We start from the raw sequence: 111299 nt of genomic DNA on the forward strand, positions 1-111299 counted from the left end.
TCTATGGACTTCAACGACTTCACCCACCGCCTTATCAACGTCCGGGATGGCGCAGAGTATCTCGGATGCAGCGTTCCGACGTTCTGGCGTCGTGTAGCCGACGGAACAATCCCCCCTGCCATCAAGATTGGCGGCATGTCGCGCTGGCGGCTGTCGGATATCGAAGCTGTCATCGCCAAGGCCGATGCACAGCGCCACGCTGCCTAAAGAAAACCCCACCTCAATCCATCAGGATCGGGCGGGGCATATCTTTCGGCTCACACTGAATAGATAGCACGACCGATCCGCTCCTTCAATACTGAGAGGATCGATAATGACCCAAGAGCAAAAGCGTCCTTCGCCCAATACCTGCTGGATCATGTCCAGCCGCGACCTTCCCCGCAAGCGCCACGACGGCTGGTTCCGCGTGACGAAGGCCGATGGCAGCGAAAGCGTCATCGTGCTGCGCAAGCGCAAGCGCCAGATGCTCGAAGCCTTGATGCGCTCGCACGTCTACTGCGCGAGCCCGGTGCGGCTCTCCGACGTCGTGAACCTGCTACGCCACAACTACGGCATCGACATCGAGACGGTCTACTTCGAGGAAGACCATGGCGACGACGTGACCCGCTATGGCGTCTATGTGCTGGCCGACAAGGTCGAGTACATCGAGCGCCGTGCTGCCCTGGAGGTGGCCGCGTGATGGCCGTCCAGGTTGCCCGCCTCCGTCGCCTTCATGGCCTCACCGAAGCCGCTGCCCGCGCCGTCGCAGTCCTTGCCTACGGGGAGGGCCGCGAATGACGCCCACTTATCAGGCTGGCCCGATAAAGCGTCACCGGGCCACTCAAGCCGAGATGGAGGAACGTGCGTCGTTCCTCCTCCGGTTCGCTCGCCTCAACGCGCCGGTGACGGTGCGCCAACTCTTCTACGCCGCGACTGTGGCCGGGCTCATCGAGAAGTCCGAGAGCGGCTATGCGAAGGTGCAGGCCCAGGTTCTCAAGCTGCGCCGCGACGGGCGGATGCCCTATGCCTGCATAGCCGATGCCACGCGCTACATGCGCAAGGCGCAGTCCTATGACGGCTGGGAACAGGCCCTCCAAGACACGGCGCTGGTCTACCGCAAGAACCTCTGGGCGGAGACTGCCCTCGAAGTCGAAATCTGGCTGGAGAAGTCGGCGCTCGCTGGTGTTCTGATGCCGGTCACGCGGGAATACGATGTCCCCTTGATGCCGACCGGCGGCTACACCTCCGAAACCTTCGCGCATTCGGCAGTTGCGAATCTGGCTGGGGCCGGGAAGACGCTGGTCGTCTACTCGCTCTATGATTTCGACCGATCCGGGCAGGACGCCGCCGCCTCACTGCAAGAGAAGGTCGAGCGCTTCGGCAGGGAGTACGGCGTTCCGGTCATCTTCGAGCGGCTGGGGCTGTCGGAGCGGCAGGTGATCGACATGGATCTGCCGACACGTCCTGCAAAGCGGGGCACCACGGCTGACCGGCGGTGGCCGCACGCCTTTGCCGCCGAGCTGGACGCCATTCCTCCCGAGCTGCTGCGGGACATCGTGCGGGAGGCCATCGAGCGTCACCTGCCTTACGACCAACTCGCTCACCTCAAGCAGGTTGAAGCCGTCGAGCGCGAAACCCTGATGCAGTTTATCGGGAGGGCGGCATGACGGCGCTGGGCTCAATCCTCTCGAAGGGGGTGCCGTCCCAGCAGATGGCGCAGCTACATGGGCGGGGCTTCAGCCTCCTGCCGCTGGGCAAGGGCGCTGACAGCAAGTCGCCGCTCCTGGGCTTCAGCAGCGCCCAGCGCATCCCGCTCGCTCGGGTGCTGGCCCCCATGCACCGCATCGGCTCCAGCTGCTACGGCGTCCGCCTAGGCGGTCTGGCGGTGATCGACTGCGATGCCGACGATCCGGCTTTGGTCGCTGACATGGAGGCGCGCTTCGGCGCGTCTCCGGTTCACGTCAAAACTCCGCGTGGCCGTCATCTCTACTACCGGGCCGATGGGGGCACGTTCCCGAACCTGCGCGGCGAGGGGCTGCCCGTCGACATCAAGCGCGGTCCCAGCAGCTATGTCATGGGGCCGGGATCGGTTCGCCCCGACGGCGGCGAGTACGTTCCAGCCAAGGGCGCGCTGGGCGTGGATGCACTGCCCGAGATTCGACTCGCATCGGCAGGGCCGACTGCCTCCCGCCCCTCGGGGCGCATCGAGACCGGCAGCCGCAATTACGCGCTTACCGTCGCCGCCGTGCAGATGGTCGAGACGGTGGACGATGCCGACGAGCTGTTCGGCAATCTCCAGTTCATCCGCGATGACGAATGCGAAGATCCAGCCACAGTGCCGGATGGCGAACTGCGCAAGATTGCCGACTGGGCATGGTCGAAGCGACTGGAGGGCAAGGTGTACCGAGGCCGTGACAGCGAGTTCCGCCTTCACAGGACTGCGCTCGATGCGCTGAAGGGCCTGCCGAACACATCCGATGCCATCGCGCTCTTCGTGATGCTCCAAGACCTGCATGGCCATGCACCTGCCAGAGCATTTCCGCTGGATCATGCCGCCATGGCTGCCGCTGGCCATACCGACCTGACGCGCCGCCGTTTCCTGTCCGCTCGGAGATCACTGCAAGACGCGGGCCTGCTCACTGTCGCTGCCTGCCACGTCGCGGGAAAGCAGCCACGCACCTATCGGCTGAACCGCCTTCGAGCGACCGCCGCAAACGTCACCATGCTTCACGGCAGTCAATCCCCGGAGAAGAAGGGGGGAGGGGTTTAATGCTTACTTATGTCGACCACTATTGGTCCAAAGGGCCACTGCGCGCGCCAGCAGACCGAAACAGCGGCGCAAAATCGGGCGCTCGCAATCCTGATGGCACCTTTGCACCGGGCAACCCCGGCAAGCCCCGGGGCAGCCGCCACAGAGCCACACAGGCCACGCTGGCACTGCTGGATGGCGAGGCCGAGGCCCTGACCCGCAAAGCCGTGGAGATGGCCTTGGCGGGCGACAGCGCGGCTCTGCGGGTGTGCCTGGAGCGGATTGCCCCGCCTCGGAAGGATGCACCCGTCGAGTTCGCCCTTCCCGTCATGGCCTCGGCGCAGGACGCCACCACGGCCGCCGCTGCGATCCTCACCGCCGTTGCCAATGCCGAACTGACGCCCGCCGAGGGCAGCCATGTCATGGCGCTGGTCGATGCCTACCGGCGCACCTTGGAGGCCACCGAACTGGAAACCCGCATCATCGCACTGGAGCAGCGCAAATGAGCCCCCGATTGAAAGCCCGTGTCTCCGCACTGGAGACGGGAACAGAAGAAACGGTTGTCATCGCCACGGTGCCCATCGCCTGGACGGAAGCCGAGCGCCATGAGGCTGTCACGGCTCACGCGCATCGCAATGGCATCACCTCGCCGTTCGGCATCATGTGCTTCGGCGACAAGGCCGCGACCGATGTCGCCATCGGCTACGTCGGCACCATCAGAGACCTGATGGATTACGTCGCCGTGCATGGCCGCCGTCTCGGAGACCGTCGCCACACTCCCAGCATGGAAGGTTCGGACCAATGAGCATGAAAAAGCGTGTCGCTCAGCTTGAGCAAGCTGCCGGTCAGGTCAGCGATGAAATCACGATGATCTACTACGTGCAGATGAGCAACCAATGCGGCCAGTGGGTCGAGACGCCCCATAGCGCAATGATCCTGCCCAGCGCCGAGCATGAAGGCGTGACGCTTCGCTGGCCAGGCAACCAGCGCCCCGCAGTCTTCGATGCCCGCGTGAGCGACATGCATCAGCGCATCCACGGGTGTCGCCCGGAACTGGAAGGCTGGTCGAAATGACCGGATTCAGCCGGGGCGGCTACCGCCAAGCAACCACCACAGACATTGAACGCCTGACGAAGGAGGGCAACTGATGGCCACACTAGAAGAAGCCAAGGCCGAACTGGCTCGGCGCAACGCCCTGAAGGCTGCCCAAGCGGGCACCGCCCTCCAAGGGGAAGCGCGTCCGTCGCGGCCCGGCATCATCGAGGTCGAAATCGCTGGCGGGCGGATCTTCGAATTCCCAGAGGGCACGGACAAAGCTACGATGTCGGCAGCGATCCAAAAGCGGCTTGCCCTTGAAGAGGAAGCGCGAGCCGTTATTGCCCGGAACATGACGCCAGAAGAAGCCCGCGTCCGCGCTGCTGCCCGTCGCCGCAGGCTGGAACTTGAGGCTCAAGCGCAGGGGGCTCCCAAGGAGCCGGAAAGCAGCCAGCTAGGCGCGGCTGTCTCATCGCTGGGCAACGGCCTGTCCTTCGGCTTCATGGACAACCTCGCGGGCGCGCTAGCTGTCCCGTTGGGCGGCTCGACGGACGAAGAGGGCAACGTGTCCATGTTCGACTATTCGACCCCCATGGCCGAACGCTATGGCTCCACGGTTGACCGCATCCGCGCCCAGCGCGACGAATACCGTGAAGACCACCCGTGGACGACCATCGGCGGCGACATCGTAGGCGGTACCGCGACATCAGCGGCGGCACTGCCTGTCAGAGTGGGCGGTGGTCTGATGTCAGCCATTGCCAACATGGGGAAGGTCGGCGCTGCGGAAGGGGCGGTCGTCGGCGTGGGCAACGCGGATGGCCGGGACGTGCTCTCAGAGGGACTGTGGGGCGCGCTGATGGGTGGCGCGCTGGGCGGGGCGGCTCCTGTCGCCGCCAAGGGCCTCAACGCTGCTGGGCGCGCAGTCGTGGACCCCGTCGCAGGGATGACCAACGGCTTGCTGGGCCGGGCCAGTGCCGCACGGGCTGCACGCCCCGTGGCACGTGCCGTAGAGCGGTCGGGTATGTCCGTTGACGACATCGAGCGCAGCCTCGCGGATGCGGCCCGTGACGGTCAGTCTGACTTCGTTCTTGCTGACGCGCTGGGCCACTCTGGGCAGCGCGCGTTGGCCGGTGTCGCGCGGCAGCCGGGGCAGGGCCGCACCGAGGTCGCCAACCTCTTGGAAGCCCGCCAGCGCGCGCAGGGCGACCGTATGGGGGAGTTCGTCAACGACGCTCTCGGCGTTCCTGACACGGCAGCACAGCGCCGCGCGTCGATGGAAGCCAGCAGGTCCCGTCGTGGCAATATCGCCTATGAGCAAGCCCGGCAGTCGGCAAGGCCGGTGAACCTGAATGGCGCACTGGCGACCATCGACAAGACGCTGCGGCGTGACCCGATCCTTGGGGACAGCGCCCTGAGCCAAGGCCCGCTCGGCAACCGCCTCAAGGCCCTGCGTGATCGCATGGAGAAGGGCGGCGAGCAGCTTATCGACTTCAATACGGTCATGGACATTCGCACCGACCTGCGCCGCCAAATGGAGCGCAACGGCGACGTGGCCTCGGACCTGCGCCCGCTCTACGACCAACTGACCGCCGCGCTTGAGGCGTCCAGTGGGCGCTTTGCCAGCGCGAACGCAGCCTATCGCCGCTCGTCGTCGGCCATTGATGCCATCGACACCGGCAGGGCTGCGGGGCAGTCCCGCACCCGCGTGGCTGACGTGGTGCCTCAGTATCAGAACGCTCCGGCCCCTGAGCAAGCGGCGCAGCGGTCTGGGTACGGCAGCTTCATGCTGGAGGGCATCGAGAACGCCAGACCTAACATCAACAAGGCTGACCCGTTCACTACACCCCGCCACAGGGGCCTGATGGAGGCCATGGCAGCCGATCCAGCGCAATGGAATCGCAGGCTGGCGCGGGAAACCGACATGTTCGAAACCCGCCGGGCCGCGCTGGGCGGAAGCCAGACGGCAGACAACATCGCGGATGGCATCGACATGGACAACGCGGGCATCTTCGCAGCCTTGGCGCAGAACCGGCTTGGCGAGGCTATTGCACAGGTCGCCCGGAAGGGTGCGGCTGCGGCGAGTGGCATGAACGAGGAAACCCGCACGCTCATAGCCCGTACCTTGATGTCGCGCGATGCCCAAGGCGCGCTGGCACCGCTGCTGGCCGAGGTGCGGAAGGACGCCCAGGCAGCTCGGAACATCGAAGCCTTCCTGCGGCACGCGGGCTATGCAACGGCTGACCAATCCAAGTAAAGTTAAAGCTGTATGGCCGGAGAGTGCTGCGTTAGCCCCATTCTCCGGCCACTACGTTGCAGTGTCCAATGCTGGAAGGTGTTGCCTTGTATATTACGCGATTAAGCCTCTTGATTTCTGTAATGGTGGCTTCGGCGCACCCGACCCCAGCGGCCCCTGATAGGTTCTCAAATCTTCTGATGGACAGTTCCCTGTCCATGATGGATTGGGGTATATTCAGGTTGGAGCAGAGGCTCTCGAACAATACGAGCATCAAGGCGCCCACGGGCGTTCATTACAATTGGGATGATGACGAAATCATCATCCGCGCATTTTCTTACGATCCCGACGAGGAAGAAGCTGAAGCGAAAGGCAAGTGCGCTGAATGGTTCAAGGAGGTGAGGCTGGATGCGGGTGTTTCCGAGGAAACAGGCATGTTGCGCTTCGGGAGCTACAGCGTCTTTGCAGGTTTGTTCGGTAACATGAGTTTTGAACGGCCGCGTGGTGATCTAACTGAACCCGAGTTGCTTTCGGAAATCGACAAGAAGATAAAGCTGGAGCACACGCGCGGAGTAGCCTCGGACGAAGCATCTATGGGGCTGCTAACCTGCCGGGGAGACCTCATAGACAACGGCTTATCAACTGAGATAAAATAATTTGCGTTGCCTATTTGGCAGTTTAATAGTTGCCGGTCATTTAGATCCCCTCTTGGGAAAGGCTTTGGTGAGCGCATCAGCAATGCTTGCTAGCGCAAGGATCAGTAGGAATGCGAGGGCTGGGCTAAGTAGCCAGGAGAAAGCTGTTCCGACGAATGGGGTACCGTCCCACTCAAAGAATTGAGCAATGTCTGGACTGTCTAACGCTTGATTAACCGCCCAGTCGCCCGGCCAAGTCCACAACCAGCCAATCCCCCCGGTGACATCGCTGATAGTGAACTGTGCTGGTTCGCAGTTGAAGTCACTCCCAGCGGGCCACCTGACGCGCTCCAGATGATCCCCTGCATGGACCGCTCTGGCGGTGACGCATTCATGCCATTTCATCAGGAGTCCTCCTGGGGTTTGAGTTTGGTAGCGATCCCCGGCCCGGCAGAAACAGCGCCTTCTTCAAGAAACTGCACGCCTTCGGCCTCTAGGGCACGTCGGATGGCCTCGGCGCTGCTGTGCTGTAGCCCCCCCTTCTCGGTCTCGAATCGAGTGACAGTGGCAGGCGTGACATTCGCCAACTGCGCCAGCTCCCGTACTCCGAGTCTTAATGCGGCGCGGGCCATCCGTACTTGTGCTGGCGTCATATTGATTCCCTGATATAAAATCTTTTGTCACTGTGTTGACTGCGGCAGCGCCGTGCACTAGGTATGTATCACGTTGACATAATTTCTCAACACTGGAGTCGCAGATGGCCGACACCTGCTCCACCGTTATGCGGCGCGCTTGGGCCAAGATGCACCAGCACATGCAGCACAACCGTTTCACCCGGTTCCTGATGGCTCGGTTCCTTCGTGATGCATGGGCCGAAGTGAAGGCCGCCGCGCGCAACATCGTGCAGCCGTCGGAGCTGTCGCCCATCGAGCACGCCATCGCCACACTGGAGGGGCAGGACCGGCTGTCCCCGAAGGACTGGGAGGATCTGGCGGCCCTTCGGAGGGAACGCGCTCAGCAAGCTATCCAGCTGCCTCAGCCCGCAATTCCGTCTGAGAACGAATGGCTGGCGCTCTGGGGGCTGATGTTCCTGTCGCGCCGTCATGCCGCTGCAAACCAATCCGTTCACCCATTCTGAGCCCGGAGACGGGCCGCCAATAGCAGGAGACCACAATGAGCCAGTTCACCCATGCCATGACGAAGCTTCAGGAAGCCCGCAGCACCCGGGACGCCGCCCTGAGCGCCCTGACGGTGCTGGAGAATACCATGGGCGTAGGCAGTGCCGAAGCTACGAAGTACGACGACGAAACACTCGGGCCACTGCAGGAGAAGGTGACGGCCGCCGAGGCGAGGCTTCGAGACACCGAGCCGAAGACGCAACGCGAGTACCTGTCGAAGGTGCAGGCCCTGCTGGAGGAGGGAATGCTGTCGGAGACTGTGGTGGCGCTGCGCGCTGATGCCGAGCGGCTGGCGGCAACGGGCGAAGATCCTGTCGTCGCACTCTGCCAGCGCTGGAAATCGATGCGGACGGCTGTGGCCGGAATGCTTGATGAGGAAGTCGGAGGGCACTTCGACGCGCCCGAACTCGAAGAAGCGGAAGAGGCCCAGCGCCGTATCGAGTGGCAGCTTCAGCGGATGGTGCCGACCAGCGCCGAAGGGTTGGCCGCCATGATGGATGTCTACTGGAACCTGGAGGGGCCTGTAGGGATGCCCGGAACGGAAGGCTGGGAGATGGAGATGCAAAACCCGCAATATCTGTTCCTGCGCCGTCTGCGTCATGGGGCGTTCATCGTGGCTGGTCAGGCGGGCACGCCCTGACAGCTGGCAGGGGGCAAATGACAGGCCCCTCCACTCGCTGCCTTCGGCTCGTCCTCGCCCTCTCCCCATTACTCCATGGAAAAGAAACACGCTTCCCGGAGTAGGAAAGAGATTAGCAGACGGGGCGGGCCTTCGCAGACGTGTTTCCAAATCGCGAGCCTGTGTTTCCCGCTCGCCCTGGTATCGGATACGAGTGATGAACTGTTACACCGCCAATCGGTCATGGTCTGACCGCTACCTTCCCGAGATCCGGCGCATCGTCGGCGCGCAGCTATTGGACGTCGCCGCCGATGCGTTCGACTGGCAGCAGGCCACCGACCTGATGATGTTGGATGCCCGCGACGTGCGGGTTGCGGCAAGGGTGAGGCGGCCAGGCTACGGCTCCCGCTACCCCTACGAGTTCACCATCCGCTCGCGTGTCGCCTCGGGCGCGGAGACAGAACTAGCCAAGATAGTGAACGGCAACGGCGACTGGATGTTCTATGGCCATGCGAAGGAGGACGGCAGAGGGCTGGCGGCATGGTGGCTGCTGGACCTGAAGGCATTCCGCGCGGCCCTTATCCGGCAGGCTGCCAACGGCTACCGCCTCCGGTCAGGCGACCAGCGCAACGCTGATGGGACATGCTTCAAGTGGTTTGACATTAGGTCGTTCCCCAAGGACCCGCCGTTAGTTGTTGCACACGGGTAAGGACCTGTTCGCCTTGCAATTTGACGAGGTTCTGGGTCATCTGCCGGTGTCAAGAAGGTGCAGAGCGGCATGTTAACATTCTACATGGATGAAACCGGCAATCGTAGGCCGGACAAGAAACCAGACGCGAGCCGAGAAGGCAGGGACTGGTTCGGGTTTGGGGGCTTCCTTATCCATTCTGATGATGAACCAGCCGCGAAGCAGGCTCACAAAGATTTCTGCGATGAATGGGGCGTCGGAACACCTTTTCATATCACAGATATGCTAGGGCAGTATAAGGGTTTCCATTGGCTCAATAGGAAAAAGCAGGCTTGGGTTGATGGATTTTGGGCAGACTACGCGTTGCTGCTCTGCGAGATCAAAGCGATTGGGTTGGCTTGTGTCGTAGACCGGCCCGGATACGTCGCTAGAGGGTATCTAGAGGAGCATGGCGAAGACAGCTGGCTGCTTTGCCGGACTGCTTTCGACATATCAGTCGAAAGGGCGGTTAAGTATGCTAAAATGAAGGGGGAAAAGCTCCGCATCGTCTTCGAGAGTGATCCGCCGTTTAACCCTATTGTAAAGGGCTACTTCCGGGACCTGAAATCGAACGGGCTTGCTTTCGACAAAGATAGGTCCAGCAAATATCAGCCGCTTGAGAAGGAGGTATTTCAGGAAATCCTGTCTACAATTGAGTATAAAGATAAGTCATCGAAGCTTTTGCAGTTCGCGGACAGTTATATCTATTCTATCGCCCGTCAGAAGTACGACAATAGATTTGGCCTCTACCGGCATCTCCGGGATCGAGGGTGTATCATGAATTTTGCTCTGGACGGGGATGCTGACAAAATTCGCCAGATGGGCATCAAGTATTCTTGCTTTTAAAACAAGAAAGCTAGGCCTAAGCCTAGCTTTGGTGCGGCCCCCTACAAGGTGAACCTAACAGGCAATGCCTGAGCAGGAAGGTAGGATGGGTTCATAGTCGCGTCAAGGGGAAGAATTGCATCTCTGTTGCCATGCTCAACACGCGTTGCCGTGGGCAGCTCTCCCTGACTAAGCCACAGACTGCCTCCCGAGCTGCTCCGGTAAAGTGCGGGCTTGGTGAGCAAGGTGATTCTGGATGCCGCACGCCATGCACGGAAGGTCGTTGCTGCATCGTCCAATCTGTAAGCGCGGCAGGACATGGCCGCGTAGCGCCTCGAAGGCCCGCTTAGCTGTGCCGCTGACTGACGAGCCAGAAGGCCACAGGGGGATTCAGGGGTGGATCGAGGTCGGCCTGAATAACCTAACCTAATGTTTTGCGGCAATTTTATTGAAACTGATGGTGCCCGGATAGGGAAACGACATGATCGCGCCCTCGCCGGCGAGGTTCTGCTCGACCATCGCCTGCCAGACCTTCTGCGCATAGGCCTGGTCCTCCTCGCCGCCGAACATCGGCGCATCCTGCGCCATCGCCGCGCCGGCAAGCCCCAGCACCGCCATCGTCGTGATACCAAACTTGGTCGCCATCGTTACCTCCCTGACTGCATGTGACTTCACCCTACGCGCGGCAGCGGCCATCGCGGGGTCACGTCGCCTCACGACTGCGCGACGTGTTGTAACCTTTGGACACGCGGCGGTGAGAGCCAAAGCTGAGAAATCATGCTAGCATCGGCTCATCCGGATGACCCCGCCGCGGCGCATCCGGTCCCGGCGGGGCCGTCCCTTGGCGATCAGGGAGGACGGCATCATGGCCAAGACCGACGGCCACATCGACAAGACGATCGGCAACCCGCTCAGCTGGGCGGCGCATGTGATCGACGCGGGCTCGCATCACCTGGGCAAGGGCGCGCATGAGACGGCCGGACGCGACACCGCGCCGATCGTGCTGCGCGAGATCGGCACGCGCGACCTGCGCGCGGCGCTGCGCGCGGGCTACGAGGATTTCAAGGCGTTCCGCTCGGACGTGATCTTCCTGTGCGTGGTCTATCCGCTGGCGGGGCTGATCCTGATCCGCTTTGCCATGAACGAAACGCTGCTGCCGCTGCTGGTGCCGCTGATCACCGGTTTCGCGCTTTTGGGCCCCGTCGCGGCGCTCGGGCTCTACGAGATGAGCCGCAGGCGCAAGGCGGGCGGGCATCCCAGCTGGGCCGCGGCCTTCAAGGTGGCCGAGGCGCCATCGGCGATCGCGATCCTGACGCTGGGGCTGGCCCTGCTTGCGATCTTCGTGGTCTGGATGCTTTCGGCCTGGATCATCTATGCGGTCACGCTCGGCCCCGAGCCGCCGGTTTCGATCGGCGCCTTCGTCTCCGACACGCTGACCACCGGGCCGGGCTGGGCGATGATCGTAGTGGGCACCGGGCTGGGCTTCGTGCTCGCGGTCTCGGTGCTGGCGATCGGCGTGATCTCCTTTCCGCTGCTGCTCGACCGGCATGTCGGCGTGCGCCGCGCGGTGCGCGCTTCGGTGCGGCTGTCGCGCGAGAACCCGCGCACCATCGCGATCTGGGGCGCCATCGTGGTGGCGGGGCTGGGGCTCGGCATGGCGACGCTGATGATCGGCCTGATCTTCGTGCTGCCGATCCTCGGCCACGCGACATGGCACCTCTACCGCCGCGCGGTGGAGCCGGCCGAAGAGCTGTCCGAAGACTACTCCGTCTGAAAACGGGCGCGGGCCACGCGCCCGCGCCTTATTCCCCGAGGATCGCCACCGCCTCGAAGGGGCGCAGCGTGACCTCGCCGGCGAGCGTCTCGCGCCCCGGGTAATTGGCGCTGATCGCCCGGCCCGAGATCGCCAGCCCTTCGGGCACCTTCACCGCCACCTCCTCGCCGGTGAAATTCGCCAGAACCGAGATCCGTGCCCCGTCGAGACGGCGGGCATAGGCCATGAGCTTGGGGTGATCCTCGAGATAGGGGGTATAATCCCCGTGCCGCATCACCGCGAGCTCGCGCCGGAGCCGCGCCAGCTCGCGGTAATGGGCGATGATGCCCTCCGGGTCGGCCCGGTCGGCGGCGACGTTGATCCGCTCGTGATTCGGGTTCACCTCGATCCAGGGCTCGCCGCTTGTGAAGCCCGCCTGCGGCCCGGCATCCCATTGCATCGGCGTGCGCGCATTGTCGCGGCCGTTGGAATTGGCCCCGGCGAGGAAATCGCCCGGCGTGACGCCTGCGGCGGTCTGGATGCGGTGGAAGTTCAGCGTCTCGATATCGCGGAACTGCGAGATGTCGGTGAAGGCCGCGTTGGTCATGCCGATCTCCTCGCCCTGGTAGATATAGGGCGTGCCTTTCATCATGTGCAGCGCGGTGGCGAGCATCTTGGCCGAGACGACGCGAAACCGCCCGTCATCGCCGTATTTCGACACCGCGCGCGGCAGGTCGTGATTGCTCCAGAACAGCGAGTTCCAGCCATCCTCGGAAAGCGCGAGCTGCCACTCGGCCAGAACCTTCTTGAAACCGACGAGATCGAAGGGCCGGGGCCGCCATTTGCCATGCCTCTCGTCCCAGCCCTGCACGATATGCGCGAACTGGAACACCATCGACAGCTCGCCCGCCTCCCGGCCCGAATATTTCAGCGCGCCTTCGGTGGTGGCGCTCCACGCCTCGCCCACGGTGACGACGTCGCGGCCCTTGAGGGTGGCGTCGTGCATCTCGCGGATGAAGCGGTGCAGGTCCGGCCCGTCGGCGGTGATGCCCGCATCCGGGTCCTTGCCGATCAGGTCGATCACATCCATCCGAAAGCCCGCGACGCCGCGATCCAGCCACCAGTTCATCATCTCGTAGATGGCGCGGCGCAGATCGGGGTTCTGCCAGTTCAGGTCCGGCTGCTTGCGGTCGAAGAGATGCAGGTAGTATTGCCCCGTGCGCTCGTCATAGCTCCAGGCCGGGCCGCCGAAATTCGATTGCAGGTCGTTGGGCGCGCCGCCATCGGGGCCCGGGTCGCGCCAGACATAGTAGTCGCGGTAGGGGTTGTCGCGGCTCTTGCGCGCCTCCTGAAACCAGTCGTGCTCGTCCGAGGAATGGTTCACCACGAGGTCCATGACGATGCCGATGCCGCGCGCCTTCGCCTCGGCGATGAGCCGGTCCATGTCGTCGAGCGTGCCGAATTCGGGCGCGATGTCGCGGTAATCCGAGATGTCGTAGCCATTATCGGCCATCGGGCTGCGATAGACCGGCGAGAGCCAGACGAAGCCGATCCCGAGATCGGCGAGATGATCGAGCTTCGAGATGATGCCGGGAATGTCGCCGATGCCGTCGCCATCGCTGTCGCAAAAGCTGCGCGGGTAGATCTGGTAGGCGGTGGCGCTTTGCCACCAGGGGGCGGGCTCGGTCATCGGGGTCGTCCTTGGCTGCTCGCCCTCCACCCTCGTCACCGGCAGGGCCGGGCGCAAGCCCCCGGGGCGGAGGGAAGGCACGAACGCTCCACGTGAAACCATCGCCGCGGCCCGTGTGCGCATTGCGGCCCCGCCGGGGCGCGGCTAGCGTGCCGCCCGTGGTCATCGGGGGAGGGACGTGATGGGCGAGAACGCGACGCAGGCGCCGCTGGCGGGGCTCAGGGTGGTGGAGCTGGCGCGCATCCTCGCCGGGCCATGGGCCGGGCAGGTGCTGGCCGATCTCGGGGCCGAGGTGATCAAGGTCGAGGCGCCCGAGGGCGACGACACCCGCCGCTGGGGCCCGCCCTGGATCGAGGTCGAGGGCGACCGCTCGGCCGCCTATTTCCACGCCTGCAACCGCGGCAAGAAGAGCGTCACCGCCGATTTCCGCACGCCCGCGGGGCTGGAGCTGACCCGCTCGCTGATCAAAGGCGCCGACGTGGTGATCGAGAACTTCAAGGTCGGGGGCCTGGCGAAATACGGGCTCGATTACGACAGCCTCAAGGGGGAGAACCCGGCGCTGGTCTATTGCTCGATCACCGGCTTCGGGCAGGACGGGCCTTATGCGAATCGTGCGGGCTACGACTTTCTCATCCAGGGCATGTCGGGGATCATGGATCTGACCGGCGACCCCGAGGGCCAGCCGCAGAAGATCGGCGTCGCCTTCACCGACATCTTCACCGGGCTCTATTCCGTCATCGCGATCCAGGCCGCGCTGGCCGCGCGCCAGAAGACGGGGCGCGGCCAGCATATCGACATGGCGCTGATGGACTGCGCCACCGGCGTGCTCGCCAACCAGGCGATGAACTTCCTCGCCACCGGCACCGCGCCGCGCCGGCTGGGCAACGCGCACCCGAACATCGCGCCCTATCAGGTGTTCTCGGCCTCGGATGGCGACCTGATCCTCGCGGTCGGCAATGACGGGCAGTTCGCCCGCGCCTGCGGCGTTCTGGGACTGCCCGAGCTGGCGGGCGATCCGCGCTTTGCCACCAATGGCGCGCGGGTGGCCAACCGCGCGGCGCTCACCGGGGCGCTGGGCACGGCGCTTGCCGCATGGGGCCGCGACGCGGTGCTCGCCGCCTTCGAGGCCGCGACCGTGCCCGCCGGGCCGATCAACAGGGTCGATCAGGTCTTCGACGATCCGCAGGTCATCGCGCGGGGGCTCAGGATCGAGCCCGAGGGCGTGCCCGGCCTGCGCAGCCCGATGCGGTTTTCCGACAGCCCGCTGGCGCTCGACCGCCGCGCGCCGACCCTGGGCGAGCATGACCCCGAGGACACGCCCGGCACGGCGTCCTGAGACGGGCTATGGCACCGGGCCGGGTGGCGGCGCTAGATCGGACGCATCCCGACGGAGAAACCCGATGCGTGCCCTGATTCTCGGCTTTCTGCTTTGCCTCGCCATGCCCGCCTCGGCCGAGACGCTGGGCCGGGGCCGGATCTTTTCCAATGATTACGGCGGCGATGGCAAGGATCGCTGGCGCTCCGGCGCCTTCACGCTGTCGGTGCTGCGCGGCAAGGCGTGGGACGGGGCGCCGCCCGCCGCAGGGGGGGCGGAGAACCCGTTGCTGGAGCTGCGGTTTCGCGCGGAGGTGATCACGCCGGGGCGCAGCCGCGACGGGCAGGACGATCGGCGCTATGCGGGGCTCTTGGGCTTCGGCGCCTTCGGGCACCAGTCATTCGGCCCGCTTGAGGGTGCGTTCGGCGGCGAGATCCTCGCCATCGGGCCCTCCACCGGCATGTCGGACTTTCAGGAGCGGGTCCACGAGACACTGGGCTTCAGCCCGCCGCGCGGGGTCGAACGGCAGTTCGGGGACGGGCTGCTGCTGCATGCCCAGAGCGAGCTGGCCTGGCCGCTGCGGCCCGCCGATGTCCTGACGCTGCGGCCCTTCCTGGCCGCCGAATCCGGCTCGGAGGAGATCCTGCGCGCCGGGATCGACGCGATCCTGGGCGGTATCGGGCATCACGACCTGTGGCTGCGCGATCCGGCGACGGGCCAGCCCTATCGCGGCATAGAGGCCGAGACGACCGGGCTGTCGCTGGTGGCGGGGCTCGATGCCGCGCTGCTGGGCGACAGCGTGTTCCTGCCCGACGCGGCGACGCTGGATCGCCGCCGCGCCCGGATCGGCCTGCACTGGCAGCCGGGGCCCGAGGTGCGGCTGTTCTACGGGCTGACATGGCTGTCGGAGGAGTTCGACGGCCAGCATGACAGCCAGGTGCTGGGCGCGCTGAAGCTCGAATTCGGCTACTAGGGCGGGGCGGTTGACTCCGGCTCGCCGGGCTGTATAAGCCGCCCGTCCCGGGGCCTCGTGCGCCGGGTCTTTCATTGGTGTTGGCGGACCCCGCGAGGGGATCCCTGTCGGGAGGCGGCTGCAAGGCCGTCCCAGAGGACAACGCCCTTCGACACATGGCCCCCGACAGGGCCGACAGAAGGAGATCAGAGAGTGACCAAACGCACCTCTGCCAAGTACAAGATCGACCGCCGCATGGGCGAGAACATCTGGGGCCGTCCGAAGTCCCCGGTGAACCGCCGCGAATACGGCCCCGGCCAGCACGGCCAGCGCCGCAAGCAGAAGCTGTCGGATTTCGGCATCCAGCTGCGCGCCAAGCAGAAGCTCAAGGGCTACTATGGCGACCTGACCGAGAAGCAGTTCCGCCGCATCTTCGGTGAGGCCGAGCGCGTCAAGGGCGACACCGGCGAGAACCTGATCGGTCTGCTGGAGCGCCGTCTCGACGCCGTCGTCTACCGCGCCAAGTTCGTGCCGACCGTCTTCGCCGCCCGCCAGTTCGTGAACCACGGCCACGTGACCGTGAACGGCAAGCGCGTGAACATCCCCTCCTACCGCGTCAAGGAAGGCGACGTCATCGCCGTCCGTGACAAGTCCAAGCAGCTCGCCGTGGTGCTGGAAGCCGTCCAGCTGCCCGAGCGCGACACCCCGGACTACCTCGAGGTGGACCACTCCAAGATGACCGCGACCTTCGTGCGCGTGCCGCAGCTGGGCGACGTGCCCTACCCGGTGATGATGGAGCCCAACCTCGTCGTCGAATTCTACGCCAAGAACTGATCCGAAAACGGATCGAGGGACATCGGGGCCGCGCGGGAGACCGCGCGGCCCTTTCTTCTTTCCGGCTCAGGCCTCGAGCCGCCCCAGCCTGCGCCGCTGCGCCCAGTCGCCCAGCGCGGCAAAGCGCGCGGCCGAGCCCTCGGGCAGGTCGAGCTGCGGCAGGTCCATGATCAGGTCCCAAAAGCGCCGCTCCGCCTCGGGGCCCTGCGCCATCGCTTCGCGCGCCATCCGCACCAGCGCCTCGGGCAGCCGCCGCTGCGGCCAGCCATGGCTGTAATAGAGCGCGAAGGGGGCCGAGTTCAGCCCCGCCACCACCTCGGCCAGCCGGTCGAAGAGCTGTGTCACGTCGCCCCCCTCGGGCAGGCTGTGCAAAAGCGCGGCAAAGCTCCGGCCCTGCTGCACCGTCTGCACGGTCGACAGGATGAAGCTCACCGCCAGCGTCAGCACCACCATGCCGTTGACGCCCGCCACCGACTCGACCGCGTTCCACAAGGTGTCGCCGGGCCGGGTGATCGCGCCGCCCAGCGTCGAGAGCAGGTGTCCGGCATGGGCGGCCGCGTCCCAGAATCCCGCCTCCGACGCCGATTGCGTCAGCACCACCGCCTCGCGCGGCGCCGAGAGAAACACGAGGGTCCAGCCCAGCGCGGTGCCCAGGATCCAGAAGGCGGCGACCATGCACATCACGATCACCCCGCTGATCCGGGCCAGCACCCGGGCCGGACGATGCCGCGTCAGCCGCCGCAGCAGCGCGAAGACCCCGCGCGCGATCCGGTCCGACAGGATCACCCGCGGCGCGGCCCCGATGGTGGCGAGCAGGAAGTCCGTCGAGATGATCGTGAGTATCGCGAGACCGGCGGCGAGATGCAGGGGCTGTTCCATGCGGCTCTACATAGCGGCGCGGTCGCGATGGGCGAGGGGGCGGCGCGCGATGCGCGCTTGCCGCTGGAAACCCCGCCCGCGCAGGGCTATGCAGGCCGCGACGACAGGAGCGCAGAGAATGAGCATCACCCCGCAGCCCGGCATCATGGACATCGCCCTCTATGTGGGCGGGCAGAGCAGGCTGGAGGGTCACGCGGATCCTCTCAAGCTGTCCTCCAACGAGAACCCCTACGGCCCCAGCCCGCGCGCCGTCGCCGCGCTGGAGCAATCGGCCGCGACGCTGCACCGCTACCCCTCGACCGACCACGCCGATCTGCGCGCCGCCATCGCCCGTGTCCACGGTCTCGACGCAGATCGCATCATCTGCGGCGTGGGCTCGGACGAGGTGCTGCAATTCATCGCCCAGTGCTATGCCGGGCCGGGTGACGAGGTGATCCACACCGAGCACGGCTTCGCCATGTATCCGATCCTCGCCCGCGCCGCGGGTGCGACGCCGGTCGAGGTGGCCGAGCGCGAACGCCGCGTCGATGTCGACGCGATCCTCGCCGCCTGCACCGCGGCCACGCGCATCATCTACCTGACCAACCCCGGCAACCCGACCGGCACGATGATCCCGAGCTCGGAGATCGAGCGGCTGGCCGGTGCGATCCCCGGCCATGTCATCCTCGTGCTCGACGGCGCCTATGTGGAGTTCGCGCAAGGCTATGACGGCGGGGCGTCGCTGGTCGAGGCGCGCGGCAACGTGGTGATGACCCGCACCTTCTCGAAGATCCACGGCCTCGGCGGGCTCAGGATCGGCTGGGGCTACGCCCCGCGCGAGATCATCGACGTGCTCAACCGCGTGCGCCAGCCCTTCAACCTGTCGAACAGCCAGCTCATGGCCGCCGAGGCCGCGATCCGCGACGAGGGCTTCACCGAGCATTGCCGGGCCGAGACCGCGCGGCTGCGGGTCTGGATGCGCGAAAAGCTCCTGGCGCTCGGCATCGCCTGCGACGAAAGCCACGCCAACTACGTGCTGGCGCGCTTCGCGGACGAGGCCGAGGCCGCCGCCTGCGACGCGGCGCTGCGCGCAGACGGCATCCTCGTGCGCCGGGTCGGCGGCTACGGCTTTCCCGAAGGGCTGCGCATCACCGTCGGCGACGAGCCGGGCTGCAGCCGCGTGATCGACGCCATCACCCGCTTCAAGGGCGCGGCATGAGCGCGCCGGTCTTCGAACGGGTCGCGCTGATCGGCCTCGGCCTGATCGCCTCGTCCATGGCGCATGCGATGCGCCGCGCCGGGCTCGCGGGCGAGATCACCGGCCATGCCCGCTCGGCCGAGACCCGCGCCGTGGCGCGCGAGATCGGCCTTGTCGACCGGGTCTGCGAGACCGCCGCCGAAGCGGCGGAGGGTGCCGATCTCGTCGTGCTCTGCGTGCCGGTGGGCGCGATGGGCGCCGTGGCCGAGGAGATCGCGCCGGTGCTGGCGCCGGGCGCCACGGTCTCGGATGTCGGCTCGGTCAAGAAGGCGGTGATCGAGGCGGTGGCCCCCCACATTCCCGAGGGCGTGCATTTCATCCCCGCCCACCCGCTGGCGGGGACCGAACATTCCGGCCCGCGCTCGGGCTTTGCCGAGCTTTTCGACAACCGCTGGTGCCTGATCGTGCCGGTCGAGAACAGCGACGCGGACGCCACGGCCCGCCTGTCGCGGCTGTGGGAAGGGATGGGCGCGCATGTCGACGTGATGGATGCCGAACACCACGACCTCGTGCTCGCGGTGACGAGCCACACGCCGCACCTCATTGCCTACACCATGGTCGGCGTCGCCGACGATCTGCGCCGTGTGACCGACAGCGAGGTCATCAAGTATTCCGCCGCCGGTTTCCGCGACTTCACCCGCATCGCGGCCTCGGACCCGACCATGTGGCGCGACGTGTTCCTGACGAACAAGGAGGCGACGCTGGAGATCCTCGGCCGCTTCACCGAGGAGCTGTTCGCCTTGCAACGCGCGATCCGCACCGGCGACGGCGATCACCTGCACGACTACTTCACCCGCACCCGCGCGATCCGGCGCGGCATCATCGAGGCGGGGCAGGACACCGCCGCCCCGGATTTCGGGCGCGGCGCCACGCGCGGCGAAGGCCGGGACTGAGCCCGCGCTCAGCGCAGCCGCGGCGCCTCGCCCAGCGGGATGAACCCCAGCCGCATCGCGCCGTCCTCGAAGGCGATCGGCGCGGTGAGCACGCCGTCTTCCGCCATGCCGCCCAGCGCGCCCCGCAGGAGCGAGGATTGCGCGACCGGCACCCCGGCCTGCGCCGCGAGGTCGAGCAGCCGCTCCCAGCCGGTGATCTCGAACACCAGCTCGCCGCTCGGCCGCCCCTGCGCGTCGATGTCGAGCCTGCCGTCGCCCGCGACCGAGACCGCGCCCCAATCTATGGCGAACCTGTCGAGCGCGACCCGCTCCAGCCGCGCCGCCCCGCCCGACAGCGCCAGCGGCGCGTCATAGGTGAGGTCGGCGTCGATCTCCGCCCGCGCGATCGTGGCGGGCAGCGCGCCCGAAGGATCGAGCGCGCGCCACGCCTCGGGCAGCGCCACCTCATCGAGCCGGGCATAGGCGTCGTAGCCGTTCACCCCGCCATTGGGCCTGAGCGCCGCGAGCAGCGCCCCCGCGCCGCTCTCCCAGCCCAAAGAGGACGCGACGCGCAGATCGGCGGCCTCGAAGGTGAACTCGCGCACCGGCAGCGTCTCGCCGATCTCGACCGCGCCGGAGGCGCGCGGGCCGGTGACCGCGATGTCGAGGTCCTGACCGGGGATCGAGACGCGGTGCGTCTCGTCGGCCGCCACGATCAATCGGTTGGGCTGGTAGCTCTGCGCCACCACCCGCATCCGCGGGCTCTGCCAGCCGAAGGCGCCGTCGGGCGAGACCAGCTCCAGATCGCGCAGGTCGAGATCGAAGCGGTAGGGAAAGCCGCCCGTGCCCTCGGTTTCGTACTCGACGCGCCAGCCCGCCTCGCGCAGCTCTTGCGTGAGATCGGCCAGCCGCGCATCCACGGCGCGGCTGCCCCAGACCCACCAGCCGCCGAAGGCCAGCGCCAGAACTGCCGTGATGATCAGGATGAAACGCATCGAACTGGCCCTTTCGCCCGCTGAGGATCGGGTATCTACAGGGGCCCAGCTAGGAGGACCAGCATGACCGACCAGACCGCGCTTTGGGTTTTCGGCTACGGATCGCTTTTGTGGAACCCCGGTTTCACGCCAGAGGAGGTGGTGGTGGCCCGGCTCGACGGCTGGCATCGCAGCTTCTGCATGTCGTCGATTCACCATCGCGGCTCGCCCGAGACGCCCGGCCTCGTGCTGGCGCTCGACCGCGCGCCGGGGGCCGTCTGCACCGGCCTGGCGCTGCGCGCGCCCGAGACCGAGCGCGAGCGGGTCATCGCCATGCTGCGCGCGCGCGAGCTGGTCTCCTCGGCCTATCTCGAAACCCACCAGCCGCTCGCGCTCACCGACGGGCGGGTGGTCGAGGCGCTGACCTACGTGATCGACCCCGCGCACGAGCAATATGTCGCGCTCGATCTCGAGACGCAGGCGCGGCGCATCGCGGGCGCGGTCGGCGGTCGCGGGCCGAACGACGAATATCTCTTCAACACCGCCGCGCATCTGAACGAGATGGGCGTGCACGACCCCGATCTCGACTGGCTGGTCGAACGGGTGAAGGCGCTGCAGGCGGGCAGTTGAGAGGCCGCGCCGCCACATCGCGCCGCGCTGCGGAGAAAGCCCATTGGCCTCCCGCCCCGGCGATCCTTATGGTTCACAGGTCACAACCACGAGGACACCGCCCCGCATGAGGCAGCCAGAGGCGAAACCGCAATTCTCGCAACCGGTCCGGCAGATCCTGTCGATGCTGCTGGCGCTGGGGCTCGTCGCGGCGGGGCTGGTGCTGGGCTGGAACGTGCTGCGCGGCATCTTCCTGTCGAACCCGTGGCTCAACAGCGCCATCTCGGCCTTCTTCGTGCTGGGCGTGCTGGCCTGCTTCTGGCAGGTGATCGCGCTCATCCGCTCGGTCGTCTGGATCGAGACCTTCGCCCGCCACCCGCAGGGCACCGGCCCCGCGCCGGGGCTCTTGCTGCCGCTGGCGACGCTGCTGCGCTCGCGCGGGCTGCGGCGGCACATCTCGCCCGACAGCGCCCGCTCGATCCTCGAATCGGTGGCCCAGCGCATCGACGAGGAGCGCGAGATCACGCGCTACCTCTCCAACACGCTGATCTTCCTCGGCCTGCTCGGCACCTTCTACGGCCTCGCCACCACCGTGCCGGCGCTGGTCGACACGATCCGCTCGCTCGGCCCCGAAGAGGGCGAAAGCGGTGCCGCGGTGTTCGACCGGCTGCAAGCGGGGCTGGAGACGCAGCTCGGCGGCATGGGCACGGCCTTTTCCTCGTCGCTGCTGGGCCTCGCGGGCTCGCTGGTGGTCGGGCTCTTGGAGCTTTTCGCCACCCACGGCCAGAATCGCTTCTACCGCGAGCTGGAGGAATGGCTCTCGACCATCACCCGTCTGGGCTATGCCTCGGGCGACGAGCAGGCCGGAACGGCGGGGGGCGATGCCGGGGTGCTGGCGCAGATGGTCGAGCAGCTGGGCGCGCAGCTCGACGGGCTGGGCACCGCGATCGGCGCCGCGCAGGAGGCCCGCCGCGATCACGAGGCGCGGCTCGACCGGCTGACCGAGACGCTGTCGCGGATCGCCGAGCGGATGGACCCCGAGGCCGAGCGCGCGGCGCTCGAGCGCATTGCCGAGGGGCAGGCCGAGGTGCACGAGGCGCTGATCCGCGCCGCCGAGGGCGGCAATGACAGCGAGACGCGGATGCGGCTGAGGAACATGGATGTGCAGCTTCTGCGCATCCTCGAGGAGATCTCGGCCGGGCGGCAGGACATGTTGGCCGAGCTGCGCGTCGACCTCGCCAGCCTGGGCCGGGCGCTGCGCCAGGGCGGCGGGGCGGGCGCTTCGGGCACGCTGCGCGCCATGCGCGACCGCCCGGACCGCTGATCCATGGGCCTCAAGCGCCGCAGCTCCAACCGTTTCCAGGCCGCGATCTGGCCCGGTTTCGTCGATGCGATGACCGGACTGCTCCTGGTGCTGATGTTCGTGCTGACGGTCTTCACCGTCATGCAGTTCGCGCTGCGCGACACCATCACCGGCCAGGCCGACGAGCTCGACGCGCTGGGCGGCGAGGTCGAGCGGCTCAGCCGGGCGCTGGGGCTGGAGCGCGCGCGCGGCGCCGATCTCGAATCCGAGATCGGCAGCCTCGGCGCGCAGCTGGCCGAGGCGCGGGAGCTGGCCGAGACGCAGGCGGGCCGGATCGAGAGCCTGACGGAGGCGCGCGCGGCGCAGGAGCGCGCGCTGGGTACCGCGCGCAGCCGGATGCAGGACGCCGAGGACCGCATCGCGTTGCTCCTGGCCGACCGCGCCGCCGCGCGCGACCGCATCGCCGGGCTCGAGACGGATCTCGAAGCCGAACGCACCCGCGCGGGCGAGGCCGAGACCGCGCGCGACGCCGCCGGCCTCGCGCTGGCCACGGCACGCGAGGAGATCGACGCGCAGGCCGAAGCCGCGCGGCTCGCGGCGGCCCGGCGCGCGGCGCTGGAGGCGCTGATCGCCGATCTGGAGGCCGAGGCGCAGGCCGACGCCGAGACCATCGCCGCGCTGGAAGGCGAGGGGGCCGAAAGCGCCGAGCGGATTTCGCAGCTCGAAGCGGACCGGCTGGCCGATGCCGCCGCCGCGCAGGCGCTGCGCGCGCGGCTGGAGGATGCGGATGCGGAGCTGACGGCGATGACGCTGGCGCTCGAGGAAGAGCGCCGCGCCGCCGAAGACACCCTGACGCTGCTGGCCGCCGCCGAGGCCGCGCGCGACGATCTCGACAGGAAGCTCGCCGAGGCGGTGCTGGCACGAACCGAAAGCCAGAACGCGCTGAGCCGGGCGCTGCAGGCGGGCGAGGGGCTCGATGCACGCCTCGCCGCCGCGCTCGATCTGGCCGAGACGACCGGGGCCGAGCTCGAAGAGGCGCGCGCCGCGCTGGCACAGGCGCAGGCCGAGGGGGAGGAGCTTTCGACCCGTCTGGCCGCCGCGCTGGCCGCGCGCGAGGAGGGCGAGGCGGATCTCGCGGCGGTGCGCGCGGAGCTGGAAGCGGCGCTGGAGGACGGCGAGACCACCGAGGCCGAGCTGCAGGAACGCCTCGCCGCCGCGATCCTCGACCGCGACGCCGCACGCGCCGAGGCGCAGGCCGCCCGCGCGGCGGGGGAGGAGGCCGAGCGCGGCCGCGCCGACCTCGCCGATCGGCTCTCGGCGGCGCTGTCGGCCCGCGATGCGGCGCAGGCGCGGGCCGAGGCGCTGTCGCAGGACCGCAGCGAGACCGATGAGGAGCGCGCCGATCTCGAATCGCGTCTGGCGCAGGCGCTGAGCGATCTCGACGCCGCGCGCGACAGCGCCGCGGCGCAGGCCGACGAGGCCGAGCGCCGCGCCGCGCTTTTGGAAACCGCGCGCGCCGCGCTGGCCGAGGGCGAGAGCGCCTCGGCGGCACAGCAGCGCCGGGTCGCGGCGCTGAACGCGCAGGTCGCGGCGCTGCGCGACGACGTGGCCGAGCTGCGCGGCCTGCTCGGGCAGGCCGAGACGAGCGGGGCCGTGGCCGAGGCCGAGATCGAGGATCTGGGGGCCAGGCTCAACGCCGCGCTGGCCCGCGCCGCCGCCGAGGAGCGCCGCCGCCGCGAGCTCGAGGAGGAGGAGCGCCGCCGTCTGGAGGAAGAAGCGGCAAGGCTCGCGGCGCAGGCCGAGAATCTCGAACGCTACCGCTCGGATTTCTTCGGCGAGCTGCGCGGCATGCTGGAGGGCGAGGAAGGCGTGCGCATCGCGGGCGACCGCTTCGTCTTTTCCTCCGAGGTGCTGTTCGGCCAGGGCGAGGCGACCCTGTCGGAGGCGGGCAAGGCCGAGATCGCCAAGGTGGCGGCGCTGCTGCGCCGGATCGCCGCCGAGATCCCGCCGGGCATCGACTGGGTGATCCGCGTCGACGGCCATACCGACGACATCCCGATCCGCGGCGGGCGCTACGCCGACAACTGGGAGCTGAGCCAGGCGCGGGCCCTGTCGGTCGTGCGCTACATGAGCGAGGAGGAGGGCATCCCGCCCCAGCGCCTCGCGGCCAACGGCTTTGGCGAATACCAGCCGCTCGACCCGGCGGACACCCCAGAGGCGCGGGCCCGCAACCGGCGGATCGAGCTCAAGCTGACCGAACGCTGAGGCTCACTCCCCGAGCGAAAGCGTCGCGCGCCGCTCGGACAGCGGCGCGCCGTCGCGTAGCAGCGTCACATGCCCCTCGTAATCGCCCGAGGGCCAGCCCCCTTCGGGCGCGCGCCGCCCGCTGGCGCGAAACAGCTGCGCCTGGGTCTTATCGAGCGGCATCTTTTGATCGACGACCCGGCCTTCCGGCCCCTCGACCACGAGATGCATGACATCGCCCGCGCGCCCGCCGAAGGCAAAGCCCCACAGCACCAGCGGCGTGTCGCTGCGGACCTCCGCTTGGGCGGTGCCGCGTTGCAGGTCGAGGTAATCGGGCACGCCGGGCGCGAAGCCCGCATCGAGCAACCCGCCGGGCAGGTAATCGGGCGGCGTCTCCCACAGCGTCTGCTCGGCGGCGCCGCAGGCGACGCGGTCCTCGGGGTCGAAGGGATCGAGCTCGACGCCGTCACGGCGCACGGAGAGATGCAGATGCGGAAACTGGCTCTGCCCCGACAGCCCGACCTCGCCCAGCCGCTCGCCCGCCGCGACGCGCTGGCCGACCGCGACCGCGATCGAGCCTTGCGCCATGTGGCAATACTGCGTCTCATAGCCGTTCTCGTGGCCGATGGTGACGCCATTGCCGCAATCGCGCCCGTCCAGCTCCGGCGCGCCCTCCCAGCCCTGCAGGATATCGGGCATCTCGTCGCGCAGGCCAAGCACGACCCCATCCGCCGCGGCGCGCACCTCGACGCCCTCGGCCTGCTGCGCGATGGTCGGCAGGCGGAAATCGGTGCCCTTGTGGCCGTCATAGCTCAGCGGACCGCAGGCATAGTCGCGCGCCTCCGCCCCCGGATCGGCATCGACATAGTTCTGCACCACGCAATCCTCGCCCGGCACGCAATCGATCGGCAGCGTGAGGCTGAACGGTGCCTCCTGCGCGGTGGCGGCGATGGGCAGCAACAGCACCAGCGCGGCGGCGCGGGGCAGGGCGGGCGGGAAGAATACGGCGGACATGGGGAAACTCCGGCTACGGGTCATCGCCCCACAGTGGCGCAGGCCGGGGCGCTTCACCAGATGCCACCGCGCCACCACGGCGCGCAGCGGCGGAAGCGCGCCATGAAAAAAGCGCGGCCCCCGCAAAAGGGGCCGCGCCTGTCTCGAAGGCTTCAGGGCCGCGGCGTCATTCCGCCGTGAGCAGCGGCGGCCGGTTGCCCGAGAGCCGCTTGGCGCCGGGCTGCTCGAAGCTCAGCTCGATCTTGTCGTCCTTCACGCCGACCCGGACGATGCCGCCCTTGGTCAGCTGGCCGAACAGAAGCTCCTCGGCGAGCGGCTTCTTGATGTGCTCCTGGATCACCCGGCCCAGCGGACGCGCGCCCATCTTCTCGTCATAGCCCTTCTCGGCCAGCCATTCGCCGGCCTCGCGGGTCAGCTCGATATGGACGTTGCGGTCCATCAGCTGCGCTTCGAGCTGCAGCACGAACTTCTCGACCACCGAGATGATCGTCTCCGGCGCGAGCGGCGCGAAGGAGATCACCGCGTCGAGACGGTTGCGGAATTCGGGCGTGAAGGTCCGCTCGATCGCGGCCGTGTCCTCGCCCTCGCGCCGCGCCCGGCCAAAGCCGATCGCCTCCTTGGCCTGCTCGGCGGCCCCGGCGTTCGAGGTCATGATCAGGATCACGTTGCGGAAATCCACCGCCCGGCCGTTATGGTCGGTGAGCTTGCCGTGATCCATCACCTGCAACAGGATGTTGAACACGTCCGGATGCGCCTTCTCGATCTCGTCCAAGAGCAGCACGCAATGCGGATGCTGGTCGACGCCGTCGGTCAGAAGACCGCCCTGGTCGAAGCCGACATAGCCCGGAGGCGCGCCGATCAGGCGGGAGACCGCGTGCTTCTCCATGTATTCCGACATGTCGAAGCGCAACATCTCCACGCCCAGCGTCTGGCTGAGCTGCTTGGCCACCTCGGTCTTGCCGACGCCGGTGGGGCCGGCGAAGAGGTAGTTGCCGATCGGCTTCTCGGGCTCGCGCAGGCCGGCGCGGGCCAGCTTGATCGCCGAGGAAAGCGCCGTGATCGCGGTGTCCTGACCGAAGACCACGCGCTTGAGGGTCGGCTCCAGATCCTTGAGCACCTCGGCGTCGTCCTTGGAGACGTTCTTGGGCGGGATGCGGGCGATCTTGGCGATCACCGCCTCGATCTCCTTGGCGCCGATCGTCTTGCGCCGCTTGCTCTCGGCCACGAGATGCTGCGCGGCACCCGCCTCGTCGATCACGTCGATCGCCTTGTCGGGCAGCTTGCGGTCGTTGATGTAGCGCGCCGACAGCTCCACCGCCGTCTTGATGGCGTCGGCGGTGTACTTGATCTGGTGGTGATCCTCGAAATAGGGCTTGAGGCCCTTGAGGATCTTCACCGCGTCATCGACCGAAGGCTCGTTCACGTCGATCTTCTGGAAGCGACGCGAGAGCGCGCGGTCCTTTTCGAAGTGCTGGCGGAACTCCTTGTAGGTCGTGCTGCCCATGCAGCGCAGCTTGCCGCCCTGCAGCGCGGGCTTCAGCAGGTTCGAGGCGTCCATCGCGCCGCCCGAGGTCGCGCCCGCGCCGATCACGGTGTGGATCTCGTCGATGAAGAGCACCGCGTCGGGGTGGTTCTCCATCTCGGTCATCACCGCCTTCAGCCGCTCCTCGAAATCGCCGCGATAGCGGGTGCCGGCGAGCAGCGCGCCCATGTCGAGGCTGTAGATCGTGGCACCGGAGAGCACCTCGGGCACCGCGCCCTCGACGATCTTCCAGGCGAGGCCCTCGGCGATGGCGGTCTTGCCGACGCCCGGATCGCCCACGAGAAGCGGGTTGTTCTTGCGGCGGCGGCACAGCACCTGGATGCAGCGCTCGACCTCGTGCTCGCGGCCGATCAGCGGATCGACGTCGCCCTTGCGCGACTTGGCGTTGAGATCGACGCAGTACTTGGCGAGCGCGCTGTCCTTTTCCTCGCTCGATCCGCCGGAGGTGGCGGAGGCGGTGTCTTCCTCGTCCTTTTCGGCGGCACCGGTGATGGGGCGGCTTTCGCCGAAGGCCGGGTCCTTGGCCTGCCCATGGGCGATGAAATTGACCGCGTCGTAGCGGGTCATGTCCTGCTCTTGCAGGAAATAGGCGGCGTTGCTCTCGCGCTCGGCAAAGATCGCGACGAGCACGTTGGCGCCGGTGACCTCGGTGCGGCCCGAGGATTGCACATGGATCGCGGCGCGCTGGATCACGCGCTGGAAGGCGGCGGTGGGCACGGCTTCGGAGCCGTCCACATCGGTGACGAGGGTGGAGAGATCATCCTCGATGAAATCCTCGAGCGACTTGCGCAGCTCTTCGAGATCGACGGCGCAGGCGCGCATCACGCGGGCGGCGTCGGGTTCTTCGATCAGGGCCAGCAGGAGGTGTTCGAGGGTCGCGAGCTCATGGCGGCGGGCATTGGCCAGAGCCAGCGCCGCGTGGATGGACTGCTCGAGAGTGGTCGAAAAAGACGGCACGATGATGTGCTCCTCTGATCGGGGGTCCGGGCGGTTGGGTGAGCCGCCATGACCGTGGCCTCTATAGTCAAAGATCGGGTTTATCGGCCGCGCTTCAAGTTAAAACTCGCAAAAACCATGTCCGTAACGATGCGACGTCACGCAGCTGTGTGTTTTGCACGCCAAGACCTCACGATCCGTTGCGACGACGCAGCGGAATGGTTTAGAAGCGATCTTTTCTGCCCCGGATCTCCGCAAAGACCTTGGCGGCATCCTCGCCTTCGAATCCGAGCGCGCGTTGCAATTCGGGCGCATCGGCGCGCAGGAAGGGGTTGGTCGCGCGTTCGTCGGACAGGCGCGAGGGCACCGTGGGCCGGCCTTCGGCGCGGGCCTTGGCGATCTCGGCGGCGCGGGCCTGAAGCGCGGCGTTGTCCGGCTCGATGGTGCGCGCGAAGCGGGCATTGGTCTCGGTGTATTCATGGCCCGAGCAGATCAGCGTCTGGCCCGGCAGGTCGCGCAGGCGGCGCAGGCTGTCCCACATCTGTTCGGGCGTCCCCTCGAACAGCCGCCCGCAGCCCAGCGCCATCAGGCTGTCGGCGGTGAAGGCCATGTGATCCTGCCCGAAATGAAAGGCGACATGGCCGATCGTGTGGCCCGGCACGTCGATCACCTCGACCGCGCGGTCCAGAACCTCCAGGGGATCGCCCGGCGCGACGGCAAGATCGAGCGGCGGCAGCCGGTGCGCATCGGCGGCCGCGCCGATCACCCGCGCGCCGTCGCGCAGATCGGCGAGGCCCGCGACGTGGTCGTCATGGTGATGGGTGATCAGGATGTCGGACAGGCTCCAGCCATGCGCGTCGAGCGCGGCGCGGATCGGCGCGGCCTCGGGCGCGTCGACCAGCGCGGTGCGCCCCGAGGCGGGATCGTGCAGCAGGAATGCGTAGTTGTCCGAGAGGCACGCAACGGTGAGAAGTTCGAGAGGCATGGCGGCACCCGTGTTTTGGTTGCTATGGTAGCACGCAGCTAGACCGGCGTCCGTCACCGGCTCGTGAATTCTGGGCAGAGGATCGCAGGACCGCAATGCATCTCGACGTGCTCGATCTGCGCAATTTCTATTATCGCAGCGCCCTGGGGCGGGCGGCGCAGAAGGTGATCCGCGACCAGCTCGTCGAATGGTGGCCGGTGGCGCATCTGCAGGGGCAGACCGTGGCGGGCTACGGCTTCGCGGTGCCGCTGCTGCGCCCCTATCTCGCGCAGGCGCGCCGCGTGATCGGGCTGATGCCGGGGCCGCAGGGGGTGATGCCCTGGCCCGCGGGGCAGCCCAATGTCTCGGTCTTGTGCGAGGAGACGCTCTGGCCGATCCGCACCGGTCAGGTGGACCGGCTGGTGCTGATGCACGGGCTCGAGACCTCGGAGCACGCGGGCGCGTTGCTCGACGAATGCTGGCGCGCTCTGGGGCCGGGGGGGCGGGCGGTCTTCGTGGTGCCCAACCGCGCGGGGCTGTGGTCGCGTTCGGACGCCACGCCCTTCGGCTATGGGCGGCCCTATTCGCTGGGCCAGCTCGAAGCGCAGCTGCGCGGCCACCGCTTCGTCACCGAACGGGCGATCTCGGCGCTCTACCGCCCGCCGAGCCTGCGGCGCGGCTGGCGCCGCTCGGCGGCGCTTCTGGAAAAGGCGGGGCGGCACATGCCGGTGCTCAATACCGGCGGCGTGCTGATGGTCGAGGCCTCAAAGCAGGTGACGGCGCCGACCCGGCCGGGGCTGACCTCGGCCGTGAAGCGCCCCTTGCGGGTGCTCGAGGGGATCGGCGCGCCGGTGCCCGAACCCTCGCGCCGCGGCTGAGCCCGATTCCGCAGGGCGCGGGCCGCGTCCACCGGGCGCAGGGTGCGGGGGCAGGGCAAAATGTCACACCCCGCCGGGGCAGGCGGGCATGGGCCGCACGCTGCGCGAGAGAGGCTTCAAGGCGGTTGCGACACCCGGGTGGCTCTGCTACATCGCCCCTGATTTTGACGGCCTTCGCCCGCGCGAGGGCCTTGCAAGCTGCCCGACCGTCGCCATTTTCCCGGCGCGGAATGTCCGGGCCCAAGACTGCGGAAGGGTGGACGTGTCCGAACCAGCATCGATCTCAACCGGCATCGCTCAGCGCTATGCCACGGCCGTGTTCGACCTGGCGCGGGAGGGCGACGATCTCGCCGCCCTGACGTCGGATGTCGAGGCGCTGCGCGCGGCGCTGGCCGAAAGCGCGGAGTTCCGCGACCTGATCTCCTCGCCGGTCTACAGCCGCGACGATCAGGGCCGCGCGATCTCGGCGATCGCCGGCAAGATGGGCCTGACGCAGACCATGACCAACGTGCTCGGGCTGATGGCCTCCAAGCGCCGCCTCTTCGCGCTGCCGCAGATGCTGCGCGCGCTCGACGAGAAGCTGGCCGAGGCCCGCGGCGAGGTGACCGCCGACGTCACCACCGCCAAGCCGCTCTCCGACAAACAGAAATCGGCGCTGGCCGCCGCGCTCAAGGAGAGCGCCGGTCGCGAGGTGAAGATCAATCAGACCGTGGATGAAAGCCTCATCGGCGGTCTCGTCGTCAAGCTGGGCTCGAAGATGATCGACACCTCGATCCGCTCGAAGCTCCAGGCACTCCAGAACACCATGAAAGAGGTCGGATAATGGCGATCCAAGCTGCGGAAATCTCCGCGATCCTGAAAGACCAGATCAAGAATTTCGGCCAGGAGGCCGAGGTCGCCGAGGTCGGTCGCGTGCTCTCCGTCGGTGACGGCATCGCCCGTGTCCACGGCCTCGACAACGTCCAGGCCGGCGAGATGGTCGAATTCCCGGGCGGCATCCAGGGCATGGCGCTCAACCTCGAGAACGACAATGTCGGCTGCGTGATCTTCGGCTCCGACCGCGACATCCGCGAAGGCGACGTCGTCAAGCGCACCAACTCGATCGTGGACGTTCCCGCCGGCATGGGCCTTCTGGGCCGCGTCGTGGACGGCCTCGGCAACCCGCTCGACGGCAAGGGCCCGATCGACGGCTCCGAGCGCCGCGTCGCCGACGTCAAGGCGCCGGGCATCATTCCGCGCAAATCGGTGGACGAGCCGATGCCGACCGGCATCAAGTCGATCGACGCCATGATCCCGATCGGCCGCGGCCAGCGCGAGCTGATCATCGGCGACCGCCAGACCGGCAAGACCGCCGTGGCGCTCGACACCGTGCTCAACCAGAAGAACTACAACGACGCCGCCGGCGCCGATGAGAGCAAGAAGCTCTACTGCATCTATGTCGCGATCGGCCAGAAGCGCTCGACCGTGGCGCAGCTGGTGAAGAAGCTCGAAGAGACCGGCGCGATCGAATATTCGATCGTCGTGGCCGCCACCGCCTCGGACCCCGCGCCGATGCAGTTCCTGGCGCCCTATGCCGCGACCGCCATGGCCGAGTATTTCCGCGACAACGGCAAGCACGCGCTCATCATCTATGATGACCTCTCCAAGCAGGCCGTGTCGTACCGCCAGATGTCGCTGCTGCTGCGCCGCCCGCCGGGCCGCGAAGCCTATCCGGGCGACGTGTTCTATCTCCACTCGCGCCTGCTCGAGCGTTCGGCCAAGCTCAACGAGGAGCATGGCGCAGGCTCGCTCACCGCGCTGCCGATCATCGAGACGCAGGGCGGCGACGTGTCGGCCTTCATCCCGACCAACGTGATCTCGATCACCGACGGTCAGATCTTCCTCGAGACCGAGCTGTTCTACCAGGGCATCCGCCCGGCGGTGAACACCGGCCTCTCGGTGAGCCGCGTGGGCTCCGCGGCCCAGACCAACGCGATGAAGTCGGTCGCCGGTCCGGTGAAGCTCGAACTGGCGCAGTACCGCGAGATGGCTGCCTTCGCGCAGTTCGGCTCCGACCTCGACGCCTCGACCCAGCAGCTGCTGAACCGCGGCGCGCGCCTGACCGAGCTGATGAAGCAGCCGCAGTATTCGCCGCTGACCAATGCCGAGATCGTCTGCGTGATCTTCGCCGGCACGCAGGGCTATCTCGACAAGATCGCCGTCAAGGATGTGGGCCGGTTCGAGCAGGGTCTTCTGAAGCACCTGCGCACCAATGAGCGCGAGCTTCTGGACTGGATCACCAACGAGGATCCGAAGATCAAGGGCGATGCGCAGGCCCGCCTGAGCAAGGCGCTCGACGCCTACGCCAAGGACTTCGCCTGAAACCAGCCACGGAACTAGGGAGGCTGGCCGATGCCTAGTCTGAAGGACCTCAAGAACCGGATCGCGTCGGTCAAATCGACCCGCAAGATCACCAAGGCGATGCAGATGGTCGCGGCGGCGAAGCTCCGCCGCGCCCAGGATGCCGCCGAAGCGGCGCGCCCCTATGCCGAGCGGTTCGACGCCGTGATGGCCGGGCTCGCCTCCTCCGTGGGCGGCTCCGACGGGGCGCCCAGGCTGCTTGCCGGCACCGGCAAGGAGGACGTGCACCTGCTCGTCGTCATGACCGCCGAGCGCGGGCTCTGCGGCGGCTTCAACGGCTCGATCGTGCGCAAGGCGCGGATCCGGGCCAGCGAGCTTCTGGCGCAGGGCAGGACGGTGAAGATCCTCACCGTCGGCAAGAAGGGCCGCGAGATGCTGCGCCGCGACTACGGCGATCATTTCGTGGGTCATGTCGACCTCACCGACGTCAAGCGCGTGGGCTATGCCAACGCGCAGGACATCGCGCGCGACGTGCTCGGCCGCTTCGAGGCGGACGAGTTCGACGTGGCGACGATCTACTATGCGCGGTTCCAGAACGTGATCACCCAGATCCCGACCGAGCAGCAGATCATCCCGGCCAAGTTCGAGGGCGGGGAAGAGGCCGACACGGCGCTTTACGACTACGAGCCCGGCGAGGAGGAAATTCTCGCGGATCTGCTGCCGCGCGGTGTCGCGACGCAGATCTTCGCGGCGCTGCTCGAGAACGCAGCGTCCGAGCAGGGCGCCCGGATGAGCGCGATGGACAACGCGACCCGCAACGCGGGCGAGATGATCGACAAGCTGACGATCGAGTACAACCGCTCGCGTCAGGCGGTCATCACCAACGAGCTGATCGAAATCATTTCGGGCGCCGAAGCGCTCTAAAGAGAGAACCGGAGTACAACACATGGCAGCAGCACAAGGCAAAGTGACCCAGGTCATCGGCGCCGTCGTGGACGTGCAGTTCGGGGATCACCTGCCGGAGATCCTCAACGCCCTGACCACCGAAAACAACGGCAAGAAGCTGGTTCTCGAAGTGGCCCAGCATCTTGGCGAGAACACGGTCCGCACCATCGCGATGGACGCGACCGAAGGTCTCGTGCGCGGCGCGACCGTGACCGACACCGGCAAGCCGATCTCGGTGCCGGTGGGCGACGCGACGCTGGGGCGCATCCTCAACGTCATCGGCGAGCCGATCGACGAGAAGGGCCCGGTCGAGGCGAGCGAGACCCGCCCGATCCACGCCGACGCGCCGACCTTCGCCGAGCAGTCGACCTCGTCGGAGATCCTCGTCACCGGCATCAAGGTCATCGACCTGCTGGCCCCCTACGCCAAGGGCGGCAAGATCGGCCTGTTCGGCGGCGCCGGGGTGGGCAAGACCGTGCTCATCATGGAGCTGATCAACAACATCGCGAAGGTGCATTCGGGCTACTCCGTCTTCGCCGGCGTGGGCGAGCGGACCCGTGAGGGCAACGACCTCTACCACGAGATGATCGAATCCAACGTCATCAAGCCCGACGCTCTGGGCGAGAGCCAGGTGGCGCTGGTCTACGGCCAGATGAACGAGCCGCCGGGGGCCCGTGCCCGCGTCGCGCTGACCGGCCTGACGCTGGCCGAGCAGTTCCGCGACCAGTCCGGCACCGACGTGCTGTTCTTCGTCGACAACATCTTCCGCTTCACCCAGGCGGGCTCCGAGGTGTCGGCGCTTCTGGGCCGCATCCCCTCGGCCGTGGGCTACCAGCCGACGCTGGCGACCGACATGGGCGCGCTGCAGGAGCGGATCACCTCGACCAAGAACGGCTCGATCACGAGCGTCCAGGCGATCTACGTGCCGGCCGACGACCTGACCGACCCCGCGCCGGCCACCTCGTTCGCCCACCTCGACGCGACCACCGTGCTCAACCGCGCGATCTCCGAGCTCGGCATCTACCCGGCCGTGGACCCGCTCGATTCGACCTCGCGCCTGATGGATCCGGGCGTCGTCGGCGAGGAACACTACCAGGTGGCGCGCGACGTGCAGGGCATCCTGCAGCGCTACAAGTCGCTTCAGGACATCATCGCCATCCTCGGCATGGACGAGCTGTCGGAAGAGGACAAGCTGACGGTGTCGCGCGCGCGCAAGATCCAGCGCTTCCTGTCGCAGCCCTTCGACGTGGCCAAGGTGTTCACCGGCTCCGACGGCATCCAGGTGCCGCTCGAGGAGACCATCGCCTCGTTCAAGGCGGTCGTTGCCGGCGAGTACGACCACCTGCCGGAATCGGCCTTCTACATGGTCGGCGGCATCGAGGACGTGAAGGCCAAGGCCGAGAAAATGGCCGCTTCGGCGGCCTGATAGGAGGGCTTCATGGCCGACACGCTGCAATTCGACCTGGTCAGCCCGGAACGGAAGCTTGCTTCCGTTTCGGTGACCGAGGTGCGCATTCCGGGCACCGATGGTGACCTGACGGCGATGGCGGGCCACACGCCCACCATCACCACCCTGCGTCCCGGCCTGTTGCAGGTCGTGCATCAGGGCGGCACCGACGACTACGTGATCTCCGGCGGCTTCGCCGAGATCGGCCCCGACAGCGTCTCCGTGCTGGCCGAGCGCGCGCATCCGCGCGGCGAGGTCACGCAGGAGATCTACGAGGGCATGGTCGAGGAGTTCGCCTCGGCGCATCGCGACGCGCAGGCGAAGTTCGAGAACGAGCCGGGTCCGGTCGACGACACGGCGAAGCTTCTCGCCGACATGGTCGCGGTCGGCACGCATATCGGGCTCGACCCCAAACAGCCCAATTTTTGACCGGTTGGACTGATCAGATCGAAAGGCCCCGCGCGAGCGGGGCCTTTTCGCGTTGCGGTTCCGGGGGAAGGGCAGGCGATGGTGCAATATCTGCAAGGCCGCTTCGGCATCGACCAGGGCGAGGTGATGCCGTTTTCGGATTTCGAGAATGACGGACCGATGTGGGCCGGGACGGGCACGCGCGAGGTGCGCAGCCCGATCGTTTTCTCGGTGCCGTTTTCCATGCCGCCGCTGGTGCAGCTCGGCGTGACCATGTGGGACATTTCCGAAACCGCGGCGATGCGGCTCGACGTGGCGTCGGAGGCGATCGAGGCGGGCGGGTTCACGCTGCGGATGCGCACCTGGGGCGACAGCCGGATCGCGCGGCTGCGCGTGGCGTGGATCGCCTTCGGCGCCTGCCGCGACGAGGAGATGTGGGAGGTGGATTGAGCGCGGCCCGCCTCGAGGCTCGCGCCGGGACGCCGGGCACGGGCCCGGCCGGAAAGCGCCGGTTCAGGCGAGGTGCTGGTTCATGCTCACGCGGTGCAGGGCGCGCAGCATCGGCCCGATCAGGACGAAGATCAGCGCGGAGATCGGCCCGGAGGCGATCCAGAGCGTCAGCCCGGCCAGCAGCGGCAGGGCGCCGGTGGCCACCGAGATCACCGCGGCGGTGAAACCGACGAGACTTCCAAGAAGTATGAAGATCGTACCCATGTGCTCTCTCCTGCGATGTCTCTCGACCGTGGTGACCGAATCCGGCGGCAATATGGCCGGATCGGGGTTCGCAGGTGATGATACCGTGGCAAAAGTTGCCCGGCGGTGAATTCACCGGCGACGGGAAAGACAAGCCCCTTGCGTGACCAAAACGCCCCAGACGCTGTCGCGGCCGGGGCGTCGATTGGTTTCGCCGATCGCGGAAGGATCAGGCGAGGGCCAGGTTCACGGCCGATTCGCGGCCGTCGCGGCCGGCTTCGATGTCGAAGCTGACCTTCTGGTCGTCACGCAGGCCGGTCAGGCCCGAACGCTCGACGGCCGAGATGTGGACGAAGACGTCCTTGCTGCCGCCATCGGGCGCGATGAAGCCGAAGCCTTTGGTGGTGTTGAACCATTTCACGGTGCCAGTGGCCATCGTGTGATCTCCTGTCATGCGCTGCCCACGAAACTGCGGCAGCCCGGCTTGGTCAGTGTCGCATCGAAAGAACTGCAGCCAGTGACGGAGAACAGCGGTCGAGGGAATAACGTTCGCAAGGGCGCGTATGAGGCCCGGCGGGTGCGAAAGCAAGATGATTCGACACGACCATGCATGGGCAGCGGATCACCGCCCATGCCGATCTCTGCCCATGCCATGCCGCGGCCCCGCGCGGGCCGCGCTTGCGCCGCAAGCCGGGCGGGGCACCGGCCCCGCCCGGCAGTCTCAGCGCGTGAACTTCTTGAACTTGACCCGCTTGGGCTCCAGCGCATCGGCCCCGAGGCGGCGCTTCTTGTCCTCCTCGTAATCCTCGAAGTTGCCCTGGAACCACTCGACATGCGCCTCGCCCTCGAAGGCGAGGATATGGGTGCAGATCCGGTCGAGGAAGAAGCGGTCGTGGCTGATCACCACCGCGCAGCCCGCGAAATCCACGAGCGCATCCTCGAGCGCGCGCAGCGTCTCGACGTCGAGGTCGTTGGTCGGCTCGTCGAGCAGCAGCACGTTGCCGCCATCCTTCAAAAGCCGCGCCATGTGCACGCGGTTGCGCTCGCCGCCAGACAGCAGGCTCACCTTCTTCTGCTGGTCGCCGCCCTTGAAGTTGAACGCGCCGCAATAGGCGCGGGAGTTCATCGAGGCGTCGCCGAGCTCGATCACCTCCGCGCCGCCCGAGATCGCCTCCCAGACGGTGGCGTCGGGGTTCAGATCGTCGCGGCTCTGGTCGACATAGGAGAGCTTGACGGTGTCGCCGAACTCGATCCGGCCTTCGTCGGGCTGCTCCTGCCCGGTGAGCATCTTGAACAGGGTCGACTTGCCCGCGCCGTTCGGGCCGATCACGCCGACGATGCCGCCCGGCGGCAGCGAGAACTCCAGATCCTCAATCAGGAGCTTGTCGCCCATCGCCTTCTTGAGACCCTCGACCTCGATCACCTTGCCGCCGAGCCGGGGGCCATTGGGGATGACGATCTGCGCCTTGCCGACGCGCTCGCGCTCGGACTGGCTGGCCAGCTCCTCATAGGCCGCGATCCGCGCCTTGGACTTGGCCTGCCGCGCCTTCTGGCCCTGCCGCATCCATTCCAGCTCGCGCTGCAGCGTGTTCTGCTTGGACTTGTCCTCGCGCGCCTCCTGTTCGAGCCGCTTGGCCTTCTGCTCCAGCCAGCTCGAATAGTTGCCCTCGTAGGGGATGCCCCGGCCGCGGTCGAGCTCGAGGATCCAGGAGGTGATGTCGTCGAGGAAGTAGCGGTCGTGGGTGACGACGAGGATCGTGCCCTTGTACTCGATCAGGTGGTTCTGCAGCCAGGCGATCGTTTCGGCGTCGAGATGGTTGGTCGGCTCGTCAAGGAGCAGCATGTCGGGCGCTTCGAGCAAGAGCTTGCACAGCGCCACGCGGCGCGCCTCGCCGCCCGAGAGGGTCGAGACGTCGGCATCGTCGGGCGGGCAGCGCAGCGCCTCCATCGCGACGTCGATCTGCGCGTCGAGATCCCACAGGTTCTGCGCGTCGATGTCGTCCTGCAGCTTGGCCATCTCCTCGGCGGTCTCGTCCGAGTAGTTCATCGCAAGCTCGTTGTAGCGCTCGAGCACCGCCTGCTTTTCGGCCACGCCCTCCATGACGTTCTCGCGCACGGTCTTGGTCTCGTCGAGCTTGGGCTCCTGGGGCAGGTAGCCCACGCGCGCGCCCTCGGCGGCCCAGGCCTCGCCCTGGAAATCCTTGTCGATCCCGGCCATGATCTTGAGCAGGGTGGATTTGCCCGCGCCGTTGACGCCGACCACGCCGATCTTCACGCCGGGCAGGAAGTTCAGCCGGATGTTCTCGAATGTCTTCTTGCCGCCGGGATAGGTCTTGGACACCCCATCCATGTGATAGACGTACTGGTAGCTGGCCATCGGGGAACTCCTGTCTGCGATCGGCCCCCTCATACGCGTGGCGGCGCGGCGTAGCAATCGGGGCGCATGCGGAACCGCCCTTTGCGCGCTGACGTTGGAGAGCATTGCGCAAGGGGGGCATTCGGGGTGACGAACAGCGAAACGCGCGGCGGGGCGGCGGCGCAGGAGGCCCAGGCGCCGGACCCCTATATCGACCATGCCGAACAGGGGCTGTCGGAGCTGCGCAAGATCCGCCGCCTGATGCTGTGCAGCTTTCTGCTGGCGATGTTCACCGCCACCTATTTCGCCCGCGACGTGCTCTTGCCGATCGTGCTGGCGATCCTGCTGACGCTGACCCTGCGCCCGGTCGTGCGCGGGCTGCAGCGGATCGGCATCCCGCCGGGGATCAGCGCGGTGCTCCTGATGCTGGCGATCGGGCTGGGCTTTGCCGTCGCGGGCTATTTCCTTTCGGGGCCGATCGGCCAGATGGCGGCGCGCGCGCCGCAGATCGGGATGGAGGTGCAGTTCAAGCTCGCCGGGCTGATGGACCGGCTCGCCTCGCTGCGCGAGGTCGGCGAGCAGGTGACCGAGATGGCCGACGCCGCCGGCGCCACCGACGAGAAGATGGAGGTGGTGGTCGACCAGTCCGGGCCGATCCCCTCGGCGGTGGGCAGCGTCGCCTCGATCGGCTCCTCGCTGGTGGCGGCGATGATCCTGACCCTGTTCCTGCTCGCCTCGGGCGATTTCTACCACCGCCGCATCGTCGAGGCCTCGCCCAAGCTGCACGACAAGAAGCGCGCGCTGACCATCGTGCGCGACGTGGAAAGGCAGATCTCGCGCTATCTCGGCGCGATCACGGTGATCAATGCGGGCCTCGGCGTGGCGATCGGGCTGGCGCTGTGGATCATCGGCCTGCCGATGCCGCATGTCTGGGGCACGCTGGCCTTCCTCTTGAACTTCATGCCCTTCATCGGCGCGATCATCGGCACCGTCGCCGCCGGTGCCTTTGCGCTGGTGAGCTTCGAGAGCGTGCCTTACGCGCTGCTGGTGCCGCTGGCCTATTTCACGCTGACCACCATCGAGGGCAATTTCGTCACGCCGATGCTGGTCGGGCGCAGGCTCGAGCTCAACATCGTGTCGGTCTTCGTCACGGTCGCCTTCTGGATCTGGCTGTGGGGCGTGCCCGGCGCGGTGCTGGCGGTGCCGTTTCTCGTGGTGGTCAAGGCGGTGTGCGACCATGTCCCCTCGCTCAAGGCCTTCGGCAGCTTCCTCTCCGGCGATCCGGCGATGAAGGCCGAGGACCGCGACGCGGATGGCCGGGAGCAGAACGGCAAACCGGCGACCAGGGCCGCCTGAGACCGGTTTGACAGCGCGCGAAGCCGCGTCCTAGGCTCCGCTTCGATGCCGGGGGCGGGGGCCATCCCGGCCAAGAGGAGATCCTTCGCATGAGCTATACCCCTGCCGCCGACCGCTACGAGCGGATGGCCTATCGCCGCTGCGGCCGCTCCGGCCTCAGGCTGCCCGCCATCAGCCTCGGGCTGTGGCACAATTTCGGCGACGACACGCCGCACCAGACCAAGCGCGACATCTGCCGCACCGCCTTCGATCACGGCATCACACATTTCGATCTCGCCAATAATTACGGCCCCGAGCCGGGCGCGGCCGAGACCGCCTTCGGTGAGATCCTGCGCACCGATTTTGCGGGCTACCGCGATGAGCTGATCATCTCCTCCAAGGCGGGCTACGACATGTGGCCCGGCCCCTACGGCGAGATGGGCAGCCGCAAATACCTCATCGCGTCGTGCGACCAGTCGCTCAAGCGGATGGGGCTCGACTATGTCGACATCTTCTATTCCCACCGCTTCGACCCCGACACCCCGCTCGAGGAGACGATGGGCGCGCTCGATCACATCGTGCGCTCGGGGCGGGCGCTCTATGTCGGCATCTCGTCCTACAATTCCGAGCGCACCCGCGAGGCGGCGGCGATCCTGAAGGATCTCGGCACGCCCTGCCTGATCCACCAGCCGAGCTACAACATGCTCAACCGCTGGGTCGAACGCGACGGGCTCAAAGACACGCTGACCGAGCTCGGCATCGGCTCCATCGCCTTCACGCCGCTGGCGCAGGGCATGTTGACCAGGAAGTATCTCGGCGGCATTCCCGAGGACAGCCGCGCCGCGCAGGACAAGTCGCTCTTTCCCTCGATGCTCTCCGAGAAGGCGATCGGCAATATCCGCAAGCTCAACGAGATCGCCGAAGCGCGCGGCCAGACGCTGGCGCAGATGGCCATCGCCTGGGTGCTGCGGGGGGGCGGCATCACCACCGCGCTGATCGGTGCTTCGAAGCCCTCACAGGTCATCGATTGCGTCGGCGCGGTCGGCAATCTCGAGTTCACCGAGGAGGAGCTGAAGCAGATCGACGAGTATGCCGACGAGGAGCAGATCAACCTCTGGGCCAGCTCGGCCGAGATCGACGGCTGAGCCGAGAGGGGCGGGGCGCGATGCCATGATCGCGCCCCGTCCATGACCTACTCGTGGCGCGCGGGTCGGGCAGGGTGGACGGAATCGCACCATCATCGGAGCCCCGCCATGGACGATCTGCCGCTGATCCTTGCCGCGCCGCTGATGGCGGTGATGATCTGGACCGACCTGCGCCACATGCGCATCCCCAACACGCTCGTCGCCGCCGTGGCGCTTCTGGGCCTCGGCTGCGCGCTGGCCGGGCTGATGCCCGATCTCGCGCCCCGGCTGATCGCGGGCGGGGCGGTGTTCCTCGCCGGCCTCGCGCTCTTTGCCATGGGCGTGATGGGCGGCGGCGACGTGAAGATGCTCGCCGTTCTGGTGCCGCTGGTGCCGCCCGCCGCGCTGCCCGGCTTTGCCATGCTGCTTTCGGTCACCATGCTGGCGGGCGCGCTTCTCCTGATGGGGGTGCGCCGCGTCGCGGGCGGGCCGGACTCGCACTGGGAAAGCCTGCGCGCGCGCGGGCGCTACCCGCTCGGCCTGTCGATCGCCGCCGCGGCGATGATCCTGCCGCTGGGCATCTGAACGCCGTCTTTCCCCGGCCCGCGATCTGCGGCAGGAAGGGCATGATTGCCATTCCTGCCGGAGACGACATGCCCGCATCCAACCCCCAGGCGCTCGACTTCCTGCTCACGCGCCGCTCCCGCCCCGCCAAGACCCTGACCGCGCCCGCGCCCACGCGCGAGGAGCTGCGCCCGCTGCTCACCGCCGCGCTGCGCGTGCCCGATCACGGCAAGCTGGAGCCCTGGCGGCTCATCGTGCTGGAAAAGCCCGCGCTTGCGCGGCTTGCCGCGCTGGCGGGCGCGCGGGCCGAGGCGCTGGATCTCGATGCGGCCAAGCGCGCAAAGGCGGTGGCGCAGTTCGGCGATGCCGATCTCGCGGTCGCGGTGATCTCTGTGCCGAAGCCTTCGGAAAAGGTGCCGGAGATCGAGCAGCTTCATTCCGCCGCCTGCGTCTGCCTGTCCTTGCTCAATGCCGCGCTGGCCGCGGGCTGGGGCGCGAACTGGCTTTCGGGCTGGGCCAGCCATGACGCGGAATTCTGCCGCGAGGGGCTGGGGCTTCGGGAGGGCGAAAGCGTCGCGGGCTTCATCCATGTCGGCACCGAGACCAAGCCCGCGCCCGAGCGTCCCCGCCCGGACCTCGACGCCCTGACCGAGTGGCGCGACGCATGATCCTGACGGATTTCGTCCGCGCGCTGGCGCAGATGGTCGATCCGCGCTTTCGCCGGGTGCTCTGGCTCGGCATCGGGCTGTCGGCGGGGCTTCTGGTGGCGCTTTATGCCGGGCTGCTGGCGCTGGTCGGGGCGTTCGCGCCCGAACATGTGACGCTGCCGCTCATCGGCGAGGTTGCATGGATCGACGACGCGCTGGGCTGGGGCTCGCTCGTGCTGATGCTGGGGCTGTCGGTGATCCTGATGCTGCCCGTGGCCTCTATGATGAGCGGCTTCTTTCTCGAGGAGGTGGCGGATGCGGTCGAGGCGAAGCATTATCCCGGCCTGCCGCCCGCGCGCGCCATCCCGATCGCGGACCAGGTCCGCGACACCTTCGCCTTTCTGGCGGTGCTGGTGCTGGTGAACATCGCGGCCTTCGCCGCGAGCCTCGCCTTTCCGCCCGCCGCGCCCTTCCTGTTCTACGGGGTGAATGGCTGGCTTCTGGGCCGCGAATATTTCCAGGTCGCGGCGATGCGGCGCGAGGGACGCGCGGGCGCGCGGGTGATGCGCAAGCGTCATCCCTTGCGGATCTGGGGCGCGGGCTGCCTGATGGCGCTGCCGCTGACGGTGCCGGTGGTGAACCTGCTGGTGCCGGTGCTGGGCGCGGCGACCTTCACCCATCTCTACCACCGGCTGGCGCGGCGGCGGGCGGCTACTCGCTGACCAGCGGGCCGTTTGCCGGCGCCATGCGGCCGAACACGTCGATGTCGCGCACCGTGACCCCGCCCCACAGGATGAAGGCCGAGAGCGCGGCCCAGATCGGCACGGCCCACAGGGTGGTGATCTTCACCTTGCGGCCAAGCCGGAAATCCGCCGGGGCGGAGGCATGGGTGCCGGGCACCGTCTCGCCCGCATCCCCCTGGGTGACGAGCCTGAGCGGCAGCACGACGAAGAACACCATGAACCAGGTCACGGCAAAGAGCACGAGGGTGGCGGTGATGGTCATGTCGGGTCTCCTCAGACCTGTTCGATCTCGATCAGGCAGCCGTCGAAATCCTTGGGATGCAGAAACAGCACCGGCTTGCCATGCGCGCCGGTTCTGGGGCTGCCATCGCCCAGCACCCGCGCGCCTTCGGCCACCAGCCGGTCGCGCGCGGCGTGGATGTCCTCGACCTCGTAGCACAGGTGATGCATCCCGCCCGAGGGCGATTTGGCGAGGAAGCCCGCGACGGGCGAGGCTTCGCCCAAAGGCTCCATCAGCTCGATCTTGCTGTTGGGCAGCTCCACGAAGACGACGCGGACCCCGTGATCGGGCAGATCCTGCGGCGCGCTGACCTGCGCGCCCAGAGGCCCCGCATAGCGCGCGGCGGCGGCATCGAGGTCGGGCACGACGATGGCGACGTGGTTGAGGCGGCCGATCATGGCGGGTCTCCCTTTGGCTCAGGCGCGATATGGCCGCCCGGGACGGCGGGCGCAACCGCGCGTATCGTCGCGGCTTAAGACGGGATTCACCAAGTCGGGTCAGGATGTATTGCGGGGCCGGCTTGGCCCCGCCGATCTCGCAGGAGGCCCCGATGCCCATCAATGTCGCCTTTCCCGGCGCCCGTGCGCCCACCGTGGACCGCCCCCTGATGGGGCTGACCGTGCTGCTGGTCGAGGACAGCCGCTTCGCCTGCGAGGCGATGCGCCTTTTGTGCCTGCGTTCGGGCGCGCGAATCCGCCGGGCCGACAGCCTGCACAATGCGCGCCGCCACCTGCGGGTCTTCCGGCCCGACACGGTGATCGTCGATCTCGGCCTGCCCGACGGCTCGGGGATCGAGCTGATCGTCGAGCTGGCGCAGGCCACCCCGCGCATCGACATCCTGCTCGCCACCTCGGGCGATCCCGACGGGGCGCATCCGGCGATCACCGCCGGGGCGGATGGCTTCATCGCCAAGCCGATCGCCCGGCTCGACGAGTTCCAGGCCGCGCTGCTGGCGCATGTGCCGCCCGACCGCCAGCCCGGCGGGCCGCGCCTTCTGCCGCAGGAGGTGGTCGCCCCCGACCGCCTGGCCTTTCGCGACGACCTGTCGCTTGCCGCGCAGCTCATGCGCAGCGCCTGGCCCGCGGAGCGCGAGATCGCCTATCTCGGGCAGTTTCTCGGCGGCGTGGCCCGCAGCGCGGGCGATGCGCCGCTGCGCGAGGCGGCCGAGGCGCTGGTCGCGGCGCGCGGCGACAAAAGCCTCGGCCCGGCGCTCGCGCGGCTTTCGGCGCTGGTGGAGGAGCGGCTGGCCGAGCCCGCGCCGCTCTAGCCCAGGAGCCCCGGATCAGCACCGAGATCGAGCCCGGGGAACACCGCCTCCTCGATCACCGCGCGGTCGAGCCCGAATAGCCCGCGCATCACCCAGCCCGCATGGGCGCGCAGATCGCGAGTGGGCATGAGATCGCGCCGGTCGTAGAGCGCCGCCTCGGACAGGCCGGGCCAGTCGCCCAGCACCTGGCCCCCGCGCAGCGCCCCGCCGGCATAGAGCATCGCGCCGCCGGTGCCGTGATCGGTCCCCTGGGTGCCGTTTTCGCGCGCGGTGCGGCCGAACTCGGTCATGCACAGCACGGCCGTCTTGTCCCAGGCGGGGCCGAGCCCGTCGCGCAGCGTCAGCAGCGTATCGGCCAGCCGCTCCAGCGCGCGGTCGAGATTGGCCGATTGCCGCTCATGCGTGTCCCAGCCATTGATCGAAAAGCTGGCGATGCGGCTGTCGCCGCGCAGGCGGGAGGCCGCGAAGCGGGCCAGACGCACGTGATCGCCCTTGAGCGCCTCGCCCATCATCGGGTCCGGGGCCGCATCGCCCGCCATATCCTCGGCCTCCTGCTCCTCGGCGGCGAGCGAATCGACGATGTCCATGGCCTGCATCATGGCATCGCGAAACAGCGGGTCATCGTGGTTGACCAGTTCGAGCAGCCGCCGCCCCTGCGGCGTCAGCCGCAGCTGGGCCTCGGGCGCCCAGCGCGCCGCGGCGGCGCGGCCCGACAGGATCAGCATTTCCTCGCGGCCGATCGCATAGGCGGTTTCGGCCGCAAGCCCCGGCACCGTCTGCAGCATGCGATTGAGCCAGCCCTCGCGGCCCGCCGTTCCGGGCGTGCCCGCTTCGAGCATGTCCTGCCCGTCGAAATGGCTGCGCTTGTCGCGGTAGGGGGTGGAGACGGCCTGCACCGCGCCGAATTCGCCGCTGGCCCAGAGCGGTGCCAGCCGGTCGAGCGCCGGGTGCAGCCCGAAGAAGCCCGCATCGATGACGCCCGCCTCCGCCTTGCCCGCCAGCGTCGGGCGCAGGGCGCGCCAATCGGGGTCGCCTTGGGGGCGCACCACGTCGAGCCCGTCCATCGCGCCGCGCAGCACGATCACCACCAGCCGGTTCTCCCAAGGGGCGCTGGCGAAGGCCATGGGCGTCAGCAGCGGGCTCGCGGCGGCCGAGCAGCCCAGCGCCAATCCGCCGCGCAGCAGGCCGCGCCTGTCGATCCGGGTCATGCGGTCATCTCCTCTGGAAGGCGGGGCTGGCGAGCACCACGCCGATCGCCTCGCCGCGGCTTTCGGCGGCGCGCGCGGCAAAGGCCACGGCGTCGGGCAGCTCCGGCCCGACCGCCGCGCCGGCAAAGGCGCGCGGGTCGGGCAGGGCGTCGAGCAGGCGGCCCGGCATGGTCATGGCCCAGTCGATCCGCGCGGCCATGTTGGGCGGGCTGATCCAGGCCTCGGCCTGTTCGGGCCAGCCATCGGGGCCGAGCGGACGCTCCCAGTCCTGGCCCATCGCCGCGAGCGGCCGCTGGAACAGCCGGCGCGGGCCGGGTCGGCCTGTGTCGAGAATCCGGCGGGGCGGCACCGAGAGCGCGCGCAGGCTCGACTGCACGAAATCGAAGGGCGGCTTGACCTTGCGGGCCTGCCTGTCCCACGAGGCGGGGTGTTCGAGCATCGTCGCGGTGACGGCGAAAAGATCGCCGCCGCTGTCGCGCCAGGCGGTCTCGAGCGTCGCCACGAGGTCGGGATCGGGCGTGTCGGCCACGAAATGGACCGCGATCTTCCGCGCCATGTGCCGCGCCGTCGCCGGGTGGCGGGCGAGCATGCGCAGCGCCTCGCGGATGGTCTCGAATTCGGCGCGGGCGGAAAAGGCGGTGCCGAGCACGGTTTCCGCACCCGGTTCGGCCCGCCGGGGCCGGTATTCCATGCCGCGCTCGACATTCCAGCCCAGCCCGGTGAGCAGCTCTGCCAGCTCGCGCACATCCTGCTGGCCGTAGGGCCCGTCGACCCCGACCGTGTGCAGTTCCAGAAGCTCGCGCGCGAGGTTCTCGTTGAGACCGCCGCCGCGCCGGGCGGCGGGGCTGTTGGGGCCGAGCGAGCGCTCCTGATCGAGATAGGCGAGCATGACCGGATGGGTGACGACGGCGATCAGCATCTCCTCGAACCGCGCCGCGACACGCGGCCGGATCGTCTCTTCCACGAAGGGCGTCACCAGATGCAGCCAGCGCAGCCCGTCGGCCCGGACGGTGAAATGATCGGCCCAGAACCGGACCAGCCGTTCGCGCAGCCCCCCTTCGGGGGCGGCGACGCCGCGCGCGAGGCTGGTGGTGAAATTGCGCAGCTTCAGCGCCCGCGCCTCGGCGCGCAGCGCGTCATAGGCCTCGCGCGCGGGCTTTTCCTGCGCGGTGCCGCGCGCCTCGCGCCACCGGCTCGCCGCGGCCTGCCATTCGGCCAGGGAAGGGCGCGTCTCGCCATAGGGGGTGATCGGCAGCTGCCGGGCGATCTCGTCGCGTCCGCCCAGCGGGCGCAGCATCGCCGAGATGCTCTCGGGCGGTGCGAGAAGCGGCGACAGCCCGGTGCCGAAGCGGATCGCCGCGCGGTGGGGATCGAATGGCAAGGCGAATCCTCCCTGGCTGCTTCGACCATATAGGCACGGGCAGGGGCCGCCGGGAGCCCCGCCGCGCAGACGCGGCGGGAAACCGCCTCAGTAGTCGCGCTCGAAGAAGATCCCGAGGCTGGTCTCGCCTTCGCTGGTGGTGCGGCCCTGCGCGGTGATGTCGTCGGTCAGGTCGAGATTGAGGTTGATCGAGCTCTGGTCGGTCCCGACCGTGACGTCGGTATAGACGTTCTCGGACAGGTATTTGCCCGCCCGGACGGCGGGGCTGCCGGTCTCGTCGGTGGTGATGTCGAGATCGTCGAGCCCGGTATCGGCGCGGAAATCGTCGATCAGCCCGCCGCCGCCCGTGCCTGCGAGGGTGCCCACCGCCGCGGCGAGCTGCACCGCCTGCAGCGGCGTGATCGAGGACAGGTCGCGCCCGAAGATGAGCTGGGCCAGCACCTCGTCCTGCGGCAGGTCGGGGGTCGATTCGAAGCGCACCTCGGGCTCGTTCGCCGGACCCTCGACGATGATGCGCACCACCGTGCCGGTCGCGGTCTCCGTGGTGGCGACGAGCCGGATGAAGGGGCGGAAATCGCCTTGCAGATAGGCGCCGCCCTCGTCGAGCTGGAAGCGCTGCTGCAGGATGTCGAGCCGGCCGCGGATCAGCTCGAACTCGCCCACGGGGATCACCTGGTTGGTGGTGCCGCCGATCTCCAGCGTGCCGCCCAGCTCGGCGTCGAGCCCGCGGCCGCGGATGAAGATGCGCGCGGGCGCGCTGATCGTCAGGTCGAGCCCGTAGCCGGGGCCGGCGGGGCCCTGCGCCTCGGCGGCGGTCTCGCCGATGTCGAGCCCCGCGATGGTCAGCCCGGCGCGCGCCAGCGTGCGCTGCACATCGGCGGGCGGGTTGATATGGCGCACCTGCGGCAGCTCGCCCAGCGCGCCGATGCTCGACGAGGGCACCTGGATCTCGGTCGCGCCAAGCTCCACCAGCCCCGCGATCAGCGCGCCGCCGGTGAGCGGGCCGGTGACCGTCAGCCGGCCATCGGCGGTGGTCTCGTAAAGCTCGGGGTCGCGCAGCTCCAGATCGTCGAGCGTGATGACGAGATCGGCGTCGTAGCCGCCGCTGAGTGCGACGGGGCCGGAGATGCCGATCCGCCCGCCCTTTTCCAGCGCCGCCGTGAGCGACAGCTCGGCCCGCTCGCCCGAGAGGCTGACGGTGGTGTCGATGTCCTCGACCGTCAGCCCGACGGTCGGCACCGCGAGCTGGGCGTCGGCGGTCGTGATCGTGCCGCTGACCGAGGAGAGCGCGGGCGGGCCGTCGACCGACAGATCGAAGCGGGCGGTGCCGTCGAGCCGGCGCGGCGAGATCAGGTCGTTGACGAGACCGAGCTGCGCCTGTCCCGTCACGCCGAGATCGAGCGTGCCGTTCGACAGGTAGCGCCCCGAGACATCGGCGCTGGTGCCGCCCGGCCCGGTGGCGCTGATGTCGAGATCGAGATCACCGGCGGCGTTGCGCGCCGCGGTGCCGGTGGCGGTGACGGGGCCGGAGAAATCGGGCGTGAACAGGCCGATATCGTTGAGCCGCGCCGAGAAGTTGGCGCTCTGGTCGCTGCCGGTGCCTGTCGCGTCGGCCTGCACCGAGAAGGCGGGAAAGCGGATGTCGAGATCGCGCACCGCGATCTCGCCCGGGGCGTCGCGGCTCAGCCGCGCGTCGATCTCGCCCGTCCCGTCGAGCAGGCGCGAGGCGGCCTCGACGCCGATGTCGAGATTGGCGGCTTGGCCGTCGATGCTCAGATCGAAGGCCGAGAGATCGGGCATGAGGGTGCCCGCCGCGTCGAGATCGACGCTGCCGCCAAGGGGGCGGCCCGCCAGCTGCGAGAAGGGCGCGAGAGAGGCGATGTCGGCCGAGACGCGGGTGGTGATCTGGCGGCCCTGCGCCTCGGGGGCGACGCGCCCGGTGGCGGCGATGTCGGTGCCCTGCGCGTTGCCGGTCACCTCGAAATCGATGCCGCCCTGCGCATCGCCCGAGGCGCTGGCCGAGACGGTGGCGGGGCCCGACAGGCCCGGCGCGAAGGGGGCGATCTCGGCCAGCCGGATGTCGAAATCCCCGGTGGGCAGTCCATCGGTGAGGGTGGCGTCGCCGCTGGCGGTGATCTGCGGGTTCGAAAGGCTGAAGCGGGGCAGGGCGAAATCCTGCGGGCCCGAGCGGATCACTTCGGCATCGAGCACCGTCTGTCCCGCGAGCAGCGGATCGAGCTGGTCGATGCCGGTGGTCACGTCCGTGGCGGTGCCGTCCAGCGTCACGTCGAAGCGCGACAGGTCGGCGCTGGCGGTGCCAAAGGCCGAAAGATCGACCGCGCCCGAGAGCGGGCGGCCCGCGAGGGTGCCGATCGGGGTCAGGTCATCGATGTCGAGATCGAGGTCGAAATCGCCCGACCCGTTCTCGATCATGGCCGAGCCGGTGACGTTGAGCCCGTCGGAGGCCACGCGCAGGTTCTCGACCATGAGATCCTCGGGGCCGGTGCGCACGGCATGGCCCGAGAGCGTCAGCGCGCCGCCGAACAGCGCGTCGGCGGCGTCCTCGCCGGTGGCGAGGTCGGTGGCGCGGCCATCGAGGGTCACGTCGAAGGTCGAGGCGTCGAGCGCCGCCATGCCCTCGGCCGAAAGCCGTGCCTGCCCCGCGAGCGGGCGGTCCACGGCCTCGCCCACGGCGGAGAGATCGCGCGCGTCGAGATCGAGGTCGAACTCGGCCTGACCCTCGATCACCTCGGCCCGGCCCGTCGCCGCGATGGCGGGGCCGTCGAGCCTCAGATCCTCGACCGAGAAGCTCTGCGGTCCGCTGCGGGTGGCCTGGCCCGACAGCTCGACCCGGCCCCTGAGCAGCGGATCGACCTGCGCGATGCCGGTGGAGAGATCGGTGGTGACGGCGTCGAGCGTGAGGTCGGCGCCGGAGCCGTCGGTCTCGGCGGTGCCGGCGGCATAGAGCCGGGCCGCGCCGGAGATCGGACGGTCGAGCGCTTCGCCGAGCGGCGAGAGATCGGCGGCGTCGGCCTCGATGTCGAATGTGGCGGTGGTGCCGTCGAGCGCGGCCCGCCCCGAGGCGCGGACCCATGGCGCGGAGAGGATCAGATCCTCGACCGAGAAGGCCATCTCGCCCGAGCGGACCGCGTGGCCCGACAGCTCAACCCGGCCTTCGAGCAGCGGATCGGCCTGCGCGATGCCGGTGGAAAGATCGGTCGCGGTGGCGTCGAGCGTGATGTCGGCGCGGCTCAGATCAGTCTGCATCTCGCCCGCCGCGGAGATCTCGATCGCGCCCGAAAGCGGCATGTCCACCGCCTCGCCCACCGGGGCGAGATCGGCGGCGGAGGCGTCGATGTCGAAGATCGCGGTGGTGCCGTTGAGCTCGGCGCGGCCCTTTGCGGTGAGGCTCTGCGCCACGAGGTCGAGATTCTCGACGCGGAAGCTCTCAGGCCCCGAGCGCACGGCGCGGCCCGAGAGGCTGGCCTGCCCGCGCAAAAGCGGGTCGGCCTGCGGCACGCCGGTCACGAGATCGGTGGTCTCGGCATCGATCACCAGATCGAAGGTCGAGGCGTCGGGGGCGAGCGTGCCCTGGGCCGAGAAATCGGCCGCACCCGAAAGCTCGCGCCCCGCGATCGTGGAGAAGGGCGCGATGTCGCGCAGGTCGGCGGTCATGTCGAGCGTGACCTGCCCGCCGTCTTCCTCGGCGGCCTGGGTCGCGTCGATCACCGCGCGGCCATTGGGCAGGGTGGCGATCACGTCGGCGGTGGTGACGCCCGCCGCATCGCGCGAGGCGGTGCCGGTGAGGCTCGCCGGGCCGGTGACGCCGTCGAGCGCGAGGCCCGCATTCTCGACCGAGATGTCGAAATCGGCCGAGCTTGCGCCCGAGGTGATGTCGGCCTGCGCCGTCGCGGTCATTTCGGGCGTGGCGATGCGCAGGTTCTCGACCCGGGTGCCGTCTTCGTCGCGCGCGGCGCGCAGGGCGATCTCGCCCGCGCCGCCGATATAGGGATCGAGCGGCTCGATCCCGAGCGCGAGATCCTGCGTCGTGCCCGAGAGGGTGACGTCGAAGATGCCGTCGAGCGGGCGGATGGTGCTGTCGATGTCGAGATCGGCGGCGCCGGCGAGGTCGAGGCCCGTGAGCCCGGAAAACCGCTCCAGCCGCTCGGCGGCGAGGCTCAGCGTCGATGTCGTCTCGAAGCCGTTCTCGGCGCCCGCGACGGTGCCGGTCGCATCGAGCGCGATGCCGGGGCCGTTCAGGGTGATCCGGTCGATCATCACCGGACCTTCGCCGTCGCGCTCCAGCATGATCTTGCCGCCGATCTGCTCGCCCAGCGCCTGCGCTAGGTCGTCATCGTCGAATTGCAGCCCGCGCGCGGTGTAGTCCACATCGGCGGTGAACAGGCTCGGCGCGGCATCGCTTTCGCGCACGATGACGCCGCCGCCCTGCACGGTGAATTGCGGCACGCTGAGCCCGGGGCGGACGAAGTCCTGCGCCGACAGGTCGATCACCCATTGGTCGCCGGTGCTGGCGTCGAATTGCAGCGCCAGGCTCGCCTGGCCGATCCGCGTCTCGCCGCCCGCCACCGGAAGGGTGACGGGGCTGCCATCCTCGCTGGCGATCTCGCCGGTGAGGTCGAAGCTTTCGGGCCAGCCATCCGCGCCGATCCGGGCGGAGCCGTCGAGGCTCAGCGCCTGCGCGTCGATGCTGAGTTGCGACAGCGCCAGAGCGCCCTCGGCATCGCGCGATCCGGTGACGGCAAGACCGACATCGGGGCCGAAGAACTCGGCGTAATCGGGCGCGATGAGCGGCGTGACGTCGCCATCGACATCGAGCGAGAAGGCGAGCGGTGCTGCGCCGCCCTCGGGCGCCTCGTCGCGGTCGAGCGCGAAATCGCCGCTGATGCGCGGCTGCCCGTCGGTGGCGAGCGAGATCGCGGCGTCGAAATCGTCGATCGGCCCCGCGCCCTCGACCCGAAGCTCGACGGAAGGTTTGCCCGGCAGATCGAGAAGCCGCGCGGCGATGCCGTCCTCGGCCTCGTCGAGCGCCAGCGTCACGTCGAGCAGGCGGCTGTCATTGGAATAGCTGCCAGACAGCTCGAAGCGGCCCGTCCTCTCGCCCAGCCGCTCGGCCACGAGCTGCGCCTCGCCCTCGCCATCGGCGAGCTGGGCGGAGCCTTGCAGGGTGAGCGCCACCTCCTCGTCGAGAAAGGCCTCGCCCAGCACCAGCCGGTCCACGGCCAGCTCGTCGAGCCGGATCGAGACCGGCAGATCGGGCAGGGAGAAGGGCGTCGCCTCGGCGGCCGGGGCCTCGGGGTCGGCCATTGGCGGGCGGGTCAGCTCGATCAGCTCTGCCGAGAGCTCCTCGACCTCGAGCCGCCCGCGCAAAAGCGCCGAGCGGTTCCAGTCGAGCACGAGGTTCTCGGCCCGCAGCCAGACGCCCTCCTCGTCGGCGATGGTCATGACCTCGATGCTGGCCGACGAGCTCAGCGCGCCCTGAAAGCCGGTGATGATCACCTCGCGCCCGGCGCCCGAGAGATTGTCCTCGATCAGCCCGGTGAGAAAGCCGCGATCGCGCTCGGCCTCGCCCTGGGCGGGGAGCATGGTGGGGGCGACGGTGGCGATGGAGATGGCGGCGGCGCGGGAAAGCTGCTTCAAAACGACTGTCCTATTCCGATGTAGACCTGGACGCTCTCATAGGCGTCGTCGCCGGTGACGGGGGTGGCGAGATCGAGCCGCACCGGCCCGATCGGGGTGGTGTAGCGCAGCCCCGCCCCGGCGCCGGCCTGATAGTCGCCCTCGCCATCGGGCAGGGCGTCCGCCTCGACATAGCCGATGTCGTAAAAGCCCACCGCGCCGATCCTGTCGGTGACGCCGAAGCGGGCCTCCAGCTGCGCGCCCGCAAAGCTCTTGCCGCCGGTGCGGACCTCGGTCGGGCCATCGCCGAAGTCGCGGCTATAGGTGACGCCGAGCGACTGGTAGTCATGGCCGCGCACGGTGCCGCCGCCGCCCGAGTAGAACAGGAAATCCGCCGGGGTCTCGGCCAGCCCCGAGCCCAGCACCGAGCCCAGCTGGCCGCGCGCGGCCAGCGTCAGGCGCCCGCTTTCGCCAAAGCTGCGATAGGCGCGGCTGTCGACATAGAGCCGCGCGCCGCTGTCGGTTCCGGTGACACCGAGGAAGGGGGTGACCTCGGCGTCGATGTAATAGCCGTTCCTGGCATCGAGCGGCGCGTCGCGCCGGTCGAGCGTGGCGTCGAGCGGCAGGGTCAGCAGGGTGTAGTCGCGCGTCCGCGCCTCGGTCTCCTCGCGCGCGGTGAGGATGCCGATGGCGGCCGAATAGCTCAGTTGATCGTTGACATAGCGCGACAGGCCGACCTCGGCGCTGAACTGGTCGAGCGTGTAGTCGATCTCGTTCTCGTGCTTGATCTCGGCCTCGGCCACGAGATCGACATCGGCGCGGAAGGTGGCGGGGCGGTTGAAGCTGGCGCCGATCCGGTAATCGGCGCCGCCAGAGCCGGTGACGCCGGGCACCTCGCCCTCGATGCCCGAGATCTCGCCCTCGATCCGGAACCGCTCGGCCCCGCCCAGAAGGTTGCGGTGCAGCCAGAAAGCCGAAAGCCCCAAGCCCTCGACGGTCGAGACCTCGGCCCCGAAGCCGATCCGGCGCGGCAATGATTCGGTCACCGTCAGCTCGAAGGGCAGGGTGTCGTTCGGGCCGATCTCTTCGCTCTCGATGAAGGCCACCGCGTCGAAGGCGCCGGTGCGGCGCAGCCTCGTCGCTGCGAAATCGAGCGCCTGCGGGTCGTAGATGCGGCCCACCGGCAGGTCGGCGATGGCGCGGATGCGTTCCTCGCGCACGTCCTCGTTGCCGGTGACGGTCAGCGCGCCGAAGCGCAGCCGCGGCCCCGGCGCGAGGGTGACGGCGGCGTCGAGCCGTTCGATCGCGTGGTCGGCAACGATATCCTGATCTTCCACATCGGCCTTGGCGAAGCCGACCGCCTCCCAGGCCTCGACGCCGGCGCGGGCGGCGGCGCGCACCGAATCGGCGCTGGCCCGTTTGCCGGGCGCGAACTGGTCGGGCAGCTCGGTGCCCGGCGCGAGCGGCGCGATCTCGGTGCGGCCGAAGGTGAAGCGCGGGCCCTGATCCACCCGGATCGCGATGTCGTCGATGCGGGCGGGCGCGTCGAGCGGCGCGAGCCCCGCGGCCTCCTGGCCATTGACGAGGATCGAGACGGTGCCGCCGAAATAGCCCTCGGCGTAGAGCCCGGTCAGCAGGCGGCGGTAATCGGCGCGGGCGGCGGCGACGTAGTCCTGCGGGGTGGGGTTCTCGTCATCCTTGAGCGCCACGAGAAGCGAGGCGTTCTCCAGCACGCCTTCGAGATCCTCGTCCTCGACCTCGATCTCGAAGCGGATGTCCTGGCCGATGGCCGCGGTGGTGGTCAGGGCAAGGACCGACAGGCCGGTCAACACGGCGATATGGCGCAACTTCGATGTCCTCCCGGCGAGCCGCTCGTTGTTCGTGGCGCGGTCTGGGCCGGGCCTTGGCCCCATTGCTATCGCATGGAGAGGCCGTGACAACAGCCCCTTCCGGGTTCCTGCTCAAATGTGATCGAATGGATCGGGCTCGTAGCCCACGCCCGCGAGATAGAGCCCGTGCGGCGGACAGACCGGGCCGCAGGCGGCGCGCGCCCGCGCTTCGAGCGCGGCGGTCACGTCGTCGGGCGTCCATGCGCCCGCGCCCACCCGCTCCAGCGTGCCGACGAAGCTGCGCACCTGGTTGTGCAAAAAGGCGCGGGCCTTCACGTGAAACCGGATCTCGGGGCCGCTCGGGCCTTCGACGCGCTCCACGTCGAGCCTGTCGAGCGTGCGCAGCGGCGAGTTCGCCTGGCAGATCGAGGAGCGGAAGGTGGTGAAGTCATGCCGCCCGATGAGCCGGTCGGCCCCCGCCTGCATCGCGGCCGCGTCGAGCGCATGCGGCACCTGCCAGGCGAGGCCCTTGTCATGGGTCAGCGGCGCGCGGCGCATCACGAGGCGAAAGAGGTATTGCCGCCATGTCGCCGAGAAGCGCGCATGGAAATCCTCTCCCACGCGGGCGCAGGCGGTGATGGCGACGGGCGCGGGCTTCAGGTGATAGTTCAGCGCCTCCGAAAGGCGGAACGGATCCCAGTCCTTCTCCATGTCGCAATGCGCGACCTGGCCCAGCCCGTGCACGCCCGCATCGGTGCGCCCGGCGGCGGCGATGCTGTGCTCGCGCTTCTCGACCCGGCCGAGCGCGGCCTCGATCGCACCCTGCACCGAAGGGTGTTCGGACTGGCGCTGCCAACCCGAAAAGGGCGCGCCGTGATATTCGACCTTGAGGGCATAGCGTGGCATGGCGCTGCGGGTAGCTTCGGGCGCGCGGCTTGGCAAGCGCGCGGCGTCCCTTTCATCTTTCTTCAAATACGCAAATCCGCCGTCTGCGTCCGGGCGCGCCCCTGTCCAATCCGGGCGCGCATGCCTATCTTGCCGCCAGAACGGGGCAGGGAGCATCGCATTGGTCATCGGGACGATCACGGAGGGCATCACGCGCGGCGTGGAGGGGGTGGCGGACCGTCTGGCCGCGCCCTTCACCGATCCGGTGCTCCGGCTCGGCGTGACGGGTCTGTCGCGGGCGGGCAAGACGGTGTTCATCACCTCGCTGGTGGCGAATCTGATGGACCGGGGCCGTATGCCGCAATTCGCCGCCGGGGGACGCATTCTCGGCGCGGTGCTGCAGCCGCAGCCCGACGACACGGTGGCGCGCTTCGACTACGAGGGCCATCTTGCGCAGCTTCTGTCGCCCGAGCCGAGCTGGCCCGAGGGCACCCGCCGGGCGAGCGCGCTGCGCTTGTCCTTGCGGGTGCAGCAGGGCGGGCTTCTGGCCGGGGTGCAGGGGCCGAGGACCATGCATCTCGACATCGTCGATTACCCCGGCGAATGGCTGCTCGACCTCGGCCTGATCGAGAAGGACCACGCCGCTTGGGCGCGCGAGGCGCTTGCCCGCGTGGCCCGACGCGCAAGCGCGATGCCCGAGGCGGCGGCGTTTCACGAGATGGTCGGGGCCACCGATCCTGCGGCGCCCTTCGATGAGCCGCGCGCCAAGGCGCTGGCGCAGAGTTTCACCGCCTATCTCAATGCCGCGCGCGAGGCGGGGTATTCGGACTGCACGCCGGGGCGCTTCCTTCTTCCGGGCGATCTCGAAGGCTCGCCGGTGCTGACCTTCGCGCCTTTGCCGGGCGATGCGGGGGCGCGCGGTAGCTTGGGCCGCGAAATGGCGCGGCGCTATGAGGCTTACAAGCGCGAGGTGGTCAAACCCTTCTTCCGCGATCACTTCGCCCGGATCGACCGGCAGGTGGTTCTGGTGGACGTGCTTTCGGCGATCCATGCCGGGCCGCAGGCGGTCGAGGATCTGCGCGCGGCGATGGCCGACATCCTGCGCGCCTTCCGCCCCGGTCGGAACGCATTCCTGAGCCGCATCTTCCAGGGCCGCCGGATCGACCGCATCCTCTTTGCCGCGACCAAGGCCGACCATCTGCACCATTCCGAGCACGCCAAGCTCGCCGCGATCACCGAGGCGCTGTTGCGCGACGCGCGCGACCGGGCCGATTTCGCCGGTGCGAAGACGCAGGCCATGTCGATCGCGGCGCTGCGCACGACGGTCGAGGACCGGATCGCCCATGGCGGCGAGGAGATCGACGTGGTGCGTGGCAAGCTGCTGGAGACGGGCCGTCAGGCGGCGCTCAATGCGGGTGCGCTGCCCGAGGACCCCTCGCAGCTTCTGGCGCCCGCGCGAGCCGGGGCGGAGGCGTGGCTCGACGGGGATTACTCGGTGATGAATTTCGCGCCCGCGCGGCTGAGCCTGAAGCCCGGCGAGGGGCCGCCGCATATCCGGCTCGACCGGGCGGCGGAGTTCCTTTTGGGCGACCGGTTATAGGGAGGCGATCATGAGCCACGAGAAACGCCGCGGCCCGGTGATGATCGACCTCGAAGAGGAGGTCGCGCCCGAGGTCACCCCCGCCACCGCCCCGCCGGTGCCGGAGCCGGGCCTGCCGCAGGGGGCCGCGATGCACAGCGTCGCGGCGATGGCCACGCGGCCGCGCTCGAAGCTGGCGCGCTGGTTCTTTGCCGCGCTGGGCGCATTGGTGACCTTCATGCTGTCGGTCGCGGCGTGGAGCTGGGTCGCCGGGCTTCTGGCGGCGAACCCGCTGCTGGGGATGATCGCGGGCGTGCTTCTGGCTTTGGTGCTCGCGCTCCTGCTGGCGATCGCGGTCAAGGAAGCCTGGGCTTTCCGGCGCCTGGCGCGGCTCGATCACATCCAGCGGGATGCGGGGGCGGCGCTGGGCGCGCAGGATCTCACCCTCGCGCAATCGGTCTCGGCGCAGATGCTGGCGCTTTATGCCGGGCGCGACGAGCTGGCTTCGGGCGTGGCGCGGGTGAAGGCGCGCGAGGGCGAGGTCTTTGACGCCGACGGCCTGCTGGCGCTGTCGGAGCGCGAGCTTCTCGCGCCGCTCGACAGGCTGGCGCTGCGCGAGGTCGAGGGGGCGGCGCGGCAGGTGGCGACGGTGACGGCGGTGGTGCCTCTGGCGCTGGCCGACGTGACGGCGGCGCTGACTTCGAACCTGCGGATGATCCGCCGCGTGGCCGAGATCTATGGCGGCCGGTCGGGCACGCTGGGCGCATGGCGGCTGACGCGCTCGGTCTTTACCCATCTCGTGGCGACGGGCGCGGTCGCGGTGGGCGACGATCTCATCGGTTCGGTCGCGGGGGGCGGCGTGCTGTCCCGCGTTTCGCGCCGCTTTGGCGAGGGCGTGGTCAATGGCGCGCTGACCGCGCGGGTCGGGGTCGCGGCGATCGAGGTCTGCCGCCCGCTGCCGTTTCGCGCGGTGGAGCGGCCATCGGTCTCGGGGCTGGTGGGGCGGGCGCTGACCGGGCTGTTCGGATTGCGCGGCTGATCGGAGCGAAAACGCCCCGCCGGGACGGGCGGGGCGCCGGGCCGCACAAGGCAGGCGGGATCAGTTCGGGGACTGCTCCGCTTCGGCTTCGGAGGCGTTATCCATCGCCCCCTGCGTCATCGCCGTTTCGATCTCCAGATGCTCGCGCAGGAAGCCCGCCGCCTGTTCGATCGCGGCGCGGGTGGGCGCCGTGTCGGCGATGGCGTTGAGCATCGCGAAATCATGGATGGTGTGCAGGTAGCGCGTGGTCTCGGTCTCGACCCCCGCCTCGACCAGCTTGGTGGCAAAGGCCTCGCCCTCGTCGCGCAGAACGTCGTTCTCGTCAGTGATCACCAGCGTCGGCGCGAAATTCGCGAGCTGGTCGCTGCTGGCTTCGAGCGGCGAGATCATCGGGTCGGAGATGTCCGCGCCCTCGGGCAGGTAATTCTCCCAGAACCACTCCATCGCCGGTTTGGTCAGCCACGGGCCATCGGCGAAGAGCGCGTAGCTCTCGCTGTCGAGCTCGGCGGTGGTGACGGGGTAGAACATCACCTGCGCGTCGATCTCGGGGCCGCCCTGATTTTCGGCCATCATCGCCACGGAGGAGACCATCTGCCCGCCGACGCTGTCGCCCGCGGTGGCGAGGCGCTGCGCGTCGATGCCGAAATCCTCCGGGTTCTCCGAGACGTATTGCAGAACGGCGAAGTCCTGCTCGATCTGGACCGGGTGCTTGGCCTCGGGGGCGGGCGTGTAGTCCACGAAGACGAAGGCCGCGCCGGTCTGGTTGGCCATGTCGCGCATCAGCCGCTCATGGGTGGTGTAGTTGCCCAGGACCCAGCCGCCGCCATGGAAATAGACCACGCCGGGCAGGGTCTCGCCCTGGCTGCCTTCGGGGCGCACGAGCACCACGTCGACTTCGCCGGTCGGGCCGACCGGCAGGGTGATCTCGTCGACATCGGCGGCGGGCATCTCGACATTTGCGCCGGTCTGCGCGTCGATCAGGGTCTGGCGCGCGTTCTCGGGCGTCTTTTCGTTGATCGGCTCCGATCCCGCGAGGCTGTCGATGAAATCGCGCACCGGCGGCACGAGCACCACCGGCTCTTGCGCCATCGCGCCTTCGGAATGGCTTTCCGCCTGTGCCGCGCCGGTCAGGGCCATGGCACCGGCCATGCCGAAGGCGAGGCCACGCATGCTTGTCTGAAGGGTCATGTCGTTCCTCCTGTCGTTGCATTTCGCATCGATGCGGAAGATAGCCCCGGCGGATCGGGCGAGAAGGATCGCGCCCCTCACGTTGTTCTCATGGAACCTAGATGAGCTTCGGCACCCCGCCGGGCAGCGTCTCGCGCTCGGTCACGCCCGCGCGCAGCGTCCGGCCGATGCGGTGCGCCAGCGCCGACCATGCCCGGGCCGCCTCCTCGGGCAATTCCTCGCGCAGCGTCATGTCGAACAGCGCGAGCCAGGGCGCGAACATGCCCGGCCGCACGTCGCGCGCCTCGCGGTGCACCGTCACCGGGCTGCCGCGATAGCCGGGCAGGCCGAGAATGGCGCTTTCCCAGAAGGCCACGATCCGCGCCTCGTGCCCGGGCCAGTCGCTGACATGGCGGGCAAAGACCGGTCCGAGGCCGGGATGGGCGCGCACGCGCTCGTAGAACCGCGCGACGACGCGGGCGATGTCCTCGGACGTGACCTCGATGCGCGGCTCGGGCATGGCGGGCTCCTTTTTTCGGGAACGGTCATAGCGCCGATCCGCGGCGCTGGAAACGGGCGCGCTTTACCCGCCGCGGCCTCGCGCCTATAAGCGGCGCCATGATGGCCCTTCGCGCCCATATCACGCGAATTACCGGCCCGGCGCTCTGAGGATCAGGGCCGCCGGGACAAGGCGCATGAGCCAAGGCCGCGCCGCCCCTCATTTGACATTCCGACACGACCGGACTTCGACAGGACCGAACAGCGATGTGCGCCGATACGCCCGACACCCCGACCCAGAGCCCCGATTACAAGGACACCCTGAACCTGCCGCGCACGGAGTTCCCGATGCGCGCGGGCCTGCCCAAGCGCGAGCCGGGCTGGCTTTCGCGCTGGGAGGAGATCGGGGTCTATGACCGGCTGCGCGAGAAGGCGGAGGGGCGCCGTCCCTTCACCCTGCATGACGGCCCGCCCTATGCCAACGGCAACCTGCATATCGGCCACGCGCTCAACAAGATCCTCAAGGACATGGTGGTCCGCTCCCAGCAGATGATGGGCCGCGATGCACGCTACATCCCCGGTTGGGACTGCCACGGCCTGCCGATCGAGTGGAAGATCGAGGAGCAGTATCGCAGACAGGGCCTCGACAAGGACAAGGTCGACGTCATCGACTTCCGGCAGGAATGCCGCAAGTTCGCCGATGGCTGGGTCGACGTGCAGCGCGAGGAGTTCAAGCGGCTCGGCGTCACCGGCAAGTGGGAAAAGCCCTATCTCACGATGGACTTCCACGCCGAGCGGGTGATCGCGGAGGAATTCCAGAAGTTCCTGATGAACGGCGTGCTCTATCAGGGCTCGAAGCCCGTGATGTGGTCGCCGATCGAGAAGACCGCGCTGGCCGAGGCCGAGGTCGAGTATCACGACAAGGAAAGCTTCACGATCTGGGTGCGCTTCGAGGTGTTGGGCTCCGATGATCCGCTCCTGCAAGGCACGGATGTCGTGATCTGGACCACCACGCCATGGACGATCCCGTCGAACAAGGGCGTGGTCTACCACCCCGACATCTCCTACGGCGTCTACGAGATCACCGGCGCGCCCGAGGACAACTGGGTCAGGACGGGCGACAAGCTCCTCCTGGCCGACAAGCTGGCCGAGGGCTGCCTGCAAAAGGCCCGCGTCGACGGCTGGGAGCGGATCGGCGATGCGCCTTCGCTGGAAGGTCTCTCGCTTGCCCATCCCTTCGCGGGCATCGAAGGCGGCGAGGGGGAGTGGGACCAGCCGCGCGATTTCCGCCCCGCGCCCTTCGTCACCGATGAGGACGGCACCGGCTTCGTGCATTGCGCGCCGAGCCACGGCATGGACGAGTTCGAGCTTTACCGCGACGCGGGGATGCTGTCGGAGGTCATCACCTACAACGTGGAAGAGGACGGTGCCTTCCGCGCCGACCTGCCGCTTTTCGGTGGCAAGCGCATCCTCAAGCCCAACGGCAAGGAGGGCGATGCCAACAGCGCCGTCATCGACGCGCTGGCGCGGTCGGGCAAGCTCTTTGCGCGCGGCAAGATCAAGCACTCCTACCCGCATAGCTGGCGCTCCAAGGCACCGCTCATCTTCCGCAACACGCCGCAATGGTTCGCCGCCATCGACCGCGAGCTGGGCGACGGGCAGGACGACTATGGCAGGACCATCCGCGACCGCGCGCTGACCTCGATCGACGAGCTGGTGACATGGACGCCGAAATCGGCGCGCAACCGGCTGCACTCGATGATCGAAAGCCGCCCCGACTGGGTGCTGTCGCGCCAGCGCGCCTGGGGCGTGCCGCTGACCTGCTTCGTGAAGAAGGGGGCGAAGCCGACCGATCCCGACTTCCTGCTTCGCGACGAGACCGTCAACGCCCGCATCCTCGAAGCCTTCGAGGCCGAAGGCGCGGATGCGTGGTACAAGGAGGGCGCGAAGGCGCGCTTCCTCGATGGCGTGGTGAACCCCGAGGAGTATGAGCAGGTCTTCGACATCCTCGACGTGTGGTTTGATTCCGGCTCGACCCATGCCTTCGTGCTGCGCGACCGCGAGGACGGCTCCGAGGACGGTCTGGCGGATCTCTACCTCGAAGGCACCGACCAGCATCGCGGCTGGTTTCATTCCTCGATGCTGCAGGCCTGCGGCACCAAGGGCCGCGCGCCCTATCGCGGCGTGCTGACGCATGGCTTCACGCTCGACGAGAAGGGCATGAAGATGTCCAAGTCGCTCGGAAACACCGTCAGCCCGGCGGATGTGACCAAGAAATACGGCGCGGATATCCTGCGGCTCTGGGTGGCGCAGTCGGACTACACCGGCGATCTGCGCATCGGGCCCGAGATCCTCAAGGGCGTGGCCGACGGCTATCGCCGCCTGCGCAACACCATGCGCTTCATGCTGGGCTCTCTGGCCGATTTCTCGGAAAGCGACCGGGTGAAGCCGGAGGACATGCCCGAGCTGGAGCGCTGGGTGCTGCACCGTCTGGCCGAGCTCGACGAGACCGTGCGCGCGGGCTACGACGCCTATGATTTCCAGGGCGTGTTCCGGGCGGTGTTCGACTTCGCCACCGTGGAGCTTTCGGCCTTCTACTTCGACATCCGCAAGGACGCGCTCTACTGCGACGGCGACACCGCCCGCCGCCGCGCCGCGCGCACCGTGCTCGACCTGCTCTATCACCGCCTGACGACATGGCTCGCGCCGATCCTCGTCTTCACGATGGAAGAGGTCTGGCTGGAGCGGAACCCGGGCGAGGACGCCTCGGTGCACCTGACCGACATCCCCGAGACGCCATCGGAGTGGCGCAACGAGGAGCTGGCCGCGAAATGGTCGGCGATCCGCCGGGTGCGCCGCGTGGTCACCGCGGCGCTCGAAGTGGCGCGGCGCGACAAGGTGATCGGTGCCTCGCTCGAGGCGGCGCCGGTGGTGCATGTGCGCGACCCCGAGGCGCTCAAGGCGCTCAAGAGCGTGAACTTCGAGGATCTGTGCATCACCTCGGCGATCTACCTCACGGGCGACCCGTCGCCGGCGGAGGCGTTCCGCCTGCCCGAGGTCGAGGGCGTCGGCGTGGTGTTCGAGCGGGCCGAGGGCGAGAAATGCCAGCGCTGCTGGAAGATCCTGCCCGATGTAGGCACGCATGACCATCCCGGCGTCTGCGCCCGCTGCGACGCGGCGCTGGCGTGATGCCGATCCGTCGCCGCGTGGGTCGTGGCGGCGGATTTGCGTATTTGGAGAAAGATGAACCAAAGGGGCGCGCCCCCCGGTTCATCTTTCCGAAAATACGCAAGCCCGGGGGCGTCTTGCGGTGACGCTGCCCGTCTTTCTCGCGGTGATGCTCGCGGCCTTCCTGCATGCAAGCTGGAACGCCATGATCAAGCTCGGCGCCTCCAAGGTGGCGGGCATGGTGATCCTGGCGCTGGTGCAGGGCGTCATGGGGCTCGCCGTGGCGCTGACGCGGCCCTTTCCCGCGGCCGAGGTCTGGCCCTGGATCGCGGGCTCGGCCATCTGCCACGCCACCTACAACACCTTTCTCGCCTTCGCCTACGAGCATGGCGACCTGAGCCGAGTCTACCCGATCGCGCGGGGGGCTGCGCCGATGGCGGTGCTGGCGGCGAGCGCGCTGTTCCTGTCGGACGCGATCGAACCGATGTCGGTGGCGGGGGTGCTGGTGCTGGGGCTGGGCATCCTCGGCATGGCGCGCGGCGCGCTGGGCTCGGGCGAAAGCCGGCGGCTCATCCCCTATGCGCTGGGGCTGCGGCGGGGACTGCCGGTTACACGCTGGTCGACGGGCTCGGCGCGCGGGTCTCGGGCGACCCGGTGGCCTATGTCGGCTGGCTCTTCGTGGCGCAGGCGCTGCTGTTTCCGCCATTGGCCTTCGCCATGCGCGGGCGCGGGCTGCTGCGCGTCTCCGCGCGGGTCTGGGGGCAGGGGGCGGCGGCGGCGGTGGCCTCCTACGGCGCCTATGCCATCGCGGTCTGGGCGATGACGCTGGCGCCGATCGCGCTCGTGAGCGCGCTGCGCGAAAGCTCGATCCTTTTCGCCGTTCTGATCGGCTGGGCCGCCTTCGGCGACCGGATGGACCGCACCAAGGCGGTCTCGGCGGTGCTCATCGTCTCGGGCGTGGCGCTGACCCGGCTCTAGCCGTCCTTGCCGTGAATGAGCTGCTGCGCGGCGCCTGCGCAGATCAGGTAGGCCGAGGTGATGACGAGGCCCCAATGCGCCCAGCTCACCGGGTCGAAATCGACCCAGGCCGCCCAGCCCGCGAAAAAGGTCCAGGCCAGCGCCATCGGCAGCGACACCGCGCGCCAGCGCTTGGTGCGCACCGGGTGGATGAACTTCACCGGCAGGAACATCGCCACCGCCAGCACCACCACCAGCGCGAGGATGATCCAGAAATTGGGCGAAAGCGCGAAGAGCACCAGGACCAGCATGTTCCAGCAGCCGGGAAAGCCCTGGAAGGAGTTGTCCTTGGTCTTCATGCGGCTGTCGGCGAAATAGAGCGCCGAGGCGAAGGTGATGACGATGATCGCCAGCCAGCCGGTCCAGCCCGGCAGAAGCCCCGATTCGAACAGGGCAAAGGCGGGCACGAAGACATAGGTGAGATAGTCGATGATCAGGTCCAGAAGCACGCCGTCGAAGATCGGCGCATTGCGCTTCACATCGTATTTGCGCGCCAATGGCCCGTCGACGCCATCGACCGCGAAGGCCACGACGAGCCACAGGAACATCATGCTCCAGTCGTCCTGCACCGCCTCCAGCATGGCGAGCATGGCAAAGACCGCGCCGGTGGCGGTGAAGAGATGGACCCCGAGGGCCTTGCGTGTGTCCGTCATGCGTCCCTCTTGGCCGATCCCGTAACCATGTGCAACGCGCCAGCGTCAGGCACGGGGGTGGGCGCGGTCGTAGATTTCCATCAACCGCGCTGCATCGACCGCGGTATAGGTCTGTGTGGTCGAAAGCGACGCGTGGCCGAGAAGTTCCTGAATCGCGCGCAGGTCGCCGCCCGCGCTCAGAAGATGCGTGGCAAAGCTGTGCCGCATCGCATGCGGCGTCGCGGTGGCGGGCAGGCCGAGCTGCATCCGCGCCATCTCCATCGCCTTCTGGATCGGGCGGGGGCCGAGCGCCCCGCCGCGCACGCCGCGAAACAAGGGCAGGGCCGCATCCATCGGGTGCGGGCAGAGCTTCACGTAATCCGAGACCGCGCGGCGCGCGGCGGGCAGCACCGGCACCAGCCGCTCCTTGCCGCCCTTGCCGGTGATGCGCAGCGTCTCGGGCAGGGGCAGCTGCGCGCCGGTGAGCGACAGCGCCTCGGAAATGCGCAGCCCGCAGCCCCAGAGCAGCGTCACCACCGCCACGTCGCGCGCCGCCACCCAGGGCTCGCGCGATTGCAGCTCGACCGTCTCGAGCATCCGGTTTGCCGCTTCCTCGTCGAGCGGGCGGGGCAGCCGCGCCTTCATGCGCGGCGCGCGGGTCGAGAGCACGGCGGTCGGCTCGAAGCCCTCGCGCGCCGAAAGCCAGCGATAAAAGCTCTTCACCGCCGAGAGCGCCCGCGCGAGGCTGCGCGCCGAAAGGCCGCGGCCGCGCTCATGCGCCATCCAGGCGCGCATGTCCGACACGGTGACCCGCGCGATGGCCCCGAGCCCCTGCGCTTCGGCATGGTGCTGCTGCATGAAGGCGAGAAAGCCCAGCACGTCGCCCTGATAGGCGGTCAGCGTGTTCTGCGCGGCGGCGTTGAGCGCCCGCTCATGATCGAGCCAGCGGCCCATCGCATCGGTGAGCGCGGGCGAGATCATGACAGCCAGCGCCGCATCTGCCGCTCGAACACCCCGGCGAAGAAGCCCATGAGATCCGTGGCCTGCGCCGGCGCGAAGCGGTTTTCGTCCGAAGCGCCCAGAAGCAGCATGCCGGGCAGGCGGCCGGGGCCGAAATCGAGCCTGAGGCAGGCCTCCGACAGGATGTCGGGCGCGCGCGCGCCGTAGGGCCCGGCCTCCTGCGGCTCCACCGCGCGCAGCGAAACCTGCCGGGGCGGCGCGTTGCGCCCCTGGGTCACGTAATCGGCGACAAAGCCCGGCTCGGCCACCGACAGCACGTCCGACAGCCGCGCGATGGCCGGGTCGTCCTCGGGGCTGGCGGTTTCGAGAACGAGGCGGACCACGTCGACCCGCAGCATGTCGGCCACCTCGCCGGACAGATCCTGCAGGAAGGTTTCGAATCGGGTCGCATCCATCATCCGCAGCACCGCGCGGTGGATCTGGTTGGTCCCGGCGAGATTTTCGTAGGCGGCGGCGATCACCGAGCGATGCGTGTCCTCGAGCCGATCGAGCCGGCCCTGCAGCCGCTCCATGGCGAGGCCGCGCAGATCGACGATGTTCGACCCCTTGGCCTCGGTATCGGCGGTGACGAGGGCGCGCATGATCTCGGGGTCGTCGAGCAGGCGGGCGGGGTCCGCGAGGATGCGGTCGCGCAGCCCGTCATCGGTCTTGGGGTCGTCTGTCATCTGGGCGCATCCGGGCTGTCGTCTCGCGGGGATATTAGCAGCCGTGATGCGACGATGCGCCCCGGTGTGGCAAGAATGCGGCGGGGCGCGGCCCGGAAGGCACAGCCGCCCCGCCGAAAGGATCAGACGATCTTCTGGCCGGTCGAGGCCCAGTCCTTGAGGAAGCTCTCGAGCCCCTTGTCGGTCAGCACGTGGTTGGCCATCGCCTTGATCACGGCGGCGGGGGCGGTCGCCACGTCGGCGCCGATCTTGGCGGCCTCGGACATGTGGTTGGCGTTGCGGATCGAGGCGGCGAGAATCTGCGTCTCGAAGCCGTAATTGTCGTAGATCTCGCGGATGTCGGCGATGAGCTCCATGCCGTCGAGGTTCAGGTCGTCGAGCCGGCCGATGAAGGGCGAGATGAAGGTCGCGCCCGCCTTGGCGGCGAGAAGCGCCTGGTTGGCCGAGAAGCACAGCGTGACGTTGACCATGCGGCCCTCGTCCGACAGCACCTTGCAGGCCTTGAGACCGTCCCAGGTCAGCGGCACCTTGATCGCGATGTTGTCGGCGATCTTGGCGAGCTCGCGGCCTTCGGCGATCATGTCCTCGGCGCCCGGCGCCACGGTCTCGGCCGAGACGGGGCCGTCGACGATGGAGCAGATCTCCTTGGTGACTTCCTTGATGTCGCGGCCCGACTTCATGATCAGCGACGGGTTGGTGGTCACGCCATCGACCATGCCCAGGTCGTTGAGCTCGCGGATCTGGTCGATTTCGGCGGTGTCGACGAAGAATTTCATGGGTCTCTCCCTGTCAGGTGGGGCGCGTCCCGGGGCGGGGCGCGGCGTCGCGCCCGGTCTAGCAAGAGCCGGGGCGGCAGAACAGCGTCTTTCCCTCACATGGGGTGCCGGGCCTCCCGCGTGAAGGATGAAGGCCCCGCTCTCTTGAAGCGGGCGGGCGCGCGGCGCATGTTGGCCTCTCCGCCGCGCCAGAGGATCGCCACCCGCCCATGACATCGCCCCGCTTTCCGGAAGGCGCGCTGATCGGCGTGCTGACGACCCAGCCGCTCGACCGGGTGCTCGACTACCGCGCGCCGCCGGGGGGCTGCGCCGCCGGAGACCATGTCGAGGTGCCGTTCGGGCCGCGCAAGGTCACCGGCGTGGTCTGGGGCGCGGGCGCGGGGGATTACGATCCCGCCAAGGTGAAATCCGCGATCCGCGTGCTCGACATCCCCGCGATGCGCGCGCCCATGCGCGAATTTCTCGGCCGCGTCGCCGATTACACGCTGACGCCGATGCCCGCGATGCTGCGGCTCGCCACCCGCGCGCCGGGGCTCACGGACCCGCCGGGGATGCGCAAGATCTTTCGCCGCGGCCATGGCCAGCCCGGGCGGATGACGCCCGCGCGCGCGCGGGTGCTCGACCTGCTCGAAGAGCATGACGGCATGGGCTTCATGCTGGGCGAGCTGGCCGATCTCGCGGGCGTCGGCTCCTCGGTGGTCAAGGGGCTGGTGGCCTCGGGCGCCGTGGCCGAGGAGGAGGCGCCGCGCGACGTGCCATACCCCTCCCTCGACCCCGAGATGCCCGGCAAGGCGCTGACCGGCGATCAGGCCATGGCGGCGGCGCGGCTGCGCGAGGGCATCAAGGCCGGGCGCTACGGCACCACGCTTCTCAAGGGGGTCACCGGTTCGGGCAAGACCGAGGTCTATCTCGAAGCCGTCGCCGCCTGCCTGGCTGCGGGGCGGCAGGCGCTGGTGCTTTTGCCCGAGATCGCGCTGACGGCGGAGTTCCTCACCCGGGTCGAGGCGCGATTCGGCGCGAAACCGGCGGAATGGCATTCGGGCGTCACCACCACCGAGCGGCGGCGCTGCTGGAAGATGGTGGCCGAGAGCGGCGCGCAGCTCGTCGTGGGCGCGCGCTCGGCGCTGTTTCTGCCCTTCGCCGATCTCGGTCTCATCGTCGTCGACGAGGAGCACGACACCTCCTACAAGCAGGAGGACGGGGTGCTTTACAACGCGCGCGACATGGCGGTGCTGCGGGCGTCCTTGGAAAAGGCGCAGGTGGTGCTGGCCTCGGCTACGCCGAGCCTTGAAAGCTGGGTCAACGTGCAGGCGGGCAAATATGCTCGCGTCGATCTCGAAAGCCGCTTCGGCCCCGCCGTGATGCCCGAGATGCGCGCGATCGACATGCGCGGCGAGGAGGTGCCCTCGGGCTCGTGGATCTCGCCCAGCCTCAAGGGCGCGGTGCGCGAGCGGCTGGAGCGCGGCGAGCAGTCGCTCCTGTTTCTCAACCGGCGCGGCTATGCGCCGCTGACGCTGTGCCGCGCCTGCGGCCACCAGATCGGCTGCAAGCACTGCGACGCGCGCATGGTCGAGCACCGCTTTCTCAAGCGGCTGATGTGCCACCAATGCGGCGAGACCGCGCCGATGCCCGAGACCTGTCCCAATTGCGAGGTGACGGGCAAGCTCGCCGCCGTGGGGCCGGGGGTGGAGCGGATCACAGAAGAGGCGCAGGCGCTGTTTCCCGATGCTCGCGTGACGGTGCTCTCATCGGATCTCTTCGGCTCGGCCCGGGCACTCAAGGCGCGGATCTTGGAGATCGCCGAAGGCGCGGCGGATATCGTGGTCGGCACGCAGCTCGTCGCCAAGGGGCACAACTTTCCCAAGCTGACGCTGGTGGGGGTGATCGACAGCGATCTGGGGCTTCAGGGCTCGGATTTGCGCGCCGCCGAGCGGACGTTTCAGCTGATGCGGCAGGTGGCGGGGCGCGCAGGCCGCGCGGAGGCGCGTGGAACGGCATTGCTGCAAAGCTTCCAGCCCGAGCATCCGGTGATCCGCGCGATTCTCTCGGGCGACGAGGAGGGGTTCTGGGCCGCCGAGGCGGCGGCGCGGCGGGCGGCGGGCGTGCCGCCCTATGGGCGCATGGCCGGGATCGTGATTTCCTCCCCGGACATGCAGGCCGCCTTCGATCTCGGCAACCGGCTGGCGCGGCTCGACGCGCCGCTCAGACGCATTGGCGCGCAGCTCTTCGGCCCCGCGCCCGCGCCCATCGCGCGGGTGCGCGGGCGGCACCGGGTGCGGCTTCTGGTCAAGGCCGAGAAGACGGCACCCCTGCAGGCGGCGCTGGCCGAATGGGCGGCGCAGCTGCGGCTGCCCGCCAATCTGCGGCTCGCCATCGACATCGATCCGCAGAGCTTTCTCTAGGCGGATCGCGGCCGAGGCCCGAAAACGACCCGCGCATGTCGCGGGCGGGCCCGACCGGGCCGCCTGATTCGGCCCAGCCTGATCGAAAGGGGCCGGGCAGCGGAGGCGCGCCATGGAGATGTCGGAAGCGACGGGCTGGAGCGGCGCGCGGGCGGCGCGGGGCTTTTCGGTCGATGCGGCGAGCCTGCCGCTGGAGGGCGGGGTCGACCCGGATTTCGGCACGGTGCGCTGGCGCACGCTGGTCTCCTCGGACCGCACGCCCTCCGAGGCGTTGACGCTGGGGCTGGCCGAGTTCGCGCCGCGGGGCACGCTGCTGCCGCACCGCCATGGCCCGGCCGAGTTCTATCTCGGGCTGGACGGGGCGGGCATCGTCACCATCGACGGCGTGCCGCATCCGATCGGGCCGGGCATCGCGGTGTTCATCCCTAGCGAGGCCGAGCATGGCGTGGTGGCCGGGGCGGAGGGGCTGCGCTTTGCCTACGGCTTTCCGACCGCGCGCTTTGCCGAGGTGGATTACAGATTTTCGCAGGCCGGATGACGCGACGTCTCGCCATGCGGGCAAGAGCGGCGTAATGCTTGCGCATGACACGTAATCCGATGCCGCTCTCCGAGGCCCGGACCCTGCCGATCTGGCGCAGGCCGACCACACTCCTCTTCCTGATGGCGATGGCCATGCCGGTGGCCTTCGCCACCTGGTCGGCGCTCCTGAACAACTTCGTCATCGAGGCGGCGGGCTTCGACGGCTCGGATATCGGCTGGCTGCACACGGTGCGCGAGATCCCCGGTTTTCTCGCCATCGGCGTCATCGCGATCCTGTTGTTCGTGCGCGAGCAGAGCCTCGCGCTGATCTCGCTCGGCCTTCTGGGCGTCGCCACGGCGCTCACCGCGCAGTTCCCGAGCATGGGCGGCATCCTGACCATCACCATGCTCTCCTCGATCGGCTTTCACTACTACGAGACGGTGAACCAGTCCTTGCAGCTGCAATGGCTGCCCAAGGAGCGCGCGCCGCAGATGCTGGGCTGGCTGGTCTCGGCCGGGGCAGGGGCGACGCTCATCGCCTATCTCGCCATCGTGCTGACATGGGAGGCCTTCGACCTCTCCTACAGCTTCGTCTACATGCTCTCGGGCGGGTTCTGCGCCGTCGTCGCGCTGTGGTGCTGGCTGGCCTTCCCGGCCTTTCGCGCGCCGCATCCGCAGACCAAGAGCTTCGTGCTGCGCCGCCGCTACTGGCTCTACTACGCGCTGCAGTTCATGTCGGGCGCCCGGCGGCAGATCTTCGTGGTCTTCGCGGGCTTCATGATGGTCGAGAAGTTCGGCTACGACGTGCACGAGGTCACGGCGCTGTTCCTGATCACGCTGCTGACCAACATCTTTGCCGCGCCGCTTCTGGGCCGCGCCGTCGCCCGCTGGGGCGAGAAAAAGGCGCTGGCGGTGGAGTATTTCGGGCTGATCCTCGTCTTTCTGAGCTATGGCGGGCTCTACTGGTTCGGCTGGGGCGTCGCGGTGGCCGCCGGGCTCTACGTGATCGACAACATCTTCTTCGCGCTGGCTTTGGCGCTGAAGACCTATTTCCAGAAGATCGCCGATCCGGGCGACATCGCGCCCACCGCCGCCGTGGCCTTCACCATCAACCACATCGCCGCCGTCTTCCTGCCCGCGCTGCTGGGCTATCTGTGGCTCGTGGCTCCCGACGCGGTCTTCGTGCTGGCCGCCGCCATGGCGGGGCTGTCGCTGGCGCTGGCGCTGATGATCCCGCGCCACCCCGCGCCGGGCTTCGAGACCGTGTTCGCGGGCCGCGCGCTTCCGCTCGCCGCCGAGTAGCGTTCGGCGGCCTGCATGCCTATATGCCGGACAAACGCCTCGAAAGGAGTTCCGAGATGTTCGGACCGAGTTCCAGCAAGACCGAGATGGTCACCCCCGAAAACGCGCTGCCCGGCCGGTCGCAGCCGATCCCGACCGCCAGAGAGCACAGCGTGCTCGGCACGACGCTCGACCCGGAGGCCCCCGAGGGCTTCGAGGTCGCGATGTTCGGCATGGGCTGCTTCTGGGGCGTCGAGCGGATGTTCTGGACGCTGCCGGGCGTGCATTCGACCATGGTCGGCTATGCGGGCGGCTACACCCCGAACCCGACCTATGAGGAGGTCTGCACCGGCAAGACCGGGCATAACGAGGTGGTGCGCGTGATCTACGATCCGGCCAGGACCTCTTATGACGACCTGCTCCGCGTGTTCTGGGAGAACCACGACCCGACCCAGGGGATGCGGCAGGGCAACGACCGCGGCACGCAGTACCGCTCGGGGATCTATACCTTCAGCGAGCTGCAGAAGCAGGCGGCCGAAGCCTCGCGCGAGGCTTTCTCGCCGCGGCTGACCGGCGCGGGCTACGGCGCGATCACCACCGAGATCGTCGATGCGCCCGCCTTCTACATGGCCGAGGATTACCACCAGCAATATCTCGACAAGAACCCCTCGGGCTATTGCGGCATCGGCGGCACGGGCGTGACCTGCCCGATCGGCGTCGGCGTCTGACAGCCCGCCGAAATGGATGAGACGACGGGGGCGGCGATTGACCGCCCCCTTCGCTTGCGCCTATGCCGCGCGGCAGGCCCTTTGCCCCGGAGAACCTCGATGCCCGTCTATACCGCGATCACCCAGCTCGACGACCAGCGCCGCGGCGAGGTGCTGTCCGAGGCGCTCGAGGAGCTCGACCCCGCGCCCTACGGCACCGGCGTGTTCGAGATCGAGGACGGCTCGGGCCTCTACGAGGTCACCGCCTATTTCGAGGAGACGCCCGACGCCGTGGCGCTCGACCTGCTGGCGGCGAGCCATGGCGCGGGCGGCTTTCTGGTTTCCGAGGTGCCCGACGAGGACTGGGTCGCCAAGGTGCGGCGCGAGCTGGCCCCGGTCGAGGCGGGGCGCTTCTTCGTTCATGGCAGCCATGACGCCGACAAGGTGCCGGACGACCGGATTCCGCTGCTGATCGAGGCGGCGATGGCCTTCGGCACCGGGCATCACGGCACCACGCTGGGCTGTCTCAAGGCGCTCGACGCGCTGGCCACGCAAGGCGCGATGCCCGCGCGCGTGGCCGATATCGGCTGCGGCACGGCGGTGCTGGCGATGGCGGCGGCAAGGGTCTGGCCCGAGGCGCGGGTGATGGCCTCGGACATCGACGCGGTGGCGGTGGAGGTGGCCGAGGCCAATCTCGCCGCCAACGGCATGGCGGGGCAGGTGGAATGCCTCGAGGCGGCGGGCTTCGAGCACGCGGCGCTGGAGGCGGCGGCCCCCTTCGATCTCGTCTTCGCCAACATCCTCAAGGGGCCGCTGGTGGCGCTGGCGCCCGAGATGGCGGCCAAGGTGGCGAAGGACGGCCATGTGATCCTGTCGGGCCTCCTCAACGAGCAGGCCGATGCGGTCGAGGCGGCCTATGTGGCGCGCGGCTTTGCGCGCGCGGCGCGCGACAGCCACGGCGAATGGACCACGCTCGTCATGCGGCGCGGCTGATCGGGCCACATGGCGCAAAAGGGGCGGGCGACACGGTTTTGCCGGAAATCGCCCGATTTGCCACATTTGTGCCATGTTCCGGCGATAGTGCTGACACCGTGAGGTGGGGGCACCTTGCCAGGACCGTTCGCCATGTTTCGTGTTTCGTCGAGCTTCGAATCCCGTCTTCTCCAGATCGAGAACCGGAATCGCCGCCTCTCAAAGGGCGCGGTGCGATACGTTCTCGATGACGGTCTCGTGGTGCTGCTGCCGCGCGCGCGGCGGGGGGCCGGTCCGGCCTTCGCCCTTGCCCTGCTTCTCCCGATCCTCGCCGCCCTCGGGGCCAAGAGCTTCCTTCTCGCCCGCTTGGATGCACAGGCCCTGGCCGAGCTGCTGACGCGGCTCGAGGCCTTGGGCGCGCCGGGCCGGGCGCTGGGCTGGCTGATGCAGCCCGAGCCGGTGACCGCGGCGCTCGGCTCCATGCTGGCGGGGCTTCTCGGCTGAGACCCCCGCCAGACCCGCGGCTCAGTCGGCCGCGTACATGCCCTCGTAGATCGGCGTCAGCGTCTCGTGCTCGAACAGCGAGCTGACGGAGGTGCCGTGCCAGATGTTGAGGATCGCCTGCGCGAACATTGGTGCGGTCGGCACGATGCGGATGTTGGGCGCGTTCTTCACCGCGTCGGTCGGTTCGATCGAATCGGTGATCACCAGCGATTTCATCACCGATTTCTCGATCCGGCTCACCGCCGGGCCGGACAGCACGCCATGGGTGATGTAGCTGTGCACCTCGGTGGCGCCCGCCTCCATCAGCGTCTCGGCCGCCTTGCACAAAGTGCCGGCGGTGTCGCAGATGTCGTCGACGATGATGCAGGCCTTGCCCGACACGTCGCCGATCACCGTCATCTCGGCCACTTCGCCGGCCTTTTCGCGGCGCTTGTCGACGATGGCGAGCGGCGCGCCGATGCGCTTGGCCAGCTCGCGCGCGCGCGCCACGCCGCCGACATCGGGGCTGACCACCATCACGTCGTTGCGGCGATCCTTGAAGTGATGCGCCACGTCGAGCGCGAAGATCGGCGCGGCGTAGAGGTTGTCGACGGGGATGTCGAAGAAGCCCTGGATCTGGGCGGCGTGCAGATCCATGGTCAGCACCCGCTCGATCCCGGCCTCGGCAATGAGGTTGGCGACGAGCTTGGCCGAGATCGGCGTGCGCGCCTTGGCGCGGCGGTCCTGCCGCGCATAGCCGAAATAGGGAATCACGGCGGTGATCCGCTGGGCCGAGGAGCGGCGCAGCGCGTCGGCCATGATCAGCAGCTCCATCAGGTTGTCATTGGCCGGGTTCGAGGTCGGCTGGATGATGAACATGTCCTCGCCGCGGACGTTCTCGTAGACCTCGACGAAGATCTCCTGATCGTTGAACCGCTCGATCCGGGCGTCGACGAGGCCGACATTCATGCCGCGGTGCATCGACATGCGGCGGGCGACCGCATGGGCGAGAGGTTGGTTGGCGTTACCGGCGATCAGCTTCGGCTCGTTCAGGGTGGGCATCAAGCGGCATCCTTGGCAGGCTTGGGCGCCCCGGGGCGGGGCGGTGCGGAGATTGACACCGCCTAGCACAGCCCTAGCATGGCGCAAACCTGCCCGATGGGCTGGAAGGCATGGGAGGGCGTGCGTGCCGAAGATCGACTATTTTTTCGCGACACTGTCGCCTTATGTCTACATCGCGGGCCGCAGGCTCGAGGAGATCGCCGCCAAGCACGGGGCCGAGATCGCCTATCGCCCGATCGACGTGATGGCGCTGTTTCCCCGCACGGGCGGGCAGTTGCCCAAGGACCGGCACCCGAGCCGGATGGAATACCGCGCGCAGGAAATGCGCCGGCAGGCGAGGAAGGCGGGGCTGCCCCTGGTGATGCGCCCGGCCAACTGGCCCACCAACGGCGCGCCCTCCTCCTATGCCATCATCAACGCCCAGAAGGCGGGCGGCGGCGACATGGGGCTTCTGGTTCACGCGATCACCCGGGCCTGCTGGTCCGACGAGAAGGACATCGCGCAGGAGCACGTGATTCGCGCGGCGCTGGAAGAGGCGGGCTTCGACCCCGAGCTTGCCGAGAGCAACCTGATGATGGCGGCCGACGAATACGGCCAGAACCTCGAAGAGGCGGTGCGGCGCGGCGTGTTCGGCTCGCCCTTCTACATCACCGACACCGATGAGCGGTTCTGGGGGCAGGACCGGCTCGGGGATCTGGACCTGCACCTCTCGGGGCAGCTCTGAGGGCGGCGTTCAGCCCAGCAGCGACAAGAACTGCGCCACCCGCGCCTCGCCCAGCGACCAGTCGCAGACGAGCCGCGCGGTGAGCCGGGTCTCGGGCGCGCCCTCCATCGGGTCGCTATCCATCACGTGGAAATCCGCGCCGCCCTCGATCAGCCGCCGGCAGGTGGCGCGGGGCAGGGTGACGAAGACGAGATTGGCCTGCGCCGGATAAAGGATCTCGGCCTCCGGGTGGGCCTCGAGGCCCGCCACGAGCTGCGCGCAGGCGGCATTGGCCCGCGCGGCGAGATCGCGCCAGAGATCGTTTTCGAGATAGGCGGTCATCTGCGCCGAAAGAAACCGGTGCTTGGAGAACAGGTGCCCGCCGCGCTTGCGGCGCAGCTCGAACTCCCGCGCCAGCGCAGGATCGAAGAACACCGCCGCCTCGACGCCGATGCAGCCATTCTTGGTGCCGCCGAAGCTCAGCGCATCGATGCCGGCCTTCCACGTCATCTCGGCGGGCGTGCAGCCCAGCGCCATCAGCGCATTGGCGAATCGCGCGCCATCCATATGCACCCGCTGGCCGCGCGCGCGGGCGAGATCGCCGATGGCGCGGATCCGGTCGAGCGCATAGACGCTGCCGGTCTCGGTGACCTGGGTGATCGAGATCGGGCCGGGCTGGGCGTTGTGGAAGGAGCGCGCGCCGGGCGCGCCGATCACCCGCTCCAGATCCGCCGCCGTCATCCGCCCGTCGGGGGCGGGCACGAGGGAGAGCTTGGCGCCGCCGGTGTAGAATTCGGGCGCGTTGCCCTCGTCATGCTCGATATGCGCGTGCTCGGAGCAGAAGATCGCGTCCCATGGCCGGGCCATGCAGCCGAGGATCAGCGAATTGGCCGCCGTGCCGGTGGCGACGAGATGCACCTCGGCGGAGGGGGCCTCGAAGATCTCGCGGATGCGGTCGCGTAGCTGCGTCATCGCGCTTTCGGAGCCGTAAGCGCGCTGGTGGCCGTCATTGGCCCGCGCGATCGCGTCGAGAATCGCGGGGTGGGCGGGACCGGCATTGTCGGAGGCGAATTGCATCAGACGGGCTCCTCGATGATGTGGTCTTCCCAGTCGTCGTCATCGACCTGGGTCTCGGGCACGGTGCGGTGGATCATCGACACGCCGGCGCGGTGCACCGATTGCCGGTCGCCCGAGATCAGGTAGTGCCAGTCATGCAGCGGGCGGCCCTCGGCGCGCAGCCGGTAGGCGCAGGTCTGCGGCAGCCAATACATCGTCTCGGCGATCTTTTCGGGCGTCAGCACGATGCATTCGGGCACGTATCTGTGCCGTGTTTCGTATTTCGAGCACAGGCAGGTCGCGCCGTCGAGCAGGCGGCACGACACCCGCGTCAGCGCCACCTCGCCGGTGTCCTCGTCCTCGATCTTGTTGAGGCAGCACTTGCCGCAGCCATCGCAGAGCGCCTCCCATTCCTCCTGGTCGAGGCTTTCGATCGGCAGCTCCCAGAATTTCTCACGCATGGGCCAGCACCTCGCGCGCGCGGGCGCAATCGGCATCCATCTGGGCGATCAACGCGTCGAGCCCGTCGAATTTCTCCTCGCCGCGCAGATATTCGACCAGCGCGACCGAGATCTCGGCGCCGTAGAGATCGCCCTTGAAGTCGAAGAGGAAGGTCTCGCAGTTGGGCTGGTTCTCGCCGAACATCGGGCGCACGCCGATCGAGGCGGCGCCGTCATAGGTCCCGGCATGCGGGCCCTCCAGCACGTCGACCTTGACCGCGTAGACGCCGAAGCGCGGCATGTGCAGCCCGGCGACGCCGATATTGGCGGTGGGATAGCCCAGCTCGCGGCCGCGCTTTTCGCCGTGGATGACCTCGCCTTCCAGCCGGTGCCAATGGCCGAGCATCGCGGCGGCGTCGCGCGGGCGGCCCTCGCTCAGGGCGTGGCGGATCGCGGTGGAGCTGACCTCGCCCGCATCGAGCGCGATGAGCGGCGAGGCGGTGACGCCGAAGCCATGCGCGCGGCCCAGCTCTTCGAGCATCGCCGCATCGCCCGCGCGGCCCTTGCCGAAGCGGAAATCGGCGCCGATCACCACGTGGCGCAGCCCGAGGCCCTGCGCGATCACGTCGCGGGCGAAGGCTTCGGGCGAAAGCGCCGCGAGGGCGGCGTCGAAGGGCAGCTCGAACAGGCGCTCGACGCCGATCTTCGCCAGCCTGTGCGCCCGCGCGGCGCGGTTCATCAGCCGGAAGGGCGGGGCGTCGGGGGCGAAATATTCGCGCGGATGCGGCTCGAAGGTCATCACGCCCAAGGGCGCGCCGAGGCGGTCGGCCTCGCCCCGGGCGAGGTCGATCACGGCGCGGTGGCCGAGATGCACGCCGTCGAAATTGCCGATGGCCGCGGCGGCGCCGCGGTCGGTGGCGGTGATGTCGGAAAGATCGCTCAGGATGCGCATGGCGCTCTGCGTAGCCGCGCGGCGGGGCGCGCGCAAGCGGGCGCGCCCCGGGGGTGTCGTCTCAGCGCAGGAAGCCCATGGCATAGGCCGGGGCCTGGCGCTCCTCCTTGAGATGCGCGTCGAGCCTGCCCGCCTCGGGCTGGCCTTGCGGGGCGGGGCCGGTGCCGGTCTCCCCGGCCGAAAGCCCGCCGGTGATGAACAGCGCATCAAGCCCCGCATTCGCCGCGCCCGACACATCCGTCTGCGGACCGTCGCCGATGCAGATGATGCGCCCGTCGGCGATGCTCGGGTCGATCTCGGCCAGGCGGCGGCGCGCCAGATCGTAGATCGGCGCGTGCGGCTTGCCGAAATAGAGGCTCGTCCCGCCCATCTCGGTATAGAGCCGGGCCAGCGCGCCCGCGCACCAGACCCGCTCCTCGCCGCGATCGACGATGATGTCGGGATTGGCGCAAAGAAGCTTCATCCCCCTCGCGATCGCCCGCTCGAAGCGCTCGCGGTAGATCTCGGGATCGGCATGCTCGTCCTCGGGGCCGCAGCAGACGATGCCTTCGGCGGCATCGAGATCGGTGCGGGTGATCTCGGCGGGGTCCTTGATGATCCGCAACGGCGCGAAGAAGGCCTCGTCGCGATCGTCGCCGATGAACCAGACCTTTTCGCCGACCACGCCCTCATACATCGCGGCGCGGGCCGAATCACCCGAGCTGGCGATCGAATCCCAGCAGTCGCGCGGCACGCCGAGCCCCTCGATCTGGCGCTCGACCGAGGCGCGCGGGCGCGGCGAGTTGGTGACCAGGATCACCTTGCCCCCGGCCGCGCGAAAGCCGCGCATCGCGGCGACGGCGGCCTCGTAGGCGCGCAGGCCGTCATGCATGCAGCCCCACAGATCGACGAAGGCCGCGTCGTAGCTGCCCGAGATCTCGGTGAAGCTCTCGATGATCCTGGTCATGGCCTTCAGACCTTCAGCACGGGGATGATCTGCTTCTTGCGGCTCATCACGCCCGGCAGCACGACGCTGTCGCCCGAGACGGTCGCGCCGAAGCTCTTCTCGGCGATCGCCTTCACCGTGTCGTTGGGGATGAGCATCGTCGCCTCCTCCTTGAGGATGTCGACGACGAACAGGAGCACCTCGTCGGCGCCGTCCTCGGCCGCGACCTTCGGCATCGCGGCGAGCAGCGCGTCCTTGCGCGACAGCACCTGCTCGGGCGAGGTGGTCTCGAGCACCGAGACACGCAGCTTCTTGCCCTCGACGGTGGTCTCCTTGCTGTCCATGCGCAGCAGCTCGGCCTCGGAGAAGGCGGAGACGTCGGATTTGGCGGCGAACATCTCGCTCGCGTAGTCCGGGATCTCGATGCCGAGATCGGCGGCCAGACGCTCGGCCAGCGCCTTGTCGGCGGGGGTGGTGGTGGGCGAGCGGAACTCCAGCGTGTCCGACAGGATGCACGACAGCATCAGCCCCTTGATGCCTTCGGGCATCTCGGTCGCCACATGGCCCATCAGCTCGTGCATGATGGTGGCGGTGCAGGCGACCGGCTTGATGGTGATGTCGATCGGGCCGGCGGTGACGAGGCCGCCGAACAGCTTGTGATGGTCGATGATCGCGAGGATGTCGGCCTCGTTGATCGAGGCGGGCAGCTCGGCGGGGTTGTTGGTGTCGACGAGGACGACCTTCTGGCCCTTTTCCACGTCGTCGATGATCTGCGGCAGCTCGAAGCCCCAGCGCTCGGCGACGAAGAGCGCCTCGGTGTTGGGGGTGCCGAGCAGCCGCGCTTCGGCGTCCTGGCCCTGCTGGTTCAGATACCAGGCCCAGATCAGCGGCGAGCCGGTGGAATCGGTGTCGGGCGCCTTGTGGCCGAAGACGAGCGTGGTCATGCGGGAAATCCTTTGGAGCATCGGGGGTGAACGGGTCGCGCGCCTTATAGGCAGGGGCGCGGGGCTTGTCACCCGCCCGGACGGGCGGGGAAGGAAAGGGGAGGGAGGGGCGGCGCGGCTCGCGCGCCGCCCCCCGTCTCACCGCGCGGGCTCCGGTGTCGGCCTGCGAACCAGCAGCGCCCGCAGCCGCGGCCAGACGCCGCCCATGCCGGTGCGGCGCGCGGGCGGGTCGGTGCTTGCGACCGGCAGCGTCGCAAAGCCCGTGCCCGGATGCGGCGCGCCCAGATCGAGCCGGGCGGGGCCACCCCGGCGCATGCGCGGGCGCTCCTCCCACGGGGCGGGGGCCCGGGGCTTGGCGCGGTGGTCGACGATGTAGAATGGCGGATGCATGTGATGCTCCTTTTTTCAGCCATAGGTTGAGTTTCCGGGCAGGGGAGGCCCCTGTCCGGCCGGTGAAACGGCCACAGCCCGGCCCTCCGGTGGCGCGGGGCGCGTCGCCGGGGATGGGCTGCGGTCGGTGCGGGCTCGTCCCTAGAGGGGAGAGGCGCGCGGCGGGTGGGCGGCCGAAAGGCGATGCGCGCCACGCCGCGCGATGCGCGGGCGGGCGGCGATCGGTCGATCGACCGCGTCGATGCGGGGGGTCATGGGGTCAGGCCCTGGATCTGCGAAGATGAGCGTGCGGAGGCGGGGGCAAGCCGGCCATCCGCGAAAGGCGGCGGCGCGGCGTCTAGCCGGTAAACGAATATCCTCGAAGCATAAGCCGCCCTCCCGATCCGGGGTTGTCCTTGCGGCATCATGCACGAACACGGGCGCGTGAGAACCCCCTTTTTCAGCTTTCTTCCACGCGCGCGCGAGGCGTGACATTTCCGCGTCCGCCGCCGCTTGACAGCTCCGTGAGCGCTGCTTACCTCTGCGGTCGTTGGCACTCACCAAGGGCGAGTGCTAATGCCCCCGAGCGGGGCATGAGAACACATATACTGCTGAGGAGCTGCAGAGATGGCATTCAAACCGCTTCACGACCGGGTTCTGGTGCGTCGCGTCGAAGGCGAAGAGAAGACCAAGGGCGGTCTGATCATCCCCGACAACGCCAAGGAAAAGCCGGCCGAGGGCGAAGTGATCGCCTGTGGCGACGGCGCCCGCAAGGACAATGGCGAACTGATCGCGATGGCCGTCAAGGAAGGCGACCGCGTCCTGTTCGGCAAGTGGTCCGGCACCGAGGTCACCGTCGATGGCGAAGACCTGCTGATCATGAAGGAAAGCGACATTCTCGGCACCATCGCCTGAGACCTCGCCTGACCTTCCACCCCTGAATTCAGATCAAGGAGCACTCACATGGCTTCCAAGGACGTCAAGTTCGACACCGATGCCCGCAACCGCATGCTCAAGGGCGTCAACACGCTCGCCAACGCGGTCAAGGTGACCCTCGGCCCCAAGGGCCGCAACGTCGTCATCGACAAATCCTTCGGCGCGCCGCGCATCACCAAGGACGGCGTCACCGTCGCCAAGGAGATCGAGCTCGAGGACAAGTTCGAGAACATGGGCGCGCAGATGGTGAAGGAAGTCGCTTCCCGCACCAATGACGAGGCGGGCGACGGCACCACCACCGCCACCGTTCTGGCCCAGGCCATCGTCAAGGACGGCCTGAAGTCGGTCGCCGCCGGCATGAACCCGATGGACCTCAAGCGCGGCATCGACCTCGCCACCGCCAAGGTCGTCGAGGCGATCAAGGCCGCCGCGCGTCCCGTCAACGACAGCGACGAAGTCGCCCAGGTCGGCACCATCTCGGCCAATGGCGAAGCCTCGATCGGCCGCCAGATCGCCGACGCGATGCAGAAGGTCGGCAACGAGGGTGTCATCACCGTCGAGGAGAACAAGGGCCTCGAGACCGAGACCGAAGTCGTCGAGGGCATGCAGTTCGACCGCGGCTATCTCAGCCCCTACTTCGCGACCAACCCCGACAAGATGGTCGCCGAGCTCGAAGACTGCATGATCCTGCTGCACGAGAAGAAGCTCTCCTCGCTGCAGCCGATGGTGCCGCTGCTCGAGCAGGTCATCCAGTCGCAGAAGCCGCTCCTCATCATCGCCGAGGACGTCGAGGGCGAGGCTCTCGCCACGCTCGTCGTCAACAAGCTGCGTGGCGGCCTGAAGATCGCCGCCGTCAAGGCGCCGGGCTTCGGCGACCGTCGCAAGGCTATGCTGCAGGACATCGCGATCCTGACCGGCGGCCAGGTGATCTCGGAAGATCTCGGCATGAAGCTCGAGAACGTCACCATGGACATGCTCGGCACCGCCAAGAAGATCACCATCACCAAGGACGAGACCACCATCGTCGACGGTGCCGGTGACAAGGCCGAGATCGAGGCGCGCGTCGCCCAGATCCGCACCCAGATCGAGGACACCACCTCGGATTACGACCGCGAGAAGCTGCAGGAGCGTGTGGCCAAGCTCGCCGGTGGCGTCGCCGTCATCCGCGTCGGCGGCATGACCGAGGTCGAGGTGAAGGAGCGCAAGGACCGCGTCGACGACGCGCTCAACGCGACCCGCGCCGCGGTGCAGGAAGGCGTGATCGTCGGCGGCGGTGTCGCCCTCGTGCAGGCCGGCAAGTCGCTCGAAGGTCTCGCAGGCGAGAACTCCGATCAGGACGCGGGCATCGCCATCGTCCGCCGCGCGCTCGAAGCGCCGCTGCGCCAGATCGCCGAGAACGCCGGTGTCGACGGCGCCGTGGTGGCCGGCAAGGTCCGCGAATCGACCGACCTGACCTTCGGCTTCAACGCGCAGACCGAGGAATATGGCGACATGTTCAAGTTCGGCGTGATCGACCCGGCCAAGGTGACCCGCACGGCCCTCGAGGACGCGGCGTCCGTCGCCGGCCTGCTGATCACCACCGAGGCGATGATCGCCGACAAGCCCAAGAAGGACGACGGCGCGGGCGCCGGCGCCGACATGGGCGGCATGGGCGGCATGGGTGGCATGGGCGGCATGATGTAATCTGCCGCGATCCCACCGATCGTTACGGGAAAGGGGGCTCTTCGGAGCCCCCTTTTTTTCGTTTGCGCAAACGCCCTTGCCCCCGGTGCATGCGCACGGCATGGATTGGCGGCCCGATCATCCGGGCCATTGCTTGCCGGCCCGGTGCGGGTCATTTCTTGCCGGCCCGGTGCGGGTCATTTCTTGCCGGCCCGGTGCGGGCCGAGGGGGGAGGCCCATGCTGTTCATCGTCACGCTCACCATCTCGGGTGTTCTCGCCGGCGCGCTCAACGCCGTGGCGGGGGGCGGCACCTTCCTGACCTTCCCGGCGCTGGTCTGGCTCGGTGTGCCGCCGATCGCGGCCAACGCCACCTCCACCCTCGGCGCGCTGCCCGGCTATGCCAGCTCGGCCTGGGGGTATCGCGGCGATGTCGCGGCGGAGGGCACGCTCGGGCTGCGCGCGATCATCGCGCTGGGGGCGCTGGGCGGGCTGATCGGCGCGGGGCTCCTCTTGGTGACGCCGGGCGAGGTGTTCGACGGGCTGGTGCCGTGGCTGCTTCTGGTCGCGACCCTGCTCTTCGCCGCCGGCCCGCGCATGCTCGCCTTCGTGCAGGCGCGCGGCTTCGGTTCGGCGGGGCCGACGCTCTCGGGGGCGCTGGTGCTCGCCGTGTCGATCTATGGCGGCTATTTCAACGGCGGCCTCGGCATCCTGCTTCTTGCGATGCTGGGGCTGATCGGCTTCGTGAACCTGCACGGCATGAACGGCATCAAGGTGCTGCTCTCGGCGGTGCTGTCGCTGGTCTCGGCCGTGGCCTATGCCGCCGCCGGGCTGATCGAATGGGACGCGGCGCTGATCGTGGCGGTGGCGACGACGATCGGCGGTTACCTGGGCGCGCGCGGCGCCAAGCGCATCCGCATGGATCACCTGCGGCTCGGCATCACCGGTGTCGGGCTGGTGATGACGGCGCTGTTCTTCGCGCTCTAGAGGATGATCGGCTCCAGCGGATCGTAGCCCGGCGCGTCCCGGTCCTGCCACGCCACGGCGGCGAGGCTGTCGGGCTTGACGCGCAGCGCCGCCATCTCGCCCCGCGTGACCCAGCGGCGGTGGCTGACGATGCCCTCGGGGTCGGTCCAGTCGCCGCAAGGATCGCCCGAGAGGATCTCGCAGCGGAAATAGAGATCGACCTGGTGAAAGCCGCGCCGCGCATGGTGGAACTCGTTGACGAGGCAAGGCGCGCCGACCGCGATCTTGAGCCCGCATTCCTCGCGCAGCTCGCGCGCGAGGTTGTCGGGCAGCGAGGCATGCGGCTCGACCCCGCCGCCCGGCGCGCACCACAGATCGTCTCGGCCCTTGTAGGCATTGACCAGAAGCAGGCGGCTCTCGCGCATCAGGATCGCGCGCACGGCAAGGCGGACGGGGGTGCTCATGGCGCGACAATGGCCCGGGCGCGCGATCAGGCGCAAGCCTGGCCTGTCCGGCGGGGCCGCGCCGCCTAGATATGCGCCATGACACGCCCGCTGATCCTGCTCGCCACCTGTCTTGCCCTGCTCGCGGGCTGCCTTCGCGCCGCGCCCGAGGCGGCGGAGGATTGCGTCGTGTTCCTGCACGGGCTGGCGCGCACCGATCTCTCCCTGGCGCCGATGGCCGAGGTGGTCGAGGCCAATGGCTACAAGGTGGTCAACCGCGGCTACCCCTCGACCGAGGCGCGGATCGAGGATCTGGTCGAGGCGGTGCCGGACGACGTGGCCGCCTGCGGCGACCGCCGCGTGCATTTCGTCACCCATTCGATGGGCGGCATCCTCGCGCGGCTCTGGCTCACCGATCACCGCCCGGAGAAGATGGGCCGGGTCGTCATGCTCGCCCCGCCCAACAAGGGCTCCGAGCTGGTCGATGTGTTCGGCGCCTTCGAGCCCTTCGAATGGATCAACGGTCCCGCCGGGCTGCAGCTCGGCACCGATCCCGCCAGCCTGCCCAACCGGCTCGAGCCGCTGCCCTCCTACGAGGTCGGCATCATCGCGGGCGATGCCTCGCTCAACCCGGTCTTCTCGGGGCTGATCGAGGGGCCGGATGACGGCAAGGTCTCGGTCGCCTCGACCCGGCTTGAGGGGGCCGCCGACCATATCGTCCTGCCGGTGAGCCACACCTTCATGATGAACAACCCGCTGGTGATGGCGCAGGTGCTGGAATTCCTGCGCGAGGGGCGCTTCGACCGCTCGCTGAGCCTCGGCGGCGTGCTGTTCGGGCTCGACTGAACCGGCGGCGCCTCGCGCAGGTCCGGGATCGGGCCGGAACTTCGCCCCCGATACGCGGTTCGCTCCTCGACACCCGCGCCGTGCGGCACAGGGCCCGGCGCGTTCAACCGTCGAGGAGGCAAGCCCCGAGATGACCTACAGGACCTTTGAAGACGACCGCGCGATGCACCGCGCCCGGCGCGACCGGCGCGCGCCCTATCCCGGCGGTGCGGCGCTGGCGGCCGGCATCGGGCTGATGCTGCTCGGCGGGCTGGCCGCGCAGCGCTATGCCGGCCGCCAGCAGGAGCGCCGCCCCGCCGACAGCGCGCCGGGCCGCACCGCGCGCCAAAGCCGCCATGGCCGCTATGCCGTCACCGGCCGCAGCGTGACCATCAACAAGCCCCGGCAGGAGATCTACGCCTTCTGGCGCGATTTTTCGAACCTCGCGCGCTTCATGGAAAACGTCGAGAGCGTGCACGAGGCGGGGGATCTCTCGCGCTGGACCATTGCCGCGCCGATGGGCCACGCGGTCGAGGTGGTCACCCGCATCGTGCAGGACCGCCCCGGCGAGGAGATCGCCTGGCGCTCCACCGAGGAGAGCGACATCGACACCGAGGGCAAGGTGATGTTCCGCGACGCCCCCGAGGGGCGCGGCACCGTGGTCGAGGCGGTGATCGCCTACCGCCCGCCGATGGGCGAGCTGGGGCGCATCCTTGCCAAGATGTTCCAGGCCGAGCCCGGCCTTCAGGCGCGCCGCGACCTCAAGCGGCTGAAGATGCTCCTGGAGACCGGCGAGATCGCCACCAACCGCAACCGCAACGACGGCTGAAGGGGGCCAGACAGATGCGCGCACTCACATTCCACGGCAGCCACGACGTCCGCGTCGACACCGTGCCCGACCCCGAGATCGTCAACCCGCGCGACGCGATCATCGAGGTGACCTCGACCGCGATCTGCGGCTCGGATCTGCATCTTTATGACGGCGTCATCCCCGCCGTGCAGAAGGGCGACATTCTCGGTCATGAGTTCATGGGCCGGGTCGTCGATGTGGGCTCCGGCTCCACACTGAAGAAGGGCCAGCGCGTCGTCGTGCCCTTCACCATCTCCTGCGGCCAGTGCTTTCACTGCAAGATCCAGCAGTTCTCGGCCTGCGACAACTCCAACCCCGCCGAAAAGCAGGAGCTGACCGAGCCGCTGTTCGGCCATCCCGTCTCGGGGCTGTTCGGCTACAGCCACCTCACCGGCGGCTATCCGGGCGGGCAGGCGGAATATGTCCGCGTGCCGTTTTCCGATGTCGGCCCCATCGTCGTGCCCGAGGGGATGGAGGATGACGAGGTGCTGTTCCTGTCGGATATCCTGCCCACCGGCTGGATGGCGGCCGAGAACGCCGAGATCACCGCGGGCGACACGGTCGCGGTCTGGGGCTGCGGCCCGGTCGGGCTCTTCGCGGTGCAGTCGGCGCGGATCATGGGGGCGCATCAGGTGATCGCCATCGACCATCACCCGCGCCGTCTGGAGCTGGCGCGGCAAATGGGCGCGAAGGTGATCGACTACAGCCAGACCCATGTGCTGGAGGCGCTGATGGAGATGACCGGCGGCATCGGCCCCGACGCGGTGATCGACGCGGTTGGCATGGAAAGCCACGGCTTCGCGCCCGACAACATCCTCGACAGCGTCAAGCAGAAGGTCGGGATGGGGGCGGATGCGCCGCATGCGCTGCGCATGGCGATCATGGCCTGCCGCAAGGGCGGGCGCATCTCCATGCCCGGCGTCTATGGCGGTTTCGCCGACAAGTTTCCCTTGGGCGCGCTGATGGAGAAGGGGCTGCAGCTTCGCACCGGCCAGACCCATGTGCAGCGCTACACCCACGACCTCATGCGCCGGATCCAGGAGGGCGAGATCGACACCACCTTCATGATCTCGCACCGCCTGCCGCTCGAGGAGGCGCCGCGCGGCTATCACAACTTCAAGGAAAATCAGAACGACTGGACCAAGGTCGTGCTGAAGCCCGGCATGGCGGTCTGACCCCGGCCGACCCGCGGCCCCGCGTTGCCCGCCCCTTGCCATGCAGGGGGCGGGCGCTTTTTATGAAGGGCATCGCAGCACGAGAGGCGCGGCCCATGGAAATCCATCTCGAGAAGATCGACGCGCGGCGCAACTGCTACCGCTTCTACGAGATCAGCCTCGAGCCCGATCTCTTCGCGCAGGCCGCGCTGGTGGTGCGCTGGGGCCGGATCGGCGGGCGCGGGCGCAGCCGCATCGCAGGCTCGGGCTCGATGCGCGAGGCGCAGGACCTCGCCACCCGGCTGCTGCGCCTGCGGCTCAGGCATGGCTACGCGCTGCGCTGAGCCTCAGGGCCAGAGCGCCCAGAGATAAAGGACGTAGCCCGCGAGCAGCAGCGCGCCCTCGCGCCGCGAGATCCTGAAGCCGGTCCAGGCGAGGCCCACCACCGCCAGCGCGGCGGCGATCATCACGTAATTGTCGAAGCCCAGGATCTCGGCCGGCACCCGGCCGGGAGAGACCAGCGCCGTCGTGCCCGCGATGCCGAGGATGTTGTAGATGTTGGAGCCGATGATGTTGCCGAAGGCCATGTCGGCCTGCTTGCGGAGCGCCGCCATCACCGAGGTCACCAGCTCGGGCAGCGAGGTGCCGATGGCCACGACCGTGAGGCCGATCACCGTCTCGGAGATGCCGAAGGCGCGCGCCAGGGCGGTCGCGCCGTCGACCAGCAGGTAGCCGCCGCCGACCACAAGCGCGAGGCCGCCCAGCGCGATGGCGAGCGAGACGGGCAAGGCCGGGCCGCCATGGGCGGCAAGCGCCGGATCGGCCTCCGACAGCGCATCGGCCTTCTCGCGCAGCGCGCCGCGGCTTTCCTGCCGAAAGGCCATGTAGATGTAGAGCGCCAGCGCCACGACGAAGCCCGCGCCGATGGCCACGCCCAGCGGCACGAGCGCGCCCAGCGCGGCAAAGGCCAGCGTCACCGCCACCATCACCCCGCCATCGCGCCTGAGCGCCGCCGAGCCCACGGCGATCGGCGTGATCAGCGCGGCGGCACCGAGAATGAGCAGCAGGTTGGCGATGTTGGAGCCCACGACGTTGCCATAGGCGATGCCCGGCACGCCCGAGAGCGCCGCCTGCACCGAGGTCACCAGCTCGGGCGTCGAGGTGCCGAAGCCCACCAGCGTCAGGCCGATCACCAGCGGCGAGACGCCCAGCCGCTCGGCCACGCGCACCGCGCCGCGCACCAGAAACTCACCACCGAGCACGAGAAGCACCAGCCCCGCGATCAGCGCCAACCACATTTCCATCGGGATGTCCCCATCACTGTCCATGGCCGGTCGACCGGCTCGGCGGAGACATGGGTGAGGGGCAGGGGGGCGACAAGCGGTCGGCCCCCCGGGCGCGCGAATATTTCCGCGCCGTGTCTTCGTGGAATGGCCTTCAGGCGGCGCGCAGGCGGGCGGGCATCAGCCCGGTTTCCTCCATCGAGACGGCGCGGCCCTCGCGGATCGACATCTGCGCGGCGATCCCCATCGCCACGGCGGCCCAGCCATCCTCGAGCGTCACCTCCGGGCGGCCGCGCTGGCCGCGCACCAGTTCGAGAAAGCGCGCATGCTGGTAGAAGGTCGATCCGTTGTGATCGCCCGCCTCCAGCAGCGCCGGGTCGACCGGGATCTCGCGCATCTCGGGGCCCTTGGGCGCGCGCGGGCTGACGATGAGCTGCGGCACCGGCGGCGCGCCCAGATGCTCGGGCCAGAACCGGCCCGGCCCCGGCACCAGCGCCTCGATCCGCGCCTGCGGGCCGACCGCCGTCACCTCCTCCTGCCAGCGCGCGCCTTCCGCGAACATGCACAACTCCAGCATCGCCCGCCCGCCGCGGGCGAAATCGACGATGACATAGCCGTTGTCGAGCACGTCGGGCGCCACGCCCTCGTAATTCTCGTCCTGGTGGTTCACCGCCTGGCTGCCCGAGGCCATGACCCGCACCGGCTCGTCCCCGAGCGTGAGGCGCATCAGGTCGAAGAAGTGGCAGCATTTCTCGACGAAGGTGCCCCCCGTATAGCGGTTGAACCGGTTCCAGCCGCCGACCTTGTGCAGGAAGGGGAAGCGGTGCTCGCGGATGGTGAGCATTCGGATGCCGCCCGTGGTGGCCTGCGCTTCCTTGAGGAAGGCGGCGATGGGCGGCATGTAGCGGTATTCCATCGCCACCCAGACGGGCGCCGGGTAGCTGTCGCGGAAGGCGGCGAGCCGCGCGGTTTCGGCCGGGTCGGTGAAGAGCGGCTTCTCGACGAGGAGGGGCAGCGGGTTGAGCCGGGCGATCTCCTCCATCTGTTCGAGATGGCGGAAGTTCGGGCTGGCGATCAGCAGACAATCGAGCCCTTCGGTCGCCATCAGCTCGACGACCGAGGAACACAGCTGCGCCTCGGGCGCCAGCGCCTGCGCCTGCATCGCCATCTCGGCGTCGGGCTCGAAGATCGCGGCAACGCGGGCGCCGGGCAAGAGCGCGATGTTGCGCAGATGCTCCTGTCCCATCATGCCGCAGCCGATGAGTCCGTAATTTGTGACCTTGGTCATGTGACCTCCCTCAGATCAGGCGCTGCACGTAATGGGCGCGCGCCGTGTCGAACCATGTGCGCGAGAACTCGACCGGCGCGGGGCCCTGCGCCCAGCTCAGCCGCTCGATATATCCGGTGACGGTGCCGGGGGGCAGCGTGAAGGCCGCGGGCGCCCAGTCGGGCACCTCCCCGATGGTGACCCGGTCCTCGGCGCGGGTGATCCAGAAGCCGAGATGGGTCTTGTAATAGAGATAGAGCGAATCCCCGAGCCGGGCCGGGTCGATCCCGCCCGCCGCCCCGTCGAGCCAGATCTCCTCGACCGCGATGATGGTGTCGTTGAGCCGGCGCAGGCGGCGGATGCGCGTGGCCTCCGCCCCGTCGCCGAAGGCGGGAAGATCGGCGGGCTTGCCGAGACGGGCGATGTCGAGCACCTCTGCGCGCGGCAGGCCGCCGCCCTCGGGCAGCTCCAGCCGGAACATCGAATAGACGCTCTCGGCCTGCGCGTTGCGGCGCACGTAATTGCCCGAGCCCTGCACCCGCTCCAGCATGCCCTTTTGCGACAGCTCGGCCAGCGCCTTTCTGAGCGTGCGCACCGAGGTGCCGAGACGGGCCGCGTATTCGCGCTCGGGCGGCAACCGCTCGCCCTCGACCAGCCGCCCCGAGGCGATCTCGCGCATCAGGAGTTCGCTGATCTGCTGGTGCAGCGGCAGGGCGGCGGGGGTGTCGGGCATGAAACTCGCGATCAAAATTGATGCACCATTGATTTGCATTTGCCCGGCTGCTAGGCAAGTGGAAATCGTGAAACCCGGAGGAGCCACCGCATGACCGTCGTCCCCATCACCTCGCCCGATCTCGACGCGGTCGAGGTGTCGTGGTTCGCAGCGCTCTGCTCGGATGACTTCCGGCTTCTGGGCAAGCCCGAGGGCGATCTGCGCTCCTCATGGGCGCATTGCTCGGAGATCGTGAAGACCGCCGAGGCACAGGGGTTTCGCAACATCCTGTGCCCCTCCTCCTACCAGGTCGGGCAGGACACGCTAAGCTTCGTCGCGGGCTGCGCGCCGATCACCTCCAAGATCAACATGCTGGCCGCGATCCGCTGCGGCGAGATGCAGCCGATCATGCTCGCGCGCACGGTCGCCACGCTCGATCACATGCTGGAGGGGCGGCTGACGCTCAATGTCATCTCCTCGGATTTTCCGGGCGAGAAGGCCGAGAGCGCCTATCGCTACCAGCGCTCGCGCGAGGTGGTGGAGATCCTCAAGCAGGCCTGGACCCGCGACGAGATCAACTACAAGGGCGAGGTCTATGATTTCGAGGGCCTGACCACCGACCCGGCCAAGCCCTACCAGGAGGGCGGGCCGCTCCTTTATTTCGGCGGCTATTCCCCCGCCGCGCTGGAGCTGTGCGGCCAGCATTGCGACGTCTACCTGATGTGGCCGGAAAAGAAGGAGGACCTCGCCGGGCGGATGCGCGCCGTGCATTCGGTGGCCGAGAAATACGACCGCACGCTCGATTACGGCCTGCGGGTCCATGTCATTACCCGCGACACCGAGGCCGAGGCGCGCGAATACGCAGCGCATCTCGTCTCCGAGCTCGATGACGAGGAGGGCCGCGCGATCCGCGAGCGGGCGCTCGACGCCACCTCGCTGGGCGTCTCGCACCAGGCGCGCAACCGCGAATTGGCGGACATGGAGGGCTTCATCGAGCCCAACCTCTGGACCGGCGTGGGCCGGGCGCGCTCGGGCTGCGGCGCGGCGCTGGTCGGATCGACCGATCAGGTGTTCTCCAAGCTGGAAGAATACCGGAAGATGGGCATGCGGGCCTTCATCCTGTCGGGATACCCGCATATCGAGGAGGCCGAGCATTTCGGCGCCCGCGTGCTGCCGATGATGAAAACCTGTTCGCTGCCCGAAGCTTATGGCCGGGTGCCGAGCCAGACACCGAAGACGCCGCTGGGCGCAGGAGACCGCCGCTGATGAACCGTATCGAGATTTCGAAGGATGTCGCGCTGAGCCGCCTCGTCTATGGCATGTGGCGCATCGCCGACGATGCAGACACGAGCGCGGCGCATGTCCGCGCCAAGATCGACGCCTGCCTCGAACAGGGCATCACCACGATGGATCAGGCCGACATCTATGGCGGCTACGGCGCCGAGGCGGTGCTGGGGGCCGCGCTCAAGGAGGACCCCGGCCTGCGCGACCGGATCGAGATCGTCAGCAAATGCGGCATCGTCGCCCCGATGGGCCGCCATGCCGACAAGCGGATCAAGCATTACGACACCTCGCGCCCCTATATCGAGCAGGCGGTCGAAACCTCCCTGCGCGACATGGGCACCGAGCATCTCGACCTGCTCTTGATTCACCGCCCCGACCCGATGATGGATCACCGCGAGACCGGCGCCGCGCTCGACGCGCTGGTGGCCTCCGGCAAGGTGCGCGCCGTCGGCGTGTCGAATTTCCGCCCCTGGGACGTGGAATTGCTGGAATCGGCGATGGAGACGCCGCTCTCGACCAACCAGATCGAGATCTCGCTCAAGGAACTCGCGCCCTTCACCAATGGCGATCTGGCCTATCACCAGCGTCGGAACATCCCGCTGATGGCGTGGTCGCCGCTGGGCGGCGGCGATCTGATGACCGGGCAGGGGCCGGTGGCCGAACGGCTCGACGCCATCGCCAAGGCGCAGGGCGTCGACCGCGCCGCCGTCGCCGTGGCCTTCCTGCTGGCGCATCCGGCGGGCATCCTGCCGGTGCTGGGCACCAACAATGTCGAGCGGATCGCGAAGATCTCCGACGCGCTCGAGGTCGAGCTCGACCGGCAGGACTGGTTCGCGCTCTACGAGGCCGGGCTGGGCACGGAAGTGCCATGAGCGGGGCGGCCGAAACCACCGGCTTCGTGCCGGACGCGGAGAACACGCGGCTTTTGCGCGACGCCTTCGGCCGCTTCACCACCGGCGTCACCATCGTCACGGTGGCGGGCGAGGACGGCCCCGTGGCGATCACCGCCAACAGCTTTTCGAGCCTGTCGCTCGACCCGCCCCTGGTGCTGTGGTCGCCCGACAAGGGCTCGCGCCGCTTCGGGCATTTCGCCCATGCGACCAATTACGTGATCCACGTGCTGGCCGCGGATCAGGCCGATCTGTGCTTCGGCGTCAGCAAGGATGCGTGGACGCTGGGCGCGCATGATCTGGAGTTGAACGCGGCGGGCGTGCCGGTCATTCCCGGCGCGCTGGCGCGGTTCGACTGCACACGCGAGGCCACGCATGAGGGCGGCGACCACGTGATCGTGGTCGGCCGGGTGGACCGCTGCGAGCTGCGCGACGGCGCGCCGCTCGTCTTCTACGCGGGCAAGACGGTGCGCCTCGCGCAGGACTGATGCAAGAGGCCGCAATCCGGGGGAGGAGCGGCCACCCGAGAGGGAAGGGGAGAGGAATGGGAGGAGTTCTGGCCGTGCTGGGGCCGCTGGGGCGGCTCAACGCGGCGCTCTGCACCGCGGGCCGCGCGATCGGCGTGGTGGCCATCGCCGTCATGGTGGCGGTGACGCTGCTTCAGGTGGTCATGCGCTACGTGTTCAACAACGCGCTGCCCTGGCCCGATGAAGCCGCGCGCTTCTGCATGCTGTGGATGACCGGGCTGATGGCGCCCACCGCGCTGCGCCATGGCGGCTTCGTCGCCATCGACAGCCTGATCGCGGCGCTGCCGGTGCGGCTCTCCTCGGCGCTGACGCTGATCCTTTTGTCGATCGCCATGCTGGTGCTGGTGATGGGGCTCAGCATCGGCTGGTCCGAGGTCAACGGCCTCGGCGGGCGGTTCGACACCGCCTCGCTCTATTTGCCGACCTCGCTCTCCTTCGACAGCTGGTACCGCATCCCGCGCAGCTGGATGATGCTGTCGCTCGTCGTGGGCTTCGCCATGCTGATCCTCGTCAATCTCGAACTGATGATCCGCGCCTTCATGGGGCTTCTGGGGGCCGCCGACCGGCTGCCCATGGTCCGCAACCCCGAGCTGGGGAGCGCCGAATAATGCTGGTCCTGTTCCTTCCGGTCTTCCTGTTCTTCCTGATGGTCGGCCTGCCGGTCTTCTTCGGCCTCTTGTTCGCGCCCGGCATCCTCTTGTGGCTCAACGGGCAGGAGCGCGACATCACGCTCCTCTACCGCAACCTCTACAACGGCATGGACAGCTTTCCGCTGATGGCGATCCCGTTCTTCATGCTCGCGGGCGAGCTGATGAACCGCGGCGGCATCACGCTGCGGCTGGTGGAGTTCTCACAGGCGCTCATGGGCCATTTCCGCGGCGGGCTGGCGCATGTGAATATCCTCTCCTCGATGCTCTTCGCGGGGCTGTCGGGCTCGGCGGTGGCCGACACCTCGGCGCTGGGCTCGATGCTCATTCCGGCGATGGAAAAGCAGGGCTACACCCGCCGCTTCGCCGCCGCGATCACCGCCGCCTCATCGGTCATCGGCCCGATCATCCCGCCCTCGGGCATCATGATCATCTATGCCTATGTCATGGGCGAAAGCGTCGCGGCGCTGTTTCTCGCGGGCATCGTGCCGGGCATCCTCGTGGGCACCGGGCTGATGGTGCTCGTCAAGCTCATGGCCGACCGCTACGATTTTCCCGTCGCCTCGCGCCGCCATACATGGGGCGAGCGCGGGCAGGCCTCGCTCAAGGCCTTCTTTCCGCTGCTGACGCCCGTCATCATCCTCGGCGGCATCCTGTCGGGGGTCTTCACCCCGACCGAGGCGGCGGCCGTCGCCGTGGCCTATGCGCTGATCATCGGGCTCTTCGTTCTGCGCACGCTGAAATTCTCCGAGCTGGGCGACGTGCTCTCCAAGGCGGGGATCACCTCCGCCGTGGTGCTGCTGCTCGTCGGTGCGGCGATGTCGTTCAAGACGGTGGTCTCGCTCTCCCACGCGCCAGAGCTTCTGGCCGAGTTCATCCTGACGCTGACCGAGAACCCGCTGCTCTTGCTGTTCCTGATCAACCTGCTGCTGTTCGCGGTGGGCATGTTCCTCGATGCGGGCCCGGCGATCATCATCCTCGGCCCGATCCTCGGCCCGGTCTTCACCTCTCTGGGCGTCGACTCGGTGCATTTCGCGATCATCATGTGCGTGAACCTGACCGTGGGCCTGGCGACGCCGCCGATGGGGCTGGTGCTCTTCGTCGCGGCCTCGGTCTCGAACGAGAAGGTCGAGACGATCTCACGGGCGATCCTGCCCTTCCTCGCGGTCGAGATCTTCGTGATCATGCTGATCACCTTCATCCCCGAGATTTCCATGACGATCCCGCGCCTGACGGGCTTCGCCGACTGAACGACAAGAAGATGAGCAACAGGGAGGACACCATGCTCACGAACACCTTCAAGGCCGCCGGTCTGGCCGCGCTCATGGCCGGCACCGCGCTGCCCGCCATGGCGCAGGACTACACGCTGCGCGCCACCGCCAACTCCAACGAGAACGACGAGGATTACGACGGCCTGCAGGTCTTCAAGAGCCATGTCGAGGCGGCATCCAACGGCGCCATCGAGGTCGAGATCTTCATGGGCACGCAGCTGTGCTCGAACGGCGCGGAATGCCTGCAGGGCGTGGCCGACGGCTCGATCGACATCTACATCTCGACCTCGGGCGGGGCCTCGGGCCTGTTTCCCTACGTGCAGGTGCTCGACCTGCCTTACGTGATGGCCGATGACCGCGTCGCCGAAGCCGTGCTTTCGGGCGATTTCACCCGCACCATGCGCGACATGGCGCTCGAGGATTCGGGCGACAGCATCCGCCTGATGACCATCGGCAACACCGGCGGCTGGCGCAACTTCGCCAACACCCAGCGCCGCGTCGCCCAGCCTTCGGACATCGAGGGGCTGAAGATCCGCACCGTGGTCGCCGACCTGCCGCAGGAGCTGGTGCGCGCGCTGGGCGCCTCGCCGACCCCGATCCCCTGGCCCGAGCTCTTCACCTCGCTGCAGACCGGCGTGGTCGAGGGCTCCAAGAACGGCATCACCGACATCATGTCGATGAAGTTCCCCGATGCGGGCCTGCAATACGTCACCCTCGACGGCCACGCCTATATGGGCGCGCTGTGGTGGATGTCGAACCAGACCTTCCAGGAGCTGCCCGACGACCTCAAGCGCGTGGTGGTCGACGGCTTCTACCAGCTGCAGCAGGCGACCTTCGCTTCGCCGAAGCGCAAGTCGATCCAGGCCTATGAGGAGTTCGTGGCTGGTGGCGGCGATCTCTACGTGCCGAGCCCGGACGAGAAGGCCGCCTTCGCCGAGGCGGCGCAGCCGGTCTATGACTGGTTCACCGCCAATGTCGAAGGCGGGCAGGAGATCTACGACGCGCTGACCTCCGCCGTCTCCGAGGCCGAGAGCGAGCTCGAGGCCGCCCGCGCCGCCGACATGGAGTGATCGCGCCCTGACGACCGCCGGGGGGCGGTGCGCCGCCCCCCGGTCCCACCCCCCGATCCCGGCCCCTGCGGGGGCCGTTTTCATGCCCCCGGAGAGACCGCCCCGTGCAGACCGCCCCAGCCCTGTCCCGCTACACCGACACCACGCGCCGCCTGTTTCCGGGCTTTGCCCTCGCGGCGCTGGTGGCGATGGCGGCGCAGTTTTTGTCGGAGCATTACGGTGCGCCCGCCATGCTGATGGCGATCCTCTTGGGCATCGCGCTGGCCTTTCTCTCCGAAGAGCCGCGCTCGGCCCCCGGCATCGCCTTTTCCTCGCGCACGCTGCTGCGGATCGGCGTGGCGCTTCTGGGCGTGCGGATCAGCACCGGCATGGTGCAGGAGCTGGGGCTGGGGCTCTTCGCGCTCATCATCGGCGGCGTCTTCGCCACCATCGGCGCTTCGCTGGCCGTCGCGCTGGCCACGGGGCGCGACCGGCTCTTCGCTTTCCTGTCGGGCGGCGCGGTGGCGATCTGCGGCGCCTCGGCGGCGATGGCGATCTCGAGCGTGCTGCCCAAGCGCGATGAGGGCGAGCGCGACCTGATCTTCACCGTGGTCTCTGTCACCATGCTCTCGACGCTGGCTATGATCGCCTATCCGATCCTCGCCGCCATGCTGGGCTTCGACGCGCGCCAGACCGGCGTGTTCCTCGGCGGCACGATCCACGACGTGGCGCAGGTGGTGGGCGCGGGCTATTCGGTCTCCGAGGAGACGGGCGATCTCGCCACGCTGGTCAAGCTGATCCGGGTCACCATGCTGGCGCCGATCGTGCTGGGCGCGGCGCTGGTGATGCGCCGCGGCGCGCCCGAAGGGGGCAAGCGGCCGCCGCTGGTGCCGGGTTTCGTGCTGGGCTTTCTCGCGCTGGCCGCGCTCAACTCGCTGCACCTGCTGCCCGGCTGGGCGATCGAGGCGGCGAGCGCAATCTCGCGCTGGGCGTTGCTGACCGCGATCGCGGCGGTGGGGATGAAGACCTCTCTCAGGCAGCTTCTCGATGTCGGCGGGCGCGCCATCGCGCTGCTGACGGCGCAGACCGCCTTCCTGGCGCTGTTTCTCGGGCTCGGCGTGGCGCTGATCGGCTGAGGCTCAGGGCGCCTTGGGGGGCGGTGCGGGAAAGGCGTCGCGCCAGCGCGCGCCGAACAGGGCGCGCTTGTGCGCATCGAGCGCGATCAGGAGCGCGGGCGTCAGCGCGATCGGGCGCTGCAACGTCTCGACCGCGCCGCCAAGCTCCAGCGCCGCGCCGTCCTCGCCCTCCAGCCGCACGACCAGCCCCGCCGCCTCCAGCGCCGCGCGGCCCTGTGGCGAGAGCAGGAAATCGACGAATTGGGCCGCCGCGCGCGGCTGGCCCGCCGCCGCCGGGATCATCGCGGCGCGCGACAGCACCAGCGTGTAATCGCGCGGCGCGATGACGCCGAGCCGCGTGTCGTGCCGCGCCCGCACCAGCGCGTAGGAGCCCAGCACGTTGTAGGCCACGAGGTAGCGCCCCTCGGCCACGCCGTCGATGATCTCGGCCGAGCAGCAGGTCGCGATGGCGCCGGAGCGCCCGAAGCTTTCCATCAACCCGCCGAAGGTCGTGGCCTCCATCGAATCCGCGAAGGCGAAGAGAAAGCCGAGCCCCGAGCGCTCTATGTCATAGGTCGCGACGCGGCCGCGAAACGGGCTCTCGGTCGGGCGCAGCAGGTCGAGCAGGTCGAAGCGCGAATGCGGCACCTGCGCGGCAGCCACGAGATCGCGGTTGTAGACCATCACCGCAGGCTCTCGGGTGACGCCCCACAGCTCGTCGCGCCAGATCAGCGCATCGGGCAAGGCGGCGGTGAGCGCCGAGCGATAGGGCCGCGCGCAGCCTTCGTTGACGAGATCCACCATCTGGTGCACCGCCGAGGAGATCACCAGATCCGCGCCCGCGCGCCCGGCGGCGCAATCGGCCGATTGCAGACCGTAGAGCGCGTTCGAGCCCCATTGCTCATAGGCGATGCGCAGCCCGGGGCGGCGGGCGAGAAAAGCCTCGATCACCGGGCCCAGCACCGAGATGTCGGTGGTCGAGCGCAGGCGCAGAAGCCCGGTCGCGGCCTCGGGGCCGAAAGCGCGGGTCAGCTCCTGCGCCCGGGCGGGGGCGACGAGCAGCAAGAGCGCCGTGAGCGCGATGAACGCCGCGCGGATCATGCGCCGAGCCGCGGCAGCACCAGCGCCGCCTCGAAGCCGTCCGCCGCACCGCCGGGGCCGAGCCGCAGCGCGCCGCCATGGCTCTGGGCCACCTCGCGCGCGATGGCGAGGCCGAGCCCCGCGCCGCCCGGCGCGTGAGCGGCAAAGCGCGCGCCCATGCCGTCGAGGATCGCCGCCGAGGGGCCGGGGCCGGAATCGCGGGCAAACAGCCGCGCCGCGCCACCCTCGGCCGCGATGCCGAGCCGGATCGGCGGCGCGCCATGCGCCAGCGCGTTGGCGGCGAGGTTCTTGCCGGCCTCCACCAGCGACAGCGCATCGCCGCGCACCACCACCGGGGCGGGCGGCAGGTCGAGCCGGATCGCCGCCCCGCCGGGCATGTCCTCGAGCGCCTCGTAGATCTCGAGCGCCACGTCGCGCAGATCGACGGCGGCGCGCGGCGCGGTGTCGGTGCGGTGGATGATCATGGCGCGGTCGAGCATCCGGTCGAGCAGGCGCGACAGCCCGACGCTGCGCTCGTGGATGCGGCCCAGCAGCCGGGCGCGGCGCGCGGGGTCTTCCTCCTCCTGCGCGTCCTGCGCCTGCGCGCGGATCGCGGCGACGGGGGTGCGCAGCTGGTGCGCCGCGTCGCCGATCAGGTTGCGGCTGGCCGAAGCCTGCCGGTCGAGCCGCCCCATGAAGCCGTTGAGCGCGCCCAGCACCGGGGCGATCTCGGCGGGCATCGGCAGGGTAATCGGCGTGAGATCGGTCGGATCGCGCCGCGCCAGCGCCCGGCCCAGCCGGTGCAGCGGGCGCAGCGCCGAGCGGGTGGCGAGCCATGCGAACAGCCCGATCGCGATCCCGGCGGCGGCCAGCACCGCCAGCGCGCCGCCCGCGATGTCGCGCGCCAGCGCATGGCGCGCGCGCAGGGTCTGCCCGACCACGACCTGCACCGGCCCCGAAAAGCTGCGCTCGGCAAAGCGGCGGGTCAGCGCGACGTAGCGCCCCGGCTCTGCGCCCAGCGCGCCGTCGTAGAACACCGGCCCCGCGCCGTCGCGCCGCGGCGGGGTGGGGGCCGCGTCGGAGCCGGTCAGCGTCGCGCCGTCCGGGCCGGTGACGCGGTAGCGGATGCGGTCCTCTGGCGCCAGCGCCAGCATCTGGAAGGCCGAGGCCGGCATGTCGACCACCGCCGCGCCGTCGCGGATGGTGATCGCGGCGGCGATGTCGCGCGCCGCCCCCAGGAGCAGCCGGTCATAGGCCTCGCGCGCGGCCTGCCCGCCGTAAGCCAGCGCCACCCAGAGCACCACGATCCCGCCCAGAAGCAGCACCGCCCCCACGGCGAGCGCCACGCGCGACTTGAGCGACCACGAGCGCGTCTCAGCCATCGAGATCGAGCCTGTAGCCAAGCCCGCGATGCGTCTCGATCACGACGCCCGAGCCGCTGAGTTTCTTGCGCAGCCGGGCAACGTAAAGCTCGATCGTGTTGGTGCCGACATCGGCGTTCTCGAAGCCGAACAGCCCGTCGAACAGCCGCTCCTTGGGCATGATCCGGCCGCGATTGGCGATGAGCAGATTGAGCAGCGCCAGCTCGCGCCGGGTCGCGGTGACCGCCGCGCCGCCGACCCGCAGGCTCTGCGCGCCGGCGTCGAAATCGAGGCTGCCCAGCCGCACCCGGTTCTCGGCGCGGCCCGCCTCGCGGCGGGTGAGCGCGCGCAGCCGCGCCTCCAGCTCGCGCAGGTCGAAGGGTTTGACGAGATAGTCGTCGGCGCCCTCGTCGAGCGCGCCGACCCGGTCCTCGACCGAAAACTGCGCGGTGAGCACCAGAACGGGGGTGAGATCGCCCGCGCGGCGGCGTTCGCGCAGGAAATCGCGGCCCGAGCCGTCCGGCAGGTTGAGGTCGAGCACGATGGCGGCATAGCCGGTGATGTCGGCGCAGGCGCGCGCATCCGCCAGCGTCGGCGCGATGTCGCAGGCAAAGCCCGCGCGGCCCAGGCTGGCGCTCGCGGCCTCGGCGACATCCGTGGTGTCTTCGACGATCAATATCCGCATCCAACCCTCCGGCGGCCCAGCATAGGGGCAGGGCGGCGCGGAAAGAAGCCCGCCCGGCGCGGATGACAGCTTCATGACAGCTTGGCGCGCCACAAGGACGGGCGAGGCCGCCCGGGGGGAGTTCCGGCCGGCCCTGACCCTTGGGAGGACAGACATGACCATCACGTTCCGCCGCGGCCTGATCGCCGCCGCTCTTCTGGGCACCGCGCCCGCCGCGCTCATGGCGCAGGGCTTCACGCCCGAGAACCCCGAATGCATCGCCCCCGCCAACCCGGGCGGCGGCTGGGACTTCACCTGCCGCCAGGCGGGCAAGACCATGCAGGATCTCGACCTGATCCCCTCGACCATGCAGGTGGTGAACCTCGCCGGCGGCGGCGGCGGCGTGGCCTTTGCCGAGGTCGTCAACAAGCGCGCCGACGACAACGACCTGATCGTCGCGGCCTCCTCGGCCACCGCGACCCGCCTCGCGCAGAACGCCTATCCGGGCAACTCGATGGATCAGGTGCGCTGGCTCGGCGCGCTGGGCGCGGATTACGGCGTCATCGCGGTCGCCGCCGACAGCGAGGTGCAGGACCTGCCCGCGCTGATGGAGATGATCAAGGAAGACCCGACCTCGGTCTCGATCGGCGGCGGCTCGGCCGTGGGCGGCTGGGATCATCTCAAGGTGCTGATCGCGGCGCAGGAGGCGGGCGTCGAGGATGTGCGCAAGGTCAAGTACATCGCCTTCGACGGCGGCGGCGAGGCGGTGACCCAGCTCCTGGGCGGATCGCTGCAGGCCTTCACCGGCGACCTGTCGGAATCGACCGGCTTCGTGGATTCGGGCGACATCCGCGTGCTGGCGGTGCTGGCGCCCGAGCGGCTCGAGGGCGAGTTCTCGGACATCCCGACCGCCAAGGAGCAGGGCATCGACGCGGTCGGCGCCAACTGGCGCGGCTTCTACGGCCCGGGCGAGATGTCGGACGAGGCCTATGACTACTGGGTCTCGGCGATCGAGCAGCTCTATGACAGCGAGGAGTGGAAGGCCGTGATGGAGCAGAACGGCCTCGCGCCGCTCGACCTGCAGGGCGATGAGTTCGAGAGCTTCGTCTCCGAGTCCGTCTCCAGCATCACCGACCTGTCCAAAGAGATCGGCATCATCCAGTAACCGGCCCCGCGCGGCCGGGCGGGGCGCGCGCCATGCGCGCCCCGTCATCACATGGAAGGAGGGTCGCATGAGCGATCGCATCTTCGGCGGCATCGGCCTGATGCTCGCGGCGCTCTACGCCTTCGCCGCCACCACCATTCCCGACAGCTTCATGTCCGACGCGGTCGGCCCGCGCGCCTTTCCCTATGGCATCGCCACGGTGATGGCGCTGTCGTCGCTGTGGTTTCTGTTCAAGCCCGACCCCGAGCCCGAATGGCCCCGCATGGGCCGTCTGGCCGAGATCGGCCTCGCCGCTCTGGTGATGCTCGCCTATGCGCAGCTTCTGCCGGTGCTGGGCTTCGTCATCGCCACGGCCTTCGCCAGCGCCTACCTGACATGGCGGCTCGGCTCGACCCTCGTGCAAAGCGCGATCATCGGCGTCTCCACCGCGCTCGGGATCTACGTCATCTTCCATCTCGTCCTCGGGCTCAGCCTCGCCCGCGGCCCCTTGGGCTTCTGAAGGAGCGCGCCATGGACACACTCGCATCCCTTGCCGACGGCTTTGCCGTCGCGCTGACATGGCAGAACATCGCGCTGGCGCTGATGGGCTGCTTTCTCGGCACCATCATGGGCGCGCTGCCGGGGCTCGGCCCCTCGAACGGCGTCGCCATCCTGATCCCGCTGGCCTTCACGCTGGGGCTCGGGGCCACGCCCTCTCTGATCCTGCTCACCAGCGTCTATTACGGCGCGATGTATGGCGGGCGGATCTCGTCGATCCTGTTGAACATCCCCGGCGACGAACCCGCCATGATGACCTGTCTCGACGGCCACCCGATGGCCCGGCAGGGCCGGGCGGGCGAGGCGCTGGCGCTGTCGGGCGTGGCGAGCTTCGTGGGCGCCTTCTTCGCGACATGGGGCCTCGTCTTCCTCGCGCCGCAGCTGGTCAAGGTGGCGCTGCTGTTCGGCCCGGCAGAGTATTTCGCGCTCTTCGCGCTGGCCTTCATGACGCTGGGCGGCGTGTCCTCGACCAACCAGGCGAAATCGGCCTTCGCGGCCGCATTGGGCCTCGGCCTCGCCATGGTCGGCGTCGACACCCAGACCGGCGTGCCGCGCTTCACCTTCGGCGAGGTGCATCTCTATGACGGGATCGATTTCCTCGTCGCCATCGTCGGGCTCTTCGCGCTGTCGGAGGTGTTCATCTTCCTCGAACATCGCGGCACCGACAAGGACGCCTCGACCGCGCCCCGGCTCGATATCGGCCGGATCACCCCCTCTCTCGCCATGCTGAAGAAATGCACGCCGACGATGATGCGCACGACCGTTCTGGGCTTCATCGCGGGCGTGCTGCCGGGGGCGGGCGCCTCGCTCGGCTCCTTCATCAGCTACTCGATGGAAAAGAAGCTGGTCGACAAGGACAATACCTTCGGCACCGGCGATCCGCGCGGTGTCGCGGCGCCCGAGGCGGGCAACAACGCCGCCGCGGGCGGGGCGCTGGTGCCGATGCTGGCGCTGGGCGTGCCGGGCTCGGGCACGACGGCGGTGCTGCTGGCGGTGCTCTTGTCGCTCAACATCACGCCGGGGCCGCTTCTCTTCACCCAGAACCCCGACGTGGTCTGGGGCCTGATCGCGGCGCTGTTCATCGGCAACATCATGCTTCTGGCGATGAACATCCCCATGGTCGGTCTCTTCGTGCGGGTGCTGATGGTGCCGCCGCGGATCCTGATGCCTGTGGTGGCGATGGTCTCCTTCGTCGGCATCTACGGCATCTCGGGCTCCAGCTTCGACCTGATGGTGATGATCGCCTTCGGCGTGGCGGGCTGGGTGCTCAGGAAGCTCGACGTGCCGCTGGTGCCGGTGATCCTCGGCACGCTTCTGGGCAACGCGATGGAGGTCAACATGCGCCGCGCCGTGACCATCGCCGATGGCGATTACTCGGTGCTGATCGGCTCCTGGCTGACGCTGGGGCTCTGGGCCGTGGCGATCATCGGCTTCGTGCTGCCGATCTTCGTGGGCGGCGTGGTCAAGGCGCGGATGCGCGGCGCCGCCGAGCGCGAGGCCTCGATCACCGACTGAGCCGGGGCAGCCCGCGCAGAGCGAAAAGGGGCGGCGCCGGGCGCCGCCCCTTTTTCATTTACGGACGGGCCGGGGCGTGGGTCTGGCCCACGATGCGCAGCAGCGCCTCCTGGCCGAAGGGCTTGGTCAGCACCCGCGCGCCGGGCAGGGCCTCGGCGCCGGGCACGCTGTCGCGCCCGGTGGCGAAGATCACCGGCAGGTCGGGCTGGCGCGCCGCCGCCTCGCGCGCCACCTCAAGGCCCGAGCGGTCGGGCAGGCCCACATCGATCAAGAGCCGCTGGGCCGGGGCCTGCGCCAGAAGCGCCAGCGCCTCCGCGCCGGTCGCGGCCTCGCGGACCTCGGCGCCTGCGGCTTCGAGCATCTCCACCATGTCGAGCCGGATGAAGGTGTCGTCTTCGCAGACCACGATGCGCAGGCCGCGCACCGCCTCGGGCCCCGCGGCAGCCTGCGCGGGCGGGGTTTCGGGCAGAGTTTCGGGCACGGGGGCGAGCGGCGCGGCGGGGGGCGAGGCCTTGGCTTCGGGCATGGCTTCGGGGGCGGGAGGCCTGTCGTCGAGCAGGGCGCGCAGCCGCCGGGCGAGGGTTTCGCGCCCATAGGGCTTCGACAGAAGCTGGATGCCCCTGTCGAGCCGCCCGTCATGCACGATGGCATCGCGCGAATAGCCGGAAGCGAAGAGCACCGGCAGCCGCGGGCGGCGTTCCTGCGCGCGCATGGCCATTTCGCGGCTGGTGATCGTGCCGGGCATCACCACGTCGGTGAGCAGCAAGTCGAAGGCCTCGTCGCTCTCGATCACGGCCAGCCCGGCATCGGCGTCCTCGGCCTCGATCACGCTGTAGCCCAGATCGCGCAGCATCTCGGCCCCGACACGGCGCACATCCGCGTCGTCCTCGACCAGGAGCACGGTTTCGCTGCCGCCCGTCACCGGGCCGGTCCTGCGCTGCGGCACCTGCTGTTCCTGGCGCAGCGAGCGGGGCAGGTAGAGCCGCACCGTGGCCCCCGCGCCCGGCGCGCTCTCGATGGCGACATGGCCGCCCGACTGCTTGACGAAGCCATAGACCATCGCCAGGCCGAGCCCGGTGCCGCGGCCCTCGGGCTTGGTGGTGAAGAAGGGCTCGAAGATCTTTTCGATCACCTCCGGGCCCATGCCGCAGCCCTCGTCGACCACCGACAGGCGCACATATTCGCCCGGCACCACATCGGCCATCAGCCGCGCGGATTCCGCGTCGATCTCGCAATTCTCCAGCTCGATGAGCAGCCGGCCGCGCCCGCGCATGGCGTCGCGCGCATTGACCACGAGGTTGATCAGCGCGTTTTCGAGATTGGCGACATCGACCAGCGTGTTCCACAGCCCCCCGGTGACGGCGGTCTCGATCCGCACGCCTTCGCCCACGGCCGAGTGCAGGATCGGCGCGACATCGTTCAGCATTCGCCCCAGATCCACCGCCCGCGGCTCCAGCGGCTGTCGGCGGCCGAAGGCAAGAAGCTGCGCGGCCAGCGTGGCGCCGCGCTCGACCGCGCTCATCGCCTGATCGAGACGCGCCTCCGAAAGCCGGTCCTGCGCCAGCTCGCGCCGGGCCAGTTGCAGGCTGCCGGTGATCGCCTGCAGCAGGTTGTTGAAATCATGCGCCACGCCACCGGCGAGGTTGCCGATCGCCTCCATCTTCTGGCTCTGGCGCAGCGTCGCGTTGACGCGTTCGAGCTCGCGGTTGCGCTGGGCGACGCGCTCTTCGAGCGTGGCGTTGAGATCGGCCAGCGCCGCCTCGGTGATCTTGCGGTCCTCGATATCGGTGTTGGTGCCGATCCACTGGGTCACCGCGCCATCCGCGTCGCGCACCGGCACCGCCCGCACCAGAAACCAGCGATAGCCGTCCTCGCGGTCCCTTATCCGGAATTCGGCGTCGTAGGGGATGCCCTTTTCGATCGAGGCGGCCCAGATCGGCTGCACCCGGTCGCGGTCCTCGGGGTGAACCACGCGGGCCCAGTTCTCGCCCAGGATCTCGTCGCCCTGCGCGCCGGTGAAGTCGTAGATCCGGTCGCTGGCCCAGTCGAGCCGGCCATCGGGGCGCGCGGTCCAGACATGGTCGGGCATGTTCTGCGCCAGGGTCGCGAACCGCTCGGCGGCGCGGCGCTGCTCGTCCTCGGCGCGCTTCTGGGCGGTGACGTCATGGCCCTGCACGAGAATGCCGACGGTCTTGCCATCGGGCCCGCCCAGCGGCTGGTAGACGAAATCCACGAAGACCTCGGTGGGCGGGCCGTCCGCGGTGTGGACGAAGGCCTGCGCGCCGCGCAGGGCGAAGGGCTCGCCGGTCTCGTAGACCCGGTCGAGCATGTCGATGAAGCCCTGCTCGCGCAATTCGGGAAGCGCCTCGGCGGCGGGCCGGCCGATCAGCTGCCGCTCGGGGCCGGCGATTCGCCGGTATTCGAGATTGGCCAGCCGGAAGACATGGTCGGGACCGGCATGGATGGCGATGATGCTGGGGGCCTGGTCGAAGACCGTCTCGAAGAACTGCGTGGCGAGGCCGAGCTCGAGATTCTGCTGCGCCACCGTCTCGGCGCGCAGCAGCACGCCGTTCTCGGGGGCGGAGCCGGCAGCGGGGCGGTCCGCTGCCGCGCCGCGATGCGCCTTCATGTAGAGATCGGTCACGTCCTGCGTGTTCTGCAGCAGGTATGCCACCTCTCCCGCGTCATTCAGGATCGGCGTATGGGTCGCGCTCCAGTAGCGGTGCGCGACGGCGCCGTCGGCGGTGGCGATCGGGTAGGGGATCAGCGGCAGGTGATCGGTCCGCCCCAGGGAAAACACCCTGTCGAACGAGGCCTGCAGCATTGCCTCCGCCTCGCCCTCGGCCGGGAACATCTCGGTCACGACACGCCCGAGGATCTCTTCGGGCGCTCTGCCCAGCACATCGTAATAGGCGCGGTTCGCCCAGACGAAGCGCAGCTCGCGATCGAGCAGCATGTAGGCCGTGGGGGCCTTGTCGAAGATCTCGCTGACATCGACGCCCATGGAACCGTCCCTCGAAAAATCTCAAGCCAGACAGATATATCCGGCAGGGCCGCGGGAGCAAGGCGGGCCGCCCGATCATCGTTCAGCCCTGCCGCCGAAGTGGTCAAGAATAATTACCAGTTGCCTTTGACGCCCCGAGACGGAATGATCGGGGAGGCCGCGCGGGGGAGCGCCGGCCCAATCGAACATCTGGGAGGAGTTCATGACAGTTACCCCTAAGAAGACCGCGCAGGTGTCGCGGCGTTCGTTCCTGCGCCGCGGTGCGCTCGGCGCGGGCGTCACCGCGGCCGGCGGTCTCGCCGCGCCCGCCGTGCTGGCCCAGAGCCCGATCGTGGTGAAGCTGCAGACGTCCTGGCCCGCCTCGGACATCTGGCAGGAGATGGCGCAGGCCTATGCCGACCGCGTCGAGGCGATGTCGGGCGGCCGGCTCAAGGTCGACGTGCTGCCCGCGGGCGCCGTTGTCGCGGCCTTCCAGGTGATGGATGCGGTGAGCGACGGCCTGATCGACATGGCCCATTCGGTGCCGGTCTACTGGTACGGCAAGAACAAGGCCGCCTCGCTGTTCGGCACCGGCCCGGTCTTCGGCGGCTCGGCCGACACCATGCTCGGCTGGTTCTATGCCGGCGGCGGGCGCGAGTTCTATGCCGAGCTGATGGACACGATGGGTCTCGACGTCGAGGGCATGCTGGGCTTCCCGATGCCGGCGCAGCCCTTCGGCTGGTTCAAGAACGAGGTCGCCTCGGTCGATGACATAAAGGGCCTGAAATACCGCACCGTGGGCCTTGCGGCCGACCTGATGCAGTCGATGGGCATGTCGGTGGCGCAGCTGCCGGGCGGCGAGATCGTGCCGGCCATGGAGCGCGGCGTGATCGACGCCTTCGAGTTCAACAACCCGACCTCCGACAGCCGCTTCGGCGCGCAGGACGTGGCCAAGAACTACTACCTGTCGTCCTACCACCAGGCCTCCGAGAGCTTCGAGTTCCTGTTCTCCAAGAGCTTCCTCGAAAGCCTCGACCCCGACCTGCAGGCGATCATGCGCCACGCGGTGGAGGCGGCTTCGACCGCGAACTCCGCGACCGCGCTCGACCAGTATTCGCGCGATCTGCAGAAGCTTTCGGAAAGCGGCGTCACCGTGCACCGCACGCCGCAGGCGATCCTTTCGGCCCAGCTCGACGCCTGGGACGCGCTGATCCCCGAGCTGGAGCAGGACGACTTCATGAAGCGCGTGCTCGACAGCCAGCGCGAATGGGTCGAACGCGTGACCTACTACACGCTGATGAACTCGCCCGACTACCAGCTCGCCTACGAGCACTACTACCCGGGCAAGCTGGCGCTCTGAGCCGGACCTGACCGCCCGGCGGCGCCACCGCGTCGCCGGGCCCTCATCGATACGGGACGCGAATGCTCGGATACATCAAATTCGCCGACGCCCTTTCCGCCGCCTTCGGCAAGGTCTTCGGCTGGCTCATCGTGCTGATGACCTTCGGGGTCAGCTACGAGGTCTTCGTGCGCTACGTGCTGGGCTCGCCCACGCCATGGGCGCTCGACATCTCCTTCATCATGTACGGCACATTGTTCATGCTCGGCGGCGCCTACACGCTGTCGCGCGGCGGCCATGTGCGCGGCGACTTCCTCTACCGGCTCTGGCCCGTGCGGGTGCAGGCCGCGGTCGACGGGCTCCTTTACATCATCTTCTTCTTTCCCGGCGTGCTGGCGCTGGTCTTCGCGGGCTGGAAATACGCAAGCCGCTCCTGGCAATACGGCGAGGTTTCGGTGAACAGCCCGGCGGGCGTGCCGATCTACCAGTTCAAGACGGTGATCGTCGCCGCGGGCATCCTGCTGGCGATCCAGGGGCTCGCGCAGCTCTTCCGCTGCATCCTCGCGATGCGCGACGGCGTCTGGCTGGCCGCGGCCGAGGATGTCGAGGAGACCGAGGCGCTGCTGATCAAGCAGATGACCGCCCCCTCCGACCACCCGGACATGAAATGACGCGCGGCTTCCGCGTTGAACCGATACGGAGCGCACGCACGTGACCGAACCGCAAATCGCCCTGATGATGCTGGGCGTCTTCATCTGCCTTGTCTTCCTGGGCTTTCCCATCGCCTTCACGCTGATGGCGCTCGGCATCGGCTTTGGCTACTTCGCCTATTTCGATGCCCGCCGCATGTGGCGCGACTACGACCGGCTCGACCTCGAGATCGCCTCGTGGTGGGAGAGCACATCGGCCTGGATCGACGGCTTCTTCAACAACCGGGTCTTCGACCTCTTCATCAACCAGACCTACACGGTGATGTCGAACGAGGTGCTGACCGCCGTGCCGCTGTTTCTCTTCATGGGCTACATCGTGGAGCGGGCCAACATCGTCGACCGGCTCTTCACCACGCTCAACATCGCCTCCAAGAACGTGCCCGGTTCCATGGGCGTGGCCGCGCTCATCACCTGCGCGCTCTTCGCCACCGCCACCGGCATCGTCGGCGCGGTGGTGACGCTGATGGGCCTTCTGGCGCTGCCCGCCATGCTCAAGGCGCGCTACGACACCTCGTTCGCCACCGGCATCATCTGCGCGGGCGGCACGCTGGGCATCCTGATCCCGCCCTCGATCATGCTGATCGTCTATGCGGCGGCTTCGGGCGTCTCGATCGTGCGGCTCTATGCGGGCGCGCTGCTGCCGGGCCTCGTCCTCGTCGGGCTCTACCTCACCTACGTGATCGGCCGCTCGATCCTGCAGCCCTCGGTCGCCCCCCGCCCGACCAGGGAGGAGGTGCCGGACGTCCCCTTCCTCAAGCTGCTGTGGATGCTCTTCACCTCCTTCTTCCCGCTGGCGGTGCTGATCCTGTCGGTGCTGGGCTCGATCCTGTTCGGCCTTGCCACGCCGACCGAGGCGGCGGCGATCGGCGCTCTGGGCGGCATGGTGCTGGCGGTGATCTACCGCGCCATGACCTTCCAGCGGCTGCGCGAAAGCGTCTACCTCACGGTGCGCACGACGGCTATGGTGTGCTGGCTCTTCGTCGGCTCCTACATCTTCTCCTCCGTCTTCTCCTATCTGGGCGGCGAGCACCTGATCTCGGAGTTCGTCTCGGGGCTCGACCTGACGCCGGTGCAGTTCCTGATCCTCGCGCAGCTGATCATCTTCCTTCTGGGCTGGCCGCTCGAATGGTCGGAGATCATCATCATCTTCGTGCCGATCTTCCTGCCGCTTCTGGAGATCTTCGGGGTCGATCCGCTGTTCTTCGGCATCCTCGTGGCGCTGAACCTGCAGACCTCCTTCCTGACGCCGCCGATGGCGATGTCGGCCTACTATCTCAAGGGCATCGCGCCCCCCGAGGTGCGGCTGACGCAGATCTTCAAGGGAATCCTGCCTTTCCTCGCCATGGTGATGGTGTCGATGGTGCTGGTCTATGTCTTCCCGCAACTGGTCTTCGGCCTGCCGGAGCTGTTCTATGGGCGCTGAGATGAACATGAAACCGATGCCCAAGGGCCATGTCGCCATGCTCGACCTTTCGGCGCGCGAACTGCGCGACCGGATGGCCTCGGGCGCGCTCGACGCCACCGACCTGGTGCAGGCCTGTCTCGACCGGATCGCGGCACTGGAGCCTCAGGTGCAGGCCTGGGCCTGGCTCGACGGCGATCATGCCGCCCGCCAGGCGCAGGCGCTCGACGCCGCGCGCCGGGCCGGGCGGCCGACGGGGCCGCTGCACGGGCTGCCCGTGGCGCTCAAGGACGTGATCGACACGGCGAAGATCCCGACCCAGAACGGCACGCCGCTCGACGAGGGCAGGGTGCCCGAAAAGGACGCGGCCCTCGTCGAGCGGCTGCGGGCGGCGGGCGCCATCATCATCGGCAAGACGGTGACGGCGGAGCTGGCCTTCATGCACCCCGGCAAGACCCGCAACCCGCACGACCCGGCGCGCACGCCGGGCGGCTCCTCCTCGGGCTCGGCGGCGGCGGTGACCGCCGGCATGGTGCCGCTCGCGGTCGGCACGCAGACCGGCGGCTCGGTGATCCGGCCCGCCGCGTTTTGCGGCACGGTGGGGTTCAAGCCGAGCTTCGGCGCGATCCCCCGGACCGGCGTTCTGAGCCAGTCGCCCAGCCTCGACACGATCGGCGTCTTTGCCCGCACCGTCGAGGACGCGGCGCTGCTGGCCGAGGTGCTCTTCGGCCATGACGCGGGCGACCGGGCCACCGCGCCCGCGCCGGCACCACGCCTGCACGCGACCGCGATGACCGCGCCGCCGGTGCGCCCGACGCTGGCCTTCCTGCGCCCGCCAAGCTGGGAGCAGGCGGATGCCGACACCCATGCGGGCTTCGAGGAGCTGGTCGAGGCGCTGGGCGAGCAATGTTTCAAAGCCGCGCTGCCGAGCGCCTTCGACGAAGCCGCCGAGATCCGCGAGCGCATCAATCTCGCCGAGATGGCCAAATCCTTCTACGCCTACGAAAAGCGGGGCAGGGAGCGGCTTTCGGAGGAGATGCGCGCAGCACTCGACCGGGGCAAGACCATCCCCGCGCGCGACTACATCGCCGCGCTCGACTGGCCGGACGTGCTCTATGCCGGGCTCGACGAGATCTTCGAACGCTGCGACGCGATCCTCGCCCCCGCCGCGCTCGGCCCCGCGCCCGAGGGCCATGCCAGCACCGGCGATTCGATCTTCAACGGGCTCTGGACGCTGTGCGGCACGCCCGCCGTGACCGTGCCGATCCTGCAATCCGAAACCGGCCTGCCGATGGGCGCGCAGCTCGTCGGACGGCGCGGCGACGATGCCCGCCTGCTGCGCACCGCGCGTTGGCTCGAGGGCCTTCTGTCAGAGGAGACCGCGCAATGATCCCCCGTCTCATGACCTATGTGGCGCTGGCCTTCTTCCTCGCGTTCCTCGGCATCCTGATGTGGCACATCCCGCGCTTCGATCTCGGCCTCGTGCTGGCGGTCACCGTGGGGCTGGTGCTGTGGGACGTGTTCAGCACCTCCTTCGACAGCTAGGCCGCGCATGAAAAAGCCGGGCGGCCCCGATGGGGCGCCCGGCGATGCGGCAGGACGCCGCCCGCAGGAGCGGGCGGCGTCTTTCGTCATGAAGGGTCAGACGCCGTGGCCGTGCCAGGGGCCATGCGCGTCCTCGATGCCGTCGATGCGCTCGAAGCCGTGCTCGCCGAAATAGTCGCGCTGCGCCTGGATCATGTTGGCCGTGCCGCGCGCGGTGCGCATCGCGTCGAAATAGCTCAGCCCCGAGGAGAGCGCCGGCATCGGGTGGCCGTAGCGCGCGCCGATGGCGACAAGCTCGCGCAGCGCGACATGCCCCTCGCGCAGATGCCGCGCGAAGACCGGGGCCAGCATCAGGTTGCGGTCCTCGTCCTCGGTCAGCGCCGAAGCCATGTCGTCGAGCATCGCCGAGCGGATGATGCAGCCCTCGCGCCAGACCCGCGCGATCGCCGGGAGCGGCAGCGTCCAGCCGAACTGCTCGGAGGCGGCGGCGATCATGTCGAAGCCCTGCGCGTAGCACAGCACCTTGCCCGCGATCAGCGCGCGCTCCAGCATCTCGTCGGAGACCGCGCCCTCGGGGATCTTCGTCGGCGCCGCGCCGAACAGGTCCTCGCCCTCGCGCCGCGCGGCGACCCGGCTCGACAGGTTGCGCGCCACCACGGCGGCCTCGATCGCGGGGA

106 protein-coding genes and 1 pseudogene (1 of these 107 running past the window's edge) are annotated in these 111299 nt (G+C 68.7%); 68 read left to right on the forward strand and 39 right to left on the reverse strand.

Annotation, left to right across the window (positions count from 1 at the left end; genetic code table 11):
• The 13 genes from CJ301_RS10190 to CJ301_RS10255 all read left to right on the forward strand — a co-directional run.
• A partial coding sequence (locus CJ301_RS10190) for a helix-turn-helix transcriptional regulator (RefSeq protein WP_367869645.1) occupies positions 1-207 on the forward strand: 207 nt, incomplete at its 5' end.
• A 106-nt stretch (positions 208-313) separates the two neighbouring features.
• Positions 314-679 (forward strand): hypothetical protein, encoded by a 366-nt coding sequence (locus CJ301_RS10195; protein ID WP_099276986.1) that lies wholly within the window; start codon positions 314-316, stop codon positions 677-679.
• A gap of 94 nt (positions 680-773) precedes the next feature.
• On the forward strand, positions 774-1646 hold the full coding sequence (locus CJ301_RS10200; protein WP_099276988.1) for a hypothetical protein: 873 nt from the start codon (positions 774-776) through the stop codon (positions 1644-1646).
• Positions 1643-2749, forward strand: a complete 1107-nt coding sequence (locus tag CJ301_RS10205; RefSeq protein ID WP_099276990.1) for a bifunctional DNA primase/polymerase — start codon at positions 1643-1645, stop codon at positions 2747-2749. Before CJ301_RS10200 ends, CJ301_RS10205 begins: the two co-directional genes overlap by 4 nt.
• A complete protein-coding gene (locus CJ301_RS10210) occupies positions 2749-3234 on the forward strand; it encodes a hypothetical protein (protein WP_254050124.1) in 486 nt (161 codons plus the stop codon). The genes CJ301_RS10205 and CJ301_RS10210 overlap by 1 nt, the downstream gene beginning before the upstream one ends.
• Positions 3231-3533, forward strand: a complete 303-nt coding sequence (locus tag CJ301_RS10215) for a hypothetical protein (protein ID WP_162620494.1) — start codon at positions 3231-3233, stop codon at positions 3531-3533. Before CJ301_RS10210 ends, CJ301_RS10215 begins: the two co-directional genes overlap by 4 nt.
• Positions 3530-3802, forward strand: a complete 273-nt coding sequence (locus tag CJ301_RS10220) for a hypothetical protein (RefSeq protein ID WP_162620495.1) — start codon at positions 3530-3532, stop codon at positions 3800-3802. Before CJ301_RS10215 ends, CJ301_RS10220 begins: the two co-directional genes overlap by 4 nt.
• 73 nt (positions 3803-3875) lie before the next feature.
• Entirely contained in the window at positions 3876-6017 is a 2142-nt protein-coding gene (locus CJ301_RS10225; RefSeq protein ID WP_099276996.1) for a hypothetical protein, read from the forward strand.
• Between the two features lie 179 nt (positions 6018-6196).
• A complete protein-coding gene (locus CJ301_RS10230) occupies positions 6197-6652 on the forward strand; it encodes a hypothetical protein (RefSeq protein ID WP_216823283.1) in 456 nt (151 codons plus the stop codon).
• A gap of 736 nt (positions 6653-7388) precedes the next feature.
• On the forward strand, positions 7389-7769 hold the full coding sequence (locus CJ301_RS10240; protein ID WP_099277002.1) for a hypothetical protein: 381 nt from the start codon (positions 7389-7391) through the stop codon (positions 7767-7769).
• Between the two features lie 35 nt (positions 7770-7804).
• Complete coding sequence (locus CJ301_RS10245) at positions 7805-8449, forward strand: hypothetical protein (protein ID WP_099277004.1); 645 nt, start codon at positions 7805-7807, stop codon at positions 8447-8449.
• A 196-nt stretch (positions 8450-8645) separates the two neighbouring features.
• Positions 8646-9137 (forward strand): hypothetical protein, encoded by a 492-nt coding sequence (locus CJ301_RS10250; protein WP_099277006.1) that lies wholly within the window; start codon positions 8646-8648, stop codon positions 9135-9137.
• A 69-nt stretch (positions 9138-9206) separates the two neighbouring features.
• Entirely contained in the window at positions 9207-10001 is a 795-nt protein-coding gene (locus CJ301_RS10255; protein ID WP_099277008.1) for a DUF3800 domain-containing protein, read from the forward strand.
• 405 nt (positions 10002-10406) lie between these two features.
• Here CJ301_RS10255 and CJ301_RS10260 read toward each other — a convergent pair whose 3' ends face one another.
• Positions 10407-10625, reverse strand: a complete 219-nt coding sequence (locus CJ301_RS10260; protein ID WP_099277010.1) for a hypothetical protein — start codon at positions 10623-10625, stop codon at positions 10407-10409.
• 220 nt (positions 10626-10845) lie between these two features.
• Here CJ301_RS10260 and CJ301_RS10265 point away from each other — a divergent pair, with 220 nt between their 5' ends.
• Positions 10846-11754, forward strand: a complete 909-nt coding sequence (locus CJ301_RS10265; protein WP_099277012.1) for a DUF2189 domain-containing protein — start codon at positions 10846-10848, stop codon at positions 11752-11754.
• 28 nt (positions 11755-11782) lie between these two features.
• Here the strand turns inward: CJ301_RS10265 and CJ301_RS10270 are convergent, their stop codons facing one another.
• Complete coding sequence (locus tag CJ301_RS10270; protein WP_099277014.1) at positions 11783-13423, reverse strand: alpha-glucosidase; 1641 nt, start codon at positions 13421-13423, stop codon at positions 11783-11785.
• Positions 13424-13604: 181 nt separating this feature from the next.
• On the opposite strand from CJ301_RS10270, the gene CJ301_RS10275 reads away from it, so the two are divergent.
• The 3 genes from CJ301_RS10275 to rpsD all read left to right on the forward strand — a co-directional run bounded on the left by CJ301_RS10275 (position 13605) and on the right by rpsD (position 16524).
• The gene (locus CJ301_RS10275) at positions 13605-14759 is read left to right on the forward strand and encodes a CaiB/BaiF CoA transferase family protein (protein ID WP_099277016.1); all 1155 of its coding nucleotides are present in this window, start codon (positions 13605-13607) and stop codon (positions 14757-14759) included.
• 64 nt (positions 14760-14823) lie between these two features.
• Positions 14824-15711 carry a lipid A-modifier LpxR family protein gene (locus CJ301_RS10280; protein WP_162620497.1) on the forward strand — a complete coding sequence of 296 codons (888 nt, stop codon included), beginning with the start codon at positions 14824-14826 and terminating at the stop codon, positions 15709-15711.
• Between the two features lie 192 nt (positions 15712-15903).
• A complete protein-coding gene (rpsD, locus tag CJ301_RS10285) occupies positions 15904-16524 on the forward strand; it encodes a 30S ribosomal protein S4 (protein ID WP_099277020.1) in 621 nt (206 codons plus the stop codon).
• A gap of 66 nt (positions 16525-16590) precedes the next feature.
• Here the strand turns inward: rpsD and CJ301_RS10290 are convergent, their stop codons facing one another.
• Positions 16591-17403 (reverse strand): hypothetical protein, encoded by an 813-nt coding sequence (locus CJ301_RS10290; protein WP_099277022.1) that lies wholly within the window; start codon positions 17401-17403, stop codon positions 16591-16593.
• Between the two features lie 118 nt (positions 17404-17521).
• Here CJ301_RS10290 and hisC point away from each other — a divergent pair, with 118 nt between their 5' ends.
• Positions 17522-18601 carry a histidinol-phosphate transaminase gene (hisC, locus tag CJ301_RS10295; protein WP_099277024.1) on the forward strand — a complete coding sequence of 360 codons (1080 nt, stop codon included), beginning with the start codon at positions 17522-17524 and terminating at the stop codon, positions 18599-18601.
• The gene (locus CJ301_RS10300) at positions 18598-19533 is read left to right on the forward strand and encodes a prephenate/arogenate dehydrogenase family protein (protein WP_099277025.1); all 936 of its coding nucleotides are present in this window, start codon (positions 18598-18600) and stop codon (positions 19531-19533) included. The genes hisC and CJ301_RS10300 overlap by 4 nt, the downstream gene beginning before the upstream one ends.
• An 8-nt stretch (positions 19534-19541) precedes the next feature.
• On the opposite strand, the gene CJ301_RS10305 is transcribed toward CJ301_RS10300, so the two are convergent.
• Entirely contained in the window at positions 19542-20507 is a 966-nt protein-coding gene (locus tag CJ301_RS10305) for a DUF2125 domain-containing protein (protein ID WP_162620498.1), read from the reverse strand.
• A gap of 63 nt (positions 20508-20570) precedes the next feature.
• On the opposite strand from CJ301_RS10305, the gene CJ301_RS10310 reads away from it, so the two are divergent.
• The 3 genes from CJ301_RS10310 to CJ301_RS10320 all read left to right on the forward strand — a co-directional run bounded on the left by CJ301_RS10310 (position 20571) and on the right by CJ301_RS10320 (position 24663).
• Complete coding sequence (locus CJ301_RS10310; RefSeq protein WP_099277029.1) at positions 20571-21116, forward strand: gamma-glutamylcyclotransferase; 546 nt, start codon at positions 20571-20573, stop codon at positions 21114-21116.
• A gap of 106 nt (positions 21117-21222) precedes the next feature.
• Entirely contained in the window at positions 21223-22419 is a 1197-nt protein-coding gene (locus CJ301_RS10315; protein ID WP_099277031.1) for a biopolymer transporter ExbB, read from the forward strand.
• 3 nt (positions 22420-22422) lie between these two features.
• Entirely contained in the window at positions 22423-24663 is a 2241-nt protein-coding gene (locus tag CJ301_RS10320; RefSeq protein WP_099277033.1) for a peptidoglycan -binding protein, read from the forward strand.
• Positions 24664-24666: 3 nt separating this feature from the next.
• Here the strand turns inward: CJ301_RS10320 and CJ301_RS10325 are convergent, their stop codons facing one another.
• The 3 genes from CJ301_RS10325 to gloB all read right to left on the reverse strand — a co-directional run bounded on the left by CJ301_RS10325 (position 24667) and on the right by gloB (position 29120).
• On the reverse strand, positions 24667-25656 hold the full coding sequence (locus tag CJ301_RS10325; protein ID WP_099277035.1) for a M23 family metallopeptidase: 990 nt from the start codon (positions 25654-25656) through the stop codon (positions 24667-24669).
• Between the two features lie 166 nt (positions 25657-25822).
• Positions 25823-28156 (reverse strand): ATP-dependent Clp protease ATP-binding subunit ClpA, encoded by a 2334-nt coding sequence (clpA, locus tag CJ301_RS10330; protein WP_099277037.1) that lies wholly within the window; start codon positions 28154-28156, stop codon positions 25823-25825.
• A 202-nt stretch (positions 28157-28358) separates the two neighbouring features.
• Positions 28359-29120, reverse strand: coding sequence for a hydroxyacylglutathione hydrolase (gloB, locus tag CJ301_RS10335; RefSeq protein WP_099277039.1), 762 nt, complete (start codon positions 29118-29120; stop codon positions 28359-28361).
• Positions 29121-29215: 95 nt separating this feature from the next.
• Here gloB and CJ301_RS10340 point away from each other — a divergent pair, with 95 nt between their 5' ends.
• From CJ301_RS10340 to CJ301_RS10370, 7 genes are all read left to right on the forward strand, one after another.
• Positions 29216-29977: a hypothetical protein gene (locus CJ301_RS10340; RefSeq protein ID WP_099277041.1), complete on the forward strand. Its 762-nt coding sequence runs from the start codon at positions 29216-29218 to the stop codon at positions 29975-29977.
• A gap of 256 nt (positions 29978-30233) precedes the next feature.
• Positions 30234-30800 (forward strand): F0F1 ATP synthase subunit delta, encoded by a 567-nt coding sequence (locus CJ301_RS10345; protein ID WP_099277194.1) that lies wholly within the window; start codon positions 30234-30236, stop codon positions 30798-30800.
• Positions 30800-32338, forward strand: a complete 1539-nt coding sequence (gene atpA / locus CJ301_RS10350; RefSeq protein ID WP_099277043.1) for a F0F1 ATP synthase subunit alpha — start codon at positions 30800-30802, stop codon at positions 32336-32338. The genes CJ301_RS10345 and atpA overlap by 1 nt, the downstream gene beginning before the upstream one ends.
• Before the next feature lie 30 nt (positions 32339-32368).
• Positions 32369-33241, forward strand: coding sequence for a F0F1 ATP synthase subunit gamma (locus CJ301_RS10355; RefSeq protein ID WP_099277045.1), 873 nt, complete (start codon positions 32369-32371; stop codon positions 33239-33241).
• Positions 33242-33263: 22 nt separating this feature from the next.
• The gene (atpD, locus tag CJ301_RS10360) at positions 33264-34688 is read left to right on the forward strand and encodes a F0F1 ATP synthase subunit beta (protein WP_099277047.1); all 1425 of its coding nucleotides are present in this window, start codon (positions 33264-33266) and stop codon (positions 34686-34688) included.
• A 12-nt stretch (positions 34689-34700) separates the two neighbouring features.
• The gene (locus CJ301_RS10365; RefSeq protein ID WP_099277049.1) at positions 34701-35138 is read left to right on the forward strand and encodes a F0F1 ATP synthase subunit epsilon; all 438 of its coding nucleotides are present in this window, start codon (positions 34701-34703) and stop codon (positions 35136-35138) included.
• Between the two features lie 78 nt (positions 35139-35216).
• Entirely contained in the window at positions 35217-35567 is a 351-nt protein-coding gene (locus tag CJ301_RS10370) for an H-type lectin domain-containing protein (protein ID WP_099277051.1), read from the forward strand.
• Between the two features lie 63 nt (positions 35568-35630).
• On the opposite strand, the gene CJ301_RS10375 is transcribed toward CJ301_RS10370, so the two are convergent.
• From CJ301_RS10375 to ettA, 3 genes are all read right to left on the reverse strand, one after another.
• On the reverse strand, positions 35631-35831 hold the full coding sequence (locus tag CJ301_RS10375; protein WP_099277053.1) for a hypothetical protein: 201 nt from the start codon (positions 35829-35831) through the stop codon (positions 35631-35633).
• A gap of 208 nt (positions 35832-36039) precedes the next feature.
• On the reverse strand, positions 36040-36246 hold the full coding sequence (locus tag CJ301_RS10380; RefSeq protein WP_017927006.1) for a cold-shock protein: 207 nt from the start codon (positions 36244-36246) through the stop codon (positions 36040-36042).
• Between the two features lie 285 nt (positions 36247-36531).
• The gene (gene ettA, locus CJ301_RS10385) at positions 36532-38187 is read right to left on the reverse strand and encodes an energy-dependent translational throttle protein EttA (RefSeq protein ID WP_099277055.1); all 1656 of its coding nucleotides are present in this window, start codon (positions 38185-38187) and stop codon (positions 36532-36534) included.
• Positions 38188-38313: 126 nt separating this feature from the next.
• Between ettA and CJ301_RS10390 the strand changes: the two genes are divergently transcribed.
• From CJ301_RS10390 to CJ301_RS10410, 5 genes are all read left to right on the forward strand, one after another.
• Positions 38314-39522, forward strand: coding sequence for an AI-2E family transporter (locus CJ301_RS10390; RefSeq protein WP_254050125.1), 1209 nt, complete (start codon positions 38314-38316; stop codon positions 39520-39522).
• A gap of 89 nt (positions 39523-39611) precedes the next feature.
• Positions 39612-40646, forward strand: a complete 1035-nt coding sequence (mgrA, locus tag CJ301_RS10395; protein WP_099277057.1) for an L-glyceraldehyde 3-phosphate reductase — start codon at positions 39612-39614, stop codon at positions 40644-40646.
• A 108-nt stretch (positions 40647-40754) separates the two neighbouring features.
• The gene (locus CJ301_RS10400) at positions 40755-41210 is read left to right on the forward strand and encodes an A24 family peptidase (protein WP_162620499.1); all 456 of its coding nucleotides are present in this window, start codon (positions 40755-40757) and stop codon (positions 41208-41210) included.
• A 68-nt stretch (positions 41211-41278) separates the two neighbouring features.
• Positions 41279-41857 carry a nitroreductase family protein gene (locus CJ301_RS10405; RefSeq protein WP_099277061.1) on the forward strand — a complete coding sequence of 193 codons (579 nt, stop codon included), beginning with the start codon at positions 41279-41281 and terminating at the stop codon, positions 41855-41857.
• A complete protein-coding gene (locus CJ301_RS10410) occupies positions 41854-42558 on the forward strand; it encodes an EI24 domain-containing protein (protein WP_099277063.1) in 705 nt (234 codons plus the stop codon). The genes CJ301_RS10405 and CJ301_RS10410 overlap by 4 nt, the downstream gene beginning before the upstream one ends.
• Here the strand turns inward: CJ301_RS10410 and CJ301_RS10415 are convergent.
• Together CJ301_RS10415 and mce are read right to left on the reverse strand one after the other, a co-directional pair.
• Positions 42548-42841 (reverse strand): DUF1467 family protein, encoded by a 294-nt coding sequence (locus CJ301_RS10415; RefSeq protein WP_099277065.1) that lies wholly within the window; start codon positions 42839-42841, stop codon positions 42548-42550. The two genes, CJ301_RS10410 and CJ301_RS10415, sit on opposite strands and share 11 nt — an antisense overlap.
• 11 nt (positions 42842-42852) lie before the next feature.
• Entirely contained in the window at positions 42853-43257 is a 405-nt protein-coding gene (gene mce, locus CJ301_RS10420) for a methylmalonyl-CoA epimerase (RefSeq protein WP_099277067.1), read from the reverse strand.
• 152 nt (positions 43258-43409) lie between these two features.
• Between mce and CJ301_RS10425 the strand changes: the two genes are divergently transcribed.
• Positions 43410-44126: a response regulator gene (locus tag CJ301_RS10425; RefSeq protein ID WP_099277069.1), complete on the forward strand. Its 717-nt coding sequence runs from the start codon at positions 43410-43412 to the stop codon at positions 44124-44126.
• Here CJ301_RS10425 and CJ301_RS10430 read toward each other — a convergent pair.
• From CJ301_RS10430 to truA, 5 genes are all read right to left on the reverse strand, one after another.
• The gene (locus tag CJ301_RS10430; protein WP_099277071.1) at positions 44123-45334 is read right to left on the reverse strand and encodes a DUF1501 domain-containing protein; all 1212 of its coding nucleotides are present in this window, start codon (positions 45332-45334) and stop codon (positions 44123-44125) included. The two genes, CJ301_RS10425 and CJ301_RS10430, sit on opposite strands and share 4 nt — an antisense overlap.
• A 4-nt stretch (positions 45335-45338) precedes the next feature.
• Positions 45339-46715, reverse strand: a complete 1377-nt coding sequence (locus CJ301_RS10435; protein ID WP_099277073.1) for a DUF1800 domain-containing protein — start codon at positions 46713-46715, stop codon at positions 45339-45341.
• An 87-nt stretch (positions 46716-46802) separates the two neighbouring features.
• Positions 46803-52373, reverse strand: a complete 5571-nt coding sequence (locus CJ301_RS10440; RefSeq protein ID WP_099277074.1) for a translocation/assembly module TamB domain-containing protein — start codon at positions 52371-52373, stop codon at positions 46803-46805.
• On the reverse strand, positions 52370-54199 hold the full coding sequence (locus CJ301_RS10445) for an autotransporter assembly complex protein TamA (protein ID WP_099277076.1): 1830 nt from the start codon (positions 54197-54199) through the stop codon (positions 52370-52372). Before CJ301_RS10445 ends, CJ301_RS10440 begins: the two co-directional genes overlap by 4 nt.
• A gap of 114 nt (positions 54200-54313) precedes the next feature.
• Positions 54314-55087 (reverse strand): tRNA pseudouridine(38-40) synthase TruA, encoded by a 774-nt coding sequence (gene truA / locus CJ301_RS10450; RefSeq protein WP_099277078.1) that lies wholly within the window; start codon positions 55085-55087, stop codon positions 54314-54316.
• A gap of 160 nt (positions 55088-55247) precedes the next feature.
• On the opposite strand from truA, the gene CJ301_RS10455 reads away from it, so the two are divergent.
• Together CJ301_RS10455 and CJ301_RS10460 are read left to right on the forward strand one after the other, a co-directional pair.
• Positions 55248-56666: a YcjX family protein gene (locus CJ301_RS10455; protein ID WP_099277080.1), complete on the forward strand. Its 1419-nt coding sequence runs from the start codon at positions 55248-55250 to the stop codon at positions 56664-56666.
• Between the two features lie 10 nt (positions 56667-56676).
• Positions 56677-57684 (forward strand): YcjF family protein, encoded by a 1008-nt coding sequence (locus CJ301_RS10460; protein WP_099277082.1) that lies wholly within the window; start codon positions 56677-56679, stop codon positions 57682-57684.
• A gap of 60 nt (positions 57685-57744) precedes the next feature.
• On the opposite strand, the gene CJ301_RS10465 is transcribed toward CJ301_RS10460, so the two are convergent.
• Both CJ301_RS10465 and CJ301_RS10470 read right to left on the reverse strand, forming a co-directional pair.
• Positions 57745-58872 carry an alpha/beta hydrolase gene (locus CJ301_RS10465; RefSeq protein WP_216823284.1) on the reverse strand — a complete coding sequence of 376 codons (1128 nt, stop codon included), beginning with the start codon at positions 58870-58872 and terminating at the stop codon, positions 57745-57747.
• Positions 58873-58969: 97 nt separating this feature from the next.
• Entirely contained in the window at positions 58970-59371 is a 402-nt protein-coding gene (locus CJ301_RS10470; protein WP_099277084.1) for a group III truncated hemoglobin, read from the reverse strand.
• Between the two features lie 245 nt (positions 59372-59616).
• Between CJ301_RS10470 and ileS the strand changes: the two genes are divergently transcribed.
• Positions 59617-62538, forward strand: coding sequence for an isoleucine--tRNA ligase (gene ileS / locus CJ301_RS10475; RefSeq protein WP_099277086.1), 2922 nt, complete (start codon positions 59617-59619; stop codon positions 62536-62538).
• A 121-nt stretch (positions 62539-62659) separates the two neighbouring features.
• A pseudogene (locus CJ301_RS10480) lies at positions 62660-63495 on the forward strand (EamA family transporter).
• Here the strand turns inward: CJ301_RS10480 and CJ301_RS10485 are convergent.
• From CJ301_RS10485 to fsa, 4 genes are all read right to left on the reverse strand, one after another.
• Entirely contained in the window at positions 63492-64187 is a 696-nt protein-coding gene (locus CJ301_RS10485; RefSeq protein WP_099277088.1) for a CDP-alcohol phosphatidyltransferase family protein, read from the reverse strand. The pseudogene CJ301_RS10480 and the gene CJ301_RS10485 sit on opposite strands and share 4 nt — an antisense overlap.
• A 45-nt stretch (positions 64188-64232) precedes the next feature.
• Positions 64233-65147, reverse strand: coding sequence for a tyrosine recombinase XerC (locus CJ301_RS10490; protein ID WP_099277090.1), 915 nt, complete (start codon positions 65145-65147; stop codon positions 64233-64235).
• The gene (locus CJ301_RS10495; protein WP_099277092.1) at positions 65144-65851 is read right to left on the reverse strand and encodes a DUF484 family protein; all 708 of its coding nucleotides are present in this window, start codon (positions 65849-65851) and stop codon (positions 65144-65146) included. The genes CJ301_RS10490 and CJ301_RS10495 overlap by 4 nt, the downstream gene beginning before the upstream one ends.
• Positions 65852-65973: 122 nt before the next feature.
• A complete protein-coding gene (gene fsa, locus CJ301_RS10500) occupies positions 65974-66627 on the reverse strand; it encodes a fructose-6-phosphate aldolase (protein WP_099277094.1) in 654 nt (217 codons plus the stop codon).
• A 209-nt stretch (positions 66628-66836) separates the two neighbouring features.
• Here fsa and CJ301_RS10505 point away from each other — a divergent pair, with 209 nt between their 5' ends.
• The 6 genes from CJ301_RS10505 (at position 66837) to CJ301_RS10530 (ending at position 73012) form a co-directional block, all read left to right on the forward strand.
• Positions 66837-69029, forward strand: a complete 2193-nt coding sequence (locus CJ301_RS10505) for a primosomal protein N' (protein WP_099277096.1) — start codon at positions 66837-66839, stop codon at positions 69027-69029.
• A gap of 118 nt (positions 69030-69147) precedes the next feature.
• Entirely contained in the window at positions 69148-69567 is a 420-nt protein-coding gene (locus tag CJ301_RS10510; protein WP_173812351.1) for a cupin domain-containing protein, read from the forward strand.
• 44 nt (positions 69568-69611) lie between these two features.
• Entirely contained in the window at positions 69612-70850 is a 1239-nt protein-coding gene (locus tag CJ301_RS10515; RefSeq protein WP_099277100.1) for an MFS transporter, read from the forward strand.
• A 56-nt stretch (positions 70851-70906) separates the two neighbouring features.
• Complete coding sequence (gene msrA / locus CJ301_RS10520; RefSeq protein ID WP_099277102.1) at positions 70907-71557, forward strand: peptide-methionine (S)-S-oxide reductase MsrA; 651 nt, start codon at positions 70907-70909, stop codon at positions 71555-71557.
• A 99-nt stretch (positions 71558-71656) separates the two neighbouring features.
• Entirely contained in the window at positions 71657-72529 is an 873-nt protein-coding gene (locus CJ301_RS10525; protein ID WP_099277104.1) for a 50S ribosomal protein L11 methyltransferase, read from the forward strand.
• Positions 72530-72739: 210 nt separating this feature from the next.
• Positions 72740-73012 (forward strand): hypothetical protein, encoded by a 273-nt coding sequence (locus CJ301_RS10530; RefSeq protein WP_216823285.1) that lies wholly within the window; start codon positions 72740-72742, stop codon positions 73010-73012.
• A 21-nt stretch (positions 73013-73033) separates the two neighbouring features.
• Here CJ301_RS10530 and CJ301_RS10535 read toward each other — a convergent pair whose 3' ends face one another.
• Positions 73034-74053, reverse strand: a complete 1020-nt coding sequence (locus CJ301_RS10535) for a ribose-phosphate pyrophosphokinase (protein ID WP_099277108.1) — start codon at positions 74051-74053, stop codon at positions 73034-73036.
• Positions 74054-74177: 124 nt separating this feature from the next.
• Here CJ301_RS10535 and CJ301_RS10540 point away from each other — a divergent pair, with 124 nt between their 5' ends.
• A complete protein-coding gene (locus CJ301_RS10540) occupies positions 74178-74777 on the forward strand; it encodes a 2-hydroxychromene-2-carboxylate isomerase (RefSeq protein ID WP_099277110.1) in 600 nt (199 codons plus the stop codon).
• A gap of 9 nt (positions 74778-74786) precedes the next feature.
• Here the strand turns inward: CJ301_RS10540 and CJ301_RS10545 are convergent, their stop codons facing one another.
• The 6 genes from CJ301_RS10545 to CJ301_RS10570 all read right to left on the reverse strand — a co-directional run bounded on the left by CJ301_RS10545 (position 74787) and on the right by CJ301_RS10570 (position 79463).
• Entirely contained in the window at positions 74787-75833 is a 1047-nt protein-coding gene (locus CJ301_RS10545) for a threonine aldolase family protein (RefSeq protein WP_099277112.1), read from the reverse strand.
• The gene (locus tag CJ301_RS10550; RefSeq protein WP_099277114.1) at positions 75833-76273 is read right to left on the reverse strand and encodes a YcgN family cysteine cluster protein; all 441 of its coding nucleotides are present in this window, start codon (positions 76271-76273) and stop codon (positions 75833-75835) included. The genes CJ301_RS10545 and CJ301_RS10550 overlap by 1 nt, the downstream gene beginning before the upstream one ends.
• Positions 76266-77204, reverse strand: a complete 939-nt coding sequence (locus CJ301_RS10555; RefSeq protein ID WP_099277116.1) for a bifunctional riboflavin kinase/FAD synthetase — start codon at positions 77202-77204, stop codon at positions 76266-76268. Before CJ301_RS10555 ends, CJ301_RS10550 begins: the two co-directional genes overlap by 8 nt.
• Positions 77205-77265: 61 nt before the next feature.
• Positions 77266-78150 carry a TIGR01459 family HAD-type hydrolase gene (locus tag CJ301_RS10560; RefSeq protein ID WP_099277118.1) on the reverse strand — a complete coding sequence of 295 codons (885 nt, stop codon included), beginning with the start codon at positions 78148-78150 and terminating at the stop codon, positions 77266-77268.
• Positions 78151-78155: 5 nt separating this feature from the next.
• The gene (locus CJ301_RS10565) at positions 78156-79073 is read right to left on the reverse strand and encodes a manganese-dependent inorganic pyrophosphatase (RefSeq protein WP_099277120.1); all 918 of its coding nucleotides are present in this window, start codon (positions 79071-79073) and stop codon (positions 78156-78158) included.
• A 138-nt stretch (positions 79074-79211) separates the two neighbouring features.
• A complete protein-coding gene (locus tag CJ301_RS10570; protein WP_099277122.1) occupies positions 79212-79463 on the reverse strand; it encodes a hypothetical protein in 252 nt (83 codons plus the stop codon).
• 606 nt (positions 79464-80069) lie between these two features.
• Here CJ301_RS10570 and groES point away from each other — a divergent pair.
• The 3 genes from groES (at position 80070) to CJ301_RS10585 (ending at position 83025) form a co-directional block, all read left to right on the forward strand.
• Positions 80070-80357 (forward strand): co-chaperone GroES, encoded by a 288-nt coding sequence (groES, locus tag CJ301_RS10575; protein WP_099277124.1) that lies wholly within the window; start codon positions 80070-80072, stop codon positions 80355-80357.
• 48 nt (positions 80358-80405) lie between these two features.
• Entirely contained in the window at positions 80406-82061 is a 1656-nt protein-coding gene (groL, locus tag CJ301_RS10580; protein ID WP_099277126.1) for a chaperonin GroEL, read from the forward strand.
• A gap of 217 nt (positions 82062-82278) precedes the next feature.
• Positions 82279-83025 (forward strand): sulfite exporter TauE/SafE family protein, encoded by a 747-nt coding sequence (locus tag CJ301_RS10585; protein ID WP_099277128.1) that lies wholly within the window; start codon positions 82279-82281, stop codon positions 83023-83025.
• Here the strand turns inward: CJ301_RS10585 and CJ301_RS10590 are convergent.
• Positions 83022-83468: an NUDIX domain-containing protein gene (locus CJ301_RS10590; RefSeq protein ID WP_099277200.1), complete on the reverse strand. Its 447-nt coding sequence runs from the start codon at positions 83466-83468 to the stop codon at positions 83022-83024. The two genes, CJ301_RS10585 and CJ301_RS10590, sit on opposite strands and share 4 nt — an antisense overlap.
• A 78-nt stretch (positions 83469-83546) precedes the next feature.
• On the opposite strand from CJ301_RS10590, the gene CJ301_RS10595 reads away from it, so the two are divergent.
• From CJ301_RS10595 to CJ301_RS10610, 4 genes are all read left to right on the forward strand, one after another.
• On the forward strand, positions 83547-84293 hold the full coding sequence (locus CJ301_RS10595) for an alpha/beta fold hydrolase (protein ID WP_099277130.1): 747 nt from the start codon (positions 83547-83549) through the stop codon (positions 84291-84293).
• A 130-nt stretch (positions 84294-84423) separates the two neighbouring features.
• On the forward strand, positions 84424-85101 hold the full coding sequence (locus CJ301_RS10600; protein ID WP_099277132.1) for an SRPBCC family protein: 678 nt from the start codon (positions 84424-84426) through the stop codon (positions 85099-85101).
• 14 nt (positions 85102-85115) lie between these two features.
• On the forward strand, positions 85116-86297 hold the full coding sequence (locus tag CJ301_RS10605; RefSeq protein ID WP_099277134.1) for a zinc-dependent alcohol dehydrogenase: 1182 nt from the start codon (positions 85116-85118) through the stop codon (positions 86295-86297).
• A 95-nt stretch (positions 86298-86392) separates the two neighbouring features.
• Entirely contained in the window at positions 86393-86620 is a 228-nt protein-coding gene (locus CJ301_RS10610; RefSeq protein WP_099277136.1) for a WGR domain-containing protein, read from the forward strand.
• A gap of 3 nt (positions 86621-86623) precedes the next feature.
• Here CJ301_RS10610 and CJ301_RS10615 read toward each other — a convergent pair whose 3' ends face one another.
• The 3 genes from CJ301_RS10615 to CJ301_RS10625 form a co-directional block, all read right to left on the reverse strand.
• Positions 86624-87580 (reverse strand): calcium/sodium antiporter, encoded by a 957-nt coding sequence (locus CJ301_RS10615; RefSeq protein ID WP_099277138.1) that lies wholly within the window; start codon positions 87578-87580, stop codon positions 86624-86626.
• A gap of 133 nt (positions 87581-87713) precedes the next feature.
• On the reverse strand, positions 87714-88847 hold the full coding sequence (locus tag CJ301_RS10620; RefSeq protein ID WP_099277140.1) for a Gfo/Idh/MocA family protein: 1134 nt from the start codon (positions 88845-88847) through the stop codon (positions 87714-87716).
• Between the two features lie 10 nt (positions 88848-88857).
• Complete coding sequence (locus CJ301_RS10625) at positions 88858-89559, reverse strand: GntR family transcriptional regulator (protein ID WP_099277142.1); 702 nt, start codon at positions 89557-89559, stop codon at positions 88858-88860.
• Positions 89560-89649: 90 nt separating this feature from the next.
• Between CJ301_RS10625 and CJ301_RS10630 the strand changes: the two genes are divergently transcribed.
• From CJ301_RS10630 to CJ301_RS10660, 7 genes are all read left to right on the forward strand, one after another.
• On the forward strand, positions 89650-90804 hold the full coding sequence (locus tag CJ301_RS10630) for an LLM class flavin-dependent oxidoreductase (protein ID WP_099277144.1): 1155 nt from the start codon (positions 89650-89652) through the stop codon (positions 90802-90804).
• Positions 90804-91694 carry an aldo/keto reductase gene (locus CJ301_RS10635; protein WP_099277146.1) on the forward strand — a complete coding sequence of 297 codons (891 nt, stop codon included), beginning with the start codon at positions 90804-90806 and terminating at the stop codon, positions 91692-91694. Before CJ301_RS10630 ends, CJ301_RS10635 begins: the two co-directional genes overlap by 1 nt.
• A complete protein-coding gene (locus tag CJ301_RS10640) occupies positions 91691-92200 on the forward strand; it encodes a flavin reductase family protein (protein ID WP_099277148.1) in 510 nt (169 codons plus the stop codon). Before CJ301_RS10635 ends, CJ301_RS10640 begins: the two co-directional genes overlap by 4 nt.
• A 56-nt stretch (positions 92201-92256) precedes the next feature.
• The gene (locus CJ301_RS10645) at positions 92257-92847 is read left to right on the forward strand and encodes a TRAP transporter small permease (RefSeq protein ID WP_099277150.1); all 591 of its coding nucleotides are present in this window, start codon (positions 92257-92259) and stop codon (positions 92845-92847) included.
• Positions 92847-94136: a TRAP transporter large permease gene (locus CJ301_RS10650; protein WP_099277152.1), complete on the forward strand. Its 1290-nt coding sequence runs from the start codon at positions 92847-92849 to the stop codon at positions 94134-94136. Before CJ301_RS10645 ends, CJ301_RS10650 begins: the two co-directional genes overlap by 1 nt.
• A 32-nt stretch (positions 94137-94168) precedes the next feature.
• Entirely contained in the window at positions 94169-95227 is a 1059-nt protein-coding gene (locus CJ301_RS10655) for a TRAP transporter substrate-binding protein (protein WP_099277154.1), read from the forward strand.
• A gap of 104 nt (positions 95228-95331) precedes the next feature.
• Positions 95332-96342 (forward strand): YeiH family protein, encoded by a 1011-nt coding sequence (locus CJ301_RS10660; protein WP_254050126.1) that lies wholly within the window; start codon positions 95332-95334, stop codon positions 96340-96342.
• Between the two features lie 3 nt (positions 96343-96345).
• Here CJ301_RS10660 and CJ301_RS10665 read toward each other — a convergent pair whose 3' ends face one another.
• Genes CJ301_RS10665 through CJ301_RS10675 form a run of 3 tightly spaced genes read right to left on the reverse strand, consistent with a single transcriptional unit; the run spans position 96346 to position 99447 of the window.
• Entirely contained in the window at positions 96346-97422 is a 1077-nt protein-coding gene (locus tag CJ301_RS10665) for an ABC transporter substrate-binding protein (RefSeq protein WP_099277156.1), read from the reverse strand.
• Positions 97419-98783 (reverse strand): sensor histidine kinase, encoded by a 1365-nt coding sequence (locus tag CJ301_RS10670; protein ID WP_099277158.1) that lies wholly within the window; start codon positions 98781-98783, stop codon positions 97419-97421. Before CJ301_RS10670 ends, CJ301_RS10665 begins: the two co-directional genes overlap by 4 nt.
• Positions 98776-99447, reverse strand: coding sequence for a response regulator (locus CJ301_RS10675; RefSeq protein ID WP_099277160.1), 672 nt, complete (start codon positions 99445-99447; stop codon positions 98776-98778). Before CJ301_RS10675 ends, CJ301_RS10670 begins: the two co-directional genes overlap by 8 nt.
• A 154-nt stretch (positions 99448-99601) precedes the next feature.
• Here CJ301_RS10675 and CJ301_RS10680 point away from each other — a divergent pair, with 154 nt between their 5' ends.
• From CJ301_RS10680 to CJ301_RS10690, 3 genes are all read left to right on the forward strand, one after another.
• Positions 99602-100591 (forward strand): Bug family tripartite tricarboxylate transporter substrate binding protein, encoded by a 990-nt coding sequence (locus CJ301_RS10680; RefSeq protein ID WP_099277162.1) that lies wholly within the window; start codon positions 99602-99604, stop codon positions 100589-100591.
• Positions 100592-100658: 67 nt separating this feature from the next.
• Positions 100659-101090 carry a tripartite tricarboxylate transporter TctB family protein gene (locus CJ301_RS10685; protein WP_099277164.1) on the forward strand — a complete coding sequence of 144 codons (432 nt, stop codon included), beginning with the start codon at positions 100659-100661 and terminating at the stop codon, positions 101088-101090.
• An 11-nt stretch (positions 101091-101101) separates the two neighbouring features.
• Positions 101102-102643: a tripartite tricarboxylate transporter permease gene (locus tag CJ301_RS10690; protein ID WP_099277166.1), complete on the forward strand. Its 1542-nt coding sequence runs from the start codon at positions 101102-101104 to the stop codon at positions 102641-102643.
• A 58-nt stretch (positions 102644-102701) separates the two neighbouring features.
• Here CJ301_RS10690 and CJ301_RS10695 read toward each other — a convergent pair whose 3' ends face one another.
• Entirely contained in the window at positions 102702-105647 is a 2946-nt protein-coding gene (locus CJ301_RS10695) for a PAS domain-containing protein (protein WP_099277168.1), read from the reverse strand.
• A gap of 202 nt (positions 105648-105849) precedes the next feature.
• Between CJ301_RS10695 and CJ301_RS10700 the strand changes: the two genes are divergently transcribed.
• From CJ301_RS10700 to CJ301_RS18975, 5 genes are all read left to right on the forward strand, one after another.
• Entirely contained in the window at positions 105850-106986 is a 1137-nt protein-coding gene (locus tag CJ301_RS10700) for a TRAP transporter substrate-binding protein (RefSeq protein WP_099277170.1), read from the forward strand.
• 62 nt (positions 106987-107048) lie between these two features.
• A complete protein-coding gene (locus CJ301_RS10705) occupies positions 107049-107636 on the forward strand; it encodes a TRAP transporter small permease subunit (RefSeq protein WP_099277172.1) in 588 nt (195 codons plus the stop codon).
• A gap of 40 nt (positions 107637-107676) precedes the next feature.
• A complete protein-coding gene (locus tag CJ301_RS10710) occupies positions 107677-109098 on the forward strand; it encodes a TRAP transporter large permease (protein ID WP_099277174.1) in 1422 nt (473 codons plus the stop codon).
• A gap of 7 nt (positions 109099-109105) precedes the next feature.
• On the forward strand, positions 109106-110467 hold the full coding sequence (locus CJ301_RS10715) for an amidase (RefSeq protein WP_254050127.1): 1362 nt from the start codon (positions 109106-109108) through the stop codon (positions 110465-110467).
• Positions 110464-110622: a hypothetical protein gene (locus tag CJ301_RS18975; RefSeq protein ID WP_099277178.1), complete on the forward strand. Its 159-nt coding sequence runs from the start codon at positions 110464-110466 to the stop codon at positions 110620-110622. The genes CJ301_RS10715 and CJ301_RS18975 overlap by 4 nt, the downstream gene beginning before the upstream one ends.
• 96 nt (positions 110623-110718) lie before the next feature.
• On the opposite strand, the gene gndA is transcribed toward CJ301_RS18975, so the two are convergent.
• Positions 110719-111299, reverse strand: the 3' portion of a protein-coding gene (gene gndA / locus CJ301_RS10725) for an NADP-dependent phosphogluconate dehydrogenase (protein ID WP_099277180.1). 838 nt of this gene lie beyond the right edge of the window; the window shows 581 of its 1419 coding nt (coding positions 839-1419); the start codon falls outside the window, past its right edge; the stop codon is at positions 110719-110721.

The organism is Limimaricola cinnabarinus (assembly GCF_002723615.1).
In the GTDB taxonomy this organism is placed as follows: Bacteria; Pseudomonadota; Alphaproteobacteria; order Rhodobacterales; family Rhodobacteraceae; genus Limimaricola; species Limimaricola cinnabarinus_B.

What these genes read in the sequence shown, in the direction of transcription:
- CJ301_RS10205 (WP_099276990.1), top strand. Translation starts at nt 1,643, where the DNA reads ATGACGGCGCTGGGCTCAATCCTCTCGAAGGGGGTGCCGTCCCAGCAG.
- mgrA (WP_099277057.1), top strand. Translation starts at nt 39,612, where the DNA reads ATGAGCTATACCCCTGCCGCCGACCGCTACGAGCGGATGGCCTATCGC.
- CJ301_RS10585 (WP_099277128.1), top strand. Translation starts at nt 82,279, where the DNA reads ATGCTGTTCATCGTCACGCTCACCATCTCGGGTGTTCTCGCCGGCGCG.
- CJ301_RS10685 (WP_099277164.1), top strand. Translation starts at nt 100,659, where the DNA reads ATGAGCGATCGCATCTTCGGCGGCATCGGCCTGATGCTCGCGGCGCTC.
- CJ301_RS10695 (WP_099277168.1), bottom strand. Translation starts at nt 105,647, where the DNA reads ATGGGCGTCGATGTCAGCGAGATCTTCGACAAGGCCCCCACGGCCTAC.
- groL (WP_099277126.1), top strand. Translation starts at nt 80,406, where the DNA reads ATGGCTTCCAAGGACGTCAAGTTCGACACCGATGCCCGCAACCGCATG.
- CJ301_RS10490 (WP_099277090.1), bottom strand. Translation starts at nt 65,147, where the DNA reads ATGATCTCGCCCGCGCTCACCGATGCGATGGGCCGCTGGCTCGATCAT.
- atpD (WP_099277047.1), top strand. Translation starts at nt 33,264, where the DNA reads ATGGCAGCAGCACAAGGCAAAGTGACCCAGGTCATCGGCGCCGTCGTG.
- CJ301_RS10425 (WP_099277069.1), top strand. Translation starts at nt 43,410, where the DNA reads ATGCCCATCAATGTCGCCTTTCCCGGCGCCCGTGCGCCCACCGTGGAC.
- CJ301_RS10515 (WP_099277100.1), top strand. Translation starts at nt 69,612, where the DNA reads ATGACACGTAATCCGATGCCGCTCTCCGAGGCCCGGACCCTGCCGATC.
- CJ301_RS10570 (WP_099277122.1), bottom strand. Translation starts at nt 79,463, where the DNA reads ATGCATCCGCCATTCTACATCGTCGACCACCGCGCCAAGCCCCGGGCC.
- CJ301_RS10315 (WP_099277031.1), top strand. Translation starts at nt 21,223, where the DNA reads ATGAGGCAGCCAGAGGCGAAACCGCAATTCTCGCAACCGGTCCGGCAG.
- CJ301_RS10505 (WP_099277096.1), top strand. Translation starts at nt 66,837, where the DNA reads ATGACATCGCCCCGCTTTCCGGAAGGCGCGCTGATCGGCGTGCTGACG.
- gloB (WP_099277039.1), bottom strand. Translation starts at nt 29,120, where the DNA reads ATGCCTCTCGAACTTCTCACCGTTGCGTGCCTCTCGGACAACTACGCA.
- ileS (WP_099277086.1), top strand. Translation starts at nt 59,617, where the DNA reads ATGTGCGCCGATACGCCCGACACCCCGACCCAGAGCCCCGATTACAAG.
- CJ301_RS10525 (WP_099277104.1), top strand. Translation starts at nt 71,657, where the DNA reads ATGCCCGTCTATACCGCGATCACCCAGCTCGACGACCAGCGCCGCGGC.
- hisC (WP_099277024.1), top strand. Translation starts at nt 17,522, where the DNA reads ATGAGCATCACCCCGCAGCCCGGCATCATGGACATCGCCCTCTATGTG.
- CJ301_RS10700 (WP_099277170.1), top strand. Translation starts at nt 105,850, where the DNA reads ATGACAGTTACCCCTAAGAAGACCGCGCAGGTGTCGCGGCGTTCGTTC.
- CJ301_RS10705 (WP_099277172.1), top strand. Translation starts at nt 107,049, where the DNA reads ATGCTCGGATACATCAAATTCGCCGACGCCCTTTCCGCCGCCTTCGGC.
- CJ301_RS10210 (WP_254050124.1), top strand. Translation starts at nt 2,749, where the DNA reads ATGCTTACTTATGTCGACCACTATTGGTCCAAAGGGCCACTGCGCGCG.
- groES (WP_099277124.1), top strand. Translation starts at nt 80,070, where the DNA reads ATGGCATTCAAACCGCTTCACGACCGGGTTCTGGTGCGTCGCGTCGAA.
- CJ301_RS10630 (WP_099277144.1), top strand. Translation starts at nt 89,650, where the DNA reads ATGACCGTCGTCCCCATCACCTCGCCCGATCTCGACGCGGTCGAGGTG.
- CJ301_RS10650 (WP_099277152.1), top strand. Translation starts at nt 92,847, where the DNA reads ATGCTGGTCCTGTTCCTTCCGGTCTTCCTGTTCTTCCTGATGGTCGGC.
- CJ301_RS10260 (WP_099277010.1), bottom strand. Translation starts at nt 10,625, where the DNA reads ATGGCGACCAAGTTTGGTATCACGACGATGGCGGTGCTGGGGCTTGCC.
- CJ301_RS10600 (WP_099277132.1), top strand. Translation starts at nt 84,424, where the DNA reads ATGACCTACAGGACCTTTGAAGACGACCGCGCGATGCACCGCGCCCGG.
- CJ301_RS10265 (WP_099277012.1), top strand. Translation starts at nt 10,846, where the DNA reads ATGGCCAAGACCGACGGCCACATCGACAAGACGATCGGCAACCCGCTC.
- CJ301_RS10590 (WP_099277200.1), bottom strand. Translation starts at nt 83,468, where the DNA reads ATGAGCACCCCCGTCCGCCTTGCCGTGCGCGCGATCCTGATGCGCGAG.
- CJ301_RS10615 (WP_099277138.1), bottom strand. Translation starts at nt 87,580, where the DNA reads ATGGAAATGTGGTTGGCGCTGATCGCGGGGCTGGTGCTTCTCGTGCTC.
- CJ301_RS10560 (WP_099277118.1), bottom strand. Translation starts at nt 78,150, where the DNA reads ATGACCAGGATCATCGAGAGCTTCACCGAGATCTCGGGCAGCTACGAC.
- CJ301_RS10250 (WP_099277006.1), top strand. Translation starts at nt 8,646, where the DNA reads ATGAACTGTTACACCGCCAATCGGTCATGGTCTGACCGCTACCTTCCC.
- CJ301_RS10310 (WP_099277029.1), top strand. Translation starts at nt 20,571, where the DNA reads ATGACCGACCAGACCGCGCTTTGGGTTTTCGGCTACGGATCGCTTTTG.
- CJ301_RS10465 (WP_216823284.1), bottom strand. Translation starts at nt 58,872, where the DNA reads ATGACCCTTCAGACAAGCATGCGTGGCCTCGCCTTCGGCATGGCCGGT.
- CJ301_RS10215 (WP_162620494.1), top strand. Translation starts at nt 3,231, where the DNA reads ATGAGCCCCCGATTGAAAGCCCGTGTCTCCGCACTGGAGACGGGAACA.
- CJ301_RS10680 (WP_099277162.1), top strand. Translation starts at nt 99,602, where the DNA reads ATGACCATCACGTTCCGCCGCGGCCTGATCGCCGCCGCTCTTCTGGGC.
- CJ301_RS10230 (WP_216823283.1), top strand. Translation starts at nt 6,197, where the DNA reads ATGGACAGTTCCCTGTCCATGATGGATTGGGGTATATTCAGGTTGGAG.
- CJ301_RS10355 (WP_099277045.1), top strand. Translation starts at nt 32,369, where the DNA reads ATGCCTAGTCTGAAGGACCTCAAGAACCGGATCGCGTCGGTCAAATCG.
- CJ301_RS10670 (WP_099277158.1), bottom strand. Translation starts at nt 98,783, where the DNA reads ATGGCTGAGACGCGCTCGTGGTCGCTCAAGTCGCGCGTGGCGCTCGCC.
- CJ301_RS10400 (WP_162620499.1), top strand. Translation starts at nt 40,755, where the DNA reads ATGGACGATCTGCCGCTGATCCTTGCCGCGCCGCTGATGGCGGTGATG.
- CJ301_RS10280 (WP_162620497.1), top strand. Translation starts at nt 14,824, where the DNA reads ATGCGTGCCCTGATTCTCGGCTTTCTGCTTTGCCTCGCCATGCCCGCC.
- atpA (WP_099277043.1), top strand. Translation starts at nt 30,800, where the DNA reads ATGGCGATCCAAGCTGCGGAAATCTCCGCGATCCTGAAAGACCAGATC.
- CJ301_RS10620 (WP_099277140.1), bottom strand. Translation starts at nt 88,847, where the DNA reads ATGACCAAGGTCACAAATTACGGACTCATCGGCTGCGGCATGATGGGA.
- CJ301_RS10555 (WP_099277116.1), bottom strand. Translation starts at nt 77,204, where the DNA reads ATGCGCATCCTGAGCGATCTTTCCGACATCACCGCCACCGACCGCGGC.
- CJ301_RS10625 (WP_099277142.1), bottom strand. Translation starts at nt 89,559, where the DNA reads ATGCCCGACACCCCCGCCGCCCTGCCGCTGCACCAGCAGATCAGCGAA.
- CJ301_RS10255 (WP_099277008.1), top strand. Translation starts at nt 9,207, where the DNA reads ATGTTAACATTCTACATGGATGAAACCGGCAATCGTAGGCCGGACAAG.
- CJ301_RS10340 (WP_099277041.1), top strand. Translation starts at nt 29,216, where the DNA reads ATGCATCTCGACGTGCTCGATCTGCGCAATTTCTATTATCGCAGCGCC.
- CJ301_RS10655 (WP_099277154.1), top strand. Translation starts at nt 94,169, where the DNA reads ATGCTCACGAACACCTTCAAGGCCGCCGGTCTGGCCGCGCTCATGGCC.
- CJ301_RS10405 (WP_099277061.1), top strand. Translation starts at nt 41,279, where the DNA reads ATGCCCGCATCCAACCCCCAGGCGCTCGACTTCCTGCTCACGCGCCGC.
- CJ301_RS10200 (WP_099276988.1), top strand. Translation starts at nt 774, where the DNA reads ATGACGCCCACTTATCAGGCTGGCCCGATAAAGCGTCACCGGGCCACT.
- ettA (WP_099277055.1), bottom strand. Translation starts at nt 38,187, where the DNA reads ATGGCCAGCTACCAGTACGTCTATCACATGGATGGGGTGTCCAAGACC.
- CJ301_RS10605 (WP_099277134.1), top strand. Translation starts at nt 85,116, where the DNA reads ATGCGCGCACTCACATTCCACGGCAGCCACGACGTCCGCGTCGACACC.
- CJ301_RS10675 (WP_099277160.1), bottom strand. Translation starts at nt 99,447, where the DNA reads ATGCGGATATTGATCGTCGAAGACACCACGGATGTCGCCGAGGCCGCG.
- CJ301_RS10565 (WP_099277120.1), bottom strand. Translation starts at nt 79,073, where the DNA reads ATGACCACGCTCGTCTTCGGCCACAAGGCGCCCGACACCGATTCCACC.
- CJ301_RS10610 (WP_099277136.1), top strand. Translation starts at nt 86,393, where the DNA reads ATGGAAATCCATCTCGAGAAGATCGACGCGCGGCGCAACTGCTACCGC.
- CJ301_RS10300 (WP_099277025.1), top strand. Translation starts at nt 18,598, where the DNA reads ATGAGCGCGCCGGTCTTCGAACGGGTCGCGCTGATCGGCCTCGGCCTG.
- CJ301_RS18975 (WP_099277178.1), top strand. Translation starts at nt 110,464, where the DNA reads ATGATCCCCCGTCTCATGACCTATGTGGCGCTGGCCTTCTTCCTCGCG.
- CJ301_RS10270 (WP_099277014.1), bottom strand. Translation starts at nt 13,423, where the DNA reads ATGACCGAGCCCGCCCCCTGGTGGCAAAGCGCCACCGCCTACCAGATC.
- CJ301_RS10305 (WP_162620498.1), bottom strand. Translation starts at nt 20,507, where the DNA reads ATGCGTTTCATCCTGATCATCACGGCAGTTCTGGCGCTGGCCTTCGGC.
- CJ301_RS10430 (WP_099277071.1), bottom strand. Translation starts at nt 45,334, where the DNA reads ATGACCCGGATCGACAGGCGCGGCCTGCTGCGCGGCGGATTGGCGCTG.
- CJ301_RS10495 (WP_099277092.1), bottom strand. Translation starts at nt 65,851, where the DNA reads ATGACAGACGACCCCAAGACCGATGACGGGCTGCGCGACCGCATCCTC.
- CJ301_RS10715 (WP_254050127.1), top strand. Translation starts at nt 109,106, where the DNA reads ATGAAACCGATGCCCAAGGGCCATGTCGCCATGCTCGACCTTTCGGCG.
- CJ301_RS10550 (WP_099277114.1), bottom strand. Translation starts at nt 76,273, where the DNA reads ATGCGTGAGAAATTCTGGGAGCTGCCGATCGAAAGCCTCGACCAGGAG.
- mce (WP_099277067.1), bottom strand. Translation starts at nt 43,257, where the DNA reads ATGATCGGCCGCCTCAACCACGTCGCCATCGTCGTGCCCGACCTCGAT.
- CJ301_RS10690 (WP_099277166.1), top strand. Translation starts at nt 101,102, where the DNA reads ATGGACACACTCGCATCCCTTGCCGACGGCTTTGCCGTCGCGCTGACA.
- CJ301_RS10640 (WP_099277148.1), top strand. Translation starts at nt 91,691, where the DNA reads ATGAGCGGGGCGGCCGAAACCACCGGCTTCGTGCCGGACGCGGAGAAC.
- CJ301_RS10510 (WP_173812351.1), top strand. Translation starts at nt 69,148, where the DNA reads ATGTCGGAAGCGACGGGCTGGAGCGGCGCGCGGGCGGCGCGGGGCTTT.
- CJ301_RS10635 (WP_099277146.1), top strand. Translation starts at nt 90,804, where the DNA reads ATGAACCGTATCGAGATTTCGAAGGATGTCGCGCTGAGCCGCCTCGTC.
- CJ301_RS10325 (WP_099277035.1), bottom strand. Translation starts at nt 25,656, where the DNA reads ATGTCCGCCGTATTCTTCCCGCCCGCCCTGCCCCGCGCCGCCGCGCTG.
- CJ301_RS10645 (WP_099277150.1), top strand. Translation starts at nt 92,257, where the DNA reads ATGGGAGGAGTTCTGGCCGTGCTGGGGCCGCTGGGGCGGCTCAACGCG.
- CJ301_RS10535 (WP_099277108.1), bottom strand. Translation starts at nt 74,053, where the DNA reads ATGCCCACCCTGAACGAGCCGAAGCTGATCGCCGGTAACGCCAACCAA.
- CJ301_RS10240 (WP_099277002.1), top strand. Translation starts at nt 7,389, where the DNA reads ATGGCCGACACCTGCTCCACCGTTATGCGGCGCGCTTGGGCCAAGATG.
- CJ301_RS10460 (WP_099277082.1), top strand. Translation starts at nt 56,677, where the DNA reads ATGAGCCACGAGAAACGCCGCGGCCCGGTGATGATCGACCTCGAAGAG.
- CJ301_RS10220 (WP_162620495.1), top strand. Translation starts at nt 3,530, where the DNA reads ATGAGCATGAAAAAGCGTGTCGCTCAGCTTGAGCAAGCTGCCGGTCAG.
- CJ301_RS10380 (WP_017927006.1), bottom strand. Translation starts at nt 36,246, where the DNA reads ATGGCCACTGGCACCGTGAAATGGTTCAACACCACCAAAGGCTTCGGC.
- msrA (WP_099277102.1), top strand. Translation starts at nt 70,907, where the DNA reads ATGTTCGGACCGAGTTCCAGCAAGACCGAGATGGTCACCCCCGAAAAC.
- CJ301_RS10195 (WP_099276986.1), top strand. Translation starts at nt 314, where the DNA reads ATGACCCAAGAGCAAAAGCGTCCTTCGCCCAATACCTGCTGGATCATG.
- CJ301_RS10595 (WP_099277130.1), top strand. Translation starts at nt 83,547, where the DNA reads ATGACACGCCCGCTGATCCTGCTCGCCACCTGTCTTGCCCTGCTCGCG.
- CJ301_RS10375 (WP_099277053.1), bottom strand. Translation starts at nt 35,831, where the DNA reads ATGGGTACGATCTTCATACTTCTTGGAAGTCTCGTCGGTTTCACCGCC.
- CJ301_RS10470 (WP_099277084.1), bottom strand. Translation starts at nt 59,371, where the DNA reads ATGCCCGAGCCGCGCATCGAGGTCACGTCCGAGGACATCGCCCGCGTC.
- CJ301_RS10225 (WP_099276996.1), top strand. Translation starts at nt 3,876, where the DNA reads ATGGCCACACTAGAAGAAGCCAAGGCCGAACTGGCTCGGCGCAACGCC.
- CJ301_RS10415 (WP_099277065.1), bottom strand. Translation starts at nt 42,841, where the DNA reads ATGACCATCACCGCCACCCTCGTGCTCTTTGCCGTGACCTGGTTCATG.
- CJ301_RS10665 (WP_099277156.1), bottom strand. Translation starts at nt 97,422, where the DNA reads ATGATCCGCGCGGCGTTCATCGCGCTCACGGCGCTCTTGCTGCTCGTC.
- CJ301_RS10365 (WP_099277049.1), top strand. Translation starts at nt 34,701, where the DNA reads ATGGCCGACACGCTGCAATTCGACCTGGTCAGCCCGGAACGGAAGCTT.
- CJ301_RS10290 (WP_099277022.1), bottom strand. Translation starts at nt 17,403, where the DNA reads ATGGAACAGCCCCTGCATCTCGCCGCCGGTCTCGCGATACTCACGATC.
- CJ301_RS10410 (WP_099277063.1), top strand. Translation starts at nt 41,854, where the DNA reads ATGATCCTGACGGATTTCGTCCGCGCGCTGGCGCAGATGGTCGATCCG.
- CJ301_RS10545 (WP_099277112.1), bottom strand. Translation starts at nt 75,833, where the DNA reads ATGCAATTCGCCTCCGACAATGCCGGTCCCGCCCACCCCGCGATTCTC.
- CJ301_RS10245 (WP_099277004.1), top strand. Translation starts at nt 7,805, where the DNA reads ATGAGCCAGTTCACCCATGCCATGACGAAGCTTCAGGAAGCCCGCAGC.
- CJ301_RS10320 (WP_099277033.1), top strand. Translation starts at nt 22,423, where the DNA reads ATGGGCCTCAAGCGCCGCAGCTCCAACCGTTTCCAGGCCGCGATCTGG.
- CJ301_RS10275 (WP_099277016.1), top strand. Translation starts at nt 13,605, where the DNA reads ATGGGCGAGAACGCGACGCAGGCGCCGCTGGCGGGGCTCAGGGTGGTG.
- truA (WP_099277078.1), bottom strand. Translation starts at nt 55,087, where the DNA reads ATGCCACGCTATGCCCTCAAGGTCGAATATCACGGCGCGCCCTTTTCG.
- fsa (WP_099277094.1), bottom strand. Translation starts at nt 66,627, where the DNA reads ATGAAATTCTTCGTCGACACCGCCGAAATCGACCAGATCCGCGAGCTC.
- CJ301_RS10370 (WP_099277051.1), top strand. Translation starts at nt 35,217, where the DNA reads ATGGTGCAATATCTGCAAGGCCGCTTCGGCATCGACCAGGGCGAGGTG.
- CJ301_RS10485 (WP_099277088.1), bottom strand. Translation starts at nt 64,187, where the DNA reads ATGACGGACACACGCAAGGCCCTCGGGGTCCATCTCTTCACCGCCACC.